Below are 115,343 nucleotides of genomic sequence, written 5' to 3'. Positions count from 1 at the left end.
GCCGAGCGGGCGCGGGCGCGGGAAACCGAGGAGCGGCGCGCCTGTTACGTCGCCCTCAACACCGCCACGCGGCAGTATCTGGCCGCCCTCACCGACCAGTTCCACGCCCTGAGCCGCACCGAGGATCCGCGCGTGGCACGGCAACGACTGACCGAGGCGCGGGATCTGCACCGGGACGTGTACGCGGAGGCCCAGATGCGGCTGCCCGACCCCGTACTCGCCCTGGCCGGTGAGGTCACCCACGCGCTCGGCACGCTCTACGGCCGACTCCGACGCCTGGATGAGGGCAGCCCTCGGCCGGGCGACTCGCTCGACACCGTCCGGGGGGAGGTCGATGCGCTGTGGGAACGACTGCGGGACCTGCGGCGCGGGATGCGGGCGGATCTGGGGGCTTCGGGAGCTGCCCGACCGGGCCCGCCTGGCACCGGCTCAGGCCCCTCCCGCGCCGATCCGGGCGCTTCCCGGGCGAGTTCCGGCTGTTGATCGGGCGTCGGCCGCGCAATCTCGGCGACCGGACGTCATGAGAGGTGACGTGTCGTCATGATGGGGCTGTGGAGGGGTCGTTGAGGCCCCAGGACGTGAGGAGTATCGGTGGGGGAAGAAGAGGAGAGCGGTGGCGTTCGGGCGCTGCGGGCCTGGGCCGGGGAGGCCATCGGGCGGGCGAAGGCGTTGTTGCCGGAGTTGGAGACCGTCGCCAGACCCTCCCGCGTCCACGACGACACGATCGCCGAACTCGACGCACTCTCCCGCCTGTTGGACCACGACCCGGAGCTTCGCAGTGCGGTGACGGTGTGGCTCGGCGGCGCCCTCACCCTGCGGCACGCCGCCGGGGGCGGGACGCCCGAGGACCGGGAGCGGGCACACAGGCTGATACGGGACGCTCGGGACCCGGCGACGGAGTGCGGAGCCGCGGTCTGTGCCGAGGACCGGCGGTGGGCCGCGCTGTTCCGGCTGACGCACCTGATGCCGTTCCAGGAGATGTTGGGCGGGCTCTCGCCGGAGCCGGACATCACCGCCGTGTTCGACATGGTGCGGCGGGAGGGGCAGAGCGGGATGGCCCTTCTCGCCGCCGAAGTGCAGGAGTTGGTCATCGAGGCGGCCGAGCTCCCGCTGCCGCCGGTGTTCCTGGGGCAGTTGCGACAGCTCCGCGAACTCCATGCCCACCCCTCGGCGGACGGCATCGCCGACCTGTTCGCGGGCTTCCTGCCCGACAACGGCCCTCCGGGCGCCGAGCAACTGCGGCAGAGGATGACGGACTTGCTGTCGACGCTGTCCGGCGGCGCGGGTGCACCGAGTGGCTCGGGTACGGCGTCCGGTAGCGGGCAGGCCACGAGCGACGCCCGGCCCACCCCGGACGCCCCGAACCCCTCCGGCACGGCTTCCGCCGGAGCCGACACCCCGGGCCTGCCCACCCCCGACGAGTTCCGCCGGATGCTCGCCGCACTGCAGGCCGTCAACACCACGTCCATCGACTTCGTGGACCACACCGGCGGAGGCGACCCCGCTGCGCTCGACCACCAGCTCGGGCGGTTGCGGCAGGCGCTGGACGGCTTTCCGGACGGCATGCCGGACAGGGACGCCCTCGAAGGGATGATGGCCATGCTGCTCAACGTGAGCGAGGGCGCCGGCGGCACCCTTGGGGACCAGGAGGCCGGCCTCGCGCACGCCCGGACGATCAGCGACTACTTCCGGCGCAAGTCGGGCGGCTCGTTCCCCATGGCCGACGGCCTCGCGGTCATGGCGGACGTGACGGACCTGGTGTCCGAGGTCCAGACCGCCGGTCAGACCGAGGACGTCGAGCGGCTCCGCGGCGTCCTGCCGAAGATCGAGGCCCTGGTCGACACCCTCCCCGAGGACCACGACTTCCGCGCCATCGCCCTCATCGGCCGCGCCATGGCCCGCACGATGCTCGGCCGGTTCACCATGGACCGGGAGCTGGTCCTGCGCGGCCTCGACGACTTCGAGGAGGGCAAGACGGCCGCGGAGCACAGCCGCCTCCCCATCGGGGACCACCTCGTCGACATGTACCCCAACCTCGCCGCGCGCGCCTACTTCACCGGCGACACGACGGACATCCCGGACCGGGAGGTGCCGCCCCCGGACGCCTCCGCCAACCAGCTGCACTCGGCCGCGAGCCGCCTTGAGGTCCGGTTCTTCTGCACGGCGGCGGTGGCGGATCGGCAGGGGCGAGTGGACCCGAGCATCGCGGCGTTCGTCGAGTGGTGCCTGCGCGAGTGGGAGCGCGACCGTGCGGTGCGGGGCGGGTCAGGTGCGGGAGCGGCACAACAGGGCCGCGGGGCGGCCTCGTTGGGGCGCCGCCAGGTCATGGCGACGCCGGCGAGGTACGCGTCGTCGGCACACCGACCCTTGTCGTCGCCCTCGGCCCAGTCACCCTGCTTGACGTGGCGTTCGTCGTTGACCATCTCCCAGGCACCCGCCGCCTTGCCCGGCTCGGCGACGTCGGTGCACGGGCCGCGGCCGTAGGTCGGCCGTGATCCGGCCGAGCGGGGTGCGGTCCAGACCGGGCGGGAGGTCGTTCGACTTCCGGTGCGCCGGGTGGTTCGCCACGTCGCCGGCGTCGCCGCTGCCCGGGAGTACGCTGAGGTGCGACCCGTCACCCTTTCCTGGCAAGGTAGTTGGCGGACCGCCGTACCCGCCGACCCGCTCGGCCGCACCACCTGCGGACCGGCGCCCGACCGGGGCAGTACGGCACGGAATTCTCCCAACGCGTGAACGGCGGATGGCGTCGTAGAGTGAATCGCGCTTGATGATCATGACGTACTGGTCGAGGGGCCTCTCGGCCACGGCAGTTGATGGGCCCCTCGCGACGAGGAATCGAAAGGCATACCCGTCTTGTCCCACCGAATATTCGCCCCTGCCCGCGGTGTGCGGCGTTCCCTGGCCGTGACGGCGCTCATCGCGGTGACCGCCCCGATCGCTGTGGCCGCCACCCCGGCGAGCGCGGCCTCGGCCTCCGCGAACGGCCGGACGGCACCCCAAGTCGTCTGCACCTCCGCCAAGTCCGGGCTCGCCGACCGGCTCACCGAGGACATCGGCACCCTGGTGAACTCCCCCGACGCCAACGGGCACACCTCGCTCGCCTTATACGACCGCACCACCAAGACCAGTTGCACGTACGACGCCGGCCGGCAGTACGACTCGGCCAGCGTCGTCAAGGTCATCGTGCTGGGCGCGCTGCTGCGCCAGGCCCAGGACGAGCACCGCGACCTGACCGAGGTCGAGCGCACCCTCGCCACAAAAATGATCACGAGGTCGGACAACGACTCCACCACCACTCTGTGGAAGCAGCTCGGCCTCGCCCGCATCCAGGAGTTCGTGCGCCTGGCGGGCATGCAGCACACCGTTCCCGACCCCGACGGCTACTGGGGCCTGACCCAGATCAACGCCGCCGACCAGCTCACGCTGATGGCACTGCTCACCGCCACGAATTCCGTCCTCAACGACGACTCCCGGGCCTACGCGCTGGACCTGATGAGCCAGGTGATTCCCGATCAGCGTTGGGGCGTTCCGGCCGGCGCGCCCAGCGGAGCGCAGGTCCACGTGAAGAACGGCTGGCTTCAGCGCACCGGTGGCGGCTGGCGGGTGCACAGCATCGGCGCGTTCACCGGAGGCGACTATGACTACGGAATCGCGGTCCTGACCTCGGACCACGCCAGCATGCCCGCCAGCGTGAAGGTGATAGAAGACCTCGCCCGCAAGATCCACGCGGACCTCAACAACACCCCGGCACACACGGGCCAAGCTCTCTACGGCCGACGCCTGCCCGCCACCTCCGACGGGTCGCTCGTCCCCAACAGCGCCCGGTAAACGCGCCCTCAAGGGAACGGGCGCGACAGTCCGTTGCCGTGTCGGGTCGGCCGGCGCTCATGCACGGGCCCGGTCGGCACGCTTCCCGCGATTGCGTACGCGCTGTACTACGCGCTCACCGCGGCCAGTTGACGCGTCGCTGGGCGCCGTCAGACACGCGGATTCGGCCGTTGGCGCGCGCCTCGCCGCCGTCATGCCGGGCGGGTTGGCGGGTGGGGTGCGCGCCCCTGGGCCGGAGGAAATCCGTTTCGGTGGCGCCGTGCCGCCTACTACCGTGGCGCCGTGCTGACTCAGGTGATCGTGCTCAACGGTGGTTCCAGCTCGGGGAAGTCCGGGATCGTGCGGTGTCTGCAGGCGGTGTTGCCGGAACCGTGGTTGGCGCTCGGGACGGATGCGCTGGTGGCGGCGGTGCCCGCGTCGATGCGGGCGGCGAGCGGTGGCATCGCGTTCGCGCCGGACGGCGGGGTGGTCGTCGGGCCGGAGTTCCGGGCGTTGGAGGCGGCCTGGGCCGAGGGGGTCGCCGCGATGGCTCGGGCGGGCGCCCGGATCATTCTCGATGAGGTCCTTCTCGGGGGAGCGGATTCCCAACGGCGGTGGCAGAAGGTGCTGGGGGAGCTGCGGGTGCTGTGGGTGGGCGTCAGGTGTGACGGTGCGGTTGCCGCCGGCCGCGAGGTGGCGCGGGGTGACCGGATCATCGGGATGGCCACGTCCCAGGCGGAGATGGTGCACCGGGGCGTGGTCTACGACCTGGAGGTGGACACCGCGCGCGCCGAGTCCATGGAGTGCGCACGGATCATCGCCGCGCAGGTGAAGTGAGGGGGAGGGTGAGGGGGCGCTCGACTGCCTTGGTGGGTGAGCAACATCCAAGGAGCGCAGGGGAGTTGGGCGGAAGCCGAATGAGAAGTAATGAAAGAGTAAAACTCCTGGTAGGGTCGGAAATTCACCGAATGAGGTGACCTGAGCTGACCTGAACTGACCTGGCTGAAGGAATCTGCATGACCACGCCCGTCTCTCCCGGCGGTCCCGCATCCGGGGAACCATCGTCGCCGGACCGCGACCCGTGGGCCCCGCCGAGCGCGGAGGGCGTCGCCCATGAGCCGCCGCGGGCGCCCTATGCGCCGGCGGTCGGGGTGGCGCAGCCCAGCAACGGCATGGGCGTCGCGGCTCTGGTACTCGGCCTGGTGGGGTGCGTCCTCGGGGTGTTCATCTTCCTGTTCTGGATGTCCTGGGTGCCGGCGGTGTTGGCCGTGATCTTCGGCGGCGTCGGGCTGAGCCGGGCGCGCTCCGGCCGGGTGACCAACAAGGGCATGTCGGTCGCCGGCCTCGTCCTCGGCATCATCGGTCTCGTCATGGCGGTGGCGAGCCTGCTGCTCACCGTCGTGCTGGTGGATGAGGCCCGTACGCACATCAAGGAGGTCAAGACCGAGCAGCGCGCCCAGAAGAAGGCGGCCGAGGAGTCGGCGGCCGCCGAGGAGAAGGCCCGGCATCTGTCCTTCGGTGAGCCGTACACCTTCGAGAACGGGCTGAAGGTCACGGTCGCCAAGCCCGAGCCGTTCGAGCCGGACGCGTTCGCCCACGGGCACGCCAAGGGGAACAAGGCCGTCCAGGTCACCGTCACCGTGGTCAACACCAGCAGCAAGCGGGTCTCCGTCGACACCGGGCTGCCCGACGTCAACGACGCGAAGGGCGCGTCGGCGGAGCTGGTGATCGACGGCAGCGGGCGGCAGAAGGTCATCACCGGGTACCTCCTCCCCGGCAAGGAGGCCGTCGGCAAGTACGCCTTCTCGCTGCCGGCCGACGCGGCCGACCGGATGGAGGTCGAGTTCACGCCGGACGCGTCGGAGTGGGACGACGCCTACTGGAGCGGCCCCACTTCCTGATCGACCACCCCACGCACACGTCACTCCCGCTGGATGCCAACTCCCCCCTCAAGGGGGCGACATGACGTCGGACGGGAGGCGCGCCCGCCCCGGCCGGCTTGGCCGGGGCGGGCGCGTTGTTCCGCGTCCTTCGGCGGGTGCGGTCTACAGCTCGGCGCGTACCGCGCGGGCCGCGGTGACGAGGTGTTCGAGGGCGGAGCGGACCTCGGGCCAGTCGCGGGTCTTCAGGCCGCAGTCGGGGTTGACCCAGAGGCGTTCGGCGGGGATGGCCCGCAGGCCGATGCGGAGCAGGTCCGCCGCCTCCTCCGTGCTCGGCACCCGGGGCGAGTGGATGTCGTACACCCCGGGGCCGGCCTCGCGCGGGTAGCCGTGGGCGGCGAGTTCGCGGGCGACCTGCATGTGGGAGCGGGTCGCCTCCAGGCTGATGACGTCGGCGTCGAGGTCGTCGATGGCCTGCACGATGTCGCCGAACTCGGCGTAGCACATGTGGGTGTGGATCTGGGTGTCCGGGCGCACCCCGGCGGTGGTGAGGCGGAACGCCTCGGTGGCCCAGTCCAGATAGGCGGGGCGGTCGGCGGTGCGCAGCGGCAGGGTCTCGCGCAGCGCGGGCTCGTCGACCTGGATGACGGAGGTGCCGGCGGCCTCCAGGTCGCGCACCTCGTCGCGCAGGGCGAGGGCGACCTGGCGCGCGGTCTCGCCCAGTGGCTGGTCGTCGCGGACGAAGGACCAGGCGAGCATGGTGACCGGGCCGGTGAGCATGCCCTTGACCGGGCGCTCGGTGAGCGACTGGGCGTAGGTCGTCCACCGGACCGTCATGGGCTCGGGGCGGGAGATGTCGCCGGCCAGGATCGGCGGGCGGACGTAGCGGGTGCCGTAGGACTGGACCCAGCCGTGCCGGGTGGCGAGGTAGCCGGTGAGCTGCTCGGCGAAGTACTGGACCATGTCGTTGCGTTCGGGCTCGCCGTGCACCAGGACGTCCAGCCCGGTCTTCTCCTGGAAGGCGATGACCTCGCGGATCTCGTCCTTGATGCGCTCCTCGTAGCCGGCGGTGTCGATGCGGCCGGCGCGCAGGTCGGCGCGGGCGGCCCGCAGTTCGCCGGTCTGCGGGAAGGAGCCGATGGTGGTGGTCGGCAGCAGCGGCAGGCCGAGGTGGGCGCGCTGCGCGGCGGCCCGCTCCGGGTACGGCTGGGAGCGGCGCGCGTCGGCCTCGGTGACCGCGGTGGTGCGGCCCCGCACCGCTTGGTCGTGGGTGATCGGGGAGCTGGCCCGGGACGCCAAGTCGGCGCGGTTGGCGGCCAGTTCGCTGGCGATGGCGTCGGTACCGCGGGTCAGGCCCTTGGCGAGGGTGACGAGCTCGGCGGTCTTCTGGCGGGCGAAGGCGAGCCAGCGCCGGATCTGCGGCTCGATGTCCCGCTCCAGCGACGCGTCGAGCGGGACGTGCAGCAGCGAGCAGGAGGCGGCCACGTCGACCCGGTCGGCCAGCCCCAGCAGGGTGCCGAGCACGGACAGCGACCGCTCCAGGTCGTTCACCCAGATGTTGCGGCCGTTGACGACGCCGGCGACCAGGCGCTTGCCGGGCAGGCCGCCGACGGCGGCGAGGGCGTCGAGGTTGCCGGCGGCCGCCTCCGTGAAGTCCAGCGCGAGCCCGTCGACCGGGGCCTTGGCCAGCACCGGGAGGGCGTCGCCGAGCCGGTCGAAGTACGAGGCGACCAGCAGCCTGGGCCGGTCGGCGAGGGCGCCCAGGGAGCGGTAGGCGCGCTCCGCGGCGTCCAGTTGAGCCGGGGTGCGGTCCTGGACCAGGGCGGGCTCATCGAGCTGCACCCACTCCGCGCCGGCCGCGCGCAGGTCCGCGAGGACCTCGGCGTACACCGGCAGCAGTCGGTCGAGGAGGGTGAGCGGGTCGAAACCCTCGGCCACGCCGGGGGCCGGCTTGGCGAGCAGGAGGTAGCTGACCGGGCCGAGGAGGACCGGCCGGGCGGTCAGGCCCAGGGCGAGGGCCTCCTCGAATTCCGTGACCTGCTGGGTGGAGTCGGCCGAGAAGACGGTGTCCGGACCCAACTCGGGGACCAGGTAGTGGTAGTTGGTGTCGAACCACTTGGTCATCTCCAGGGGCGCGGCGTCCTGGGTGCCGCGGGCCATGGCGAAGTAGCCGTCCAGGGGGTCGGCGGCGACGGCCGCGCGGTGGCGCTCGGGGACCGCGCCGACCATGACGCTGGCGTCCAGGACGTGGTCGTAGTACGAGAAGTCGCCCGTCGGGACCTCGTCGATGCCGGCCCCGGCCAGCTCCTGCCAGGTGGTGCGGCGCAGTTCCGCGGCGGTGGCGCGCAGCGCGTCCGCGGTGACCCGGCCCTTCCAGTAGCCCTCGACGGCCTTCTTCAGTTCCCGGTGCCGGCCCTGGCGCGGGTAGCCGTACACGGTGGCCCGTGCTGCCGCGGCTGCGGACTTGGTGGTCACGGAGATCTCCTTCGCGAGATGAATCCCTGAGATCCCGGGGACGGGACGAGAGCGCGAAGGGTGACGGGACGCACCGGACGCGGCGACCCGTATGGCGCGGCGCAGGCCACGGCGCGCGACACGGGCACCGTCTGGTGCCTGCTCCCCGGGCAGTGTCCGGGGTGCTCCCGACCCGCCCTCGAAGGTCACCGGGATACCGCGCACGGGTCGTCCGCACGCGGGCAGTTGGCAGGTCTTCGGACTCGCGGGCGCGCCTCGTGTCGTACGAGGCTCCTAGTGGCCGTCGCTTCCCAGACCCGGGTGGGTCCAGTGCGTATGACGGCGGTCGTTCCCGCTCACCGCTGCGGGGCAGTCCCGGATTCTCACCGGGTTCCCTCTTGCGACGCCTCCCGCCTGGCGGACGGGGCGAACCAGCTGCACCGGTCACCTTACGGGGCGGGGCCGCGGCGCGCCGGATGTCGTCCAGTATGCGGATGGTGAGATGGGACAAGTGCCCGTCGGGATTGAACGGGGCGGGGAGGGGTAACGACCCGCGGTCGCGCTTCGCCGCCCTGTGGCGCCACCGCCGTGATCGCGCTGGTACCGTCTCCGCCGTGGCTGAGGGCGCGTCAACGACGCGCCACATACGGGGAGGACGACGCACCATGATGGGTCATTCGCATGCGGTGAGCGGCGCGCTGCTCTTCGCGGGCACCACGCCGTTCCTGCCACCGCTGCTGATGCACACCCATCTGATGCCCCAGGAAATCCTGATGGGCACCGTGCTGTGCGCTGGCGCCGCGCTCCTGCCCGACCTGGACCACCACGACGGCACCATCGCCAACTTCCTCGGCCCGGTGTCCAAGATCCTGTGCCGGTTCGTGGCCTGGATCTCCGGCGGGCACCGCCACGCCACCCACTCGCTGTTCTTCGTGGTGCTGATGACCTTCGGTAGCTGGGCCGGTGTGACGTACCTGGGCCGACCCTTCACCCTGGGCATGACCTTCTTCCTGCTGGCCCTCGCCGTGCGCGCGCTCAACCTCTGCCCGCCCGGCCACGGTTTCTCCGCTTGGGCGACGATCGTCGCCATGGCCGGAATAGGGACCGGTGTCATCGCCAAGTTCATCCCGTCGGCGCCCGGTTGGCTGCCGTACGCGATCGGGCTCGGCTGCCTGGCCCACCTGCTCGGCGACTCGATCACGAAGATGGGCGCGCCGTGGCTGTGGCCGCTGAAGACGCGCTACGAGATCGTCCTCATCAAGCACAGCGGCAACAAGGTGGAGACGGAGATACTGACCCCGATCATGGGCGTCGCCACCGTCGTCCTGCTCTGGTTCACGGCGCTGTCCCCGCACTCCATCAGCTAGGCCCCTGGGGAGCCGCAACGCCCCCGGTCTCAGAGGCGCTTGGCGTTGCGCAGGAGCTTGGCGTAGAAGCCGTTGCCGTCGAGCCGGGACACGCCGCCCTTGTCGCCGATGGTCGGGCCGTTGACCTCCTTGCGGCTGGAGAGGAAGACCTTGTGGCCCTCGGTGTCGGGGCCCAGGTACAGGCCGACGTGGTCCAGGCGGTTGCCGGTGTGGTGGTCCATCTTGAAGAAGACCAGGTCTCCCGGCTGGAGCACGTCGATGTTCTGCGGGCGCTCGTACCAGGGGGCCGGACCGGACAACGGGATGATCTCGGCGCCCAGTTGGGAGCGGCCCATCCCGTTGGCGGTGCGGGGCAGGCCGTTGCCCTTGCCGTCGGCGGGGGCCAGCGGGTAGCGGGCCCGGTAGCCGAAGATCAGCCGCATGTAGCCGGAGCAGTCGACGGCGCGGTAGCGGGCCGCCTCCGGACTCCTGGCGGTGCCGTCGCGGAAGGTGTACGGAATGCCCAAGTAGTCGAAGAAGTCGGACTGTTCGAGCAGCGGCGTGCCGCGGTGCTTGGCCAGATCGGGGTTGACCGGACCGAACTTGGCGTCGCCCGCGTACACGACGCCCCGCTCGTCCTTCTTGGCGGGCGCTCCGGTGATGTACTGGAAGGCGATGGCGAAGAGGTCGTCCTCCCGGCTGTCGTGGTACCGCCGGAACCACTCCTTGAACCAGCGTTCCTTCTCCGCGCCGGCGCGCCACGCCTCGGGCATCAGACGCACCCAGTCCTCGGTGACCACCGTGGTCGCGGTGTTCTCGGACTCGCTGAAGGTGCGCGAGGGGCCCTTGAGGGTGGCGGTGCGGGACCGGTCGGTGAAGGTGGCCAGGACCTGACCGCCCGCGCCGCGCAACACGGTGCGGTCGGGGTTCTTCAGGCGTTCCCAGGTCTGGCCGCGCTGCTCGCCGGCGGCGGAGCCGCTGAGCGGGGTGTCGGTGACGGCCTGGGCCCGCGGCGCCTTGTCCTGTTCGTCCTCGCGCAGTTCCACGGTGAGGTAGGCGCTGCCGGCCAGGAGGGTCAGGACGGTCGCGGTGTGCAGCAGGGGGCGCTTCTTGGGAGGCATGCGGTGGGCTCCGGGGGAGGGGTCAAGCGGACGGCATGACGCCGAGGAGGATTCCGGCGGTGAGGACGACATAGGCCATCAGCGTCACCGAGCCGGTGGCCAGGAGGGTGGGGCCCTTGGGCTGGCGCACCAACTGGTAGGCGATCAGGCCCGGCACGATGAAGCCGAGGGTCTGGTTCGCGTACATCAGCGGGAACTCCATGGACAGCACGATCATCACGGTCGCCTGGAGGGTGACGCCGAGCAGCACGACCGCGGCGAACAGCCGCTTGCCGTAGAGGATCACGTACCGCTGCATCAGGAGCGTGCCGAGGTAGGTGAGGACGGTGACGCCGAGCACCATCGCGGCGCGCTGGAGGTCCTCGACGAGGGTGAGGGCCAGCCAGCCCGGGGTGATCATGCCGCCGGGGGAGAGGTTGGTCGTCAGATAGCAGATCAGGGAGAAGAGCAGCCCGATCGCGATGCCGATCGCGGCGATCTCGGGGGTGAGGACGGAGGGGATCAACGGTGCTGCTCTCCTGGGGTGTGCCACTGCGGGGCGTCGTCGGTGGGGCGCGCGGGCGGGGCCGGGGGCTCGAACGGGCCCCGGACCCGGGCAGGTTCGAGCCCTTCGGGTCCGTCCGGGGCCGGGGGCGAGGGCCGGTGGGGCGCGGCGGCGTACCGCTCCTCGTGCGCCTGGGGGTAGTGCTGGTAGGGGTCGAGGTGCGGGGCGTACCGCGGTCCCGGCTCGTCGGGCGCGGTGGCGCCCCCGTCGGTGCGGTCGGCGGGCTCCTCGTCTGGGGCGAGCTCCGCGAGGTGCTCCAGGAGCAGTTCGCCCTGGCCGTGGATGTTGCCGATGGCGACGAGCGAGGAGTCGGGGCCGAGCCGGTCCAGCAACTGGCCCATGAACTCCCCCGGATCGCGCCGGTCCCCGCCGAGGTCCACCGCCCGGTCCCGGAAGGCGGCCGGGATCGCGTCGATGGCGGACTTGGCCGGGTGGCCGATGACGAAGACCCGCTCCGGGTCGAGTTCGGGGATCAACTCGCCCATCTGGCCGTTGCGTTCGACCCGGTCCGGGCGGCAGTTGATGACCACGTTGAGCGGGCGGTGGATGGCGCCGAGGTCGAGCAGCTGGTTGATGTTCATCAGCGTCGACTCGGGGTCGTTGGCCGCGAAGACGTTGGCGAACCGGAGCTTCTTGCCCTCGGGGGTGCGGTACCGCTCCACGGAGAGCACGCCGGGGTCCGGCGGCGCGTCGTACATGCCCTGGAGCGCGGTGCGCCGCTCCACGCCGAGGAGTTCGGCGACGGCGAGCGCGATGGCGACGTTCTCCTTGAAGGTGAACCAGCTGAAGCCGCGCAGCTCCTCGTCGGTGACGGTGTCCGGATCGGCGTAGATCAGTTGGCAGTTCCGCGCGTCGGCCTCCTCCTGGAGGATGGCGTAACGGTCCTTCTCCGCCGTCACACAGATCCCGTTCTCCGGCATGGAACGGCACAGCGAACGCGCCACGTCGTCCAGGGTCGGCCCCATCTCGGCGAGGTGGTCCTCCCGGACGTTGCAGAGCACGCCGATCGTGGAGCGGATCAGCTTGGACTGGTTGATCTCCTGGAGCGCGGGCATCACCGCCATGCACTCGATGACCAGGGCGTCCGGCCGGTAGGCGGCGGCGCGCCGCACGATGCCGATCTGCTCGACGACGTTGGCGATGCCGAACTTGCGGTAGACGGGCTCCTCGGTGGCGTCCGGGTGGATGAAGCGGGCGGCGGTGCCGGTGGTCTTGGCGACGGTGGTCAGCTCCCCGCCGCGCAGGGCGCCCGCGCACAGGCGGGTGATGGAGCTCTTGCCGCGGATGCCGTTGACCAGCACGCGGGACGGGATGCGGTCGAGGTTGGCGAAGTGCCGGCGCTGCTCGATCACTCCGGCGATCAGCAGTACGGCACCGCACACCACGAGCACGGTGTAGAGGAAAAGCACGGTGTCAGGGGGTCCTTCCGGCCTCGGCCGAGGCGCGGGGCGCGCCCTCGCGCGGGCGTTGCTGGTTCTGCAACTGCTGGCGGATCAGTTCCAGGCTGCGGGTGACGGCGCCCACCTCGTCGTGGTGACGGGGGAAGAGCACGGTCTTGCGGTCGCCGTCCGCCAGGCGCTCGGCGAGCCCGGCCAGGGCACGCAGCGGCCGGACCACGACGATGTGCAGCCACCCCAGGCAGGCGGCCGCCGCGGTGACACCGAGCAGTCCCACCAGGACCGTGCGGTTCTGCCGCGCGTACTCGGGGATGTCCAGCGCGGACGCGGGCTGGGCGCTGACCACCGTCCAGTTGAGGTCCTTGGCCGCGCCGCCGCCCGCGAACGGGGCGGCCGCGGCGACCCGGACGTGCCCGCCGTCGCGCTGCACGACGGCGGACGTCTCCTTCTTGGCGTGCAGCGGGGCGAGGTGGTCGGGGAGCTTCTGGAAGGCCCGGTAGCCGGTGTTGCTGCCGATGACGCGGCCCTGGGCGTCGACCGCGCGGACCTCGCCGAGGCCCGGGCGGCCGAGCAGCCCGTTGAGGAAGTCGATGCGGAACTCGCCCACCACGGCGGTGCCGCGGCGGCCGGGGATCTCGGCGGTGGCGGTGACGACGGGCTTGGTGCCGCCGTGCCCGCTCACCTGGAACGGCTCCTTGGCCGGGCCCTTGCCCGGCGCGGTGCGCGGCGTGTGGCCGGCCTGGGCGAGGACCCTGCCGTCCGGGCCGAGCACCACGAGCGACTCGTAGCGCTGGTGGTCGTGGGCGGTGCGGGCCAGGACGGTCCGCATGGCGTCCGGTGAGGTGTCCTCGCCCATCAGGGCGGCGACGGCGGTCAGATCGGCATGGCCCTCGTTGAGGGCCCGGCGCACGCGGTCGCTGAGCGTCGCGGTGCGCGCCTTCTGGTCGCGGACGGTCTGGGTCGGAATGTGGACGCCGCTGTCGGCCCGGTTGAGCAGCAGCATCAGCGGCACCGACCAGGCCAGCAGCAGCACGGCGCTGACGGCGAGCAGGGCGCGGGCGCCGAGGCCGGGGCGGCGGGGCGCGGGTTCGGCGGTGGACTCGGCCGGGGCGCCGCGCAGTTGGCGGCGCAGCCGTTCCAGCGCCGCGCCGATCCGCGCGGCCTCGCCGGACCGCGGCACCGTCACCGGGCGCTCCAGGTCGCCCCGGGTGAGTCGGCGGCTCTCCAGGAACAGCCGGATCAGCGGGCGTTGGACGGTCGAGAGCAGCAGGAGCACCGCGAGGGCACCGATGAGCAGCAGGGCGCCGGCGGCGGCCAGGCCGAAGGCCGGACCGGCGAGTTGACCGGCCGGCTCGGCGACCCGGACCTGGGTGACGACGGTCAGGCCGAGCCCGGCGGCGCCGGTGGCGTCGTCCGGCGCGCCGGAGGCCAGCGAGGCGTAGCCGGCGACGGTCTGCCGGTCGTCGGGGGCGTCCGCGGTGAGGTGGCCGCTGACGCCCGGATAACCGCCCGCGCCGGGCTGCTTGGCCGTGAGCGGGTTCTGCTTCGCCCGCTCCGCCGCGGTCTGGGCGAACGACGCCAGCCGGTCCCGCTCCGCGGTGGTGCCGAGCGCACCACGGCTGCTGACCACCCGCCCGTCGGCGGCCACCACGCCGATGGCGCGGTGCGCGCCGAGGCTGACGCCCGGCACGTTCAGGCTGCTGGCACCGATCAGCAGCTGCTGCGGCCGGCCGTCCCAGGACAGCAGGGCGAGGGTGAGCAGCCGGGACTCGCCGTTGGGCAGCCGCACCAGGCGTGGGGCGAGGCCGTCCGGGCCGTCGAGCCGGGTCCGGTCGATGGCGGCCAGCGGGACGTTCTCCCCGCGTGCGCCCAGGAGTTTGCCGGACCGGATCTCGATGACGGCCGTGCCGCGCCACTTCTGGTAGACGCTGCCGACCTTGTCCAGGACGGCGTCCGGCGAGGCCGGCGGGCCCTGGTTGAACAGGGTGGCGGTGCGGGTGAGGTCGGTGATCGACTCGTCGAGCGAGGCGCGCAGCGCGAGGGCGGCGTCCTCGGCGACGTACTGCTGGGAGGTGCGCACGGCCTCCGGCACCCGGACCTTCTCCGGGGCGCCGAGGGCGAGCGCGGTGATTCCCGCGAGGGTCAACAGCAGAGCCGACAGCACGGCGATCGGCGGACGTATCCCGCCGATGAGGGACATGTCTGCTCGCCGGCGGACCTTGTGTCGTCGCTTCGGACGCGAAGCGGCCACCCTGTACTCCTTTCACGAATCCGGATTCCGCACGTCCCTCCGCCGGTTGGGGAGGGAACGCCGGAGGTGCCGTGGGGCATCCGGATACGTGCGACCCGAAGGGTAAAGAAAGAGTTGTGGCTTCCTCAAGAAAAGTGAATTTGATCTCCGGATCAATCGGTTGAAGAATGCCAAACCGGGCAGATCCGGGCCTGGGAGTGATCCCCCGTATCGTGGGTCCGCGATGACTGCGCACCGGAAGTCCCCCGCCCGCCTCGCCGCCCTGTCGGCCGTCCTGTTCGCCCTGCTCGCCCCGCTCGTCGGCTGCGGTGCGGACCGTTCGGGCGGCCGCGCCCCGCATGACAGCGGGACGCCCCGACCGGGCGCGACGGCGGAGCCGAGCGGCCCCCCGACGGTCCGGCTCGACCGCCGGATCGCCGCCTACGCCGCCGCGTTCTCCGCGCGCACCGGCTATCAGCAGCCCAGCCGCGACGACCGGCGGACGGTGGCCGGGGCCGTCGGACTGGTCCTCGACGGCCGCCGCGCCGAGGCCACCCGCCGACTGGCCACCGTCGACTACGCGTTGACCGTCCACGTCGACGCGGCGACGGGCCGCGAGTACGCGGAGATCGCCGACCGCTCGACCCGGATCCCCGCGCCCCGCGGCTGGGGCCGGGTCTACGTCGACCTCTCCGCGCCGGTGCGCTGGTCGGTCCAGGTGCCGCACCCGGTCGCCGACCAGCACACCGAAGTGCTGGGCGCCCGCGCGCTGTTGAGCTCCCCCGGGGGAATCCTGGTCATCGCCGGGGCGCACCGCGACGCCGGGCGGGACGGCGCGGCGGACGTCGCCCACCGCCGCGACACCGTCTTCGACGCCGTCTGCGACGAGCTGGCCGCCCGCGGCCTCCCCGGCGTCCAGGTGCACGGCTTCGCCGACGACTCCGCCCCCGACTACGACGTCATCGCCTCACCCGGCGCCGGGAGCGTCGGCCGCGCCGACGGCCGGCTCCTCGCGGGGGCCCTGACCGACCGCTCCTTCCGGGTCTGCCGGGCCTGGGTCCGCTCCTGCCCCCTGGAGGGCACCACCAACGTCCAGGGGCAGGCGGCCGCCGACCGCCATGTCCCGTTCCTGCACGTCGAGTTCGCCAACTCGGTCCGCACGGACAGCCGGCAGGTGACCCGAGCGGTGTCCGCCGTGCAGGCCCTCGTCCGGGAGTGGGAGGAGCGGCGGGTGGTGGGGGACCGGGGCTGACGGCGGAGGGTCCGTGTGAGCGGAGGCCGGGCCGTCGGTTCATGGGGTGCAGGCTTGTGGGTTTCCGGCCGCTCATGGGCGCACCGCGCACCCTTGTGGGGTGCGCGGTGCGTCTTGACGTGAAGCACGTTCAGGTGCGCGTGTGCGCCCGCACCCTGCGAGGTGCTGTGCCGCGCTGCGATGCGCGTGCGCGATGCGCTGAGCTGTGACGCGAGGTGTGCTGACCTATGGCGCGACGCGCTGGGTCCTCAACGCCCCTGGCCCGGACGGCCGTTGGCCGGCAGGGCGCAGGCCGCGGTGCCGCCGGGCATGCGGTGGCGGTTGTTCGCCACGAGGCGGTAGACGCCGTGGGCCAGCCAACGCACCGGCGGGAGGGTGAGGACGGCTCCCGCGACGGACCACGGGCCGCCCGCGCTCAGCAGCAGCTTGGCGACGGCCTGGGCGCCGCCGTGGACCACGCCCGCCGGGGTGATCCACAACACCTCGTGCAGCGCGCGCCGTTCCGTCACCCCGAGCGCGTCGAGGTCCGCGAACTGCCAGGCGGTGATCGTGCAGCGGGGCCGCAGATGCCGCTCGGCGTACCGCACGGAGGTGGTGCAGAAGCTGCAGTCGCCGTCGTAGACGAGTACCGGCACGGTCGTGGTGGTCGTCATGCGCCCCTCATCCGGAAGGTTGCGGTCCGAGCGGGTCCGGGAACGCCACGGGCCGATGGGACGGGCCGGGACGGGCCACCGCCGGCTGGGCCCGCGGGGCGGGCCGCCGCCGGCCGTAACGGCGCGCTCACGCCTCGTCGTGGGCCTGCTTCTTCTCCTTGAGGCGGAGCGCCTCCTTGCGGACGTCGGCCTGGGTGGCGCGCTCCTTCTGGAGCCACTCCGGGTTCTCGTCCTTGAGGGCGTCGATCTGCTCTGTGGTGAGCGCCTCGGTGATCCCGGCGCGGGCCAGGCCGGAGATGGAGACGCCCAGCTTCGACGCGACCACCGGGCGGGGGTGCGGGCCGCTGCGCCGCAGCTCGCGCAGCCACTCGGGCGGATCCGCCTGGAGCGCGTTGAGCTCGGCGCGCGAGACCACGCCCTCCTGGAACTCTGCGGGGGTGGCCTGGAGGTACACACCCAGCTTCTTCGCCGCGGTGGCGGGCTTCATCGTCTGGGTGGTCTGGTGCGACTTCATGGTTCCAGGGTATCGAGCGTGGACGCCGCCGCTGACCACGGGCTCCGGCCACGCCGGGTAACCTGGCGGGGTGACAGGCACGGAAGCACCCCTCTCGTTCCGGCTCGCGTACGTACCGGGAGTGACACCCGCCAAGTGGGTGCGGATCTGGAACGAGCGCCTGCCGGAGATCCCCCTCACCCTGGTCCAGGTGTCGGCCGCCGAGGCGACCGGGGCGCTGCGCGAGGGCGCCGCCGACGCCGGTTTCCTGCGCCTACCGGTCGACCGTACGGACCTGAGCGCCATCCCGCTCTACACCGAGACGACCGTGGTCGTGGTCCCCAAGGACCACCTGGTGGCCGCGTTCGAAGAGGTCTCCGTCGACGACCTCGCCGACGAGCTGGTGCTGCACCCGCTCGACGACGTCCTGGAGTGGGAGCGCCCGCCGGGCCGGCCCGCGATCGAGCGCCCCGCCACGACCGCGGACGCCATCGAACTGGTCGCGGCCGGTGTGGGCCTGTTGATCGTCCCGCAGTCGCTGGCCCGGTTGCACCACCGCCGGGACCTCACCTACCGGCCGATCACCGGCACCCCCCAGTCCCGGGTCGCGCTGTCCTGGCCCGAGGACCGGACCACCGACCAGGTGGAGGACTTCATCGGAATCGTCCGCGGACGGACGGTGAACAGCACCCGGGGCCGCCGGTCCGCGACCGCGGACTCCACGGACAAGGCCCGGTCTGCGGACGGGGCCAAGGCCGCCGGCAAAGCGAAGACCGCGGGCAAGGCCCAGGGGAAGCCGACCGGCTCCCAGGGTGGCGCTGCGCGGGGGAAGCCGGCCGGCGGCCGCACCGCGCGGCGCGGCAGCGGCGGCACCAAGGGCGGTGGCCGGCGCGGTGGACCGCGCCGGCGCTCGTAGTTCCCTCGCGTGACGGGCCCGTGGCTCAACGGCCCTGGGCGGCCCTGACGTTGTCGCCGAAGGTCCAGCCCTTCGCGCCGTCCCAGTTGAGGGACCAGGTCATCAGGCCCTTCAGGCCGTTGTGGTAGGTGTTCCACGCCTGGCTGACCAGGTCCGGGGACAGATAGCCGCCGCCCGCGCCCGGTTGGGCGGGCAGGCCCGGCACCTGCTTGTCGTAGGGGACCGTGATGGTGGTGCCCTGGACGGTCAGCCCGTTGGCGAGGCAGTCGGTCTGCTTGGTGAAGCCCTCGACCGTGCCCGCCTCGTACGAGTCGCCGGAACACCCGTACATGCTGCCGTTGTAGTACTGCATGTTCAGCCACCACAGGCGGCCGTTGTCGACGTACTTTTTGATGATCGGCAGGTATGCGCCCCAGATGGAGCCGTAGGTAACGGTGCCGCCGGTGACATAGGCGGTCTCGGGGGCCATCGTCAGGCCGAAGCCGGCCGGCATCTGGCCGAGGATGCCGTCGATGATGCGGATCAAGTTGCTCTGCGAGGGCGAGAGTTGGTTGATGTCGCCGCTGCCGGACAGACCGGTCTCGATGTCGATGTCGATGCCGTCGAAGTTGTACTTCTTCAGGATCGGCACGATCGTCGCCACGAAACGGTCCGCGACCGACGAGGAGTTGAGGTCGATGCCGGCCGTCGCGCCGCCGATGGACAACAGGATCGTGGCGCCGGCGCTCTTGGCCTGGCACATCGCGGCCGGCGTCGGCACCTTCACCGTCGCGTCCATGCCGTCCTCCCAGAGGGCGGTGCCGTCCGAACTGATCACGGGGAAAGCGGCGTTGAGGACGTTGTAGCCGTGGGCGCCGATCTGCGGGTCGGTGATCGGCGTCCAACCGAACGGCGGGTGAACGCCGTTCGCCGCGCCGTCCCAGTTCTCCCAGTACCCCTGGAGGACCTTGCCGTCGGGCTTCGGCTTGACGGCGCAGGTGTCGTCGCGGGGCGCGGCGGTGGCGGGGGCCGCGGTGGGGGCCGCGGCACCCAGCATCGGCAGGAGGCACACGGCCGCCAGTCCGCTTCTCAGCAGACGCGCTGTCCGACCGGTCATGCGGGGCTCCCTTCGCGCCCTGACGGAATGCGTCAGCGTCAGTGACGGGGAATCAGGGCGGGGAATCGGGGGGATTGGGGGGGGCTCGGGGGTGAATCGGGAGTGGATCGGGGGGTGGTGCGCACACCGTAGATTGGTCCATACCTTTCGTCAATGGGTGTGGCACGGTGGGGAATTGGGGGCAGGAGAGCGTGCGTTGACGAACATGGTGTCCGCGACGATCCGGTCGTACCCCAGCTCGCCGAGGCCCCTCCGGACGAGGGCGAGCGCGCCCTCGGTGGCGCGCCCCTTGCCCCAGGCGGCCCCGCGCAGCCGGTAGCCCAGACCGACCGGCGGAGCTCACCGGACTGTCCCTGATCAGGTTGCCCTTGACCCGCCTGGCCATGACCTGACCGTTCTTGACCTGCCTGGCCATGACCTGCCTGGCCTCGATCGGGCTGTCCTCGACCGGACTGAGGCAGTGCCAGCCCAGGAATGCGCCGGTGGCGCGCAGTTGAGTGGCCCAGAAGCCGTCCGGCGGCATCCGCTCGAAGGACTCGGCCCGGATCTCCTCCCGCGTCCTCGGATGGCCTCCGGTGAGGTACCGCATGATCTCCGGGTCGCCGTCGACTTCCACACCAGGTCGAGGTCGGCCTCGGTGCCGGTGAACGGACGGAGCACGAGCCGGTCGATGGTCAGGAAGACGTGCATGCGTCGGTGGGCAGTGGGGCGGACGGCCGGTGCCAGTCACATGCGGGTGGGGGCGGAGAGGGGGCGACTTGACCTTCACCTCGGCGTGAACGTCGAGGGTGGTACCCATGAACACCTCGGACGCCCCCAGGGCCTGGGACAGGCCGAACTCCTCGAACTCCTCGGGCATATCGAGCTCTCCCACGGAGTGCCCGACGGAGCGTCGCCACACGGGAGCGTTGACCGTGTTGACGCTGTGTGCCTTCACCCTCGGTACCGGCGAGATCATGATCGCCGGAATCCTGCCGGAGCTCGCGGCGGATGCCGGTACCTCCCTGTCCATGGCCGGCCTGTTGGTCAGCGCTTTCGCATTGACCGTGGTCGTCGGCGGGCCGCTGCTGGCGCTGGCCACCACCAGGGTCCGCCGACGGACCCTCCTGGCCATGTTGCTGACGCTGTTCGCCCTGGGCAACGCGGTGTCCGCCGCGACGCAGCACCCCCCAGAGCCACCAGCTCGCAGTCACCAATCCACCACCAGCGCATGACCACTAATCCATCACCACCAACCCACAACCCACAACCACCACCAGCGCAAGCGGCATCAGCCGACGCGACAAGCAGGAGGGCGCCACCATGGACAAGAACCACGGCACCTACACGGAGGAACCGCATGGGAAGGGAGCCGGGTGGAAGCCGCATGACACCGAGCAGTCGTCGCACGAAACCGGCCGGCAGTCGCACGGCACCCGGAGGGGACCGCACGGCAACTCACTCGCCTCGGGTGACAACGAGGTCAACCGTCGGGTCATCGCGGAGTTCCGCGCCAACGGGGGCGCGGTCGGCGGCCCGTTCGCGGGGCGGCCGCTGCTCCTGCTGACCACTCGGGGGGCCAGGACCGGCCGGCCGCGCACCACGCCGGTCTGCCATCTGACCGACGGCCCGGGGCGGCTCGCCGTCTTCGCCTCCAACGGGGGTGCGACCACCCCGCCGGCCTGGTACCGGAACCTGATCGCCCATCCCGAGGTCACCGTGGAGGTCGGCACCCGTATCTACCGGGCCCGCGCGACCGAGGCCACCGGGGCCGACCGGGCCCGCCTCTGGGAGCGACAGGTCGCGGCCGACCCGCAGTTCGCCACCTTCCGGGAGCGCGCCGGACGCCCCGTCCCGGTCGTCGTCCTCACGCCCCTCGACGAGCTCTCACTCGACGAGCCCCCCTCGACGACGCCCCGGGTTGACGACGCCCCGGCTTGACGATGACTCGGCATGACCACGGCCCGGCTTCACCGTCACCCGACTTGACCTTCACGTCGACGGCAAGGTTTACGCTCCCTCTGGACACCAGCCACCAGAAGAGAGAACACCATGCGCATCGGGGAACTCGCCCGCACCACTGGCACCACCACCCGGGCGCTGCGCTACTACGAGGAGCAGGGCCTACTCCGCCCCGACCGCTCGACCAACGGCTACCGCAGCTACGGCGAGGGCGCCGTGCGGGTGGTGGCGAACATCCGACTGCTACTGGCCGCCGGCCTGACGACCGACGACCTGCGGCTGCTCAACGGTTGCCTGCGCGACGAGTTGACCGGTTCGCACGCGTGCGCCGACCCCAACCCCAAGATCGAGGTCTTCGAGCAGCGGCTTGCCCTGCTCCAGAGCCGCATCGACGAGCTGGCCGCGGTCCGCGATCAACTCCTGGCCCGGCTGTCGGACCTGCGCGGGCAGCCGGCCCGGCCCGGGCGCCCGCACTGCCCGTCGACGGCCCCACGGACCGGCCACGCCACCGCGGCATGAGCCGGCTGACACCCCTAACTCGACTCGCTGGCAGGTCAATTGAGAGACCATCCTCACGCCCGGGTCCGCCCTCACCCCGACACCTTGGTACCGGGAGACCAGCCTCATACCTGGGATTGAGCCGACGAGCCCGCCAAGTGCGAACCACGGGTTGACGCGACCGACCAGCCTCGCCGGGCACGGTTGAGTCGTGATCGAAGCCAACCGACTCCCGCCCGTACGGCCGAGCAGCCGTACCACCCGCCTCAGCCACGACCGCAAGCGCAACTGCCACCGTCACCACAACCACAACCACAACCACAGCCGTTTCCGCACCTGCACCCGCAGCCACAGCGTCGCCCGCCTCCGCCGCCATGGCCACGGCTGTGTCCGGAACCGAGCGGGTGAGCCGCCGACGGCGCCCCGCGTCCCGCGCCGCCCGAGTTCCTGGCGCGGCGCGCTGAGATGGGCAACGACGGCCGCCGCGCGGATTCTTCGCCACCGCCCCTCGGTGCTGCGGAAGGCATGTGCTGCCGGCCCGATGAGTCCTATGCTGGGCTGCCTAGGGAGTCCGCAGGGACCGTGCGGTAGGGGGAGCGCCGTGCGGCTCCGCGGGGGTGAGTATCGGCCACCGCCTTCTCGGTCCAACGGGGGCGTCATGCGAGAGCTTTCACGGGACCCGGCGAGGGACTCCTCGCGGGACGGTTCACGGGACCGGCTGCTCATCGCGGTGCGGCGAGCCATCGCCGCCGTCCGCGACACCGGCGACCTCGCCGAGCTCCGGTTGCTGGAGCGACAGGGCTCGATCACCCGGCTGGTGATCACCACGGCCGACACCAACTGGCCGGACCTCGCGGCCCTGCACGCCATCGGTGTGGCCCGCTGGCTCCAGCACGTCGCCGGCGCCGAGGGCGCGTACCACGCCGAACGGGAGGCGTCCCTAAGGCCGTTGGCCCACGTCTACGCCCGGGAGCGGGACGCGGTGCCGTCCGAGGCCGCCGCGGTGCTGGAGGCGCTGCGGTCCGGGCGCCGCCTGAACGGTCCCCGGGTGTCACGGGAGGTGCGCCGCCAGGTGCTCGCCGGCCTGCGGCGACGCGAGGAACTGTCCCAGGAGTTCGTCACGGCCGCCCGCGGGCTCGATCCACACGGCGGTCGGCCATACCAGGACGCCGAGGCCCTCCGCCCCTTCCTCGGCCTGACACCACGCCATCGCCCGGACCGGGTACGGTCCTTGCGCCTGTTGACGGTCACCCTCCAGACGGCGCACCGCGAGACGGGCGACGCCGCCGCACTGGCCGAAGCCGTCCGCCTCGGCCGCGAGTTGCTGCTGCTCATCCCCGCCGGCGGAGCGCACTGGGCCGACGCGGTCGCCCACCACGCCCGGGTGATCGGTGACCACTACCGGCACACCCACGAGCGCCAGGACCTCGACGAGGCGATCGACCGCGGCCGGGAAGCCCTCCGACACACCCCGCCGGACGGCGAGTGGTTGGCGGCCCGGCTGGACACCTTCGGCCTGCACCTGTCGCTGCGCCACGACGTCACCGGCGCCATCGCCGATCTTCACGCGGCGATCGACGCCTGCCGCGGTGCCGTCCGGGCCGCCCCCGCCGAATCCCCGGACGCTACGCCTCACCGGGCCCGCCTGGCCGGCCTGTTGGTGAAGCGCCACCGGGCCACCGGTGACGGAGCCGCACTGGACGAGGCCGTGCAACTGGTCCGCGGCGAGCCCCAACCGCTCCCCACCCCGGGCCGCGACGGGGTCCTCGACCAGCACGCGGAGGTGCTGCACGCCGAATACCGGCGCACCGGGCTGGCGGACGTACTGCACGACGCCATCGCGCTGTACCGTCAGGCCGCCGAGGAACGACGGGCCCGCGGCGGCAACTCCACCGCCCTGGCGAACGCCCTCAGCCGCCTGGGCAATGCCCTCCACGACCACTGCGCCGACCCCCACTACGACGACCACCCCGACCAGGCCGACCACTTCGACCATCCCCACGGCTCGGACCACCCCGATCCCTCCGAGCAGGTCGGCCCCTTCGACCAACTCGATCGCCCCGACCACTCCGCCCACTCCGCCCCCGCCCCGGCCGACCAACGGCCCGCCGAACCTCCACTGCTGCGCGAGGCGATCACGGTCCACCGCGAAGCGGTGGCGGCGAGTGGGGCCGACGACCCGCAGCGGCCCGGCCACCTCCGCGACCTCGCCCGCAGTCTGTGCGAGCGGGCCCGCCGGACCGGCCGCCCGGAAGCCCTCGACGAGGCGATCGCCCTGCTACGTGAGGCCATTGAGACCGCCCGCCCCGCCCACGGCGTCCGCTCGGGCATGCTGGCCCACCTGACCGCCGCCCTCCTGGAGCGTCAACGACACACCGACGGCGACGCACCGGAGACCAAGCTCCTGGGGGAGGCACACACCTTCGCCGAGACCGCCGCCCGCAACGCCACCGGAGCTCCGCACGAACTGATCCGGCTGCACCGGACATTGGCGGAGTTGGCCACCGCCACCGGCCGCCACCAGGAGGCCGCCGCGGCGTACGCCCGGGCCGTCGCGCCGCTGCCCCAGGTGGTGCCCCACCAACTACACGGCAGCACCTCGGAGACCCAACTGAACGGGCACGCCCGGGGCCTGGCCGCCGACGCAGCGGCGGCCGTCCTCACCGCCGGCGGCCCCGACGCCCCCGCCCGCGCCCTGGAAGTCCTCGAACGAGCCCGCGGCACCCTGCTCACCAGCGCCCTCGGATTTCACGGCGAGGACGAGACCCTCCGAGCCACCGCCCCGCAGCTCGCGGCCCGATTGGCGGAGCTGCGCATCGCCCTCGCCACCGTCCCCGCCGCATCCGACCGACGCCACCAACTGGCCGAGCAGTGGGGCGCGTTGCTCGCCGAGATCCGGCACCTGCCCGGCCTGGACGGCTTCCGCAGGCCGCCGCGGCTCGCCGCACTCCGCCCGGCGGCCGCCGGCGGCCCGGTGGTGACCGTCAACACCAGCCCGCTGCGCTGCGACGCGCTGATCCTCACCAGCAGCGGAGTGACCGCCGTACCGCTCCCCGCCCTTTCGTACGACGAGGCGCAGACCCGCGCCGCACGCTTCGCCGAGGCATGGCGCACCGCCGAGAGCCCCGACGCCGCACCCGCCGCGCGCCACGCAGCTCAGGCGTACCTCCGCGCAACCCTGGAATGGCTCTGGGACACCACGGCCGCCCCCGCCCTCGACCACCTCGCCCGCACTCCCGACCACCACACCCCCGACGACCGCGCCGGCGCCTCCCAACTGCCCCGCATCTGGCTCTCCGCCACCGGTCCCCTGGCCCTGCTCCCACTGCACGCCGCCGGCCACCACACCGACCCGGACGGCACCCGCACCCTCCTCGACCGGGCGGTCCTCTCCTACACCCCGACCGTCGCGGCACTCGCCGCGGCCGTCCGCGCCGCCTCCCGCCGAGGCGCACGGCCGCACCGGCTCGCACCCCTGGTGGTGGCACTGCCCCGCACCCCCGGCTTCGCCCCCTTGCCGGGCGCCCCGACACAGGCCCAGGACGCCGCCCTGCACTACGGCCCCGACACCGTCCTGCTGGACGACGAAGAAGCCACCCACACAAGGCTGTTGGCGGCCCTCCCGGCCGCCAACCACCTCCACTTCGCCGGCCGTGCGGTCGCCGATCCGACCCACCCCCACATCGACCACCTGATCCTCCACGACCAGCCGCTCACCCTCTCCGAGATATCCCGACTCCGCCTCACCGACGCCGAGTTCTGCTACCTCTCGACCTGTACCACCACCGGCCCCGACCGCCTCGCCGACGAGGCCGTCCACCTCGGTGCCGCCATGCACCTCGCCGGCTTCACCCAGGTCGTCGCGCCCCTGTGGCCCGTAACGGACACCACCGCCACCCACACCGCCCGCCTCTTCCACACCAGCCCCCACCCCACCCCCGCCCACGCCCTCCACCAGACCATCCGCACCCTCCGGGCCAACGCCCCCTCGCAACCGAACCAATGGGCGGCCCAGGCCCATTACGGCCCCTGAGGAAGCACCACGCCCACCGGCCCGGAGCCCAGAGTCCAGCACGACACACAAGATCGGTCATGACACGCGTGCAACCGGCGGCGACACTGCGCCGCCCCACGATGGAAGCGGGCGCCGCCGCCCCATGCCGAGGGGCGACGGCCCACGGCCCGCATTCCGGAGACTCAGCCGAGCCGGATCGGGAGCTCGCTCAGCCGCCAGTTGCCCGGCAGCGGTATGCGTCGGAGCTCCTCCGGCTCCACCGCCAGCGACACGGCCGGATAGTGCGCGAGCAGCTTGCCGAAGGCCACCTCGCCCTCCTGCCGGGCCAGGCTGGCACCCAGGCAGTAGTGCATGCCGTGGCCGAAGCCGACGTGGTCCTCGGCGCGGCCCGCCGGGTGGCGGGTGATGTCGAGTCGGGCGGGGTCGGCGTAGTGGCGGGGGTCGTGGTTCGCCGAGACCAGGATGGGCATGACGGCCTCGCCCTTCGCGATCCGCACGCCCGCCAACTCGGTGTCCTCGGTGGCGTAGCGCAGTTGCGTCAGATGCACCGGGCCGCACCAGCGCATCAGCTCGTGCACCGCGCGGGGGAGCAGCCCTGAATCCGCCTTCAGCAGCCGCAACTGGTCGGGGTGCGTGAGCAGGGCGGCCGCGCCGTTGGTGATGAGGTGGGCGGTGGTCTCGTGCCCCGCGATGACCAGGGTCACCACCAGCGTGACCATTTCGACGTCGCTGAGCCGGCTGCCGTCGTCGTCGTGCGTGCGGATCAGCTCGCTGAGCAGGTCGTCGGTGAGTGCCGCGCGCCGTTCACGGATGAGCTCGTGAATGTAGTCGATCATCGCCGGGAACGAGTTCTTGAGCCGATCCGGCCCCAGCGAGGCGAGTTGGGAGCTCCATGCCCTCCACTGCGGCCGGTCCGCCTCCGGGATTCCCACCAGTTCGCAGATGACCGTGATGGGCAACGGATAGGCGAAGTGCGTGATGAGGTCGACGACCCCGTCCTCGGCGTGCTCCGGGAGTCGGCTCAACAGATCGTCCGCGATGTCCTCCACCCGGGGCCGCAGATCGGTGATCTTACGGGCGGTGAAGGCGCGGGAGACCAGCCGCCGGAGCCGGGTGTGGTCGGGGGCGTCCATGGTGAGGATGGAGCCGTCGAGATAGACCCGGTAGCGCTCGGGCAGCCCCATCATGTCCATCAGTCGGCTGCGCGGGTTTTCCCCGTCCGCGGTCTCCTGCGCGAACGCGGGGTTGTTGGCGAAGCGGTGGTCGCGCAGCACCACGCGGGCCTCATCGAAGCGGGTGATGAACCACACGGGGGTGTCGTCGACGAAGCGGCCGCGGACCACGGGGCCCTGCTCGCGCAACTCGCCGTATCCGGTGAACGGGTCGGTGATCAGGGCGGGTTCCAGCACGTTCGGCTCGCCGGGGTGTTTGCCGACGTATTCGTTGAAGGGGTTGTTCGCCGATTCGGTCATGTCTTTCTCCTGTGAAATGAGCCTGGGCGAAACGGAGCCGTGGTGGGGCGCGGCCGGGACGAGCCAGCGGCCCGTAGGGGAGATCACTCGCGCAGCTGCCGGCGTATCTCCGTGGCGCTGCTTTCCTCCAACTGCTCATACAGCGCGATGATTTCGGGCGCGGCGGCGACCGCTGCCTCTTCCATGCTGCTGTAACGCAGCGGACGGGCAGCCGCGTTGGTCTCGGTCCGGGCCGCGCGGAAATCCTCCGCCGGCGTTTCCAGCATCCTGCGGAGCGTCTCGGCGAGGAGGTCGCCGCGCACCTTCGGATTCTCCGGCGCCCGGTCGTAGAGCATGGCCTCGGACATGAGGAACCCGGTGGTCGTGGACAGCAGCGCGTATTGCAGGTGTGGCACGTCGAGGTCGGAACGGATCAGCCCGTGCTGCCGCAGCACGTCGAGATAGCGCAGCAGAACCTGTTCGCTGAGCGCCATCAGGTCAGCGAATTCCTTCTTTGCGGTGTCGCTGAGCCGGCCGAGAATATCGACGTCCTCGGTGTGCATGGCGCGCAGCACCGGCTCCTTGAGGAAGTCGCCGTAGTAACTGCGCATCGTCCGGCTCGGCAGGATCTCCAGTGGATCGGACCGCATGCGGGCCAAGTGCTGCCGCTGAGTGCGCCATTTGACGTTGAGTACGACGGCCAGCAACAGCGAGTCCTTGGTCTTCCAGTGCAGATAGACCGTGCCCTTGCCGACCTTGGCCCGCCGGGCGATCTCGTCGATCGTCACCCGCCGGTATCCCCAGGCGAGCAGCAGCTCCCCGGCCACCTCCAGGATGCGCTGACCGCGTTCGTCCCGTTCCAAGTCCCTTTTCCTTCCCCGTTCGTGACCGGATTTCGAATCTGGTCACGGAGTCAAAGTACGACCGGAACTGTCGGGTCGGTAGGGTGGATTTCGGCCACTCGCGGGCCACGCCAAGGGAGTTGGGCGCCCCTGTACGGGACTCCAACAGCCGGGGAGCATGGCACCGTTCGCCACACCCCGCGCCGACCGTGCCGAGGCGGCGACGGGACCGACCCGAGGAGAACGCCATGTTCACGTCCTTCGCCGAGCTGTCCACGCCCTTGGTGGCCGACGCCTGCGTGCGGCTCGGCGTACCGCTGCGCGCCGCACCGCCCGGAATCGGGGCCGTGGTTCCCGGTCACCGGGTCGCCGGACGCGCGCTGCCCGCCCGGCACTACGGGAGCGTCGACATCTTCCTGGAGGCGTTCACCGACGCCCGGCCCGGTGACGTCCTGGTCATCGACAACGGCGGCCGCCAGGACGAGGCGTGCGTCGGCGACTTGCTGGCCCTCGAAGCACACGCCGCGGGACTGGCCGGCGTGGTGATCTGGGGGCTGCACCGGGACACCCCGGAACTGGTGGAGATCGGCCTGCCGGTGTTCAGCTACGGCCGCCTGGCGCCGGGCCCGCTCCGACTCGCCGACCGGGAACCGGACGCCCTGGCCAGCGCGCGCTTCGGCCCCCACCGAATCACCGCCGAGGACGCGGTATTCGGCGACGATGACGGCGTGCTGTTCGTCCCCGCGGATCGCACCGAGGCCGTGCTGGACACGGCCCGCACGATCCGGGAGACCGAGCGCGAACAGGCCCGCAGGATCCGCGCGGGCGAGCCCCTCCGCCAGCAGACCGCCTTCGACGACTACCTCGCCCGCCGCGCCGCCGACCCGAGCTACTCGTTCCGACAGCACCTCCGACGCATCGGCGGAGCCGTGGAGGAGTAGCCGCGCCGCCGGCCATCAACCTCCGGCATGCGGCCGCGCTCCCCCTACGCCCAGGGGTTGATTCCGCTTTACCACCCACGGGTTGACGCCAACGATCGCCGGATCGCGGACAGTGGAGTGCGTCGGGCACAGCGCGCGCACCCGCCCGACGCACTCATCCACCATCTGACGCCGCATGCCCGATAGGGGGAGCACCATGATCAGCGCCCAAGCACACCAAGCGATCCCAACAACGCCGCCCGCACCCCTCACACCAACAACGCCGCCCGCCCCAGCAATGCCCACAACACCAACCACACCAGCCATGCCAACCACGGCATCAACATCGTCCACACGCCACAACTCCACCCCAGTCAGCGGGACTTCACACCCTCCACAGTCACTCGCACCCGCACACGCCGCCGCATCGCCATCCCGAGCCCGAACACCCGCGTATCCCGCGCATCATGCATCCGCACCCGCCACCCACACACGGAGCCTGACCATGCGGGCGCCGCCGGACCGAAGACGGTGAGACCTGGGAGAGCTCAGCGGCCTGATGACGCAGGGGTCTGTACGGCGGCCGAGGAGAGGTGACATGCCGCCGATGGCGTAATCGTCGGGTTGGCTGTTCGGGAGCGTCAGGCTGTGGACCTTGAGCACGGTCGAAACAGGAGTCCATGGCGGGAGACCCTGTTGAACAGGTCGCGTGAATGGGTCGTTGAGCGGTGGCGCGGAAGACGAGGGTGACGGCGTTGACGAGTCCGGTCCCCGCGGCGCGGCGGGAGCCGCCGTCGTGAGTCAGTCGGGCCGCGGCCGGCCGACCCAGCGGCTCTCCGGACTGGTGGACAGCAACGGCTTCGAGGCGCCGACGGTCCCCGCCTGGATGCGATGGCTTCCCGCCCTCTACGTCCTGATCGTGCTGCTACTGGAGTTCGTGACGCCCACGCAGTGGGCGGTCAGCTCCCTGCTGATCGCCGTGCCGGTGCTCGCGGCCTTCACCCACGGCCCGGTAGGCGTCGCCGTGGTCACCGTCTTCGCCGTCGCCCTGGAGGGCGTGCTCGCGGGCACCCCGTGCTGCACGGGTCACAACATCCATCAACTGTGGGGGAATCACTATGTAGCGACGTATATCTCCACCCTCATCGTGGGGATCATGGGCGTGGCGCTGGCCGGGTACCGGCGGCGGCAGCAACGGCACCTGGTACGCGTCAACTCGGTGGCCGAGGCGCTGATGCGGACCCTGCTGCGGCCGGTTCCGCAACGGGTCGGCAAGGTGCTGGCGGCGGGTCTCTACCGGTCCGGAGAGATCGGCACCATGGTGGGCGGGGACCTCTACGACATCCGTGCCACTCAGGCCGGCGAGCGCGCCATCATCGGCGACGTCCGCGGCAAGGGGCTCCAGGCGGTTCGTACGGTCGCCGACATCCTCGGCAGCTTCCGCGAGGCGGTCTACGACCCCGGGGACCTGCTCGCGGTGGCCGCCCGGATGGAGCGGCGGTTGGCCCACGAGGCTGCGGAAATCCCCGACGACGAACTCTTCGTGACCGCGGCCCTGATCGAGTACGACGCCCTGGCCCAGCAAGTGACGATCATCAACCACGGGCACATCGAACCGGTGTTGATCTCGGGAGGGGAGGTGACCGCTCTCACCGGGCCGCCCGCCCTGCCGCTGGGACTGGGTGGGTTGTCCGCGGAGCCACCGGTGTCGTACACGCACCGCTTCGCCCACGGCGATGTGCTGCTGCTCTGCACCGACGGGCTGATCGAGGCCCGGGACCACACCGGGGTGTTCTATCCGCTGCTGGATCGCCTCATCCAGCGGTTCGGCGGCCGGCCGTCCCCGGGGCCGGCCGATGTCATCGACTTCCTCAACGCCGATCTGCCCCGTCACACGCGCATCCTCCACGACGACGTGGCGATCCTCGCGATCGCACCGCGCGTCGAGGGGCCGGAGTAGTCCCCGGCACCGTCGGACGTCGGCGCATCGGCGGAGGCCGCCGGGCATCGATGAGACGACGCGCCCGTCCCCAGGGAACAAGGCCGGGAAATGAGGAGAGGGGGAGCAGGACAGACGGGAGTGGGAGAGGGAGGGGGTGGGGGCGGGGGAAGGAGAGGGGAGAGAGCTAGGAGAGCTGGGGGCACAGGGCGGGTTCGGACTCGGGTCGCTTCCGGCCGCTGGGCGGAGGAACCTGGAAACGTATCAAGGGGGGTGCGAAGCAAGCTGTGAGGTGTCCGATGAGCACTCTCGAAGAACACATCGACATCGGTGTTCCGCTCGAAACGGCCTGGGATTGCCTGCATCGCGCGGAGAGCTATCCACGGTTCCTGAACGGCGTCCGGCAGGCCAGGCCGGAGGGTGAGCGACGGGCGCACCTGGACGTCGACGCGGGCGGCCGGGCGCAGGAGTTCGAGGTCGAGATCGTCGACCGGGAGATGGAGAACGTGATGACGTGGCAGACCACGAGCGGCCCCGATCTGGCGGGGACGTTCTCGCTGCTGCCCATCGACCGGGGGCACACCCGGCTCCAGGCCCGGTTCGAGTACGACCCGGGCACGATCAAGGAGAGCTTCGGCGGGCCCCAGGGGTTCGCGCAGGCCGTCGCGATCGAGCGGGGCGTACGCAGCGATCTTCAGCAGTTCAAGGAGCTGGTGGAAGCGGAGGGCAAGGCCAAGTGAGCGCGGAGTGAGAGAGGAGGGTGAGGGGGAACAAAAGCGGTCAACGTCGGCCGCGCGACCGCGTGTTCACCGTCAGTAGCGGAACGAGGAGCCGGGCAGCGACCCTGCGTGGTCTCGGCGGGGCGGCGTGTGGTCGGAACGTGGCCGTGGAGACGTGCTCGGAGGGTCCGCGCTCGGTAGGGGCGGGCAGGCGTGCTCAGAGGGGTGTGGCAGTAGAGGCCGACGGCGTCGCTGTAGACCGTTGTAGAGGGGGCTTGGACGTGGGTTTCGATCCGGGTTTCGACGTGGGGTCAGACGAGATGGCGTTCTGGCATGGGGTGTTCCACCCCGTCGAGTTCGAGGGTGCAGCGGGGTGCGGTGGGGACGAGCCGGGGCTCGCGGATACGGACCCGGAAGATCCGGACGGGCTCGTCGGGGAGTTCGCCGGTCAGGAGGTTCAGGCCGGTGCCGTGTTCCCGCTGGTAGGCGACGACCTTGCCGTTGACCAGGAGTTCTATCTCGCCGTCGCGGCCGGGGCCGACGTTCACGGTGATCGAGTGGCCGCTGTGGTCGAGGTGGAAGTGGTGGCTGCGTCCCATGGTCCTCGCCTCCCGTGCCCGGGGCGGTGCGCATTCCGCGACGACGGTCGCCGCACGAGCGACCGCACCTCCAGATTAGTTCGGCGCCGGGAGTCGGGCCGGTGGGGAAGAACTCCGCCGGTGGTGGGGCGGCGAGTGACAATTGTGGTGAGTGCCGCGCCGGGTGGTCCGCGGAGCGCGGGGCGTGAGGCCCCGCCCGGAGGAACCAGTGCCCGGGCCGGCGGGAGACGGCAATGAACGGCTCGGTCCAGATCGGACGTGTGGTCGGGGTGCCGCTGCGGATGCACTGGAGCGTGCCGCTGCTGGTGATGCTGTTCGCGTACGGCCTCGGGCGGCAGACGCTGCCGGTGATCGCCCCGGGACGTTCCGCTGTCGTCTATGCCCTGGCCGGCGTCGTCGGGGCCGCGTTGCTCACCGGCAGTCTGCTGCTGCACGAGACGGCGCATGCCGCGATCGCGCGCCGGAAGCAGATATCCGTCGAGGACGTGACCCTGTGGGCGCTGGGCGGGATGACGCGCATGGGGCGGCCGCAGACCGCCGCCGCGGCCTTCGCGGTCGCCATCAGCGGACCGCTCACCAGCCTGCTCATCGGGGGAATCGCGCTGGGCGCCGGCTTCGGGCTGCATGTGCTGTCCCTGTGGGCGGTGCCGGCGGTCGTGCTGGTGTGGCTGGGCTGGGCCAATGTGCTCCTGGGCGTGTTCAATCTGCTGCCGGCCGTCCCGCTCGATGGGGGGCGGGTGGTGCAGGCACTGCTGTGGTGGCGCACCGGGGACCGGGACCGTGCGGACATCGCGGCGTCCCGGGGCGGCCAGGTGATGGGCGTACTGCTGGTGGCGGCCGGCTGGTTCGCGCTGTTGCGCGGGTTGCCGAGCGGGTTGTGGCTGGCCTTGATCGGGCTGTTCATCATGGTCGTCGCCGGGTCCGAGCGGCGGCGGGCGGCGATGCAGACGGCGTTGCGCGGGGTGCGGGCGGCCGATGCCATGTCCGCTCCCGTGGTGACCGGGGCGGACTGGCTGACGGTGCAGCGGTTCATCGACGAGGTGGCCGTGACGACCGGGCACTCCGTCGTCCCGTTGCTGGACTTCGAGGGGCGGCCGAGCGGCCTGGTGCAGGTCCGCAGGCTGGCGTCGATACCCGCCGCCCAGCGGGCGGAGCTGCGGGTTCGGGACGTGGCCATACCGGTGTCCCAGTGCGCGGTGGCCGCGCCGGACGATCTGCTGAGCGAGGCGATGGACCGGGTGACGCTGCGGACCGGGATGCGGATCCTGGTCGTGGACGCCGGGCATCTGGTGGGGATCATCACGGCGAAGGACGTGTCCCGGCTGATGCGGCGACACACGCTGCGCGACGGCCGGACCGGGGCCGGGACCGGGTGAGACCGTTGCCCGGAGCACGGCGGGACGGAGCGCAACCGGCGGGGCACACCGCGAGCGACCGGCGAGGGAGCGACGGCATGGACACTGCGGCGCAGTACATCACGGTGACGGCGCTCAGCCACCCCGGACTGATCCGGGAGCACAACGAGGACAGCCTGGTCGCGGGGCCGTGGACGCTGTGCGGCACGGTGACCGAGAACCCCCAGACGCTGATGTTCCCGCTGGGCAGCCCGGTGGTCGTGGCGGTCGCCGACGGCATCGGCGGGCAGCCGGGCGGTGAGGTCGCCAGCGCGCTGACGGTGGCGCATCTGGCGGCGCTGGGACCGACGTTGGACGGCGAGGAGGCGGTGCGGGCGGCGGTGATCAGGTGCAACCGCGCGGTGTATGCGGCGGCCGAACGGGACCCGGCGCTGACCGGGATGGGGACCACGGTGGCCGGCACCGTCGTGTTGCCGGAGGCGTTGTTGATCTTCAACGTGGGCGACAGCCGGGTCCTGGAGGCCGGGGAGGACGGGCTGCGGCAGGTGAGCGTGGACGACAGCCCGCCGCTGCCGGCGGGGCAGCGGACCACGTCGCTGGTGACCCAGGCGGTCGGGGGCGCCAGCCGTTTCGTCGCGGTCACTCCGCACGTCCGCACCGTGCCGCTGGTCCCGGGCCGGCGCTACGTGGTGTGTACGGACGGGCTCACCGACCCGGTCCTGGAGGAGGAGATCGCCGCGGTGCTGCACGAACACGACGGCGGGCGGGCCGTCTTCGAGCTGTGGAAGGCGGCCATCGAGGCGGGCGCGCCGGACAACATCACGGTGGCGTTGATCGGGGTCGGGGGGTGAGGGGCGGGACTGCGGAGGCTCAACGGGTCGCCGTGCGTGGCTGGTTAGCGGGCGAGGGGGCTCAACGGGGCGCGGACCTCGGCCGGGTCGGGTTGTGTGGACGAGGCGTGTGTGGGGAAGTCGTGCACGGCTCCGTCCCCGCCCCCTCCCCTTCTCCGGCCTCTTACCTTTCCCTCGCGCCAACCCCCGTTCGCACGCCTGTTGTTGGCCGGCATCGGCTCCTTCCAGCGCCCGGTCTTCCGCACCGAAGCGTCAGCCGAGGAGGCCCGCTCCGGCACGCCGTCCGAGGGTCCCAGCCCCGCAGTGCCGATCGGGACGCCCGGCCCAACGCGTCGCTCGGGCGCCCCAGTTCCGGATCGCAGGGTCTGGATACCCGCCCTGTACCGTCATCGTCGCCCGCCGGCGCCCGCCCCGGATCGCCACGCGACGGCCCTCGTCCCGGCCCGTCGCTCGGCCCACCCGTTCCTCCCCGCCTCCCCCGAAGAGCCACCCGACGGGGGCTTCCCCGCCGTAGCCGCGCGGGTGTTCACGCGTGGGCGCTGAGCACTCCGCCGCTGCTGAGCACCATGTAGATGCCGTTGGCGACGGCCCCGTCGTCGTGCCCCTTCGTTTCCAGCGTGCCGTCCACCGAGCCCTCGTGGCCGATGATGTCGGCGCGGTAGTGCAGTTCGCCGACCTTCGTGACCTTGACGGTCCAGTCGCCCGCCACCTTGAAGGTGCCCGGTCCCTGGTGGCCGCCGCCCATCCAGGAGTGGACCTGACCGTCCAACGTGAGCACGACGAACATGTCGTTGGCGTCGAGCCCGGTGTCGCTGCCCTTCGTCTCCAGCGTGGCCAGGACCGAACCGCGGCTGACGATCTTGGCGCGGTATTGCTGGGCACCGATCTTGTAGATCTCGGCCTTGCTGCTGCCGTCCGCCAGCGGCTGGGTGCGGACCGGCGAGGCCGCCCTGGCCGTGGCGCCGTGCGAGCCGCCCGACCGCTTGCCCACAGCGCCCGCCTTGGTGTCGACCTTGGTGTCAGCCTGGGCGTCGGGGGTCGCCGGGGCGTCGGCGCCCTGCGCTCCGGCGGCGGGGCCCGTGCCGCTGGACTCCGGGGCGGTGGTGCCGGTGCTCGCGTGGGCTGCGGGCTTCGTGCTGCCGGCGTCCGAGCCGGAGCAGGCGGTGAGGGTGAGGGCGGCCGCCGCGGTCAGGGCCGCGGCGGCGATGCGCAGGGTGCGGCGACGAGCGGTGCGGACGGTGGTGTTGGAGTTCATTGCGGGTCCCCCGGGGTGGTCGGTGCCGTCGTTTCGTTGGTACGTCAGCCACTCTGGTCGGGGCTGCTATTGCCCGGCTGACGCTCCGCTAACACCCCGCTAACCGCCGCTCATTGGACGTGTGGGCATAGCGTCCGAACGCGGGGCCTATGGCGGTATCAGCGACCAACGGCCGATGACCAACGGCCAATGACCAGCGACCAACGGCCGATGACCAACGGCCATCGGTGAACGAGCGGCGGACCGAAGGGCCGAGCAGCCGAGCGACCGAAGAGCCCAAGGGCCGAAGCCCCAGTGGCCCAGTGCTCCAGTGGCCCAGTGGAAGCGAACGACAACGTTCCCTAGTCACGATTGCGGCGCAGTGCCGGCAATCCCAGTCGCCGCCCGGTGTCGTCGTCGAATTCCGTGCAGAACGTGCCGATTGTGTCCTCAAGGTGGGAGAAGGAACGTGCCGCGAATAAAACCGGCTGATAGCTGGAAATGCGGTACTGCGTACCGGCTGTGGCGCATGCGTCCAGTTCGCGCACTTCTCGCCCGTCGTGCGCCCCGATCTCCCCGTACGACGAGAGCAGTGCCGCGCCGAAAGCCTTGGGCGCGCCGGATTCGCTGACCAATCCGAATTCCAGGGTGTACCAATACACCCGGCTCAGAATGTCCAGTGCCTCGTCGGTCCGGACCCGGTTCGCGGCGCGGCCGAACATCCGGTACAGCTCGGCGATGCGCGGTGACGACAGATGGATGCCGTGCCCGAACACGTCGTGCAGCACGTCCGGTTCGGGGGTGTAGAGCGGCACGGCCGGGTGGCGGACGAACTGCACCGCATGGAAGTAGCCGTGCTCCATGGACCCCAGGAACCGTTCGTTGGGCACCACCCCGCCGGCCAGCGTGAGCGCGAACCCGGTGCGTGCCGTCAACCCGGGCGTGATGTCCGCGTGTTGCGGGACCCCGTCGGCGGGGATCTCGGTGTCCGCGAGGGTGTCCAACACCGGTCGGCAGGCGTGCGCCCGGTGCTTCGGGAGCAGCGCGTCGTGGACGGCGCGCCAGGTCCGGTGCTCGTCCTCGGTGTACTCCACGCCCGGATAGGGCGCCCCCACCGCGTGGTTGTCGGCGCGGGCCGCCAGGGCGTCCCGGCGTCGTCGGTATTCCCGGTCGCAGCGTCCGGGGTGGTCGTCCGCGCGGCCCATGTGTCCCTCGGTGGAGACGGGGGTCCGTTTCCGTGGCGAAGTCATACCGCTGACCATGCCCAGTGGCCCGGCGGAGATCACCCGGGGCGACGGACGGGCGCTTCGCCTTCGGTGTCTCAATGCATGACCGTGTTCGGCACCGTTATTACTTCGTTTCTTGACGATTGGGCCTTCGGTGACGTTCACTCAGCCATTCATGGGCCGAGTCAGGGCGGCCCCTGTGGAGGTACTTTTCATGAGGCCGAAGAAGACAATGGGCGCAGTGAATGTGACGAATGCAACAATGCGTCGCGGCGTCCTCGTCAGCGTGTTGACGCTTTCCCTCGCCGCGCCGCTGGCGGCCTGCGGAAACGATCATCAGGAACCGTCCCAGGGGAAGGACCACATCGGCCTCCTCCTTCCCGAGAACAAATCCACGCGCTACGAGAAATTCGATCACCGCATCATTTCCCGGCGCATCGCGGCGCTCTGCCTCCCCTGCACGGTGGACTACGGAAACGCCGAGTCGAGCGTCGATGCCCAACGCTCCCAGTTCGACGCCCTGGTGAAGAAGGGCGTCAAGGTCATCATCCTGGACCCGGTCGACGCCCAGGCCGCCAAGGCGTGGGTGGACTCCGCCGCACGTCAGGGCGTGCAGGTCATCGCCTACGACCGGCTCGCCGAGGGCAACGTGGCGGCGTATGTCTCCTATGACAACGACAAGATCGGCCGGCTCCAGGGCGAGGCGATTCTCGCCGCGCTCGGGCCGCGCGCGGCGAGCGCCGATGTCGTCATGTTCAACGGCTCCCCGGACGACCCCAACGCCCCGGCCTTCAAGAAGGGCGCGCACGCCGCCCTCGACGGCAAGGTGCACAAAATCGTCTACGAGAAGGACGTACCCGAATGGTCCGAGGCGACCGCGAAGAAGGAGATGGCCGATGTCATCAACTCCCGTGGCCCGCGCGGCTTCGATGCGGTCTACTCGGCGAATGACGGCATGGCCGGCGGTATCGCCGAGGCGCTGAAGTCGGCCGGCGTGAAGAATGTTCCGCTGGGTGGACAGGACGCCGAACTTCCCGCGCTGCAGAGGTTGTTGGACGGCACTCAGGCGTTCACTGTTTACAAGGAAGTGCGGCCGGAGGCGGAGACCGCCGCGGAACTGGCCTTCCGGCTGCTGCGGGGCCAGAGCATCTCCACCCTCACCTCCACCACCGCCGCGAACCACAGCAAGTCCGGCATTCCGGCGAAGCTGTTCAAGGCCACCGTGGTCACCAAGGGCAACCTCAAGGACACCGTCGTCCGGGACGGCGTGGTGCGCAGCGACCTGCTCTGCACCCCCGCCCTGGCCGCGCAGTGCGCCTCCGCCGGCGTCGGCTGAGCCACCCCGGGGCCGGCCGGCGCGCGCCGACCGGCCCCGGGCACACCGGTCACACCGAGCGGTCCGACCCGTCGATCCACGCGTACGCCGCCCGTGCGGTGAACTCCCGCTGCCCGCCGGGGAACATCAATCCCGCGCCGGCGAACGCGGGATCGCCGACGCTCCCGGACACGTAGGGCACCGCGATGCACCGCATCCCGGCCCGCCGCGCCGCCAACACCCCGGGCGCGGCGTCCTCCACCACCACGCACGCCGCGGGCTCGACCCCCAGCCGGCGCGCGGCCTCCAAGAACACATCGGGCGCGGGCTTGCCGTGCGGCACCTCCTCCGCCGACACCACCGTGGTCAACAGCGCGTCCAGCCCCGTCCCGGCCAGCACCGCCTCGATCGCGGCCCGCGACGAGCCGGACGCCACCGCCATCGGATGCCCGCCCCCGGCCAGCCGCACCACCAGCTCCCGCATCTGCGGAAACACTTCCGTACCGGCCCGGGCCAGCTCCAGATAGGCGCGGTTCTTCCCGGCCAACAGCTCCTCCACCGGGGCGTCGATGCGGTACTCCCGCGCCAGTACCGTCAGCGTCTCGCGGGTGCCGATCCCGATGAAGCGCAGATGGTGCTCCCAGGTGAAGTCCGTGACGCCGTACCCGGCCAACACCCGCCGCCCGGCCTCGAAGTAGTTGGGCTCGCTGTCCACCAGCGTCCCGTCGAGGTCGAAGATGACCGGTGCGGGCCCGCCCGCCGTGTCGTCCGCCACCGCTCAGCCCGCCTGCGCGGCCGAGCCGCCCACGGACTCGACCAGCGGCAGCATCCGGTGCGGCACCCGCTCGCGCAGCGCCACCTCCGTCCGCGTGCGGACCACGCCCGGGAGCTTGATCAACCGCTGGATCACGTCCTCCAGGTGTGCCGCGTCCCGGGCCACCACCCGCGTCAGCAGATCGCCGCCGCCGGTCGTCGAGAACGCCTCGATGATCTGCGGCACTTCGGCCAGCGCGGCGGCGACCTCCTCCAGGTGCCCCTGCGTCACCTCGATGTGCACGAAGGCCAGCACCGGGTGGTCCAGCGCGGCGGGGGAGAGCCGCGGGCTGTAGGCGGTGATGACCCCGTCCCGCTCCAGGCGGTCCAGGCGCGCCTGCACCGTCCCGCGGGCGACCCCCAGCACCCGGGCGTACTCCCGCACGCTCGTCCGCGGCTGCTCCAACAGCAGCTTCAGGATCTTCGCGTCCAGCGCGTCCACGGCCATCGGCCCACGGCCTCCTTGAGGTCGACGTGTCGAAACGACGGTCGGGGCGCGCGGGGTAGATCCATTATCCGGCCGCGCGGCCCCTCCCGTCACCGTACCCAAGGACGATCTTCCGTGCCGATTGGCCGCTTTAGGTTGGAGGCGCCCGACCCGATGCGGGGCCCACCGACCTCTGGAGCACTGATGACGCACGACGCACCCGCGCCCCACACCGACGACGACCTGACCGCGGTGGCTTCCGAACTGGTCGCGATGGCCGCCGCGGACCACGCGGCCACGGCCCGCGCCAACGGCCCGGACTTCGCCGACCAGTTGGCCTGGCGCCGGCTCACCGCCCGGCACGCCGACCGCCTCACCGAGATCCTGGACACCCACGGCTGGCCCACCGCGGACCGCTTCGGCCCGGACGCCGCCCGCGCCGCCTGGTTGGTCGCCCAGCACGCCGACCGTCAACTGGACGTCCAGCGCCGCGCGCTACGGCTGCTGGAACGCGCCGTCGCCGACGGCCTCGCGGCCCCGCGGGACCTGGCCTTCCTGCACGACCGCACCCGGGTCAACGAGGGCCGCGAGCAGCGCTACGGCACCCAGATCGCCGGCGTCCGGGACGGCGCGCCGGTCCCGTGGCCGTGCGAGGCCCCGGAGGAGATGGACCGGCGGCGCACCGAGGTGGGCATCCCGCCCTTCGACGAGTACGTCGCCCAGTTCGCCTGAGCGCCCCGGTGTGCCCGGCTCCGGTCAGGTCACCGTCAGTGTGGCCTTGCCCTCGGCGGCCGAACTGCCGCCCACGTAGACGTCGATGGCGCCGGGCTCCAACCGGAACTCGCCGTGCGGGGCGTTGCTCCAGAACCCCAGGTCCTCGGCCGCCAGCCGGAACCGCACCGTCCGGCTCGCGCCCGGCGCGAGCGTCACGCGGTGGAAGCCCCTGAGCCGGCGCACCGGTTGGGCGATGCTGGCGGCCCGGTCGTGGACGTAGAGCTGGACGACCTCGTCGCCGGCCCGGGAGCCGGTGTTGGTGACGGCCGCGGTGACCTCGACCCCGTCGCCCGCGCGCAGCGCGTCGGCCGCGATCCGTGAGGTGCCGAGCCGGGGCGTGCCGGTGCGGAACGTGGTGTAGCTCAGGCCGTACCCGAACGGGAAGAGGGGTCCGTCCGGGAGGTCGAGGTACTTCGACGTGAACTTGTCGTTGGGGTCGTAGGGGCGGCCGGTGTTCTCGTGGTTGTAGTGGATGGGGAGTTGGCCGACCGAGCGCGGGAGCGAGACCGGCAGCTTGCCACCCGGATTCACCTTGCCGAACAGCACATCGGCGAGGGCGTTGCCGCCCTCGATGCCGGGGTGCCAGGCCAGCACCACGGCCGGGGCGCGGTCCACCCAGCCGCCGACGGTCAGCGGCCGCCCGCCGACCAGCACCACCACGAACGGCCGGCCGGTCCCGGCGATCGCCTCGACCAGCCGCTGTTGCACCCCCGGCAGCCCGATGTCGCTGCGCGCGGACGCCTCCCCGCTGAGCGCCGCCGGTTCGCCCACCACCACGACCGTGACCTCACAGGCGGCGGCCGCCGCGACCGCCTCCGGGATGCCGCGCACCTCGTCGCCCTGCGGATCGACGCCGCGGGCGTGCCGGACCGTGCCGCCCGGCACCGCCCCGCGCACGGCGTCCAGCACCGTCCCGGCCGGGAACTTCTCGGCCGCCGCCGGCAGCACCCACGTCCCCAACAGGTCGGTGGAGTCGCCGAACGGGCCCACCACCGCGAGCGACCGGACCGAGCCGCGCAGCGGCAGCACCCCCCGGTCGTTCTTGAGCAGCACCATCGACCGGCCCGCCGCCGCCCGGGCCGCCGCCCGCGCCGCGGCGGACGGCGCGCCGATCGCCTTCGCCTCGTCGACGTACGGGTGCGCGAACAGCCCCAGCGCGTACTTCAACCGCAGCACCCGGGCGACCGCGTCGTCCAGTCGGCGGGCCTCGATCCGGCCCTCCCGGAGGAGCCGCTTGCCGTGGGTGACCAGGGTGGTGCTGGTCATCTCCATGTCGACGCCGGCGTTCAGCGCGAGCCGCGCGGCATCCGCGCCGTCCTCCGCGACCCCGTGCGGGAGCAGCTCCTGCACGCCGTTCCAGTCGCTCACCACCATCCCGTCGAAGCCCCACTCCCGCTTGAGAACGTCGGTGAGGGTGTGCCCGTTGGCGTGCGCCGGGACCCCGCCGATGAGGTTGAACGACGCCATCACGGTCGCCGCCCCCGCGTCCAACGCGGCCTTGAACGGCGGCAGATAGAGGTTCCGCAGCCGGGACTCCGACACGTCCACGGTGTTGTAGTCGCGCCCGCCCTCGGCGCCCCCGTACGCCACGAAGTGCTTGGCGCAGGCCGCGATCCGGTCTCCGGCCAGGAGCCGGTCGCCTTGGTAGCCGCGCACCTTGGCGGCGGCGAACGCCGATGTCAGGTACGGGTCCTCGCCGTTGCCCTCGGCGATCCGGCCCCAGCGCGGCTCGTGCGTCACGTCCATCATCGGGGCGAAGGTCCAGTGCACCCCGTTGGAACGGGCCTCCGCGGCGGACACCTCCGCGTCCCGCGCCGCCACCCGCGGATCGAAACTGGCCGCCTGGGCCAGCGGGATGGGGAACGTGGTCCAGAAGCCGTGGATCACATCGAGCCCGTACAGCAGCGGGATGCCCAGCCGCGACTCCTCGACGGCGATCCGCTGGAGCGCGTTGCAGGCACGCGCGCCGAAGATGTTCAGCACCGAGCCCAACCGCCCCCTGCGGGCGGCCTCTTCGACGGTCCTGGTCCCCGGCCCGCCGGGCCCGGTGTCGGACGCCCAGGGAAGCTGCTGCAACTGTCCCAGCTTCTCTTCGACAGTCATACGCGCCAGCAGGTCATCGACCTTGCGGTCGTACGGCCCGGGCCGGCGCGGGGCGGTCTTCGCGGCGGGTGAGGCCCCCGCCTGCGCGGCCCGGGGAGGCGTCTGCGCCTGGGCCGCCCCGGCGTTCGCCAGACCGGTGGCCGCCGCGGTTCCGCCCGCGGCGGCCAGTAGGGAACGTCGTCGCAGCCCACCCATGCCTTCACCTTTTTCATCCATCGAGGGGTAAAGGTTCTCTCAAGGCGCCAAGAGCTGAAGTGACGGTAAGTGGTGGGCAGTTGCCCGTCAAGGAGTCGTGCGCCGAACCGCGCCCGACCGGACTGGTCGCGGCCCGCCGAGGTGGATCAGGATGCGGGGATGACGGAGAACCACAGCGACCTGACCCCCTGCCGGCTCGACTCCTACACCCGCGACGACGTGACCGCGCTCCTCGGCGACGGCCCCGACCCCTTCGGAGTCGACAGCGCGGGCCTGACCTGGCTGCCCAAGGAGGAGCACTTCGGCATCCGGCTCGGCGACCGCCTGGTGGCACACGCCGGACTGCGCCGCCTCCCCCTCGTGCTCGGTGGGGCGGAGACCTCGGTGATCGGCGTCGGCGGGGTGGCCGTGGCGCCCGACGTGCGCGGCCGGGGCCTGGCCCGCCGGGTGGTGGCCGCCGCGCTCGACCACGCCCGCACCATGGGCCCGCCGCACGCCCTGCTGTTCTGCCGCCCGCCGCTGGTGACCCTGTACGCGCGCCTGGGCTGGCGGGAGGTCCGGGACGAGGTCCGGGTCGAGCAGCCCACCGGCCCGGTCGTGATGCCGCTGCGCACCATGTGGACCCCGCTGCGCGACGGGGCCGCCTGGCCGCCCGGCCCGGTGCGGCTGCTCTCCGCGCCGATGTGAGGCGAGCCCCGGAGCCCCTCGTCCCCGAGGAACGCGGGGGCCACTTCCGAGACCAACTCCGGCGCCCCGCCCGGTGCCCGAACGCACCGGCCCGCGGCGCCGGTTGACCGGAAGGCGCCGCACGCGCGCGGCCGGTCCGGCACACTCCCGGCATGACGATCACCCGGATCAATCCCCAGCAGCTACACCCGACACCCGGCTACTCCCACATCACCGTGGTGGAGGCCGGCCGCACCGCCTACCTGGCGGGGCAGTGCCCGCTCGACCGTGACGGCACCGTCGTCGGCCCGGGACTGGCGGCGCAGATCGACCAGGTCGTGGCGAACGCGCTGGTCGCCCTGGCGGAGGTGGGCGCCGGACCGCAGCACGTCGTGCGCTCGGTGATCTACGTGCGGAGCGAGCAGACCGCCGAACTGAGCGCCGCCTGGCGCCGGCTCAACGACTCGGCCCTCGGCCCCGCCTTCACCACCGCCAGCACGCTGCTGGGGGTGGCGCAACTGGGCTTTCCGGGCCAGCTCGTGGAGGTGGACCTCACCGCGGCCCTGCCCGACTGAGCCGCTCCCCGCCCCCGGCCCGGCGAACGCCCCGCCGGGTGGTCCGATGGCCCGCTCCCGGCTGCCGCGATCCGCTTCCGAATGGGCCATTGGCCCAATGAAATCATCCACTGTTGAACAAACGGCCACCCTGATGCTGAGATGGACACGTCGATGGCGCTGCGGATCCCGCGGCGCCTTTCTCATGTCGTGGTGCACCGGCGGGCCTGCCGCGGTGCGCCGGTCCACCGAAAGGGCGGGGGAACTTGCTGAAGAGGGCGTTCGTGGCACCGGACCCGGGGCGCACGCGGCTGCGGTTCGCGACCCGGGCCGTGGTCGGGATCGGGCTCGCCGTGGCGCTGTGCGGGGCGGCCGGGCTCTCGCTGGTGGCCTCCGTCACCGGTGGGCTGGCCGCGATGCTCGCCCTGTTCACCGTCGCCGACCCGACGGTGCGCGGGCAGGCCGTGACGACGGCGCTGCTGCCGGTCGTCGGCCTCCCGGTGCTCGCGCTCGCCGCCGTGCTGCACGACCTGCCGCTCGTCCGCGACCTGGCGTTCCTCGCCGTCGTCGGGGCCGGGGTGTACGCCCGGCGCTGGGGCCCGCGGGGGCACTCGCTCGGCGTCTTCGCCTTCATGACCTTCTTCGCGGCGCAGTTCCTGCACACCGTGCCCGGCCAACTCCCCGAGCTGTACGCCGCCATGTCGCTCGCGCTCACGGCGTCGTCGCTGGTGCGGTTCGGCGCGTGGTGCTACGAGCGGCGGTCGCCGGCGCCCGCCGCGGCGCCCGTCCCGGCCGGCGGGACGGGCCTCGCGCGGATCACCACCCGGCAGGCCGTCCAGGCCACCGCGGGCGCCGCCGCCGCGCTCGCCGCCGGGCACCTGCTGTCCGACCAGCGGTGGTACTGGGCGGTGGGCGCCACCTGGTGGGTCTTCGTCAACACCACCTCGCGCGGCGAGACGCTGATCCGTGGCTTCCGGCGGCTCCTGGGCACCGCGCTCGGCGTCGTCGTGGGCTTCGCCGTCGCCATGCCGCTGCACGACCAGCCGGTCGCGGCCGCCGTGGTCGTCGCCCTCAGCGTCTTCGGGATCTTCTACACCGCCGCCGTCTCCTACACCTGGATGATGCTCGCCGTGACCGTGCTGGCGAGCATGCTGTACGGGCTGCTCGGCGTGCTCGATCCGGCGCTGCTCGCGCTGCGGGTCGGCGAGACGGTCATCGGCGCCCTGGGCGCGGTGCTGGCGGTGCTCCTGGTGCTGCCGGTGACCACGCACGCCATCACCGACGAGCGGGTCGAGCGGGCCCTGCGCTGCGTGCACGCCTGCACCGCGGCGGCCGCCGCCCGGCTCACGACCGACCCGCAGGCCGATCCGGCGCCGCGGGTCGCCGAGTTGGAGGCGATCCTCGACCGGGTCCGACTCTCCCTCGTCCCGCTCGTGCACCCGCTCAACCCGCTGCGGGCGCGCAAGCGGCGGGCCCGGCAGGTGCTCGCGCTGCTCGACGACTGCGCGCGCGAGGTGCGCGGGCTGGCGTCCATCGCCGCCGACCCGGAGGCGTCGCACGACGACCGGCTGGCCGCGGCCTGCTGGCGCGTGGAGTCCGCCGTCGAGGCGCTCACCGACGCCCCGCTCGACGGCCGCCGCGAGCGGACCGCGGCGGCAGCGGTGCCGCACACCGGCGACGGCGGCCCCGTCCTCGCCCACCTCCACGCCCTGGAACAGGCCCTGCTCGCGCTCGCCGTCCCCCTGGGCCGACCGGCCCCCGGCGGGCGGACCGACCGGCTCCCGGCGGGGGCCTGACGGAAGCCATCTGCACCTCCCGGCCAACCCCGGTTCCCGCCCGCCCTGTTAGCGTCGCCGGGACAACGGGACACCGTCCGGACGGCGAGGACCGCGACGGGCCGGCCGGCCCCCACCGCGGCCGCCCGCCACCACGGCCGGACGGCCCCGACGGGCAGGCAGCGGACGAAGGGCGGCGACCAGTGGCGACGACGGAACCGGCGGCGGACTCGACGACGGAAGCGGCACGGCGGACCTCCGGCCGACCGGCGCGCGAGGGCCAACTCCGCGCCTACCTCGGCTCCTTCACCACGGCCGGCGGCCCCGGCATCACCACCGCGGCCGTCGACCCGGCCACCGGTGCGCTGACCCCACTGCACTCCACCGACGCCGTCCCCAACCCCTCGTACCTGGCCGCCGCCCCCGACGGCCGGCACCTCTACGCCGTCAGCGAGACCCCGGACGGCGCGGCCGCCGCCTTCCGCCTCACCCCCGGGGGCCCCGAACTGCTCGCCCCCGCAGTCCCCATCGGCGGCGCCGACCCCACCCACCTCACCCTCACCACCGGCCACCTGCTCACCGCCAACTACAGCTCCGGCGACGTCAGTACGCTCCCCGTGCACGCCGACGGCACCCTCGGTGGCCCCCCGCGGGTCCTCGCCCACCGGGGCAGCGGCCCGCGGGCCGACCGCCAAGAGGGCCCGCACGCCCACGCCGTGCGCCCCGACCCCAGCGGCCGTTGGCTGCTCAGCGTCGACCTGGGCACCGACTCGGTCCGGATCTGCGCCCTCGACCCGGCCAGCGGGGCGCTCTCCGTACGGGACGAGACCCGGCTGCGCCCCGGCAGCGGGCCCCGACACCTCGCCTTCCACCCGGACGGCCAACTCGCCTGTGTCATCAACGAACTCGACCCCACCGTGACGCTCTGCCGTTGGGACGCCGCCCAGGGTCGGCTGACGCCCCTGGGGGAGACCCCGCTGCTCCCCGAGGGCGCCGCCGCTGCCGCCGACCCGACGTACCCGTCCGCCCTGGTCCTCTCCCGGGACGGCCGCTTCGGCTGGGCGGCCAACCGGGGCCACGACAGCATCGCGGTGCTCTCCCTGGACGCCCGGGCCGGCACCGCGACCCTGGTCACCACCGTGCCGTGCGGCGGCCACTGGCCCCGCGACCTCGCGCTGCACCCCGACGGGCGGCACCTCTACGCGGCCAACGAACGCTCCGGCGACGTCACCTGGTTCGCCCTCGACCCGCGGACCGGCGTACCCGAGCGGGCCGGCTCGGTACCGGCGCCGGCCGCCTCCTGCGTGGTCTTCGCCTGACCCGGCCGGCCGCTCACCCCTGGGGGAAGCGCCCGCCGAAGTACACCTGGGTCTCGACCAGTCGGCCGTCGCGCACCGTCATCACCTCGACGTTGCGGTGGCGTGCGCCGGTCGTCAGCTCGTAGGAGTAGCGGACGAAGACCTGGTCGTCGTCGAACGGGACCGCGTCGAGGAGCTCTTGGGAGCGGAAGCGGTGCGCGGTCGGGAAGCAGACGTCCAGGAACGCGGCCCGGTCGAGGTGGTCGTCCTGCGGGCTGGTGAAGACGAACTCCTCGGCGAGCAGCCGCTCCATGGCAGGCCGGTCCTGGGCCGAGTAGGCGGCGAAACAGGCCCGGACGACGTCCTCGGGCGCGGCGGTGTCGGACACGGCGTTCCTCCTGCTGAGCGGGGCGTGGTCGGACGGGGCACACGACGGTAGACGACGCGCACGGGTCGGACCCGTCGGCCGCGCGGGAGAACAGCGGCCGGCGGCGGGGGAGTCGGGCGCAACGCGGAGGGCCGCCCCGGCGCGCTCGGCGCGGGACGGCCCTCGGTGAACGGGTGTGGCGGGGCTACCGGGCGGCCGCCCCCAGGCCCTGGCCCGGCAGCGTGATCCCCATCGCCGCCGCGTAGTTCGACAGCACCAGCCGGCCCACCGCGCCGTACGCGCCGAGCGCCTCGGCGGAGGCGCAGCCCGCCTCCGCCGCGGCCGCCCCCAGAAGGCCGTCGGCGAGTTCGGGGCCGATCAGGTACGGGGCCAGCGCCAACTGCCGGGCGCCGGCCGTGCGCAACTGGTCGGCGGTGCGGGCGATGGCGCCCTCCTCGTCCAGACCGGCGGCCAGTACCGGCACGGCCAGCCGGGCGGAGAGCAGCATGCCGGTGATGCCGGCGGCCTGCACCGCCTCCTCGCCGCCGACGGTGGCGAGGATGATGCCGTCCGCGGCGGTCGCGACGGTGAACAGCCGGGCCCGGTCCGCGCGGGCCAACCCCGCCTCGGACAGCCGGACGTGCAGCGCCTCGGCCAGCAGCGGGTGCGGGCCCAGGACGTCGGTCAGTTCGGCCCCGGACGCGCTGTTCATGATGGCCTGGCGTATCCGGCGCAGCAGCGCGCTGTCCGGGCCGGCGAGCAGCGGGACGACGACCGCGGCGGGGCCGGGGTCGGACTGCCCGGTCTCGGCCGCCCGCGCCTGCTGCTCGGCGGCGACCCGCGCCAACACCGCCTCCAGGGACGGGAACACGTCGTCCCCACCGTCGACGTAGCCGATCCGCGCGTCGAGGCCGGGCAGTTCGGAGCGGGCGATGCTGGAGACCTCCTCCGCCAGGCCGCGCGCGGCGGTGGAGGGGGTGCCGGGCACGGCGAGCACCAGGGCGGGTGCGCCCGCGGGTGCGGCGAGCGGCTCCGGCTTGCGGTGGCGGCCGGAGGGCCGGTTGCGCGGCGTTCGTACGGGCAGGCCGGGTGCGCCTCCCGGGCTCGGGGAGTCGATGTCGATACGGGGCGAGCCAGGTGCGGGCCCAGTGGGGGAACTCATGGCGCCGCATGCTAACGCCTCGGCATGCCCGGCCGCGGAGGGAGGGTTCCGTCGCGAGGTATCCGTCCCGTTTTATCCCGCGCGTCGTGGCGACGGACCCGTCACATGCCCTGTGATCTGCAACAACTTCCCATCGACGGGCAGCGCCAGGCGGTCCGCGGCGAGCGCCGCGGCGAGCGCCAGCGCCCCGTCCAGCGGGCTGCCGGCGGCCGGTTCGAGGCGGGCCCCGGGCAGCCGTTCGGCGAGCGCCTCACGGAGCGGGGACAGCAGCGGGGCGCCCAGGTGCAGCAGCCCGCCGGTGAGCGCGACGGTGGCGTCCGGGCCGGGCGGGCAGACCGCGGCGGCGGAGTCGGCGATGTGGCGCGCGGCGTCGGCCAGGATGCCGGCGGCGACCGCGTCCCCGGCGGCGCAGCGCGCGACCTCGGGGGCGAACGAGGCCAGTACGGCGGGTCGGTCGGGGCGTGGGTAGAGCGCGCCGGGCACTCCGGTGACCGGCCCGAACTCGGCCCGCGCGCGGGCCAGCAGCGCCGGCGATCCGCCGGGCCGCCCGTCGTGCGCGCGCAGCGCGGCCTCCAGCCCGGCCCGCCCGATCCAGGCGCCGCCGCCGCAGTCGCCCAGCAGATGGCCCCAGCCGTCGGCCCGGCGCCAACCGCCGGCCGGCGTCAGGTCGGTGCCCAGGGCGACCAGGCCGGTGCCCGCGGCGACCACCGCACCGGGCCGCTGGCCGAGCGCCCCGACATAGGCGGTCACCGCGTCCGCGGCGAGCGCGAGGCGACGGACCCCGAAGGCGGCGTTGAGGGCGTCGGGCAGCCGGGCGCGCAGCGCGTCGCCGAGGATGCCCATCCCGGCGGCGCCGACGCACGCCGCGCCGAACCGGTCCGCGCCCACCTCGCGCGCCAACTTCTCGCCGGCCGGCAGGAGTTGGTCCAACAGGTGGTCGGCGTCGATGCCGGCCGGGCCGGTGCGGACCGGCTCGCGGGAGGTGATCGTCGCCGCCGGCCGGGCCCCGTCGGCGCCGGCGCGGGCCACCGCGATCCGCAGCCCCGAGCCGCCCGAGTCCACCCCGAGGACGAACGTTCCGTCCGCCGCGTCCGCGGACTCAGCCGAGTCCACGGGCGTCCTGCTTGAGGGCGGTGTCGACGGTCAGCGCGGTGGCCACCACCAGGCTCAACAGCGGGTCGGGTAGCTGCCGGTGGATCTGCAGCACGTAGTTGTCCGCGGTGGTGAACATCGTCTTGGCCAGGCCCTCCCAGGTCTTGGTGATCCGGGCGACCTCGGTGTCGGTGTGGTCGACGATGGCGAAGTTCCAGGCCCGCCAGTTCTCCGCCTTGATGGCGCCGACCTGCTGGCCGTTGACCAGCATCGCGAAGTTGATCTTCCCGATGGCGTTCTGCTGGACGATCTCGCCGACCGGCTGGCCGTCCGGACGGGCCACCAGCACCTTGGACTTGATGAGCTTCGCGGGCCGGGTCAGCGTCAACTGCGGCTGCCCGTAGGCGTCCCGGATCTCCAGCCGGTGGGTCATGTACTGGTCCAGGCTGGAGACCACCCGGAGCATCTTCTTCGCGGTGCTCTGGCCGATCTCCACGACCGAGCCGAGGGTGTTGCCGTGCTGGTCGTAGACCGCGTACTCGTTGCTCACCTCGATGAGCTTGGCCTTCTGGTTGACCACCAGCACCGGTTCGGTGAACAGACCGCCGCCGCCCGTCCCGGCCGGTGCCACCCCGGCCTGCTGCTGTACCTGGTGCTGGATGCCGGCCTGCTGCCGCGCCTGATGGAGCGCGTCCGCGCCGTACGGGCCGGGCTGGCCGTAGGGGGCACCGCCGGGCTGCTGGCCGTACGGGGCCTGGGCCGGGGCGGGTTGCTGCTGCGGCGGGTACTGCTGGGGCATCTGCGCCTGCGGGCCCGGCTGGGGCACCTGCTGCGGCTGTTGCGCCGGCTGCGCCTGACCCGGCTGCCCGGCCTGCTCCTGGTGGTGCGCCTGTTGGCCGGGGTGGGTGTGCGCGGTCCACTGGGAGCCGTCCCACCAGCGGAGTTGGTGGGGACTGCCCTGCGGGTCGGCGTACCAACCCGCAGGGATGTTCGTCTGCGTCATGCCGGGAACACTATCTCCCGCCTCCGGACGGCGGTCCGGCTCAGGGCAGTCGCCAGTCCACCGGCTGGGCGCCCTGCCGGACGAGGAGGTCGTTGACCCGGCTGAACGGCCGCGACCCGAAGAAGCCGCGGTCGGCGGACATGGGGGAGGGGTGCGCGGACTCGACGGAGGGCAGATCGCCCAGCAGCGGCCGCAGGTTGCGCGCATCGCGCCCCCACAGCACCGCCACCAGCGGGCCGCCGCGCGCCACCAGGGCGCGAATGGCCTGCTCGGTGACCTGCTCCCAGCCCTTGCCGCGGTGGGCCGCGGGTTTGCGGGGCGCGGTGGTCAGCGCTCTGTTCAGCAGCAGTACGCCCTGCTGGGTCCACGGGGTGAGGTCGCCGTTGGACGGTCGGGGCAGCCCGAGGTCGGAGTGCATCTCGCGGAAGATGTTCTCCAGGCTTCCGGGCAACGGGCGGACGTCCGGCGCCACGGAGAAGCTCAGCCCGACCGCGTGCCCCGGCGTGGGGTAGGGGTCCTGACCGACGATGAGCACCCGCACCTCATCGAAGGGTTGTTGGAAGGCCCGCAGGACGTTGTTGCCGGCCGGGAGGTAGGTCCGGCCGGCGGCGATCTCCGCCCGCAGGAAGTCGCCCATCGCGGCGATCTGTCCGGCGACCGGCTCAAGTGCCTTGGCCCAGCCTGGTTCGACGATGTCTTGGAGAGGTCGTGCAGCCACGGGATCACCCTACTGGCCGACGCCGGCCTCCCCTCAATTCCCGGCCACCCGCGCCTCATGCCACCGCCGCCGCCCGTACGCAGAGCACATCCGGCAGGTGGCGGGCGAGCTGCTGCCAGCTGTCGCCGTCGTCGGAGCTGGCGTAGACCTGGCCGTTGCGGTTGCCGAAATACACCCCTGCGGGGTCGGCGTCGTCAACGGAGAGGGCGTCCCGCAGCACCGTGCCGTAGTGGTCCTCCTCGGGCAGCCCGGCGGACAGCGGCTCCCAGCTCGCGCCGGCGTCGGAGGTGCGGAAGACCCGGCAGCGGTGCTCGGCCGGCACCCGGTCGATGTCGGCGGTGATCGGGAAGAGGTAGGCGACCTCGCCTCTTCGGGGGTGCGCCGCCACCGCGAAGCCGAAGTCCGAGGGCAGGCCGCCGCCGATGTCCGTCCAACTCGTCCCGGAGTCGTCCGAGCGGTAGACGCCCCAGTGGTTTTGGAGGTAGAGCCGGTCGCGGTCGACCGGGTCCTGCGCGATCTTGTGGACGCACTGGCCGAACTCGGGGTGCTGGTCGGGCAGGAAGACCGCCTTGACGCCCTTGTTGGACGGGGCCCAACTGGCGCCGCCGTCACGGGTGCGGAACACCCCGGCGGCGGAGACCGCGACCGTCACCGTGGCGGCGTCCCGCGGATCGGTGACCACGGTGTGCACGGCCAATCCGCCGCCGCCCGGCACCCACTTCCCCCGGCTGGGGTGCTCCCACAGCGCGCGGACCAGCTCGAAGGTCTCGCCGCGGTCCTCGGAGCGGAACAGGCCGCCGGGCTCGGTGCCGGCATAGACCACCTCGGGCGCCGCCGGGCCCGCGGGGTGCAGTTGCCACACCCGCTCCAGTGAAGTCCCGGTGTCCTTCGGGTACTTGACGGGTGGACGGGTGGGCTCGTGCCAGGTCTCGCCCAGGTCGTCGGAGTGGAAGACCGACGGGCCCCAGTGTGCGCTGTCGGCCCCGGCCAGCAGCCGGGTCCGGGCACCGCGGGTGTCGATCGCGAGGGAGTACACCGCCTGCGCGGGGAAGTGCGCTCCGCTCAGTTGCCATGTGCCGCGCCGTCGGCGGCCGATGAACAACCCTTTGCGGGTGCCCACCGCGAGGAGTACGTCTGTCATGCCGGAACACCTCCGGGACGCCGTTGTCTCAGATGCCGTCAGTGTGCACCCGACCACTGACAACGGCGGTCCCGAACGGTGTCGGCGCAGGTCAGACGGCCCGGTGGTACTGCGGCGGTACGTGCACGGCGGCGCCGAGCTCGCGGGCGGCGTGCTGGGCGAAGCTGGGCGAGCGCAGCAGCTCGCGGCCGAGCAGCACCGCGTCGGCCTGGCCGTCCGTGACGATCTTCTCGGCCTGCTGGGCCTCGGTGATCAGGCCGACGGCGCCCACCGCGAGCCCGGCCTCCTTCTTGACCCGCTCCGCGAACGGCACCTGGTAGCCGGGCCCCACCGCGATCCGCGCGTCCGGGGCGTTGCCGCCCGAGGAGGTGTCCAGCAGGTCGACGCCGTGCTCCTTGAGGTCGCGGGCGAACCGCACGGTGTCGTCGGCGGTCCAGCCCTCGCGGTCGTCGCCGTCGTCCTCGCTGAGCCAGTCGGTCGCCGAGATCCGGAAGAGCAGCGGGAGTTCGTCGGGCCAGGCCGCCCGCACGGCGTCCACGATCTCCAGCGCCAGCCGGGTGCGGTTCTCGTAAGAGCCGCCGTAGGCGTCGGTGCGGCGGTTGGTGAACGGGGAGAGGAACTCGTTGACCAGGTAGCCGTGGGCGCCGTGGATCTCGACGACCTGGAAGCCGGCGTCCAGCGCCCGGCGGGTGGTCGCCGCGAACTCCTCGACGATCGTGGCGAGCTGCTCCGTGGACAGCTCGGCGGGGGCGGTGTGGCCGTCGTCGAACGCCAGCGGGCTCGGGGCGACCGGCTGCCACCCGTACCCCTCGCCGGGCCGGATCGGGGCGCCGCGGTCCACCCAGGGCCGCTCGGTGGACGCCTTGCGGCCGGCGTGCGCGATCTGGATGCCCGGGACGCTGTTCTGGGCCTTGATCGCGTCGGTGATCCGGCGGAACGCGGCGGTCTGGGTGTCGTTCCACAGCCCGAGGTCGTAGGGGCTGATCCGGCCCTCGGGGCTGACCGCGGTCGCCTCCGTCAGGATCAGGCCGGTGCCGCCCGCCGCCCGGGCCACCAGGTGCTGGAAGTGCCAGTCACCGGGGGCGCCCTGCTCCGGTCCTTCGGGGGCCGCCGAGTACTGGCACATCGGCGCCATCCAGAGGCGGTTCGGGATGGTCAGCGCGCGGAGGTTGAGGGGCTCGAAGAGTGCGCTCACGGCAGGCTCCTGTACCTGGACGACGGAACGGCGGGGCGGGGGCCCGACGGGACCCCGCTCATACGATAGGCGTCGTAGTACGGCAGATGTCAAACTACGACGGCCCTCGTACAATGGCGTGGTAAAGGCCGCCGCCACCGGGGAACACCGCGGGCGGGCGCGCCACAGCCCACTGGATCCGCAGGTCAGGAGCGGTCATGTCGCCCGAAACACCCGCTGCCGGGGCCGCCTCGGGCGCCCGGTCGCTGCCCCATCCGTCCCGCGAGGACATCCGGCTCGCCCAGGTGCTGCACGCGCTCGCCGACCCCATGCGGCTGCGCATCGTCTGCGTGCTGGCCGCCGCCGACGACGAGTTGAACTGCGCGGACATCGAGCTCCCGGTCAGCAAGTCGACCTGTACGCACCACTACCGGGTGCTCCGCGAGCACGGCGTGATCCAGCAGGTCTACCGCGGCACCGCCAAGATGAACGGCCTGCGCCGGGACGACCTCGACGCGCTGTTCCCCGGTCTGATCGACGGCGTCCTGCGCGCCGCCGGCCTCCAGGACCGTCGCCTCGGCGAAGCGCACGGAAGCGAAGCGCACTGAACGAGCCGGCGTCCGCCCCGACTCAGCGCCCCACCATCGTCGACCGCGCCGCTCGCAACAGCCCGTCCCAGTCGGCCAGCTTGACCGTGCCGCGCCCCAGCCCGCGCCCCCGCTCGGCCTCCGCCGCCTCGATGGCCAACCAGCCGCGCCAGGGCACCGGCCGCGCCCCGGCCCGCTCCAGCGCCGCCACCGGATCCGTCGCCACCGGCCGCCGCGCCAGCGCCGCCGCGTCCGCCAGCAGCGAGGTCGCGGTCTCCTTGGCGCACGGCCGGTTGGTGCCGATCACCCCCGTGGGGCCGCGCTTGATCCACCCCGCCACGTAGACGCCCGGATACGGCGCGCCGTCCCTCAGGACCCGCCCGCCCGCGTGCGGCACCGTCCCGGTCGCCTCGTCGAACGGCAGCCCCGGCTGCGGCAGCCCCCGGTAGCCGACCGACCGCAGCACCAACTGCCCCGCGATCTCCTCGTGTTCACCGGTCCCCGTGACCCCGCCCCGCGCGTCGGGCGCGGTCCGCTCGAACCGCACCGCCCGCACCCCGGTCGCCGGGTCGCCGAGGATCTCCACCGGCCGCAGGAAGAACCGCAGATGGATCCGGCGCGCCCGCCCCGTCCCCGCCGCCCGCTCCACCGGCCGCTCGGCCCAGTCGCGCAGCACCTCCACGTTGCGCCGCGCCGGGGCCGGCAGCGCACCGGGCTCCCGGTACCCCGGATCCAGCGCCAACTCCTCGGGCCGTACCACCACTTGGGTACCCGGCAACGCCCCCAGCTCCCGCAACTCCTTGGTGGTGAACTTGGCCTGCGACGGCCCCCGTCGCCCCACCATCCACACGTCCTCGACCGAACTGTCGGCCAACGCCCCGAGCGCCTCCTGCGGCATGTCGGTCGCGGCCAGCTCGGCGGCGCCCCGGGACAACATCCGCGCCACGTCCACCGCGACGTTCCCCACCCCGATCACCACCGCCGAACGCGCCGTCAGGCGGAAGCCGTCGGCCGCCGCATCCGGGTGCGCGCTGTACCAGGCGACGAAGTCGGTGGCCGGATGGCTGCCGGGCAACTCCTCCCCGGGGACGTTCAGATGTCGGTCCGTGGCGGCGCCCACGCAGAACACCACCGCATGGAACATCTCCCGCAACTGCGCGAGCCCCACCCCGCCCCCGCCCACCTCGACATTGCCCAGGAAGTGCACCCGGGGGTGCTCCAACACCGTCCGCAGGTTGTTCTGCAGCGACTTGATCTTCTCGTGGTCGGGCGCCACGCCGTACCGCACCAGTCCGTACGGGCACGGCAGCCGGTCCAGGACGTAGACGTCGAGGTCCGGGACGGCCTCCTGTCCGACCAGGGTCTGGGCGGTGTAGACACCGCTCGGTCCGGAACCGATCACAGCGACACGAAGCACGGGTGGCCCCTTCCGCGGAGTACCCCCAGGATCGCACCCGGGAGCGTGCGGCGGGAGAGCTGCGCTATCGGGGTTGCTCCCGGTCGGATGAGCGTGCCGCGCCCCTTGGCCGGGTGAGCTGGGGGCTAGGTTTTTGTTTGTGTCGGAAAGTGAGTTTTATACCGATAACCACCGATATAAAGCGCAAGGCGGGGCATCGGAGTGGCCCGACTGGGAGCTTCAGGCGCACGGTTCGGCCGCGTCCGAACTCGGCCCCTGGTTCAGCGCTCGCCTGACCTTCCCCCACGGCGCCCGGATCGACGTCCTGGTGACCGCCACCGGCGACCACCTCACCGTCGAGGACGTCCGCGCCGACCCGCCCCTGACACTGGACGCCCTGGCCGCCCTCGCCCACTGGATCGAGGGCCCGCTCGACGACGCGTGCCGCGCCGCCACCGGCCGCCCACCGAAGTCCGCGCCCGCCTCCGAGGCCCCCGCCGCGCCGGAAGGCGGCGACGGCCCCGCCCGTCCCCGGGAGGCCGACCCGCATCCGCCACCGGCGGGCGAGGTCGTCCACGGCGAGGGTGCCCTCTGCGGTACGGGCGCGGGCACGGAACCGCGGGCCGGCACGGCGGACGGGGCGCCAGGCGGGGCGGCGAGCGGCGCGACGGTCGAGGCGGCCGCCGACGAGCCGTCCGGGCCGGCAACTGCCGCCGACGGTAGGTCAGAAGCGGACGCCACCCCGGACCGGGAACCGGACGTCGCGGCCCGCTCCACCGTCCTCGTGCGCTCGCGCGCCGGCGAACGGCGCAAGATCGCGGCGGCCGCCTACCGCGCGGCCCAACAGGAAGGCCAGGACCCCGTCCTCGCCGTCATGAACGCCACCGGTCGGAACCGCCGTCGAGCGCTACGGCTGATCGCCGGCGCCCGCGACGCCGGACTGCTGACACCGCGCCACAACAAGCGCTAGGTGCGGCGGCAACGGGCCCTGGATTACCGGCCGTTCGCGCCCTCGCGCCACCGCGTCGCCTCGCCGCGAACCGGCCCCAATCCGCCCGGATCGCCCCGTGCTACGCGCCGGGGTGCCCGCGCGTCGTCGACCCCTCGGGGGGCCGTTCGCCCGGTGGTACGCCCATCTCCCAGTCCAGTCCGTACCGTTGGAACAGCTCGGCGCGCAGCCGGACCCGCGGCATCGGCGCCCCCGGGAGCAGCATCGGCACCACCGAACCCATCAACAACGCCCGCAGCATCGGGTAGTCGGTGTCCGGATCCGCCGACCCGTATGCCACCACCGTCTCGCGCAGCAACTGGGCCAGCCGCTGCTGCTCGGGGCACTGGATGAAGCCCGAGGCGGTCAGGATTCCGGCCATGTGCGTCCGCATCAGCAGCGGTTCGTCGTGTGCCAGCCCCAGGATCGCGTCGACGGCCCGGGCCAGCAGCTCCCGTCCGGCCGCCGGCCCGGTCGGCCGCGGTGCGCGCTCCAGCGCGGCCTGGAGGGTGCGGTGCATCAGCCGGTGCACGGCCGACTGCAGCAACTGGTGCTTGCCGGGGAAGTAGTACGAGATCAGACCGCGGGCCGCCCCCGCGCGCTGCGCGATGTCGCCAAGCGTGGTCGCGTCGTAACCGCGCTCCCCTACCAGCTCGACCGTCGCCTGCAACAGACGCTCGCGGGAGCGCCGTCGCAATTCTTCATTGACCGATGCGCTGCGGGGGGACATGCTGTAACTCCTGCGTTGACTGGCTGAGAGCCAGTATACTCAGCACAGGTCGGAACCCCCGCCCGTAGGGTCGGGGGAGCCGGCTGAGCTGCCTGATTCGGGCGACGCGGGGGATCGTCCGAATCGGGAAGCGTTGAGGGCCGGAACGGCCGTTGTGCACTGCGTGGTTGGCAGTTGCGCGGCGGGCGTTCCGGCCCTTTGTGGTGGTGCGGCGGGTCAGGCCAGGGCGCGTGGGGCGGGGGCGGCGACCTCGGGGTCGTCGAGGTGCCAGTGCAGGTCGCGGACGTCCGGCTCCAGGGAGAGGCGGGCGATGACCTGTTCCAGGGCCTGGGCGAGGTCGCCGGAGACGGCGGCGGTGGCGCGGATGCCGGTGGTGTCCTCGGCGTCACGGCTGGCCCGCAGGCTGATGGGGGTCAGGCCGGAGGCGCTGAGCGCCTGGAGCAGCAGGGCGCGGATGTGCGTCTCGGCCTTGCGCTCGCAGACCACGTGCACGGTGGCGTGCACCGCCTCGTCGGGGTCGGACCCGGAGGCCGGCGCCCGGTCCAGCAGCCGGCCGGCCGGGCGCAGGACGAGGTGGACGCCGAGGACGGCGAGGGTGCCGATGGCGGCGAGTTCGAGCCGTCCCGAGGCGGCCAGCACGCCGACCGCGGCGGAGCACCACAGGGTGGCGGCGGTGTTCAGCCCGCGGACCCCCGCGCCGTCGCGGAGGATCACGCCGCCGCCGAGGAAGCCGATGCCGGAGACGACGTACGAGGCGACCCTGGTCGGGCTGCCGGAGTCGCCGACGGCGGTGCTGTAGAGGACGAAGAGGGTGGCGCCGGCGGCGACCAGCGCGTTGGTGCGCAGCCCCGCCATGCGGGCCCGCCACTGGCGCTCGACACCGATGAGCGCTCCGCAGGCCACGCCGGTGGCGAGCCGGATCACGAAGTCGACGAGGGACAGGGAGTGCATGGCAGCGCCTCCTTTGGGGCTGGTGGGGTGTGGCGGGCAGGGGTGACGGCGGCCGAACGGTCAGTGGCCGAGGGCCACTTCGACGACCTTGATGATGACCAGGACCATCGCGACCAGCAGATAGGTCCGCAGGGCGGTCAGGCCGACCTTGTGGCCGGTCGAGAGGACCGGCTTGGGCAGGGTCTCCAGCGGCGGCATCCGCCAGTCGTCGCGGCCGGTGCGGTCCACCGGCCGGCCGCCGCGCGCCCAGCCCTTGCGGCGGCGCCGCAGCTCCGCGTACCCCAGCGCCAGCACCCCGGCCGCGCCGCAGCCGGCCATGATGCCGAGGATGGCGGAGGCGCCGATGTCCGGGAAGAGCACGGCGGCGGTGAGGATGACCGAGAGGGTGACCAGGACGCCGACGACGGCGGCCGTGAAGGCGTTGGTGCGGCGGCCGTTGACCCACGGGCCGAGCACCGTGCGGTCGTTGCACAGCAGGAGCAGGAAGACCGACGCGGACGGCAGCAGCACCCCGGCCAGCGTCTGCACGCCCTCGGTGAGCAGGCCGAGCGGGGAGCCGGGGATCAGCACGATCGCGGCGGCCGCGGCGACCAGCCCGGCGTAGACGGCGTAGAAGCCCTTGGCGCCGCCGATGCCGCGGTGCAGGGAGTGCTTGATGCCGAAGACATCGCCGATGGCGTAGGCGGTGGACAGGGAGACGGCGAAGGCGCCGATGATCGAGGCGTCGAGCAGGGCGATGGCGAAGAGGACCCCGGCCAGTTTGCCGGCGTGCGCGGCCAGGCCGTGCGCGATGCCGGCGGTGTCGGTGAACGCGCCGACGCCGTGGGTGCCGGCGAAGGCGGCGGCCGTGCACCCCATCAGGGCGGCGCCGCCGATCACCACGATGGCGATGCCGATCCACAGGTCGGCCTTCTCGTACGACATGAAGCGCGGCGTGATGCGCTTGTCGATGACGTAGGACTGCTGGAAGAAGAGCTGCCAGGGGGCGACGGTGGTGCCGACGATGCCGATGATCAGCAGCATCACGGTGGACAACTGGCCGGCGCCGCCGGGGAGATGGGGGACGACGAAGTCGTGGGCCATCTGACCGGTGGACGGGTGGACCATGAAGTAGAGCGGGACGAGCAGCAGCGAGGCCGCGCACAGTCCGATGGCGATCCGCTCGAACCGCCGGAACGATCCGGTGAAGGCGGAGGCGATGATCACGGCGGCGGCCAGCACCACCGCGCCGACCTTCGGCAGGCCCAGGTAGCCGGCGGCCAGCGTGATGCCGATGAACTCCGTGACCAGGGTGAGGGCGTTGAGCAGGAAGAGGTCGATGACCGAGAACGCGCCCCAGAACTTCCCGAACCGCTCCAGGATGAGCCGGGCGTGCCCGACCCCGGTGACGGCGCCGAGCCGGAGCACCATCTCCTGGTTGACGTAGAGCACCGGCACCAACAGGAGCAGGGTCCACAGCAGATGCGTGCCGTAGTTCTGGCCGGCCTGGCCGTAGGTGGCGAAGGCGCCGGCGTCGTTGTCGCCGACCATCACGATCAGGCCCGGGCCGACGATCGCCAACAGGGTCTTGAGCTTGGCGGACAGGCCCCGGCGCGGGGCGGTGTCGTCGTGCCGGATGGTGCCGAGCGCGCCGCGGATGTCGCCGATGTGCGCGTCGTCGAGGACGGCGGTGGGCGGCGCCGTCGGGGGCGCGGCGGGGGCCGTGGGGCGGATGGTGGTCTCGGTCATGGCTACCTCCCAAGTGCCCCTTGAAGGGGCGGAGTTGGGGGCACGCTGCAGCCATCCTCCCTGCGCGGGCGCGCAGCACGACCTCCCGTGCCGGCGGCGGGCCGTACGGGGCGTGATGCGGCGGGATGCCGCGCAGGGAAGGTGGTTACCGCGTGCCGGAAGAATGCGAGGGCAGGCGGAGCAGGGGCCGTTGATGGCCCGGACTACTGCATTCCATGTCTCTCGCCTCCTTCCGGTCGGGGCGCCTGGGTGCGCCGTCGTCGATCCGGTAAGGAGCGGACCAGTCGCCGTCGACTGGTTCACCCCCACTCGTCAGAGCTTTGGCACGTCACGGCGTAGCCCCGTGCGGGGCAGCCACCTGGGGTCACCCCTTGGGCCGGGGAGACCTGTCCTGATCCGGAGCGTCTCTCGACGGGTGGGATCAGTGGCCTGTGTCCGTGACGACGCCTCACCGAACGAGGTGACCGCTGTCAAAACCTCTAGGAGCTTAGACCTGCCGGCGGAGGTACTTGCGCGGAAGTGCAAGTTTTTGACCGACTCTTAACCAAGCGGCCACCTTTGGATCCCGCCGCCCCGGCCGAGCCGCTGGACACCGCCCGGCTCCCGGGTGAGCATGATCCGCATGTCCGAGCACCCCCGGCCCGACGAGGCGGGCGACCGCGGCACCCCGGCCGAGCGACTGGACCTCATCGAGGCGCTGTTGGCGCCGGCGGTGGCGGGGTGGGACGAGGCCGGGCGGCGGCTGCGGCCGGCCTGGCGACGGGTCACCCGCGGCGAACCCCGCTGGCCGTCGACGCTGGCGGTGCTGGTGGCGGTGGTGCTCCAGTGGCGGCTGCCGGCGCGGCTGGCGATCCATCCGGGGTGGCTGCTGCCGGGGCTGGAGACGGTGCTGCTGCTCGTCCTGGTGGCGGCCGACCCGGTCCGCATCGAGCGGGCCTCCCGGCTCTACCGGTGGGCGGGGCTGGCGTTGATCGCGTTGATCAGCGCGGCGAACGGCTGGTCCGCGGTGCACCTGGTGATCGGCCTGGTGCGCGGCACGGAGGGCGAGGACGCCGCGGCGCTGCTGGCCACCGGCGGCGCCATCTGGGTCACCAACGTCCTCGCCTTCGCGCTCTGGTACTGGGAGTGGGACCGCGGCGGACCGGTCGCCCGGGTCCATGCGGTGCGCCGCTACCCCGACTTCCTCTTCCCGCAGATGGCGACGCCGGCGCTGGCCCCGGAGCACTGGGAGCCGCAGTTCGCCGACTACCTGTACCTGTCCTTCACCAACGCCACCGCGTTCAGCCCGACCGACGTGATGCCGCTGACCCGTTGGGCGAAGCTGCTGATGCTGTTGCAGTCGGCGGTCTCGCTGCTGACCGTCGTGCTCGTGGTGGCCCGCGCGGTGAACATCCTCAAGTGACGTGCCGTCAGGCGTCGTTGGCGGCGAAAAGGCTGCGGCCCGGTGTGTGAAGGTCGCGTTGCGAGGGTATGGCGACGTCATGACGGGGTGATGAGACCGCCGTGAGAAGACGATGAACATGTGCGTGAAGATGCAAATACTTGGCGAAGCCTTGACCGCGCGGGCCGTGACCAATCGATGATGCGTCTCTGACCTGCGGTTTTGTCTCACGGCGTTGAAGATCCCGAAAACAATCTCCGCCCGGAGTCAATTCTTTCCCACGTCATGGTTGGGCTCCGCGGTCGGTTTGCCCGTGCGGCCTGCCCAAGTGGCCCGCCGGGGCTTTCACAACGTGTTCGAATACTGGATTGGGGTGCGCGACCGGCGAACCCGTGCCTGGTCAGCGGCATCTGTAGGGGCGAATGTCCGAGGGTCTCCACCCACCGGCACCGAACAAAGGCATATCGATGTCGTCGCCCCTTCTCGAATCGTCCTTCGAGCCGTCAGAGCCCGCGGCTCCGCGGGCGGTATACCGCACCGCCGGCACCCCCGCCCCGCGGACTCTGCTCGACGTGCTCGACGCCACCGCCGCCGCACACCCCCAGGCGCTCGCCCTGGACACCGGCGCCGAGGCGATCACCTACCACGACCTGTGTAGCGAGATCGAACGACGCGCGCGACAGCTCCGGCAGCAAGGGATCGGCCCCGGTGACCGGGTCGGCGTGCGCGTGCCGTCCGGAACCGCCGAGCTGTACCTCTCGATCCTCGCCGTCCTGCGCAGCGGCGCCGCATACGTACCGGTCGACGCCGATGACCCCGACGAGCGGGCCGCCACCGTCTTCCGGGAGGCCGCCGTCTGCGCCGTCCTCGGCCCGGACGCCCCGCCGCTCGGACTGGCCCGGCCCACCGGGGCGCAGCGGCCCCCGGCCCCCGAGGACGACGCCTGGATCATCTTCACTTCGGGTTCGACCGGCGCGCCCAAGGGCGTTGCCGTCAGCCACCGTTCGGCCGCCGCGTTCGTCGACGCCGAGGCCGGCCTCTTCTGCCAGGACCGGCCGCTGGGCCCCGGCGACCGGGTGCTGGCCGGGCTGTCCGTCGCCTTCGACGCCTCCTGCGAGGAGATGTGGCTGGCCTGGCGGAACGGTGCCTGCCTGGTCCCCGCCCCCCGCTCGCTGGTCCGGGCCGGCCACGAGCTCGGCCCGTGGCTGGTCGAGCGCGGCATCACCGTGGTCTCCACCGTCCCCACCCTCGCCGCGCTCTGGCCGGACGAGTCGATGCACCGGGTCCGCCTGCTGATCGTGGGCGGCGAGTCCTGCCCCGCCGGGCTCGTCGACCGCTTCGCCGGCCCCGGCCGCGAGATGTGGAACACCTACGGCCCCACCGAGGCCACCGTCGTCGCCTGCGCCGCCCGCCTCCAGCCGGGCCAACCGGTCCGCATCGGCCTGCCGTTGGAAGGCTGGCAGCTCGCCGTCGTCGACCGCGAGGGCCGGCCGGTGTCCTACGGCGAGGAGGGCGAGCTGATCATCGGCGGCGTCGGCAACGCCCGCTACCTCGACCCCGTCAAGGACGCCGAACGGTACGTCCCCGACGACGTCCTGCAGACCGGCCGCGCCTACCGCACCGGCGACCTGGTGCGCGCCGAACCCGAGGGCCTGCTCTTCGTCGGCCGCGCCGACGACCAGATCAAGCTCGGCGGCCGCCGGATCGAACTGGGCGAGATCGACGCCGCGTTGGGCGCCCTGCCCGGCGTCCGCGGTGCCGCCGCGGCCGTCCAGACCACCCCGGCCGGCACCCAGGTCCTGGTCGGCTACGTCATCCCCGAGCAGCGCACCGGCGACGGCTCCAGCTTCCAGCAGGACAAGGCCCGCGCGCTGCTCAAGGAGAGACTGCCGGCACAACTGGTGCCCGTCCTGGCCGAGGTCGAGAGCCTGCCCACCCGTACCTCCGGCAAGGTCGACCGCAAGGCGCTGCCCTGGCCGTTGCCGTCCACCCCGGCCGACAACGACCCCGGAGGCGCGGCCCCGGCCCTGCACGGCACCGCCGCCCGCCTCGCCGGCGTCTGGGAGGAACTCCTCGGCGTCCGGCCCGGGTTGGACAACGACTTCGTCTCCCTCGGCGGCACCAGCCTGGTCGCCGCCCGGATGGCGTCCCAGCTCCGGGCCCACCACCCCGGCGTCTCCGTCGCCGACCTCTACCGCCACCCGGTGCTCCGCGACATGGCCGAGCACCTCGACTCGCTCGGCGGCCCGGTCGACGAGGCGCGCCCGGTCCGCCCGGTCCCGCGCCGCGCCGCCGCCGTCCAACTCCTCGTCCAGACCGCCCTGTACGGCGTCGCCGGGCTGCGCGGACTGGTCGGCCTGGCGCTCGCCGACAACGTGCTCGGGCTGCTCGCGCCGCAGGCGTGGGCCCCGCACACCGCCTGGTGGCTGGTGATCGTGGGCTGGGTGGTGCTCTTCAGCGCCCCCATGCGCTGCGGGATCGGCGCGGCGGCCGCCCGGGCGCTGGCCGGCTCCATCAAGCCCGGCGCCTACCCGCGCGGCGGCGCCACCCACCTGCGACTGTGGACCGCCGAACGCACCGTCGCCGCCTTCGGCGTCCCCTCCCTGCTCGGCACCCCCTGGGCCCGGCTCTACGCCCGCGCCCTGGGGTGCACCACCGGGCGCAACGTGGCCCTGCACACCATGCCGCCGGTCACCGGCCTCGCCGAACTCGGCGACGGGTGCAGCGTCGAGCCCGAGGCGGACATCTCCGGCTGGTGGCTGGACGGCGACACCCTGCACATCGGCGCGGTCCGCATCGGCGCCGGTGCCCGGGTCGCCCATCGCAGCATGCTGATGCCCGGCGCGGTCGTCGGCCGGGACGCCGAACTCGCCGCCGGCGGCTGCCTGAGCGGTGAGATCCCCGACGGCGACCGGTGGACCGGCTCCCCGGCCCGCCCGGCCGGCGCCGCCGAGCGGATCGCCGGCACCGCCTGGCCCGCGCCCCGCTACCGGCGCTCCCGCCGCTGGACCGCCGCCTACGGGCTCACGCTCCTCGGCATGCCGCTGCTCGCCCTGCTGACCGCCGCCCCCGCGCTGGTCGGCGCGTACTTCCTGGTCCGCAACAGCGGCACGCTCCCCACCGTGGCGGTCCGCCTGCTCGTCGCCGCCCCCGTCTTCGCGATCGTCACCACCCTCTGCTCGATCCTGGTGACCGCCGCGACGGTCCGGCTCCTCAGCCGCGGTCTCACCCCGGGGCTGCACCCGGCCAGCGGCGGCGTCGCCTGGCGCGCCTGGCTGATCACCCGCCTCCTCGACGGCGCCCGCGGCAGCCTCTTCCCGCTCTACGCCAGCCTCGGCACCCCGTACTGGCTGCGGTTGCTCGGCGCCAAGGTCGGCAAGCACGCCGAGATCTCCACCGTGCTGCCGCTGCCCTCCCTGCTGCACGTCGAGGACGGCGCCTTCCTCGCCGACGACACCCTGGTCGCCCCCTTCGAACTCCGCGGCGGCTGGCTGCGGTTGGGCCCCGTCCGGATCGGCCGCCGGGCCTTCGTCGGCAACTCCGGCATCGTCGACCCCGGCCACGACGTCGCCGACCACAGCCTGATCGGCGTGCTCTCCAACGCCCCCGCACAGGGCGAACCGGGCTCCTCCTGGCTCGGCCGGCCCGCGATGCCGCTGCCCCGGGTGGCGACCCAGGCCGACCCGGCGCGCACCTTCGCGCCGCCGCGCAAGCTGGTGCTGGCCCGGGCCGCCGTCGAACTGTGCCGGGTGCTGCCGCTGATGTGCGCAGTGGTGCTCGCCGAGGGCGTGTTCCTCACCGAACAGGACGCCTTCACCAACGGCGGCCTCGGCCTCGCCGCGCTGATCGGCGCCCCGCTGCTGCTGCTCTCGGGCCTCGTCGCGCTGCTCATCACCACCGCGGCGAAGTGGCTGCTGGTCGGCCGGTTCACGGTGAGCGAGCACCCGCTGTGGTCCTCGTTCGTCTGGCGCAACGAGCTCTACGACACCTTCGTCGAGTCGCTCGCCGTGCCGTCGATGGCCGGCGCGTTCACCGGCACCCCGGTCCTCAACTGGTGGCTGCGCACCCTCGGCGCCAAGATCGGCCGCGGGGTCTGGCTGGAGACCTACTGGCTGCCGGAGACCGACCTGATCACCGTCGCCGACGGCGCCAGCGTCAACCGCGGCTGCGTCCTGCAGACCCACCTCTTCCACGACCGGATCATGCGGCTGGACACCGTCCGCCTCGCCGAGGGCGCCTCGCTGGGCCCGCACGGCATCGTGCTCCCCGGCACCGAGGTCGGCGCCCGCGCCTCGATCGCACCGTCCTCGCTGGTCATGCGCGGGGAGAGCGTCCCCGCCCACACCCGCTGGGCCGGCAACCCGATCGCCGGCGAACGCCCGACCCGTCCCGCCGCGGCCCGCGCGAAGGGGGGTGCGGCCGCGTGACCCGATGCAGTCGGCGCGCCCTCATCCGAGGCGCCGCCCTGCTGCCCCTCGCCGCGACGGTCGCGGACGGCCCCGGCGGACCGTTCGCCGACCGGTACTTCCCGCGCCACGGCACCTACGCCCACGACACCGTCTCCTACGACCTGCACCTGGCCTACCGCCCCGCCGACGGCGGTCTGGACGGGCGGGCCCGCATCGAGGCGGTGGCCAACCAGCCCCTGGACCGGGTGGAGTTGGACCTGTCCCGGCTCTCCGTGCACAGCGCCCGGATCGACGGGACCCGGGTCCGCAGCCGCCAGCAGAACGGGAAGGTGTACCTGGAAACCCCGCGCTCGCTGTCCACCGGCACCCACTTCACCGTGGACGTCGGCTACCGCGGCCGGCCCAAGCCGGTGCGCTCCCCGTTCGGCCCGATCGGCTGGGACCGCACCGGCGACCCGCACAACGGGACGATGGTCGCCTCCCAGCCACTGGGCGCCCCGTCGTGGTTCCCGTGCAACGACCGCCCCGACGACAAGGCCGCCTTCACCTTCCGGATCGGCGTCCCGCCCGGCCAGCACGCGCTCGCCAACGGCACCCTGCTCGAACGCCGGCGCAGCGGACGGCACGAGTGGTGGACCTACCACCACCCCGGCCCCATGGCCCCGTACCTCGCGGCGCTCTACACGGGCCGCTTCCGGCACGACAGCGACACCGTCCGGCCCGGCGCGGACCACCCGTCGATCGCCCTGCACAACTCCTATCCCACGTGGATGGCGGAGGAGGCGGCCCACGACCTGGCCCGCCAGCCGGAGATGCTCCGGGCGTTCAGCGCGCTCTTCGGCCGCTACCCGTTCGAGGCGTACGGCGCGGTGGTGGTCGACGCCGAACTCGCCGCGCCGGTCGAGAACCAGACCCGGTCGGTGTTCGGCAGCAACCACATCGACGGTCGGCGCGGCTCGGAGACCCTGGTGGCGCACGAGATCGCCCACCAGTGGTTCGGCAACAGCGTCAGCCTGCGGGACTGGCGCGACATCTGGCTCAACGAGGGCTTCGCCACCTACGCGGAGTGGCTGTGGTCCGAGCACATCGGCGAGGACTCGGCCGACGAGATCGCCCACCACGAATGGCGCGCGCTGCGCGGCCGCCCCCAGGACCTGCGGATCGCCGACCCCGGCCAGCGCCGGATCTTCGACGACCGGATCTACGTCCGGGGCGCCTGCGCCCTGCACGCGCTCCGCCGGGCCGTCGGCGACCAGCGGTTCTTCGAGGTGCTCCGCGGCTGGCACGGCGCCCACCGCGGCGCGAGCGCCGGCACCGCGGCGTTCCTCGCGCACGCCGAACGCACCGCCGGCGGCCGGGCCCGCCCCCTGCTGCACCTCTGGCTCTACGAGAAGCCGCTGCCCACGCTGGCGGCCTGAGCGGGCCCGCCCCCGGTGGCGGACGGCACCCCCGTCCGCCACCGGCAGGGCGGCCTCAACTCCGGCGCCGCACCTTCAGCGCCGCGTCCGTCCGCTCGACCGGCCGCCCGTCCGGACCGGTCTGCTCCCGCACGAACTCCTCGCTGAGCTGCACCTCCCACGCGTCCGCGGACAGCGCGAGGGCCGCCAGCACCTCGTCGGGCGTCGGGAACTCCTCCGCGGTGTGCTCGGGGTCCTGCTCCCACGGGGGCGGCCCGGCGTGCCCGACGACCAGCAGCGTTCCACCGGGCGCCACCGCCGCCGCGGCGGCCCGCAGGATCTGCGCGCGGAAGATCTCGCCGGGGTGGTGCAGGAACTGCGCCGACACCAGGTCGAAGCCGCCCTCGGGGAACGAGGCGGCCAGGTCGCGCCGCTGCCAGTCGACGCGGTCGGCGACCCCGGCCGCCGCGGCATGCCGGGCGGCCCGCTCCAGCGCCACCCCCGACACGTCGACCGCGGTGACCCGCCAGCCCTGTCCGGCCAGCCAGATCGCGTCCGCGCCCTCGCCGCACCCCAGGTCCAGCGCCGTCCCCGGGGCCCGGTCGGCGACCTCCCGGACCAGGACGACATTGGGGTTGCCGCTCCAGATGCGGTCGCTCTCGGCGTACCGCGCGTCCCAGAACTCCTCGTCGGGGACGGTCGTGCCGCTGTCGTGCGTCATGGATGTGCTCCTCTTCATCCGGTCACGACGAAGCCTCGGCCCAATCGGGCCGAGGCGGCAAAGACCGTTGCCGAACCGGCAACTCGTGAGCGTTGTCCCCGCTGGTTGTCCCCGCTGGCCGTCCCGTGGCGGCTCCGTCAGATCTCGCCGTCGAACGTCCCGCCGACATCGTGGGCGATGTGTACCGCGGCCTCCTCGGCGGACGCCGCGCCCCCGTCGATGCCGACGTCCCGGGCGACGATGTCGTTGCTCCCGCCGCCGCGCCAGAAGCCGTCGTCGGACGAGACGATCCGCCCGGCCCGCTCCTCGCCGACCTGGTCGTCGTAGGGCTCGCCGGCGCCGCCCGGCAGGTCCCCGATCCCGTCGCCGTCCGGCGCGCAGACGTCCGGAAGCTCCAGGGCGAGCCGGTGGGCCAGGGACTCACGGTCGTGCTGCTCCTGCGCGGTGCAGCCCTCGTGGTTCACCACGAACGGGCGCTCCGGCGGCGAGTATCCGGTGTCCAGCGCCTCGTCGAGCCCCGGCTCGTCCAGGGCGTCCTCCATGTCGAGGTCGTTGGGGTTGTCCTGTGGATCGGATCTGGGCGGCTGGTAGACCTCGTCGCCCATGGCGTCGTCGGACATCGCCGCCCTCCTGTTCTCTCTCCGCCTCCGCGTGGGGTGCTGTGTGGGGTGCCCGCTACGGCAATTGTCCGCCTGCCGGTGTCCCCCGTCCTCAGGAGCGCCGGTCCTCGGTGCCCAGTCCCAGGGACTCGGCGATGCCCTGCACATTGCCGTACCGGTGGTGGGTGGGGAGCTGCTCGGCCATCGTGACCAGGCGGTCGGGGGCGTGGTTGCTGCGCAGGGTGCGGATGATGTCCTGGCGCTCCGCCGGGTAGACGCTGCGGCCGAGGTACTGCGCGAGCTCGGAGCGCAGGCCGACATCGCGCTCGGACATCCCGTGCGGGGTGCCGCCGCGGTAGACGCTCTCCGGCGACGGCGCCGCCATCGGCTGGTCCTCGCCGGGCGGCTCCAGCTCGCGGTTCTCGTCCGCGCGCAGCGAGCGGTCCGCCGTCATCTGGCTCCGAAGCTGCTTCTTCATCATGTCGTCCCGGGCGGGACCGGTCTTGTCCATACCGTGTTCCATGACCATCGCTGCCTCCGTTGCCTTCGGTTCCAGTCTCCCTTTTCCCTCCGGGCTGACAACACGGCGGCGGCGCGGTACGGACGCGGACGGCGGCACGGGCCGGAACGCGCGACCGCCCGCCGCCCCGGGCATCCGGGAACGACGGGCGGTCGATGCGCGACCCGCGGGGTCCTGGCCCTAGTCCTGGGCCTCGGCCGCCACCGGCTTGGGGATCAGGAACGACGTGCCGATGGCGAGCGCCAGGATCACGACGCCGGCGATCATGCCCGCGGTGTAGCCGCCGGGCGAGGTCGGATCGGCGGGCGCCAGCGCGGTCTTCACCGCGTACAGCGCCGCGAAGCTGAGCCCCGCGCCGAGGTTGAAGGCGCCCGCGTTCAGGCCGGGCAGGAAGCCGGGGTTCTCGCCGGGGGAGAGGACGATGCCGAGCCCGTTGAGGACGATGTTGGCGACGCCGGCGTAGGTGACGCCCACCAGCAGTGAGGTCACCAGCAGCAGCACGTGCGAGTGGCCGTGCATGGTCAGCAGCATCAGCACCACCGACGCCACGGCACCCACGAGCCCCAGCCGCAGGATCTTGCCGTAGCCGAAGGTCGCGGCCAGCCGGCCGGCCACCGGGCCCATCGCCAACCCGGCGAGCGCATACGGCGACAGCGTCCACCAGGCGGACTGCTCGGCCGACATCCCCAGGCCCGCCTGGGCGTCCTGGGCGAAGGCCGGGATCAGCCCGTTCATCACCGCGAACACGCCGGTCATGGTCAGCACCGTGGTCAGCAGCAGCGACCAGGTGGCCCGCTGCCTGAGGTGCCGGGTGGCGACCAGCGGATGTCCGCTGCGGTCCTCGGTCCGCCAGAACAGCGCGAACGCGGCGGCGGCCACCACGACCAGCACGGCGATCAACGCCCAGTTGGCGGCGGCGAGTTTGCCCGCCTCGTTCAGCGCGATCAGCAGCGCGCCGACCGAGACGACCAGCAGCGTCACGCCCGGCCAGTCCATCTTGGACGCGGCCGCGGCCTTGGACTCCGGGGTCAGGGTGGCCACCAGGGCGGTGGCCACGGCCGCGACGACCGCCATCGCCCAGAAGACCGACGCGAAGCCGTAGTGGTCGGCGAGGTAGCCGCCGGCCAGCGAATCGACGCCGGCGATACCGCCGTTGACCGCGGTGATCACGCCGAGCAGGGTGCCGTACTTCTTCGGCTCGTGGACCTCGACCCGCAGCATGATCAGGCACAGCGGGACCACCGGCCCGCTCACGCCCTGGATGATCCGCCCGGCGAACAGCATCGGGACGCTGGTCGCCAGCGCGGCGACCACACACCCCACGGCCATCAGGCCGAGCATCCCGGCCAGCACCCGGCGCCGGCCGAGGACGTCGCCCAGCCGCGGCAGGAACAGCGAGAACAGCGCCGCGGAGGTGAAGAACGCGGTCTGGGTCATGCCGATCTCGGCGGAGCTGGCACCGAGCGAGTCCTCGATGCTCTTCAGCGCGGGGCTGAGCATGCTGGCGTTGAGCTGGAAGGCGAAGCAGGCCGCCAGCAGCGCGGTGACCAGCACGCCCACGCGGACGCCGGACCCGCCCGAAACCCCGGTGGTGCGCGGTGCGGTGGAGATGTTCATGCGCGGCCTTCGCCGATCCGCTCCAGGGCGTCCACGACGAGGTTCCAGAACCGCTCGTGGTCCAGCTTGACCGCGACCTGGGTGTGACAGTCGGCCGGCGCCGGCGCACGGAAGTCGGTCACGGTCATGCCCAGGGTCAGCGCGCCGCGCAGCTCGATGTCGACCGGCGCCTTGCGGACGGTCATCACGCCCGGGTCGATGACGTACGCCACCGCGCACGGGTCGTGCACCGGCGGGAACTCGAAGCCCTGGTTCTCGCGGTACGCCTCGCGGAAGAAGTCCAGCAGCTCCAACACGAACCGGGACGGCTTCGTACCGAGCGCGGCGATCTTCGCCTCGACCTCCGGGGTGGCCAGCGCCTGGTGCGTGAGGTCCAGGCCGACCATGGTGACCGGCCACTTCTCGTTGAAGACGATGTGCGCGGCCTCGGGGTCGATGATGATGTTGAACTCGGCGACCGCGCTCCAGTTGCCCTCGTGGTAACCGCCGCCCATCAGGACGACCTCGCGCACCCGCTCGGCGATCCGGGGTTCCTTGCGCACCGCCATGGCGATGTTGGTCAGCCCGGCCGTCGGGACGATGGTGATCTCGCCCGGCTCGTGGGACATCACGGTGTCGATGATCAGGTCGACCGCGTGCCGGGGGTCCACCTCGAAGGCCGGCTCGGGGAGTTCGGGCCCGTCGAGCCCGGTCTCGCCGTGGATCTCGGGGGCGATCTCGACCGACCGGACCAGGGGGCGCGGGTTGCCCGCGGCGAACGGCACGCCGGTGATGCCGGCGATCGTCGCCACCGACAGCGCGTTGCGGGTCACCTTCTCCAGCGTCTGGTTCCCGACCACGGTCGTCACGGCGACCAGTTCGACGTCGGGGTTGCCGTGCGCGAGGAGCATGGCGATCGCGTCGTCATGCCCCGGGTCGCAGTCGAGGATGATCTTTCTGGCCAACGGGAGAGCCCCTTTGCTCTGCGGAACGGTGAAGCGGGGTGAACTCGATCTCTGGGGCACGCCGCGGCAGGCAGCAACCTCGGGAAAACGTTCTCCGGAAATTTCGCTCATGGCCCGCGGAGATGTCAATGAAACATCAAGGAAGTGTGAGACAGGCGACCCGCATCCCCGCTGGTAGGAGGCGGTACCCAACTGATACGTGTGTGCACCGGCGGTGATAACGATTGCCGCCGACGTCGAGGACGACGGCGCCCGCGGCCGGGGTCCCGTAGCGGAAGGGCGCGCCGCCGTGGCCGAAGTGACCTTGCGGGACGTCGCGCGGGCGGCGGGCTGCTCCATCGCCACCGTCTCCCGCGTCCTGGCCGGCACCCGCCCGGTCGGTGCCGAGACCGCCCGCGCCGTGCGGCAGGCCGCCGACCGCCTGGGATACCGCCCCAACGAGGTCGCCCGGGCGCTGCGCAGCCGCGTGACCTGCACCGTCGGCCTGGTCCTCCCGCAGATCGCCAACCCCTTCTTCCCGTCCCTCGTACGGGAGTTGGACCGCGCGTTGCACGCCGAGGGGCGGGCCGTGCTGCTCGCCGACTGCGACGACGACCCGGAGACCGAGGCGGCCCGGATCGCCGCGCTGTCGGACCGCCGGGTCGACGCCCTGCTGGTGGTCCCGGTCGACGAGCGGCGCAGCCGGGAGGCGGTGGCGGCCGCCGCGGCGCGGGTGCCGCTGGTGCTGCTGGACCGCGACTGCGGCCCCGGCGTCGCGGACTCGGTCGCCGTCGACAACGCGGCCGGAATGGCGCTCGTTCTGGCCCACTTGGCCGCCACCGGCCGCCGCCGTCCCTGCTTCATCGGCGCCGCCGGGACCGCCTCCGCGGCGGCCGAACGGCGCGCGGCCTACGTCACGAGCGCGGCCGCCCTCGACCCGACCGCCCCGGAGCGCGCGCTGCTCGGCGACTTCTCCGTGGCGTGGGGCCGGGCCGCCGTCGACCGGCTCTGGCCCGCCCGCCCGGACGCGGTGGTCTGCGCCAACGACCTGATCGCGGCCGGCGCCCTGCAGCGGCTGCGCCAACTCGGCGCCGACGTCCCCGGCGAGGTCGCGGTCACCGGCTTCGACGACATCCCGCTGGCCGGCCTCGCCGATCCGGCGCTGACCACCGTCCGCCAACCGCTGCCCGAACTGGCCGCGGAGGCCGCCCGGTTGCTCCTCGACCGCCCCGTGGGGACCGCGGTTCCCGGTCCCCGTCGCCCGGTCCGCACCGTCCGTCTCGCACCGGAACTGGTGGTCCGCGCGTCCAGCGCGCCGAGCGGGCCCTGAACGGCTCGTGTCGGACCTCTTGACCGTACGCGGTCACGGCGTTAAGTCTAGACCAACCCCCCTGCGCACCCTCGCGTCAACCACCCCCCTACGCGAAAGGGTTGACATGAACAAGAAGAGAAAGCTCGCCGCCTCCATCGGCGCCGGCATCGCCCCTCTCCTCGTCCTCACGATGTCCGTGAGCCCGGCCAGTGCCCACGGATACGTCTCCTCACCGCCCAGTCGGCAGGCCCAGTGCGCCGCCGGCACCGTCGACTGCGGCCCCATCAAGTGGGAACCGCAGAGCGTCGAGGGGCCCAAGGGGCTGACGAGTTGTAGCGGCGGCAACAGCCAGTTCGCCGACCTGGACGACGACTCCAAGGCGTGGAAGGTCACCCCGGTCCAGAGCACCCAGGACTTCACCTGGCGCTTCACGGCCCGGCACGCGACCGCCAACTTCCAGTATTTCGCCAACGGTCAGAAGATCGCCGAGATCGACGGCCACGGCGCCCAGCCGCCGGCCGAGGTCACCCACAGCGTCAACTTCGGCAGCCTCAAGGGCCAGCAGAAGGTCCTCGCGGTCTGGAACATCGCCGACACCGCCAACGCCTTCTACGCCTGCATCGACGTCAACGTCGGCTAACCCTCTCACCGCTCTCCTCTCCCTCTTCTCCGCTCACCGTCCCCAACGTCGCCCCGCGACCGTCCCCGGCCGCGGGGCGACGGCACTCTCAGGCGCACCCGTTACGATCGGCGCATTCAAGGGCCGATGCGGGTGGCCGCAGCCGGGAGGACGAGATGGGTCTGTTCCGCCGGGGACCGAAACGGGACCCCCGCGACGTCGCGCGCGACGACGAGTTCGGCTTCTTCTCGGAGCGGGAAGGCCGCGTGTTCAGATCCGAGGTCCGACAGGCGTTCGCCGAGCACGGTCTGGAGGTCACCGCCTACGCCGGAGTGGTCACCGACTCCGCGGGCCGCCAGTTCGGCCTCGGCAATCTGGCCGCCGTCTGCCACCGCGACCGCCGCGGCGAACGCTGTTGGCCCGCGCTGATCCGCGACCACGTCGGCAAGGTGCTGCGCACCATGGACGGCCCGCAGCCGCTGGAGATCCTCTCCCACGACGAGATCCGGGCCTGCCTCTACCCCCGGGTCGTCGCCCAGGAGACCCTGCCCGCCTCCGACTCCTTCCGCTACGGCCGCGAGCCGGCCCCGGGGTTGTGCGAGGTGCTCGCCCTCGACCTGCCCGAGGCGGTCCAGATGCTCAGCGAGGACTCGCTCACCGACCTCGGGGACGTGGCCGAGCTGCGGATCCGGGCGATGAACAACCTGCGCGCCCTGCCGGTCGAGGGGCACGAGACGGTGCGCCGCGGCGACGGCTCGGCGTTCGAGGTGCTGCTCGGCGACTCCTTCTTCACCGCGAGCCGGGTACTGGTGCTGGACGAACTCGTCGAGCGGCTGACGGGCACCGGACTCACCGGGGACGGCGCCCTGGTGGCCCTGCCCTTCCGCCACCAACTCGCCTTCCACCGCATCCACGACGCCCAGGTCATCCCGGCGCTCCAGGCCATGGCGCAGTTCGCGGCCGCCGGTCACGAGGACGCGGCGGGCGCGATCAGCCCCCGCGTCTACTGGTGGCGCCGCGGCAGGATGACGCCGCTCAGCGAGCCGGACGGCGACGGGCTGCGGGTGGTGGTCGACGTGGAGTTCCAGGACATGCTGGAACGGTTGGTGCGGGACGAGCCGTAGCCGCCCTGACCGTCCGGGACCGCGCCGCGAGGATTTCCGCGAAATCCTCGCCCGGTGGGGAACCTCGGCCGGCCGCGGGCCGTTTGAGAGGGTGAGGCCCCGCGCGTTCCCCCGTGCGCGGGGCCTCACCGCTGCCTCGGACTCCTGTCGTCGGCGCACCCGTTGGGCGCGCGGTCATCCGCCGAGCGCCGCCCGCTCCTCGTCCGTGAAGAGCCGGGAGCGGATCAGGAAGCGCACGCCGTCCGGCGCCTCCAGCGAGAAGCCGCTGCCCCGCCCCGGGACGACGTCCACCGTCAGATGGGTGTGTCGCCAGCGGGCGAACTGGTCGGCCGACATCCAGAAGCCCACCGGTTCGGGCACGTCGGCCACCGCCAACTCCGCCAACAGCACGTCCGAGTCGCCGGTGCGGAACTCTCCCTCCGGATAGCACATCGGCGCACTGCCGTCGCAGCAGCCGCCGGACTGATGGAACATCAACGGTCCGTGCCGCGCGCGCAGCGACCGCAGCAGCGCGGCGGCGGCGTCGGTGAGCGCGATCCGCGCGGCTTCCTGCGGCGGGCCGGTGCCCTCGTCGTCCATGGTGTCGCCCCTTCCTCGGCCGGTGACGGCGGGCCGCTCCCCGCTGCCGGGCGGGGGAGTGCCCGCCTGGCAGCATGGCAGAAGCCCGCCGTGCTACGGAACGCGGCCGATCAACTCCCGTGCGGCGCCGGACGGTTGAGCAGCGCCTCGGCGATGGCCATCTGGGCCGGTGCGAGGGCGTGCTCGCCGTCCTCGACGTCCCACAGGGCGTTCTGCAGGACCCGGCCGAGCGTCCAGCCCACGGCCCGCTCCCGGTCCACGCCGACCACCTCGGTCAGCAGGTCGAACCGCCGCAGCACCGCCCGCCGCACGTCACCGGTGGCCACCACTTCGTTCCACCGGTTGTGCAGCGCGGGCAGCAGCTCGAAACCGGGGTCGCCGGCGAGCGGTTCGGGGTCGATGGCCAACCAGGGCTCCCGCCGCCCGGCCAGCACGTTGTCGTAGTGCAGGTCCCAGTGCAGCAGGCGGTCGCCGGCCTCGTCGAGGAGCTCGGCGACGGTGGCCGCGCAGTGACGCACCAGCCGCCGCTCGGCCGGGTCGCCGAGCGCCGGGACGGCCCCCGGCGTCTGCTCCACCATGGCGGCGGCGACGTCCGCGAGCCGCCGCAGGCCCGCCGGGGCGGGCACCGCCACCAACCGGGCCATCAGCACGGCCAGGATGCCCAGCGCCTCGATGTCGTCGGGCACTGCCGACAACGGTCGGCCGGCGTCCAGCCGTTCCAACAACTGGGTGGCGCTGGCCTCGTCGTGGTCGAGCAGGCGGACGATGCCGTTGCCGCGCCAGGCCAGCAGGCTCGCGGCGGCACCGGCGTTCTCCTCGCGCGGCTGCTGGAGCTTGAGCGCGGCCGGCGTCCCGTCCGGGCGCCGCACCGGCAGGACGAGCGAGGCCATGCCGTACCGGGCGGGACCGTCCGGACGCAGCGCCCAGCGGTCAAGGAACTCCGCGCCCAGCGCCGGCAGTGTGGTGAGCCAGGCGCGCTCCGCGGCGCCGTGCGCACCGTAGGACGCGGTGAACGCCTCGGGGACGTCGATCGGGGTCGACGTGGTCATCAGGGATTCTCCTTCGTGGATCCGGATCCGTGCGGGTGCGGCAACGAAGGAGGTGACGGGGGCGCCCGGGCCGCGGGCCTGCGTCAAAGCATGTCCCCACCCTAACCCGCCCGGGCCCGGGCGGGCCCTGCCGTCACCGCGGCCAGGGGGACGGCGGTGCGGAGCGCCGGCCGGAGCCCGCCGGCCGAGGAGCGCCGCGCGCCCGGAGACGCCGCCGGTGCTCGCCGACCGACGCGAACTGGCCGTGCCTGGAAGGGAGATGACGGATGGTCGGGTGGGAGGCGAGAGCCCGGCGCACCGTGCGGGCGGGCGGTCGGGGCGCCCGGCGCGGGGCTGGGTCTCGGTTAGGGCGTGCCGTTTTGCGTGCCGTGCTGGGCGCCGTTGGGGCCGTCGCCCTGGATGGGGATGCGGGCGCCCGCCCAGCCCTGCACGGCCGGTTCCTGGAGCGAGTGGACCCACCAGTCGGCCAGCGTGGTCTCCGGCCCGGACGGGCGGGGGCCGACGCCGATCACCCGGAGTCCGGCGGCCGCGGCCGCCTGGATGCCGCAGTGCGAGTCCTCGACGGCCAGTGCACTGGCCGGTTCGACCCCGCAGAGCCGGGCCGCGGTCAGGTAGACGTCCGGGTGGGGTTTGGGTCTGGTGCTGGCGTCGGGCACCACGATGTGGCCGAAGAACCGGCGCAGCCCGGCGAAGTCCAGGCAGGATTCCACGACTTCCAGCGGGCAGTTGCTGGCCACCGCCAGCGGGGCGAACCGGGCGGCCGAGCGCACCAGTTCGGGGGCGCCGGGCATGGTCGTCGGGTTGGCCGCGACGAGTTGCCGGAAGCGGTCGAGCAGCGAGGCCGTCAACTCCTCGGTCAGGTCGGGCCGGCCGACCGCATCGGCCATCAGCCGGCCGCACGCGGTGTAGTGCAGGCCCCGGGCCTGTTCCGCGAACCCCGGGGCGGGGGCGTAGCCGTATTCGCGCAGCACCACGTCACGGGCGTCCACCCAGTGGCGTTCGGTGTCCATCAACGTGCCGTCACAGTCGAAGACGACGGCGGCGGGGGTCCAGGAAAGGATGCGGTGTGCTGTCATCCGAGGTTCCGTTCCGCTGGGCCCGGAGGGCGGCGATGTGACCGGGTGGCCTTTCGAGGCATGACTGCGTCGGTGCACGGCCGCGGCAGCGGGCTTGAGGGTTCCCGACGGGGGGCGGCTCCCGCGCACGGGAGATCAACGCGCGCTCCGCGTCGGAAAATAACGATCGTTACGCTACGGACGGCGACGCGGCGGGGTCAATAGATCGATAAAAGTCCATATTTTATGCCCTATGCGTAACTGAGGGTGCCGTAGGCCGTTGGTGTGCCGCCCTGGACGATGCGGAACACGCACGTCGAGTGGTGCCGGGTGCACAGCACGCGGGCGAGCGGCGCGAGTTCGGTGAACCGCACCGCCCTGAGCCGCCCCCCGCGCGGGCGCGCCAGTGCGCCTCCGGTGCGGTACGCGACCGCCTGTCGCGCGGCCTCCAGGAGCACCATCCCGGGCACGTGGTCGGTGGGGTGGTCGAAGAGGAACGGGTGCAGCGGGTCGGCCGGCGCCACCAACAGCCCGTCGCCGTCCAGGGCGAGGACCGCGTCCTGGAGGTGGTTCACGGTCAACGCGGCGACGCCCGGGCGGTGCGCCGGCGGCGGGGGCGCGGGCGTCGGAGTGCCGGTCGCGCCCCGGGCGCGCAGGGCGGCGTAGCCCGCCTCGGGCACGAACCGGACCCCGCCGCCGCCCCGGCCGAAAAGCGCCCCTCCAGCGGCGAAGTCGACGTCCAGCCGCAGGCCGGTGACGGTCCCGTCCGGTGTCCGTCGGACGCCGCTCGCGCGGGCGCGGCAGGTGATCTCGGTCGCGCCGGGGGCGGCCGGCGGTTCGGCCGCAGGGGAGAGCCGGAAGTGCAGGTCGGTGATGATCGCGTGGCATGTCGCGGGGACCCCGTAGAACCGCAGCGGGACGTATAGGCCGAGCTGGCGCAGGGTCTCCACCAGGACCAGTGGGCTGTGCCGTTGTGGCCCGGTGCGCGGGAAGGTCGTGTGGGCCCGCGGCCAGCACGCCGCCGCGTCGAAGGTGTCCGTGGCCGGCGCCGGGCGGACGTCCGTGAGGAGGACCTCGGCCACCGAGGTCCGGTGCACCAACTCCCGCTCGACGGTCCGGGACCAACTGAGCGGTCGGCTCTTTTCGGCCGGGCCGGAAGGTGACGTATTCATATGACTAGGGAATATCGGAATTCGAACACCCGCACCCGTGAATTGGGGGAGGCGGGGCGCGGTACATTTCCAGCAGGTGGCACGAGAACGACATCTGAGGTGCATGTGCAGATCCGGGCGAAGACGACGCGCAGGTTCCTTCTGGAAGCGGCCGCAACGCTGTTCGACGAGCGGGGTTATGCCGGCACGAGCATCAGCGATATCAGCGCGCATTCCGGCCGCACCAGCGGCGCGATCTATTTCCACTTCGCCAGTAAGGAGAAGCTCGCCCTGGCCATCGTCGAGGAGCACTTCGCCACCTGGCCGCAACTGATCAGCCGTTACCGACAGCCCGGCGTACCGGCGTTGGAGAAACTCGTCGGGCTGAGCTTCGAGGTGGCGCGGGCGTTCCGGGACGACGTCGTGGTGCGGGCCGGGGCTCGACTGTGGGCGGAGCGCAAGGCCATCGAGACCCAGCTCCCGACGCCGTTCCTCGGCTGGATCGAGGCGGTGACCCAGCTCCTCGAAGAGGCCGCCCGCAACGGCGAACTGGCCGTCGGGATGCAGCCGGTGGTCACCGCGCACGGCGTGGTCTGCGCCTTCTTCGGGCTGCACACCGTCTCCGACGCGCTGGAGGGACGGCGGAACATCGAGGAGCACCTCGACGACCTGTGGCTGTTGCTGCTGCGCGGCCTCCAGGCCGAGCCGGACCCGGCCGCGCTGCTGGACCGGGTGCACCGGCGGGACCGCGGCACGACACCGGAGCCCGAGCCCGCCTAGGGCTCGCCCCTCGGACGGGCCCCGGCGCCGCGCGCGCCCGACGGCTGTGCCGGGGGCGGCCGTTACGGTCGGCGGCCCGCGCGCAGGAAGCGGCGCAATTTCGTCAGCGGCCAGGCATTGATGATGTCGTCCTTGGTGAGCCAGCCGCGCTGCGCGGTGCCGATTCCATAGCGCAGATAGGGCAGGTGCGTGGTGGCGTGCGCGTCGGAGTTCACGGCGAATTTCACGCCGTGCCGCTTGGCGCGCAGGATGTCCTCATCGCACAGGTCCAACCGCTCGGGATGGGCGTTGATTTCCAGGGCGGTGCCGGTGCGGGCGCAGGCTTCGAATACCGCGTCGAAGTCCGCGTCGATTCCCGGGCGTTTGCCGATCAGCCGGGTGGTGGGATGGCCGATGATCGCGACGTACGGATTCTCGCAGGCGCGGATCAGACGGCGGGTGAGCGCCCGTCGGCTCTGGTTGAAGTGCGAATGCACCGAGGCCACGCAGAGGTCGAATTCCGCCAGGAACGCGTCGGGCCAGTCGACTTCGCCGTCCGGGTCGATGTTGAGTTCGGTGCCGTGCAGCAGCCGCATGCCGCGGTGCTTGCGGTCCAGGGCCCGCACCGCGGCCCGTTGGGCGAGCATCTTCTCGTCGGTCATCCGCTGCATGGAGAGGTTCGGGGCGTGGTCGGTGACCGCGTAGTACGCGTAGCCCCGGTCGGCGGCCGCGGCGACCATGTCCTCCAGGGAGGACAGGCCGTCGGTGAGGTCGGTGTGGGTGTGCAGATCGCCCCGGATGTCCTGCTCCGTGACCAGGTCGGGCAGTTCGTCCCGCAGCCCGGCGGCGACCTCGCCGCGGTCCTCCCGCAACGGCGGTGCGATCCACGGCAGTCCGAGCCGGGCGTAGATCTCCTCCTCCGTCTCCGAGGCGACCAACTCGCCGCTCTCGCTGTCGAACAGCCCGTATTCGGACAGCTTCAGGCCGTTGTGCACCGCGATCGCGCGGGTCCGGATGTTGTGTGCCTTGGCGCCGGTGAAGTACTGGAGGCCCGCGCCCCAGGAGGCCGGCGGCAGCACCCGCAGATCCACCTGGAGGCCCTTGGTGGTGCGGACGGAGGTCTTCTTCTCGCCGTGCGCGATGACCTCGGCGGTGGACGGGAGCTCGGCCAGCGCCGCCATGAACGGCGCGGACCGCTCCGCGGCGACGAGGATGTCGATGTCCCCGATGGTCTCCCGCATCCGGCGCAGCGACCCGGCGTAGGCGCAGCGCTCGCAGCCGGCGATCCGGGACAGTTCGCCGGTGATCTGCTCGGCGACGTCCATCGCGGCGTTGAGCAGGATGCGGCCGCCGCCCGCCTGCTGCAGCAGCGCGATGCCGTGCAGGATGTTCTCCTCGGTCTTCTCGCCGAACCCCTTCAGGTCCCGCAACCGCTCCTCGTGGACGGCGTCCAGCAGTTGGTCGACGGAGGTGATCCCCAGGTCCTCGTAGAGGACCAGGGCCTTCTTCGGGCCGAGCGTCGGGATGGTGATCAACTCCCGTACGCCGGCCGGGATCGTCGCGCGGGTCTCCTCGATCACCGCCACCCGGCCCGAGCGCAGGAACTCCACCACCTTCTCCGCGATCGACGCCCCGACGTGCGGGATCTCCCGCAGCCCCTTGGCGTCCAGCTTCGAGACGTCGGCGGGGTGCCCCCCGATGGCCCGGGCGGCCTTCTCGTACGCCCGGGCCTTGAAGGCGTCGCCGCCGCTGATCGCGAGGAGGTCGGCGTACTCCTGGAGCAACGCCTCGACCTCGTCATTGGCGCGGACCATACCTCCAGGGTGCCCCCGGAGCGGCGGGGCGGCAGCCGGACCGGGGTCAGGAGGCGAGACCGGCGTCGCGGGCCCGCACCGGGCACCGGCTCGCCGACCGGCTGCGCACCGGACGCGCGGGGCGTCGGGTGCCGGCCGCGGCCTGGCGGTGCGCCGAGGCGCTGACGCGCCGCGGCGGTGGCCGTCGCCGTGCTGATCGCGGTGGTGCTCATGGCGTCCGGGAGGGGGGTGATCGCGGCGACGGTGCGATATCGGGACGATCAACGCTGAGGAAATTCACCCCAGTTTGCCCGGGTAAAAGCGATTCGTACGCTGTTCGCCTTGCTGCATGGCAGTTTGGTGAGCGCCGTGATGCATGGCCCGGCCGGCGCCCGCGGGGGAGTCTTGGAGCACCGGAAGGAGCGGGCAACACCGCACATTCCGGATCCGGTCCCACCCACAGCAGGAGGAGCGAACCACCATGAAGTCCCCCACAACGTCCCGCACTTCGGCCGCCCTCGCCCTTGCTCTCGCCTCCGTCGGAATCTTCGGCGCCGTAGCCGTCGGGGCGGCGCACGCCCCCGAGGGCTCGGCACCGGCGGTGGCCTCGGCCTCGCGGGTGGTCGTCGCGGACAGCGGATGGGGCCGGTTCGTCGCCGTCGGCGCGGCGGGACGGGCGCCGGCGCCGAAGGACAGCGGCTGGGGCCGCGTGGGGGCTCTGACGTGACGGCGGGCGGGTGAACTCCGGCGCCCCGCTGGGTGGTTCAGCCGCCGGCCGACTCCTCCTCGTGGAGTCGGGTGGCCGTGTCCGGTGGCAACGCGCCGCCGGGCGGCGGGCCGCCGGCCAGGAGGACGCGCTGCCCGACCGGGGCGGCGGTACGGCGGCGGCCGGAGCCGCACGACGGGACCTCAGCCGCCGCGCCACTCACCGACCCGACTCAGCCGCGCCGCCAGCCGATCCTGATCGAGCACGTCCTCCCCGTACAACGCCCGGACCCAACTCGCCTGGTAGACGGTGTCCAGGTAGCGCTCACCGAGGTCCGGGGAGATCGCCACCGCCGTGAGGTCCGGGTCGGACTGCCTGGCCAACCACTCCTGGGCGCCGCTGACGACGGTGCCGGTCGAGCCCCCGAAGAGGAACCCGCGCCGGGCCAGGCGGTGACAGGTCCGGATGGTGTCCACCTCCCGGACGTGGATCACGTCGTCCACGAACGACTCGTCCAGCAGCGCGGGGCGGACGCTGGTGCCCAGGCCGGGGATCATCCGGCGGGCCGGCTCGCCGCCGAAGGTCACCGAGCCGACGCTGTCCACCGCCACGATCTTCACCTGCCGGTGCAGCTTCCGGAAGTAACGGGCGCAGCCCATCAGCGTGCCGGTGGTGCCCGTCCCGATGAACAGCACGTTCAGGCGCGGGAAATGGCGCGCGATGGCCGGCGCGGTGGTGCGGTAGTGGGCCTTCCAGTTGTTCGCGTTGGAGTACTGGTTGAGCCAGACATACCGTTCGTCGGAGGCGCACAACCGCTGCACGTGCGCCAGGCGCGCACCGAGCAGACCGCCGTGCGACGCCGGCTCGGAGATGATGTGCACCTGGCCGCCCATCGCCTCCATGAACCGCTGCGCCGAGAGGTTGCAGCGCGCGTCCGTCACGCAGACGAAGCCGTATCCCTTGCTGGCGGCGATGATGCTCAGGGCCACGCCCAAGTTGCCGGAGGACGATTCGATGATGATGGACCCCGCCCGCAGGGTCCCGCTCTCCTCGGCGGCCTCCACCATTTCGGTCGCGGCCTTGAGCTTGATCGAGCCGGCGAAGTTGAATCCCTCGCACTTGAGGAACAGGGCGTGCCCCACCATCGACCGCAGGTCGACGTAGAGGTCCTCGGCGTTGAAGTCCGCAGGGGTGGAGATGACCGTCATGACGCCTCCTTCCGCACTCGTGGCGATGTCGGCCGGTCAGCCATAGCGGCGTAGTTCGTGGAAGAAGTCGTCGACGACGTGGAGGGCGTCGGAGCGGGCTACTTCGTCGTAGACGTACTTGCCGAGGGCGAGGTCCAGTACGCCGAGTCCGAAGGGTGAGAACACTACGGTCTGGTCGGTGGGGACTTTTACGCGTGCGTTGATGACGTCGTTGAGTGTGCCGTTGATGAAGTCTCGTGTGCCGGTGCGTTGTTCGGTGAGGTGGGGGGAGGTGTTGGCGGTGAGGCAGTGGTCGATGTCGTCGAGGAAGTTGGCGGCGGTGAGCAGGATGTCGGGTGTGAGGTCGCGTAGGGAGACGTGGAGGATGAGGGGGTGGTGGTCGAACCACGTGGGGTTGGTGATGTGGGGTTGGTTGGCGATGGTGGCGAAGACGATGAGGTCGCTGGTGCGGATGAGTTCTTCGGGGTCGTTGTGGATGGTGACCCAGGGGGTGGTGCCTGCTTGTTCTGCGTAGAGGCGGAAGCCGGCGGCGCTGTCGGGGGAGAGGTCGTGGATGCCGATTTGGTCGAAGTGCCAGCCGGTTTCGGTGAGGAAGGTGTGGATGTAGCGGGCGATGAGTCCGGTGCCGAAGAAGCCGATGGTGCGGGGTCGGGGGCGGGTGCGGGTGAGGTGGTCGGCGGCCAGGGTGGCGGAGGCTGCGGTGCGGGTGGCGCTGATGATGGAGCTTTCCAGGCAGGCGAAGGGGTAGCCGGTGTCGTGGTCGTTGAGGATGAGGACGGCGGAGGCGCGGGGGATGCCGGCTTCGATGTTGGTGGGGAAGCTGGAGATCCATTTGAGGCCGTCGATGGGGGTGGTGCCGCCGAGGGAGGCGGGTAGGGCGATGATGCGGGAGGTGGGGCGGTCGGGGAGGTGGAGGAAGAAGGAGGGGGGGTTGGTGGTTTCGCCGTTGTCGTGGAGGCGGTAGGTGGTTTCGATCAGGTCGACGATGCGGTGGGCGTGTCCGGTCAGACGTGTTGGACTTGGGCGCCGGAGATGACGGCGAAGGTGGGGATGGTGCGGGGGTTGGGTGGGTGGGTGTGGGCGGGGTGGAGGGTGGTCATGGGGTGGTCACCTCGATGGTGGGTGAGCAGTCGGCCAGTGGCGTGGGGTTGGCCAGGCCGACGAGGACCTCGCGGGTTCCGGTGAAGGGTTCTCTGCTGTGTGCGGTGCGGATGTTGTCGACGAGGAGGAGGTCGCCGCTTTGCCAGGGTTCGCGGGCGGTGTGGGTGGTGTAGGTGGTGTTGAGCAGGTCGATGACGTCTTCTTCGATGGGCTCGCCGTTGCCGTAGGCGGTGTTGAACGGCAGGCCGTCGGTGCCGTAGGTCTCGGTGAGGTATTCGCGGATTTCTGGCGCCAGGGTCCACTGGTTGAGGAAGGCGATCTGGTTGAACCAGCAGCGTTGTTTGGTGTGGGGGTGGGTCAGCAGGGCGCTGCGGCGTTGGCGGGTGTGCAGGGTGCCGTCGGGTTGCCACTGGTAGGTGATGGCGTTGGTGTGGCAGTAGTTTTCGATGGTGTGGCGGTCCTCGGTGCCGAAGGCTTCGAGGGTGGAGGCGCCGATCTCGTTGTTGTAGCTGCGGGTCAGTAGCCATCCTTGGCGCTCGAAGCGTTTGACCAACCGCCGTGGCAACGCCCGCAGTACGGCCGCGGCGTCGGCCACCGCGGTGGCTCCACCGTCCTGGGGGGCGGTGTGGCACGCGAAGAGCATCAGGCCGGGGAAGGTGGTGGTGTAGCTGAGTTCGTGGTGCATGCACATCGGCTGGTTCTGCGGCCACTTCGAGGACGAGTACACCCCCGGCTCGTAACGCTCCCGGGGCGCGAAACTCTCCCGCTCCGCCATCAGACCACCGGACAACGCCCGGAACACGGCCGCAGTCACCGCCGCGTCACCCAAACCCAACCCACGAACCAACAACGCACCATGCTCGCGGAGAGTGGCGTAGAGGGCGTCTCGGTGTTGGCCAGCCCAGCGCGCCGGGTCGTCGCCGCCCTCGGCGAGGAGGATCGGCGGTCTGCCGGGCTGAACGGCTACGTCGAGCAGGGTCGTTGACGATGGCAGTGACATGTCGGTGCCTCTCCTGTCCTTGGCCGCTGCACCCCTGGTGGGGGAGTTGCGCGGCAGTGGTGCCGTATCGGTCCTCTCGGGGGTCACGAGGTATCGGTGCGCAGGACGGCCCGGGCCGCGTCGGCGGGGCGGGTGCGGGGGAAGTAGTGGCCGCCGTCGGGAAGCCGGCACAACTCGACGTGGTCGGCCAACAGCCGCCAGTCATCCAGCCGGTGGCTCCCCTCGACGGTGAACGGGTCGTCGTCCGCCAGAACGAGGGTGACTGGCGCGGTGAGCCTGGTGGTTGGTGGGTGCTCCAAGGCATCCGCGAAGTAGCGGTGCGCGGCCACACCGTCATGCCGATAGGCGGCACCGACCCGCTCGGCACGCCGGGCGTCGAGTGCGCCCAGTGCGAGCGGGTCGTTGTCCGCGGTCAGTTCCTTGACGATCTCCGCGTCGCTCCGGGCAAGCAGTGCCTCCGCGGCGGCGCGCCGCTCGGCGGCATCGCCGAGCAACTGGGCCCCGAGGAAGACCCGTTGGACGTGCACCTGTTCTTCCTGGAGCAACTGTGCCGTGGCCCACGCATACGCCGCCCCCGCCGCATGCCCCCACAACACCACCCCGGCCAGGCCACGTCGGGCGATCTCGTCGGCGGTCTGCCTGACCACCTCCTCCAACGGCGCGAACGGCGCCTGGTCATCGGCCGGTTCATGCCCGGACAGTGCAACGGCATGCACCGCGAACCCACCGGCCCGCAACACCTCAGCCATCGCCTGGAAAGCCACCGCGCCACCACCCGCGAAGGGGAAGCAGACCAGATGACCGACAGGCTCACCCACCGGCTCGACAAGCGTCTGTAGCAGCCCACCCCCGCCGCCGTCCTCGCCCTCGTCGTCCTCGCCCTGCTTCCGGTGCCCGTCGAGCAGCTCGGCCAAGTCAGCCAACACCGGGTGAGTGGTGAGTTCCCTGAGGGAGACGGCCCGGTCGAGCGCGATCACCAACTTCAACGCCGAGAGCGAGGTGCCGCCCCGGCCGAAGAAGTGATCCCGCCGCCCGATCTGGGCCTCCGGCACCCCGAGGACCTCCGCCCACGCGCGAGCCAGTCGCCGCTCGGTGGGGGTGTGCGGAGCGTCCTGTCCCTCCTCGGGTGCCTCCGAAGCGTTGGCGAGGGCGGTCAGCGCCTTGCCGTCGATCTTGCCGTTCGCGGTCAACGGCAGCCGCTCCAGCCACTGGAAGGTGGTGGGCACCATGTAGGAGGGCAGCGAATCCCCCAACTGCACTCGGAGCGCCTCGTCCTCCAGTGGTTGTGGGCCGCTGTAGAAGGCCACCAACCGCTTGCCCTGCCCCTCCCCACCGGCCACCACCACCGCACCATCACGCACCCCCACCACCCGCGACAACGCGTTCTCCACCTCACCGATCTCGATCCGGAACCCCCGGACCTTCACCTGTGCATCCCGCCGCCCCAAAAACTCCAACTTCCCACCAGGCAACCACCGCCCAAAATCACCCCCCACATACAACCGCTCACCCACCCGATGCGGATCCTCCCGAAACGCCACCCGCGTCCGCTCCGGATCATTCACATACCCCCGCCCCACGCACACCCCAGAAAACACAATCTGACCCGGCGCACCCAACGGCACCGGCTCCACATCCTCATCCACCACATACACCCGCACGTTGTTCACACACCGCCCCAACGGAACCCGCTCCCCCCGCGGAACCGCCACCATCACCTCGTGATGCGTGTCATCCGACGTCTCCGTCAACCCATACGCATTCATCAACCTGATCCCCGGATTCACCGCAAACCACCGCTGCACCAACTCCCTCTTCAACGCCTCCCCCGTCACCGACACACACCGCAAATCCGGCAACGCCCGCGGATGCAACTCCAGATGCGACACCACCGCCTCCAAATACGACGGCACCACCTGCACCACCGACACCCGCCCCCGCGCCAACTCCTCCACAAACCGCCCCACATCCAACACCGTCTCCTGCCCCACCAACAGCGTGCGCCCACCCACCACCAACGCCGAAACCAACTGCCACAACGAAATGTCAAAACACTGCGGCGCCGTCTGCGCCACCACACTGCCCTCACCCATCCCCAAGTCATCAATCTTGGCGAACAGATGATTCAAAAACCCCGCATGCTCACACAACGCACCCTTGGGCTCACCCGTCGAACCACTGGTGAAATACACATAGGCAAGCTGATCCGCACCCACCTCCACCCCCAAATCCTCACCACCGAAACCGCCCTCAGCCAACACCTCACCCACACACAGCCGACGCACCCCCGACACCATGGCCAACGCCTCATCCAACGCCCCCGAACTCCCCGCCTCCACCAGCACCAGACCACACCCGGCACGCCTGAGCATCGCCGCCATCCGCTCAGCCGGAAAACGCGGCTCGATCGGCAGATAGACACCACCAGCCTTGAACACCGCCAACACCGCCGCCAACCACTCCACCGACCGCTCCGCCACCACCCCCACCACACCCTCACGCCCCAACCCCTGCGCCACCAACGCCCGCCCCAACCGATTCGCCCACCCATTCAATTCCCCATACGACAACCACTCCTCCCCCCACACCACCGCAACCGCCCCCGGCTCCACCCGCACCCGCTCCTCGAACAACTCATGGAACCGACGATCCGGAAGCACCCGAAACGGCCCCGCCAACCCCTCCAACTGCACCCGCCGCTCAGCCACAGACAACAAGGCGTGCTGCACCGGCGCGGCCTCCGGATCGGCGACGAACTGCGCCAACGCAGCAAGGTGATAACCACCGATCCTGGCCACGCTCTCGGCGTCCAACACCTCCGTCCGATACCGCAACCGCAACACCATCCGCTCGCCGCACCGCACCGGCGCGACCCGCAACACGGTGCTCTCGGCCAGCTCCTCCCCGCCCCCGGACAGATCCCACTCGACCTCGAACAGGTCATGTTCCAGGCCCAGTTCGTTCCTGAGGTCCGTCACCCTGACGCCGCGGTGGGCGAGCAGGCCCTCCGTCGCGCGGGTGGACTCCGTCACCAGCCCGCGCCAACTGTGTCCGGCGGTGGACACCCGGCACGGCAGCGCCGGCCCACCCTCGGCGGGCCGGTAGCCGGTGGTCACCTCCGCCTCACCGGAGAGTGCGGCGAGCACCTTGGCGTGCGCGGCCAACAGCACCGCCTCCGCCGTCGCACCGAGCGCCGCGGCCTGACGCGTCAGGGCCTCGGCGGTCTCGTCGGGCAGCGTCAGCTCATGCGTCGCCAGTCCGGTCACCGGATGCCGCGACCATCGGGGCACCGCGGTGAACCCCCCGACGGCCAGGGCTCGTTCCCAGTACGCCCGGTCCTCGTCGGTCAGCTTCTTCATCGTTGGTGCTCCCTTCGCCGGCTCGTACCGTGCTGGATGGACCGATCACGGTGACTGGGGCTCAGCCGGACGTGCGTCTGGCGACGGTCGTGCCCTGGTGTGCGGAGCGCCGTGGCGGTGTCTGGCGGTCGGCCAACGGCGTCGACTCCGCCCCGGTGTCTGTGGCGGGGGGCTGGCGACGGTGGGAGCCGGCATCGGCGGCCGGGTTCCCCAACCACAGTGCGCGTGGTGGCACGTCCTCGCCCTTCATCAGGAAGGAGTCGGCGGCCAGCACCGCGCCGTCGCCCATCGTCACGCCGTAGTGCACCAGCGCACCCACCCCGAGGGTGCATCCGGCGCCGAGCGTGCTGCGGTCGGATTTGAAGGTGCCGTCCTCCTGCGAGTGGCACTGGATCCTGCTGCTGGCGTTCAGGGTGCAGTCGTCGCCGACGGCGGTGAGCGTCCGCTCGGTGAAGTAGCAGCCGTCGTCGAAGACCCGACGGCCGATCCGGACCCCCAACAGCCGCCACAGCACAGCCTTGAACGGGGTCCCGTTGAAGGCGTTGAGGTGCGTGTCCGGAACCTTCCACAACCGCTCGTGGTGCCAGAAGTACGGGTCGTAGATGGAGCACACCTGCGGCTCCAGGGCACGGAACCGCATCAGGAACCGCTCCATGACGCCGTAGTAGAGGGCGGTGAGCACCACGGCGCCGACCAGGAATCCGGCGTCCAGCAGGCTTCCGAACCAGCCCTCGCCGTTGACGGTCGCCAGGCCCAACAGCACCAGCCCGAAGAAGTGCACCCACCGGGCGAGCAATGCCAGGCCCATGGTGCGGAGGTTGTACCGGTTCTTGGCGGCCAGGCGGTTGCGCAGTTCGTCGCCGCTGCGCAGGTGGTCGAAGCGGCTGTCGCGCTCCACCGTCCGCGGGATCTCAAAGGGCGGCGAGCCCAACAGCCCCACGCCCTCCCGGATTTCGCCGTCGAGCGGCACCATCACCTTGGTGGCCAACAGGCAGTTGTCGCCGGTCCGACCGCCGGGCGGATAGGCGATGTGGTTGCCGAGGAAGTTGTGCTTGCCGATCGTGGTGGGCACGACGCTGAAGGACGTGCCGGAGAACTCGGCGTTCATGATGGACAGTCCGTCGGCGACCATCGTGCCGCTGCCCACGAAGCTCAGGAACGGCGACTCGTGTTGCAGGCCGCTGCCGAAGTTCGAACCGGTCTGTTCCACCAGGGAGAGGTCGTATCCCAGGCTCCGCAGGTAGTGGACGATGTAGGAACTGTCGCCGAACAGCCAGATGAAGAACTTCAGGTTGGTCATCCGCGCGACCGAACGGTGCACCGTGTAACGGAAGCCGTACAGCGGATACACCGCCCCGGGCTCGATCACCCGGTGCATCACGCGCGGCAGGCTGACCAGCACGACCAGCCCCACCACCACGAACCCGACGAACAGCACGGCGGACAGCAACAGCGCATTGACGTAGAACGCCGCCGAGGTGAGGGGCTGCTCGGCCAGGAACCCCGTTCCTGCGAGCACCGGGACCCGACTCCACAGCACGGCGAACACCAAGACGGACAGCGGCAGGACGACGAGCAGCGTCCGCGCGAGGTCGGCCAGACCGAACGCCGCTCGGCGCGCGGTGCCACACCGCGCGGGCGCGACGCGCAGGTAGTCCAGCTCGGTCGGCTGCCCCGGCGACCCGTGCCAGCGCTGACCGGCGGGCACCGCATCACCGGACTGAAGGGTGGAGGTGTGCCCGAGCTGCCCCCCGTCCCCGATTGAGGAATTGATGTCCAGAACGGTCCGCTCACCGACGAACACATTCCGCCCGAGAGTGACCCTCCCCGTCTGAATCCGCCCGGCATACGCCCGGTAACAAAGGAAGAACGAATCCTTACGCAGCACGCTCCCCGCACCGACGCTGAGCAGATCCGTACACACGGGAACGTGTCGCGACAACACCGTGACGTGCTTACCGACCTTCGCCCCCAGCGCCCGCAGGTAGAACAGGTAAATCGGACTGCCCACGAACACCACGACCGGGTTGGCCTGCACCAACACCTTCACGATCCAGAACCGCAGATACCCGACTCCCCAGACCGGGAACTCCCGCGGGGTCCACCGCCCGACGAGCACCCACTTCACCACGATCGGGAAGGCACACAGGCCGAAGAATTCGGCACCCCCGAAGAGGACCGCCCGCACATAGATATCGCCCGGCCCGGTCCCGTCGGCAACCCACCCATAACCGCCCGTGAAGGTGAACGCGATCAGGTAGGAATACCCGAAGAAGAAGAGCAACTGCGCGATCCCGCACAGGACATAGCGCACGGTGCTGCCCGGTAGCGGCGCCTCGGTCGACACCGAGGAGGCCCGGTCCGCCGGTGCCCCGGCGGCCGCGGGCACGGCATCGGCCAGCGCCGTCGCCAGGCCCCGCACGGTCGGATGCGCGTAGATGTCCTTCATCGACACCGACGGCAGGTCCGCCCGCTTCCTGACCCTCGCGCAGAAATGCGCCATCACCAGCGAATCAGCCCCGAGATCCGCAAAAAAATGCCCATCGACCGGAACCGGTTCGGCGCGTGTCAGCACCTTGGCCAGCAATTCGGCAAAGGCGCGTTCCAGGCCCGCCTCCGATTCCCCGCCGCGCGGCGGGGATATCGCGGCTTCCGTCGAATCGTTGGGCCGGTCGTCGGCAGATTCATTCACCATGTGAGCTCCTTGAGCGCCTCATGCCTGCTTTTGTCGCCTGAACCCGACTCACCAGACATACGGTCGGGGCGGGCCCATGAGGTGCCGCGGTGCCGGTGGAAACGCAGTTCCACGCTCTCTAACCAGTATGTGTCCACCGGCGGTGGTCGTGTCGACCGAGCTGTTTTCAGGCACGTTAGCTGCCTGGGTCAACCTGTGTCTGGACGCTACCGGAGGCTCCCGGCCCTCACCATCGGTTGCGTCTGTTGGAGTGGCACACTGACGGTTACCGAGCGCATTTCTTCGGCGACGCTGGGGTGCGAAGATGCGGAGAGGCGTGGCGAGTGAATAACGCACCGGAAAGCAAAAGGGCGCCCGCCGGGAATAGTTCCCGATCGGGCGCCCTTTTCGTTCTCCTGGAGGAAATCGATGCTTCAGGAGGGGACGGGCCTCTAGAAGAAACCCATCTTCTTCGGTGAGTACGACACCAACAGGTTCTTCGTCTGCTGGTAATGGTCCAGCATCATCTTGTGGGTTTCGCGGCCGATGCCGGATTGTTTGTAGCCGCCGAATGCGGCGTGCGCGGGATACGCGTGGTAGCAGTTGGTCCAGACGCGGCCGGCCTGGATGGCGCGGCCGGCGCGGTAGGCGGTGGAGCCGTCGCGGGTCCAGACGCCGGCGCCGAGGCCGTAGAGGGTGTCGTTGGCGACGGTGATCGCGTCGTCGAAGTCGCTGAACGGGGTGACCGCGACGACCGGGCCGAAGATCTCCTCCTGGAAGATCCGCATGTCGTTGCGGCCCTCGAAGATGGTCGGGCGGACGTAGTAGCCGCCCTCCAACTCGCCGCCCAGTTCGGCCCGGGCGCCGCCGGTGAGGACCTTGGCGCCCTCCTTCTGGCCGATGTCGAAGTAGGAGAGGATCTTCTCCAGTTGGTCGTTGGACGCCTGGGCACCGATCATGGTGTCGGTGTCCAGGGGGTGGCCCTGGACGATCTTCTCGGTGCGGGCCACTCCGGCCGCCAGGAAGTCCGCGTAGTGCCCGCGCTGGATCAGCGCGCGGGACGGACAGGTGCACACCTCGCCCTGGTTGAGGGCGAACATGGTGAAGCCTTCGAGGGCCTTGTCGTGGAAGTCGTCGGTTGCGCTGGAGACGTCGTCGAAGAAGATGTTGGGGCTCTTGCCGCCCAACTCCAGTGTCACCGGCCGCAGATGCTCGGAGGCGTACTGCATGATCAGGCGGCCGGTGGTGGTCTCGCCGGTGAAGGCGATCTTGGCGACCCGGGGGCTGGACGCCAGCGGCTTGCCCGCCTCGACGCCGAAGCCGTTGACGATGTTGACCACGCCGGGCGGCAGCAGGTCCGCGATCAGGCTCATCAGGAAGTGCACCGAGGCGGGGGTCTGTTCGGCGGGCTTGAGGACCACCGTGTTGCCGGCGGCCAGTGCCGGGGCCAGCTTCCAAGTCGCCATCAGGATCGGGAAGTTCCAGGGGATGATCTGGCCGACCACGCCCAGCGGCTCGTGGAAGTGGTAGGCGACCGTGTCCCCGTCGATCTCCGAGAGGGTGCCTTCCTGGGCCCGCACCGCGCCCGCGAAGTAGCGGAAGTGGTCGATGGCCAGCGGGATGTCCGCGGCGAGCGTCTCGCGGACCGGCTTGCCGTTCTCCCAGCTCTCGGCGACCGCCAGCGCCTCCAGGTGGTGTTCCATCCGGTCGGCGATCTTGTTGAGGACGCCGGCGCGTTCGGCGGCGGGCGTGCGCGCCCAGCCGGGGGCCGCGGCGTGCGCGGCGTCCAGGGCGCGCTCGACGTCCTCGGCGGTGCCGCGGGCGACCTCGGTGAACGGGCGGCCGTTGATCGGCGTCGGGTTCTCGAAGTACTGGCCCTGGGCGGGCGGTACGTACGCGCCGCCGATCCAGTGGTCATAGCGGGACTGGTAGCTCATCACGGCATCGGCGGAACCGGGGTTCGCATAACGCGCCACGGGACGGCCTCCCCATCGATCGTCGGTGCACCCCGCCGCGCGCGTGCGGCGGGCGGTGGAGGGGAGGCTAGGGCGGCGGAGGTTGCACGAACGTTGCGCGCGGGCGGGCCCCGGTGTCTGGCGGGGCGGCGCCGGCCCTTCAGTGCCTGGCGGCCTCCCTGGGATCGGGGAATTCGCTGGTCAGGCCGTATTCCAGGCGCAGTCGGCCGGCGGCGGCGAGGGAGGCGGTGCGCGCCGGGGAGCGCTCGGGGAGGGCGGCCACCAGGGCCTCCCGGATCTCCAGGTCGTGCTCGCCCCACGGTGTGTGCGCCCAGGCACGCAGTTGGTCCGGGTCGCCGGTGGTGAGCAGCGCCCGGCGCATCCGGTCCTCCAACGCGGTCCGCAGCCGACGGATGCCGGGCGCCTCCGAGGAGGGCAGGAGCGGACCGCGGTAGGCGTCGAGCGCCGCGACCAGATGGCGGTTGGTCAGATCCCGTTCCACGGTGACCAGATCGGTCTCCACCGGACTGGTGAGGCGGTACGGCCGGGAGCGCAGGAGCGGTCCGACGAGCTGGCGCAGCCGGCAGAGTTCGGCCCGCAGGGTCACCGGGCGCATCTCCCGTTCGCCGTACAGCAGTAACGAGAGTTGATCGCCCGTCAGGCCGTCCGGGTGGTGGGCGAGCAACACCATGATCTCGCTGTGCCGGCGCCCGAGGCGCAGCCGCTCGCCGTCCCGCACCAGCAGGGCCTCGTCCCGGCCGAGTGCGGTGAGGAAGGTACCCAACTCCCTTGCGGAGGCGGAGAGATGGGACTCGGCGGCGCGGGCGGTGGCCTGTACCAGTGCCAGGCAGTGCGGGGTGGCCAGGTGGTCGCCGCCGGTGATGTCCACGGCGCCCAGCAGCCGGCCGGTCCGCTGGTCGTGGACGGGCGCGGCGGCGCACGTCCAGGGCTGCGCCCGCCGGTTGTAGTGCTCGGTGGCGAAGATCTGGACGGCGTGGTCGGCGGCGAGCGCGGTGCCGGGCGCGTTGGTGCCGACGTGGCGCTCGTCCCAACGGGCCCCGACCATGAAGTTCATCCGCTCCGCGCGGTGCAACACCCCGCGGTGTCCCTCCACCCACAGCAGCCGCCCCTGCGGATCGCAGACCGCCAACAGATGCGCCCCGTCCTGGGCGATGCCGCCCAACAACTCCCGGAAGACCGGCATCGCGCGGGCCAACGGGTGCGCCTCCCGGTAGCTGTGCAGCGCGGCCCCGTCGAGCTCGACGGGCGCGATCCCGTCCGGCGCCGCGCACGCCCGCGCCGAGCGGCGCCAGGAGTCGGCGACCACCTGCCGGACCGGCGGCGCCACCGTCCCGTCCGCCAGGAACGCCTCGTGCGCCCTGCGCACCGTGCGGATGCGCTCGCCGGGATCGGCGCCCACCTCCATCGCCAGCCAAGGGTTGACCACGCGTCACCTCTCCGTTACGGCTCCAAGCCCCGTACGCGGATGGTGCTCGCACCGGCCGGGGGCGTAAACCCCGGGCGGGCGCCCCGGCTCAGGAGGCCCCGCCGCCCGCCTGGAGCCGCAGCCCGTCCGCCACGATCAGATCCGAGGTGACCAGCGCCTGTTCCGCGGTCACCCGCGTCATGTAGACGAACGGCGGGACGACCGGGGGGACCGGCAGGGTGTCCGGGGTGAAGGTCAGGCAGAGCACCCCCTCGATGCAGCCGGTGAACTTGGTGAGGTAGAGGGTGACCGCACCCTTGAGGTCCAACGAGTCCGCGCGCAGGGCGAGTTGGTCGCCCTGCGCATCGTGGGTGATGAGTCGGTAGTCGGTCAGCGAGGCGGCCTTCATCCGCAGCACCATCACCTTCAGCGGCCCGCGGGCGGTGGGGACGGTGGAGACGCCGGCCAGGGTGAAGCCCTGCGGGGCGAAGCGCGTGGTGGTCACGGTCGGCGGGACCGGCGGCGCGGGGGGCGTCGCCCCGGCCGCCCCGGCGCGTGGTGCGGGACCCCCGAGGATGGCGAGCAGTGCGACCGGCAGTCCGACGGCGAGCGCCTTGCTGCCGGTGCCGCGGCGCGGTGGTGCGGGAACCGCGGCCTGGTCCTGGTCCCGGGCCTGCGCCCGAGCCGCCCCCGGGGGCTCCGCCCCGTCGGGGGAGGCCGCCGTCCGCACCGGCGTCCAGCCGAACCCCATCGCGCTGCCCGCGATCCCCAGTCCCATCCCGACCAGGAATCCGCCGAGGTTGGTCGCGGCGAACGAGAGCACCGACAGGATCAGCGCGTTGATGCTCACGTAGTGGTGCGCGGCCGGCGTGCACCACAGGAAGAGCCCGGCCACCATCAGCGCCACCCCGATGCCCAGCGCGGCCAGTCCGCCCAGTCCCAGGCTCACCAGGACCGTCAGCGGCGACAGCGGCACCAGGAGCAGTTCGGCGCCGCCGAGCAGGAGCAGCAGTCCGGCCCAGAACGGCCGGGACCGCCGCCACCGCCGCAGCGCCGCCCGCCGTTCCGGCCAGGGCAGCGCCCGCTCCAGTCGGGCGCCCCACCGCGCGCGGCGCGCGCTCAGAAACACGCCCGGCCGTCCAGGCTGACGCTCACCCGCAGGCCCTTGAGCCGGAAGTTGCCGCCGGTGGCGGACCAGGCATGCGATTTGACGCCGGCCACCTCGATGTTGCTGGCCTGTAGCCCGAACTTCCCGCGTGGGCCCTTGACCCCCGGCACCGCGTCCAGGGTGCCGGCGTCCCGCCCGATCTGCGCGGTGCCGAACCGGGCGTCGCCGACCAGGTCCTCCCCGTCGATGACGAGGTTGTCGGCGCGCACCGCCCCGGCGTCGCCCCCGGCGGTCAGCTTGAACACCACCGCTCCCAACGGGGTCTGCACCCGGGCCGCCTGGCAGATGTCGGTGAGGTGCGCCTGGCCGATGCCCAGCAGGGCGACCGGGTGGCCGTGGTCGTCGGTGTCGTGGTCGGTGTGCACGTACGAGGCGAGTCCGTTGCTGGTCAACTTGCCGGAGGCGACCTGGAAGTTGGTGCCGGACACCGCGAAGGACGCGGCCAGTGCGCCCTGCGCCATCACGGTGGCCAGCGCGCCCACGGCGAGTACGGCGGGTGCCGCCACTGCCGCGGCCTTCTTCCACGAGGTCCGTCCTTGGGGCGCCGTGCCGTTCGATCTGCTCACTGCGTCCTCCCCGGGGCAGCGGTCGAATGCGCGAGGGAAGTGCTTCGTGGCGCGGTCTGCGGTGGTCCGTCGCAGACCGGAAGAGTCCGCGTGACGTTCTGTCATACTGCGCGGAACTCTTGGTAGTTGGAGACTAGGGCGGATTTTGAATAAGAGTCAACAGCACGGACGGACAGCCTCGCGGGCCGCTCGCGCAACCGAGCGGTACCAGGCACGTCGCGCCGAACTGATATCCATCGGCCGGAAGTTGTTCGCCGACACCTCCTACGACGCGCTGTCCATGGACGACATCGCACGCCAGGCCGGGGTCGCCAAGGGCCTGATCTACTACTACTTCACCAACAAGCGCGGCTACTACCTGGCGATCATCGAGGACGCGGTGGCCGAGCTGGTCAAGCGGGCCGGCAGCGCCCGCGGCCTGCCGCCGGTCGAACGCGTCCGGCGCACCATAGACGGCTATCTGCGCTACGCCCAGCACCACCAGGCCGCCTACCGCGCGATCGTGACCGGCGGGGTCGGCTTCGACGCCGAGGTGCTGGCGCTGCGCTCCGAGGTCCGGGCCAAGCTGCTGACCACCATCGCCCGCGGCGCCTGGGGCCGCCCGGACCTTCCCCCGTTCGCCCGGACGACGCTGGCGGGTTGGCTCTCCAGCGTGGAGGGCGTCACCCTCGACTGGATCGAGACGCAGGAACTCCCGCGCGAGACCGTGGTGTTGCTGCTGGTGCGCGGGCTGGGCGACGCCCTCCGGCTGATCGAGGAGTACGAGCCCGGCTGCCCGGCGCCGCCCCGCCCGCCGCTCTGACGCGACGCCCCACCTGCCGGGCCGGGCCGCCTCCGGCAACGGCGGAGCGGGTGGGAGGCCGGCGCCTCCCACCCGCTCACCACCCCTTCTCCCAGGGCGAGTTGATGGCTCATCCGGCCACAACGGCCCTGCGGACGGGGCTACTTGATGGCCTTGATCAGCTCCCCGTCCGGGGTGTCCCCGCTCAGCTCCCAGAAGAAGGTCCCGCCCAGCCCCTGGGCGTCCTTGTAGGCCATCTTGGTGCCGATGGTCTCCGGGGTGTCGTAACTCCACCACTGGTCACCGCACTTGGCGTAGGCGGTGCCGCCCACCGTGCCGGTGGCCGGGCAGCGGTCCTTGATCACCTTGTAGTCGTCGATGCCCGCCTCGTACTTGCCCGGCGCCGCGGCGCTCGCGGTGCCGCCCGGCGCGTCCTGGGTGACGCCCTGCCAGCCGCGGCCGTAGAAGCCGATGCCCAGCAGTAGTTTGTCCGCCGGCACGCCCAGCTTCTTGAGCTTGGCGATGGTGTCGGTGGTGTTGAACCCGGCCTTCGGGATGCCCTGGTACGACGTCAGCGGGGAGTGCGGGGCGGTCGGCCCCTTGGCGTCCCAACCACCGAAGTAGTCATAGGTCATCGCGTTGTACCAGTCGACGTACTGGGACGCGCCCCCGTAGTCGGCCGCGTCCATCTTGCCGCCGTCCGAGGCGTCCGCGGTGATGGCCGCGGTCACCAGGTTGTCCGTGCCGAACTTGTCCCGGACCGCCTTTAGCACGTTGGTGAAGGCGTCCTTGCCGCTGGTGTCGCAGGTCAGGCCGCAGGCGTTGGGGTACTCCCAGTCGATGTCGATGCCGTCGAAGACGTCCGCCCAGCGCTTGTCCTTGACCAGGTCGTAGCAGGACTGGGCGAACCCCGCCGGGTCCTTGGCCGCCTCGCTGAAGCCGCCCGACCAGGTCCAACCGCCGAACGACCAGAGGATCTTGAGGTTGGGGTGCAGCTTCTTGAGCTTGCGCAGTTGGTTGAAGTTGCCGCGCAGGCCGTTGGGGTCGTCCCAGGTGTCCGCCTTGCCGTCGACGCTCTGGTCGGCGGTGAACGCCTTGTCGTAGTCGGCGTAGGAGTCGCCGATCGCGCACTTGCCGCCCTGGACGTTGCCGAAGGCGTAGTTGATGTGCGTCAGCTTGTCCGCGGAGCCGGACGTCTGAACGTCCTTGACCTGGTAATTCCGGTCGTAGATGCCCCAGTCGGTGAAGTAGCCGACGACCTTGTTGCCCGCCGCGGTGGTCTTCGGCGCGGTGGTCCGGGCCGCGGTGTTCGGGTGCCCGGCGGTGGGGGCGTGGGCGGGGCGGGCGGTGGCGGAGCCGGCGAAGAGCGTGCCGGCCAGGGCCGCGGTACACAGCGCGGTCGCGGCGGCGATCAGTCTCCGCGGCGCTCGCTTCCGGTGCGGTCTGAGCATGTCGTCTCCTCGGAGGGGGGCGAGGGTGGAGCATGACGACGTCCGGCACCCCATGCCTGCCGAATTGGCATGAACGCGCGGAACGTTGGGGGAGAAGGTAGAAGGACTAGACCAGTGAGTCAATGGTTCGGACCAATTTCCCACCGCCCCGCTCGGCGCCCCAAGTCGCCGGATTCCGCCAGGCAATCGATCATCAACCCGTGACGCCGGGCCGCCGATCGGGCATACTCCTAGCGCCACAGCCGCAGGTCATCGCCTTCCGCGACCCGGAAGGCGATCATCGGCCAGGCACGACGGAATCCGGCGCCGCCGCCCTACCCCTGCGCGCGTCGCCGCAGCGCCCGAGAGGGAGGAGAGCGCCGCCATGACCGAGTACGTTCCCCCGCCGGTGGACCGCAGGCTGCCCACCGAGGAGGCCCGCGACCTGATGGCCCTGGTGCGCGAGCTCGCCGAGCGCGAAATCCGGCCAATCGCCGCGGAAGAAGAGGAGGCCGGCCGGTTCCCGCGTGCCCTGTTCACCCTGCTCTCCGAATCCGGCCTGCTCTCCCTGCCGTACGCCCAGGAGTTCGGCGGCGGCGAGCAGCCCTACGAGGTCTACCTCCAGGTCCTGGAGGAGCTCGCGGCCGCCCGGCTCACCGTGGGCCTCGGCGTCAGCGTGCACACCCTCGCCTGCCATGCGCTGGCCGGGTACGGCACCAAGGAGCAGCGCGCCGAGCACCTTCCCGCCATGCTCGGCGGCGGACTGCTCGGCGCCTACTGCCTCTCCGAGCCCGCCGCCGGCTCCGACGCCGCCGCCCTGACCACCCGCGCCACCCGGCAGGGCGACCGCTGGACCATCGAGGGCACCAAGGCGTGGATCACCCACGGCGGCATGGCCGACTTCTACACCGTCCTGGCCCGCACCGGCGAGGGCGGCCCGCACGGCATCACCGCCTTCCTCGTCCCCGGCGACGCCGAGGGGCTTACGGCGGCCAAGCCCGAGCGGAAGATGGGCATGAAGGGCTCGCCGACCGCACAACTGCACTTCGACGGCGTCCAGGTGCCCGACGCCCGCCGCATCGGCGAGGAGGGCCAGGGCTTCTCCATCGCGCTCTCCGCCCTGGACTCCGGCCGCCTGGGCATCGCCGCCTGCGCGATCGGCGTCGCCCAGGCCGCGCTGGACGAGGCCCTCTCCTACACCGCCGGGCGCCGCCAATTCGGCCGCCCCATCGTCGACTTCCAGGGCCTGCGCTTCATGCTCGCGGACATGGCGACCCAGGTGGAGGCGGGCCGCGCCCTCTACCTCAGCGCCGCCCGGCTGCGCGACGCCGGCCTGCCGTTCTCCAAAGAGGCGGCGATGGCCAAGCTGTTCTGCACCGACACCGCGATGCGGGTCACCACGGATGCCGTCCAACTGCTCGGCGGTTACGGCTACACCGTCGACTTCCCGGCCGAGCGCTATATGCGCGAGGCCAAGGTGCTCCAGATCGTCGAGGGCACCAACCAGATCCAGCGGATGGTGATCGCCCGCCACCTGGCGGGACCGGAGTCCCACTGAACCCGCGGGGGCGGGGGCCGACCGGCGCCCCGCCCCCGCGGGCTCAGTCGCCGAGCCCCTTCATTCCGGTGGCCGTTCCGATCGCCACCACCAACGTGCCGGGCGCGTCGGCCAGTTCGCGGGCCACCGCCACCGGCACCGCGGACGACGGCTCCAACAGCAGCCCCTCCGCGGCCAGCCGCCGGTGCTCGGCCCGGGCCACCTCGTCGTCCACCGCCACGGCCGTGCCGCCGGTCCGCCACAGGGCGTCCAACCCCTGCCAGCACGGCCGGTCCCCGCCCAGCGAGAACGCCACCGACGGGCCCGGCGTCACCCGGGTCCGCTCCTGCTCGGCCCGGTCGGCCCGGCGCAGCGCCGCGGTGAACGGCGCCGACGGCGTGGTCTCCGCGACCACCAGCCGCGGCGCCGCCTCGACCATCCCGGCCGCCGCCAACTCCCGGAATCCACGGCCGATTCCGGCCAACAGGTCGCCGCGGCTGGTCGGCACCACCACCGTGTCGATCCGCCGCCCGGCGAAGTCCCGGGCCAGCTCGTAGGCGACCGACTTGTACCCCTCGTTCCCGTACGGATTGCTGCCCGGCCGCGACGCGGCGAAGCTGGTCAGCGGATACCAGCCGTGCTCCGTGACGGCCCGGGTCATCGCGGCGTTCCGCGCCTCGCCGCCGCCGGGGACGACCACCCGCTCCGCCCCCAACGCATCGATCTGCGCCCGGAGTCCGGCCGGTACCGCATCGGTGGTGAACACCACGCAGCGCAGCCCGGCCCGCGCGGCGTAGGCCGCGGCCGCCGCCCCCGCGTTCCCCGAGGACGCCGCGACCACGGTGTCCGCGCCGGCCGCCAGCGCCGCGGCCACCCCGACGGACATCGCCCGGTCCTTGTGCGCCCCGGTCGGATTTCCCCCCTCGTATTTCAGCCACAACTCGCCCGCACCGCTGGCCGGTGATGAACCGTCAGCGGAGCGGGTCTCGGCGCGCAGCCGGACGACGGGGGTGTTCCCCTCGCCGAGGGTGACCGGCGGGCCCGGCACCGGCAGCGCCGCCGGCCAGCCCCACGGGCCGCCCGGATACGCCGCGAGGTCCAGCCCGGTCAGATCCGCCAGCGGGGGCGGGGTGTTGACGCCGATGCCGTCGCGGGCACAGGGCCGGCAACCGGCGAGATCGCCCGCGGCGTCACCGCAGCGCGGGCAGTGCAGGGGGAGTGGGGGCATCGTCGTCGCTCCTGGGTTCGGGGTCGGTCCGGGGCACGCGGGACGAGCGCGACGGTAACAGGCGCAGCCGCACTACGTCACCTACATGTCCCGTCATCGGTCTCAGGGTGTGGCCGCCACTGGCTATCTGACGTACCGTCAACTCTTCTTCGTTCCCCGGTGATCCACCGTCCGACCGCGCCCTGGAGGGACCGTGACCGACCGCCCGATCGCGCTCGACGAATACCCGATCCACCAGGCACCGCTCTCCATGCGACAGGTCGCCACCGGCGACCGCAACGCCTACGACCGCTGCATCTTCCACGTCCTGGACCACACCGGCCGCGCCCTGCTCATCGCCGGCCTCGGCGTCTACCCCAACACCGGCGTCATCGACGCCTACGCCACCCTCCGCCTCGGCGACCAACTGCACGCCGTACGGGCCTCCGACGCGCTCACCGACGACCGCCTGGCGCTGACCGTCGGCCCGCTCGCGCTCACCGTCGAGGAACCGCTGCACCGCATCCGCCTCACCTGCGCCCCCGACCCCGCCGACCCGGACGGCCTGTCCTGCGACCTGACCTGGACCGGCTCCTTCCCGACCGTCTGGGAGCCGCACCACACCCAACACCGCGCCGGCCGGCTGATATTGGAGGGCCGCCGCTTCGTCCAGGCCGGCACCTGCACCGGCACCATCCGCGCGGCCGGCGAGGAACTCACCGTCACCGAGGGGGAGTGGACCGGTACCCGGGACCGCAGTTGGGGCGTGCGCCCGATCCCCGGCGAGGACGGCGGCCGGGCCGCCGCCGAGGCCCCGACCGAGGGGTTCCACTGGATCTGGTGCCCGGTCCGCTTCGACGACCGGTTCGTCATGGTCATCATCCAAGAGGACGCCGACGGCCACCGCACCCTCAACGAGGCACTGCTGGTCCGCAACGGCACCCCGGACCGCCAACTCGGCTGGCCACACGCCGACATCACCTACCGCCCCGGCACCAGGCACCCCGAACGCGCCGTCCTCCACCTCACCGACCCGGCCCGCACCCCCCTCGCACTCACCGCCGAGATCCTCACCTCCTCGCCCCTCGCCCTCGGCGCCGGCTATCCCCCCGCCGACGACTGGCAACACGGCACCTGGCAGGGCCGCGACTGGGTCGACCGCCGCAGCTACGACCTCTCCGACCCCGGCGCCCACCCCCGCGCCGCCTTCGGCGTCACCGACCACGCCGCCCGCTTCACCCTCGAAGGCCGCACCGGCTACGGCATCTTCGAACACGGCAGCTTCGGCCGCCACGACCCCAGCGGCTTCACCGGCTACCACGACGTCGCCGCCGCCCCGCAGGACCGTCCGGAGGCGGGCCGATGACCGGCACCCCGCGCCCGCGCACCACCACCCGCGACCCCGACGCCCTCACCGGCCGGCTCACCGCCTGGCTCGGCACCCGCCTGCCCGGCGCCCGCGCCACCCACACCACCGTCCCCGCCTCCAACGGCATGTCCAGCGAGACCCTGCTGTTCGACATCGACCACCCCGACCCGTCGTCCCTCCAACTCCCGGCCCCGACCGGCCCGGACGGGACGCTGCGCTGCGTTCTCCGGCTCGCCGCCGACCCCGCCGCGTACACCGTCTTCCCGCGCTACGACATGCCGCGGCAGTACCGCACCATGCGCCTGGTCGCCGACCACACCGACCTGCCGGTTCCCCGCACCCTCTGGCTGGAGGAGGACCCGGCACACCTCGGCGCGCCCTTCTTCGTCATGACCCGCGCCACCGGCCGCGTCCCACCCGACGTCATGCCCTATACCTATGAGGGGAGTTGGCTGCACGACGCCACCGACGCCGAACGCGACGCGCTGGCGGTCGCCAGCGTCGCCGTCCTCGCCCGCCTGCACGACCAAGTCCCGCCGGAATCGGCGGCGTTCCTCACCACACCCGGTACCGGCAGCACCCTCGCCCGCCACGTCGCGTCCCAACGCGCCTACTACGCCTGGGTCGTGGACGGCCTCCCGCGCTCCCCGCTCATCGAGCGCGGCTTCGCCTGGCTCGCCGACCACTGGCCCGACGACCCCGACGACCCCGTACTGAGCTGGGGCGACGCCCGGATCGGCAACATCGTCTACGACGGCTTCGCACCGGCCGCGGTCCTCGACTGGGAACTGGCCGCGCTCGGCCCCCGCGAGCTCGACCTCGGCTGGATGATCTACCTCCACCGCTTCTTCCAGGACCTCACGGAGGCGAGCGGCCAGCGCGGACTACCCGACTTCCTGCGCCGGGACCACGTCGAGGACCAGTACGCCCGACTGACCGGACACCGGCCCCGCGCAATGGAGTTCCACACCCTCTACGCGGCCCTGCGGCACGCCGTCGTCATGCTGAGGGTGGCCTACCGCCGCGTCCACTTCGGGGAGTGCCCGGTCCCGGACGACCCCGACGGGCTGATCCTGCACCGGGACACGCTGGAGGCGATGCTCGCCGGCCGCTACTGGTGAACGGCCGCGGCCGGCGGACGGATCAGCTCCGGCGGCGCGAGCGCGGCACGCGGACCGCCCGCTCGCCGGGACCACTGGGGTGTGAGAACGGCTGGCGACGCCAGTCCAGGCCCGCCGGAAGCGTCAACAGGATGGCGGCGTCCCGCTCCTGAGCGTCCATCATGTCGTCGGTGTCCGGGGCGTCGGACGCCGGCCGGCCCGACCCCTGGCACACCGTCAGCGCGAACGGGTTCCACGGCGAGGGGCACAGCGCGTGCTCCGGGAGCGTGTCCTCGTCCGCCAGCAGCGCGATCGGCTGCCCGCAGTCCGGGCAGCTCACGCGGTAGATCTCGTAGGTGTCGAAGGGATCGTCCACCCCGTCCTCGGCGAGGAAGCCGAAACTGTCGCCCTCCTGGGCGCCGACGTCGGCCGCGGCGGAGTCCTGCTTGAGGCGTCGCATGATGTCCATCCCCCTCGGGTGGGCCACTCGGACCGCTGACGTTCGTTCGTGTGACCGGCGGTCTCGGCCAACACCAGCAATGCCCTCCATGCCGGGCGCATAATCGCCGGCACCCCCTGGACCCCGCGTCACTGGTGTGGCATTGCTCACACGGACCGGCGCCCGGGTGTCCACGATCGGGCGCGCGGTGCGCACACGCGCCCGCGCACAGTAGGTTGAGCGGGTGGAGGAGTTGGACCGACAAATCGTGGATCTGCTCGTCAAGGACGGGCGGATGAGCTACACCGACCTGGGCAAGGCCACCGGCCTGTCCACCTCGGCGGTGCACCAACGGGTGCGCCGCCTGGAACAGCGCGGGGTGATCCGCGGCTACGCCGCCATCGTCGACCCCGAGGCCGTGGGTCTGCCGCTCACCGCCTTCATTTCGGTCAAACCCTTCGACCCCAGCGCCCCGGACGACATCGCCGACCGGCTCGCCGAGGTCCCCGAGTTGGAGGCGTGCCACAGCGTCGCCGGCGACGAGAACTACATCCTCAAGGTCCGGGTCGCCACCCCGCTGGAGCTGGAGCACCTGCTCACCCGCATCCGCACCCTGGCCGGCGTCTCGACCCGCACCACGGTGGTGCTCTCCACCCCCTACGAATCCCGCCCGCCGCGGATCTGACCCGGCCGGGAGCCGACCCCCGGACGCCCGGCGCCCCCACCCAGGGGCCAGACTGTCCGGTATGAGCGAGCGCAACCCCGAGCAGGCCCCCCGCACCGTCCTCCTGCGGGGCGGTGAGGTGCACAGCCCCGCCGACCCCTTCGCCACCGCGATGGTCGTCGAGGGCGACCGGATCGCCTGGGTCGGCGAGGAGGGAGCGGCCGACTCCTTCGCCGACGGCGTCGACGAAGTGGTGCGGCTCGACGGCGCGTTGGTCACTCCGGCGTTCACGGACGCACATGTGCACACCACCGCCACCGGGCTGGCCCTCACCGGCCTGGACCTCGCCGGCGCCGCCACCCTGACCGACGCCCTCGACCGGATCCGCCGGTTCGCCGCCGACCGTCCGGCCGGCACCGTCCTGCTCGGCCACGGCTGGGACGCCAGCGCCTGGCCCGAGGGCCGCCCGCCGTCCCGTACCGAACTGGACGCCGCCGCCGGCGGCCGCCCGCTCTACCTCACCCGCGTCGACGTGCACTCCGCGGTCGTCACCACCGCCCTGCTCGACCTGGTCCCGGGCGTCCGCGAGCAGTCCGGCTTCCACCCCGACGGGCCGCTGACCGGCGACGCCCACCACGCCGTGCGGGCCGCCGCGCACGCCACCGTCACCCCCGCCCAGCGCGCCGAGGCCCAGGCCGCCGCGCTGGCCCGGGCCGCCTCGCTCGGCATCGGCACCGTCCACGAGTGCGCCGGCCCGCAGATCTCCAGCGAGGACGACTTCACCGCGCTGCTCGCCCGCGCCGCCGAGCGCAACGGCCCGCGCGTCATCGGCTACTGGGCCGAACTGATCGCATCCGCAAAGGGCGCCGACCGGATCCGCGAGCTCGGTGCCCACGGCGCCGCCGGCGACCTCTTCGCCGACGGCTCGCTCGGCTCGCACACCGCCCACCTGCACGCCCCCTACGCCGATGCCGACCACACCGGCGCCGCCCACCTCGACGCCGACGCCATCGCCGCCCACGTCGCCGCCTGCACCGAGGCCGGCATCCAGGCCGGCTTCCACGCCATCGGCGACGCCGCCCTGACCGCCGTCACCGACGGCGTCCGGACCGCCGCCGACCGCGTCGGCCTGCCCCGCGTCCGGGCCGCCCGGCACCGCGTCGAGCACGCCGAGATGCTCACCGACAAGACCATCGCCGCCTTCGCCGACCTCGCCCTGACCGCCTCCGTGCAGCCCGCCTTCGACGCGGCCTGGGGCGGCCCCGACGGCATGTACGCCACCCGCCTCGGCGCCGACCGGGCCGCCGGCCTCAACCCCTACGCCGCCCTCCTCAAGGCCGGTGTCCCGCTCGCCCTCGGCTCCGACAGCCCGGTCACCCCGCTCGACCCCTGGGGCACCGTGCGCGCCGCCGTCTTCCACCGCACCCGCGCCCACGGCATCTCCGCCCGCGCCGCGTTCACCGCCCACACCCGCGGCGGCTGGCGCGCCATCGGCCGTGACGACGCCGGCGTCCTGGTGCCCGGCGCCCCCGCCGACTACGCGGTCTGGCAGACCGGCGAGCTGCTCGTCCAGGCCCCCGACGAGCGCGTCGAGCGCTGGTCCACCGACCCCCGCTCCGGCACCCCCGGCCTGCCCGATCTCACCCCCGGCAACGACCTCCCGCGCTGCCTGCGCACCGTCGTCGGCGGTCGGCTGGTCTTCGACCGGCCGAACGAGTGACATCGCGGGAGCCGGTGGCGCCCCGACACCGCGCCGCACCTGCTTGCCCTACCTGGGAATGCTCGGCACTGACCTGGGACGACGCGAAACCGACGCAGAAGTAGCGACTGTTGACAGCAGCCGCCGGTGGGCCGGTAGGTTCGGCCGAGTCCACCACAGGACGTCCGACCGGGACCTCCGCGCAGTCGTCGAACGCAGCTGGGCCATGGGGCGGCGAGCCAACCGGCACACCGCCACTGGGAGCCAGGTCCAGCGCCAGGGCGATGGCTAGGTCGGTCGGCAGGTGCGACCCGGGTGGGGCCCGGCGCTCAGTAGACAACGGCTTTCGGTCGACCCGCAGCCAGCGGGTCCCAGGTCGGCCCGAAGGGCGCCGGGCCCGATCCGCACCCCACCCCCCCCACGAGGACGGCGCCGCAGGCCGCCCGCCCGTCACGGTCCACACACCCCGTACCCGCCCTCAGGACCCTCCGATGTACGGTCGGCTGACTAACGGACGACCTGCAGGAAGGCCCGCGACGTGCCATCGGGTTCCGAGACCACCGACGCCGCCGCGTCCACCGGCCCGGCGCCGTCCGGCGTGACCGACGCCGGACACCGCCCCGGCCGCGCCCGCCGGCTGGCCGCCCTGGCCCGCCGCGAGGCCCCGCGCACCGCCCTCGCGGCCGCCGCCGGCCTCGCCCTCGGCCTGGCCTTCCCGCCGTACGGCCTGTGGCCGCTGTCGCTGGTGGCGGTGGCCGCGCTGGCACTGCTGACCCGCGGCCGCCGGGCCCGCCAGGGTGCCTGGACCGGCTTCGCGTTCGGGCTGCCGTTCTTCCTGCTCCTGCTGAAGTGGCTGCACGTGGTCGGCTGGGACGCGGTGGTGGGCCTGTCCGTCGCCGAGGCGCTCTTCGTCGTGGTGATGGGGGCCGGGCTGGCGCTCACCTCCCGGCTGCCCGGCTGGCCGCTGTGGGGCGCATGCCTGTGGGTGGCCCAGGAGTGGGCCCGGGACCGGCTGCCGTTCGGCGGCTTCCCCTGGGGCCGACTGGCCTTCGCCAACACCGGCTCGTCGTTCACCCCGCTCGCCGCGCTCGGCGGCGCCCCACTGGTGACCTTCGCCGTCGCGCTGGCCGGCACCCTGCTGGCCGCCGCCGCGGTCGGCCTGTGGGGGCTGCGCCGGGGCGCGGGCCAGCGCGGGCTGGTCCGGGCGCTGGAGGCGTTCGGGCTGGCCGCCGCGATCACCCTCGCCGGCCTGGTGGTCCCGGTCCCGACCAAGGCCGACGACACCGTCCGGATCGCCGTCGTCCAGGGCAACGTCCAGCGGGCCGGTATGGACTTCCTGGGCCGCCCGATGAAGATCCTCGACAACCACGCCAGCGCCACCGAGAAGCTGGCCGACGACGTCCGGCACCACCGGGTACCCAAGCCGGACCTGGTCATCTGGCCGGAGAACTCCTCCGACCTGGACCCCTTCCAGTACCCGCAGGCGTACGACCGGATCGACGAGGCAGTCAAGGCGATCGGCGTCCCGGTCCTCGTCGGCGCCCTCATCGACCACCCCACCAAGCCCGGCTACGTCTTCAACGAGGGCATCGTCTGGGACCCCAAGACCGGGCCCGGCGCCTCGTACACCAAGCAACACCCGGTCCCGTTCGGCGAGTACGTGCCCTTCAGGGCCGAGCTCAGCAAGATCATCACGCGCTTCCAGCGGGTGCCGCGCGACTTCTACCCCGGCGACCACACCGGCCTGTTGAAGGTCGGCCCGGCCAAACTGGGCGACGTCATCTGCTTCGAGGTCGCCTACGACGAGATCGTCCACGACACCGTCGGCGCCGGCGCCCGGGCGCTGGTCGTCCAGACCAACAACGCCACCTACGGGCGCACCGGCCAGCCCGAGCAGCAGTTGGCGATGTCCAGGCTGCGGGCCGTCGAGCACGGCCGGGCGGTGGTCACCGCGGCCACGAGTGGCATCAGCGCGGTGGTCGCCCCGGACGGGACCGTTACGCACCAGATTCCCGAATTCACCCAGGGTGTGGTCTCGGCCCGCATCCCGCTGCGCGACGAAACGACGCTGGCCGACCGCGTTGGCGCGGCCCCCGAGTGGGCGCTCGCTATCGTGGGCCTCCTGTCCTGCGGGGCCGCCGTCACCGTCGGCCGGCGCAGGCGAATGAAGGACGAGAAGGGACAGCAGTGACAGACGGTCAGCGGCAGTACGGTCCGCTCGGCAGCACGTTGGTGATCATTCCGACGTACAACGAGGCGGAGAACATCAAGCCGATCGTCTCGCGGGTGCGGTCCTCCGTCCCCGAGGCGCACGTCCTGATCGCGGACGACAACAGCCCCGACGGCACCGGCAAGCTGGCCGACGAGTTGGCCGCCGAGGACGACAAGGTCCACGTCCTGCACCGCAGGGGCAAGGAGGGCCTCGGCGCCGCCTACCTCGCGGGCTTCCGCTGGGGCATCGAGAACGGCCACGGCGTACTGGTCGAGATGGACGCCGACGGCTCCCACCAGCCCGAAGAACTGCCCCGGCTCCTCACCGCCCTCAAGGGCGCCGACCTGGTACTCGGCTCGCGCTGGGTCCCCGGCGGCCGGGTGGTGAACTGGCCCAAGCACCGCGAGTTCCTCTCCCGCGGCGGCAGCACCTACTCCCGGCTGATGCTGGACGTCCCGATCCGCGACGTCACCGGCGGCTTCCGCGCCTTCCGGGCCGAGACGCTCCAGGGCCTGGGCCTGGACGAGGTCGCGTCCCAGGGCTACTGCTTCCAGGTCGACCTGGCCCGCCGGGCCGTCCAGGCCGGCTACCACGTCGTCGAGGTGCCCATCACCTTCGTCGAACGGGAGCTGGGCGACAGCAAGATGAGCCGCGACATCGTCGTGGAGGCGCTCTGGCGGATCACCTCCTGGGGCGTGGGCTCCAAGGTGAGCAAGATCCGCGGCCGCTGAGCCCCTCGCCGGCCGGGCCAGGCACACTGGTGGCATGACGTTCGGAGCCACGCCATCGCCGAATCCCCGCCCGCCCCGCTCGCGCGCCCGCCGGTTCGTCCCGTTGGGCATCGCCGCCTGGATGGTGTTGGAGATCTGGCTGCTGACGGTGGTCGCCGGCGCCACCAACGGCCTGACGGTGTTCCTGCTGCTGGTCGCCGGGGTGCTCGTCGGCGGCGCGGTGATCAAACGCGCCGGCCGCCGAGCCTGGCGGAACCTCACCGACGCCCTCCAGACCACCGGCGCCCCCGACGCCCCGCGGGAGACCGGCCCCGCAGGCACCGGCAACACCCTCCCGATGGTCGGCGGGCTGCTGCTGATCCTTCCCGGCCTGCTCTCGGACGTGCTGGGGCTGCTCTGCCTCTTCCCGCCGACCGGCCGCCTGATCCTGCGCCGCGCCGACAAGCTGCTGGCCCGCCGCCCCGGCTTCACCCCCGGGTCCTTCGGCGATGCCTACCAACAGGCCCGGATGCACCGCCCGGACGGCAAGGTCGTCCAGGGCCAGGTGATCCACCCCGACGACCCGCCGCCCACACCCCGCCAGGATCCGCCGCTCACCCGCTGAAACGGCCGTAGGGGGCACCGGAAGCGGTGCCCCCTACGGGTTTTGATGCCTGCCAAGGCATGCGCACGCACGGCAGGGGCCGGTGCCACCGTCGGTTGCGGTGGCACCGGCCCCTGCCGCGTGCCGTTAGGCTCGGTCCGCTCTCAGGCGGACTTGCGGTTGGTGTCGCGCGGATGCACGGCGATGTTCATGGTGCCGGAGCGCAGGACTGCCAGCCGCTCGGCCAGCACCTCCTCCAACTCCTCGCGGGTCCGCCGCTCCATGAGCATGTCCCAGTGCGTACGCGCGGGCTTGCCCTTCTTCTCCTCAGGGCCATCCCCATCCACCAGAAGAGAGGGTGCACCGCAAACCTTGCACTCCCACTCCGGCGGAATCTCGGCCTCAACCGAGAACGGCATCTCGAAACGATGTCCGTTCTGGCATGCGTACTCCACCGCCTGGCGCGGGGCCAGGTCGATGCCGCGGTCGGTCTCGTAGCTGGTCACCACGAGGCGCGTGCCGCGGAGAGCTCGCTCACTCATGAATCGTGCCTCCCGGGCTTGTCGCCCACAGGACAGGTGTCGCTGTCGTCGTCATCCGGTCAACGTCCGGTCGGCGGTGAAGATTCCCGTCATCGGGACATACGTCGCCTGCGTCGCCCGTCGTGCCGCCCCTTGTTGTACCCACCAACGCCCGGTTTGTCACATCTGGCAGCAGATGTCACCCAGCGCCTCATGGAGTTGAGCGCGCAGTAACGGTCCGCCTGGTGAGCCAAAGGCGTACACTACCGCCCCACGCCCTCAAGGGCTAAATCCGGTCAGGTATCGGATTCCCGTCCGTCACGTCCGTTGCGCCTGGGCCTTCGCCGGCGGGGCATCTCAGACGCGTTGCACGCGGAAAAATACTCCGCTTCCTCGCCGCGCGGGAGCGGATGGCGGAACAAGAGCCAGGCAGTGCCCCGCCCTCGCCCGACGAGAGCCCCTCGCCGCGGGGCCAACGTGGTCTGATCCGGCCCCAGTTCCCCCCTTCCTCGGAAACGAAGTCGGAACCGAGACCGGAAGCGAAGGTCGACGCCGCCCTGGTCATCGGCCCCTCCTCCCATCCGTTACGATCATGGCGCAGCTCCGGCCAGCGGGCGGGAGCGATGCGTCTGTGGTCCAAGGCAAGACGTCCACCAACCGGTGGGAGATGCAGGTGCAAGGCCTGCCGGGCGCTCCACGCAAGGCCCCTTCCGTTGCAGGGAGGGGCCTTCTCGCGTCGCGGTCGTTGTCGCTGAAGTCCTTTCAGGGGCGGGCGGTTGCCGCGCGTGGGCTCACGAGGCGCGCTGCGATCTTCCCCCGGCGATGCGCGCCCTGTGTCCCGGTCTCGCCCCATACGATCGCCACTCGGGAATGAGCTGGCAGGCGTCTGGATTCGGGATCGGGGATGCGGATGGGTCCTTCCGTCACGCGCTGGCCCCGGTACGTCCCGTTCATGCCGGCCGCGATGATCGTCGTCGGAGCCCTCTGGAACCTCTTCTCACCCCGCGAATACTGGGGCGACTACCTGCTGGTCGCGGCCGTGACCGTGGCCGGAGCCCTGCTCTCGCTGCGGTACACGATCGCCGCCGGGGCGGCCATCCTCCTCGTCGAGGCGGGGCTGTTGTTCGTGGGCGGCCATCTCCGCAACGTCGTCGCGTCGGCGATCGAGCTGGCCAACCTGGCGTTCACCGCGCTCATCGCCATCGGGGTCAACCGGGTCGTCGCCCGCCACGGACGTCGCCTGGCGACGGTGCGTTCCGTCGCCGAGGCCGCCCAACGGGCCGTGCTGCCCCCGCCGCCGACGCGGGTCGGCCCGTTGGCCGTCGCCGCGGTCTACAAGGCCGCCCAGATCGAGGCGTTGATCGGCGGCGACGCCTACGCGGTGCAGGACACCCCGTACGGCACCCGGCTGCTGATCGCGGACGTGCGGGGCAAGGGGATGGGCGCGATCGGGGCGGTCGCCGCGCTGCTGGGCGCGTTCCGGGTGGAGGTGGACCAGGCGCCCGACCTCGCGGCGTTGGCCGGGCGGCTGGAGCGCGCGTTGCTCAAGGAGGGCGCGCTGCGCGAGGAGGAGGTCCGGATGGAGGGCTTCGTCACGGCGCTGCTCGGCGAGATCCCGCCGGGCCGGGACCGGGTGCGGCTGCTGAACTGCGGCCACCCCGCCCCGTATCTCCTCGATGGCACGGCCGTGTCCGTACTGGAGCCGGCCGAACCGGGGCTGCCCCTGGGCATGAGCGGCCTCGGCGTGCCGCAGGCCGAGGCCGAGACCTGGCTCCTGCCGCCCGGCGGCACTCTCCTGTTGGTGACCGACGGCGTGACGGAGGCCAGGGACCGCACCGGGGCCTTCTACGACCCGGCGCGCGGGCTGAGCGGCCGGGGCCCGTTCCGGCAGCCGGACGAGGTGATCGAGGCGCTCGTCTGTGACGTCGAGCAGTGGACCGGTGGCCCGCGCGACGACGACATGGCGATCCTGGCCATCACGCGGCGCGACGGCCGGCCGGTCGGCCGGTGAGGGTCCCGGTGGGGGCTCTCAACTTTCCCGTACTGCTTGGCAATTGCTCGGCAGGGTTGTGATGATCGACGTCATCACCGTCGCGATGGCGGACCAACGCGGCCGCCGGCGCTCGGTGGTGGGTTGGGCGGACCGCGTCGAGCACGTCGCCGGCGGCGGCGAGGAACTGGACGTGCCCGCCGTGCCGTGCCGCAGTGGGTTGGGCGACCCCGCCGTCACTGATGCCAACACCCCCGCTCCATCAGCACCGTTCGCAGCGTTTCGAGGTCGTCGGTCATGATGCCGTCCACGCCCAGCTCCAGTAGTGCGCGCATCCGGTCGGCGTCGTTGATCGTCCAGACGTGGACCTGCATGCCCAGCGCGTGCGCGGCGCGGAGGAAGAGCGGGTCGACGACAGGGAGGCCGGACTGCCGCTCGGGGACCTGGACACAGACCGCGCTGCGCCGCACCGCCGCGCCCAGCAGCCGGTCCAGCGGCAGCGCCCCGCGCCCGTAGGAGCGCAGGCGCAGCCCGGCCACCCCGCGGGTGCCCAGCGAGCTGGCCATCCGGCCGCCGGCCAGTCGCTGCGCCCGCGCCACCCGGGCCTCGGAGAACGAGCCGACGCACACCCGGTCCCAGGCGCCGGTGCGGCGCAGCAGGGCCAACAGCGGTTCCAGCGCGCCCTCCGCCTTGAGGTCGACGTTCCACCGCGCCTCCGGGAACTCCTCCAGCAACTCCTCGAACAGCGGCAACGACTCCCGGCCGGCGACCCGGGCCCGGCGGACCGCCCGCCAGGGGAGGTCCGCGAGGGTGCCGCGGGCGTCGGTGACCCGGTCCAGGGTCGTGTCGTGGAAGGCGACCAGGGCGCCGTCGGACGTGGCGTGGAGGTCGGTCTCCAGATAGCGGTAGCCGAGGTCCACGGCGCGGCGGAAGGCGACGGCGGTGTTCTCCAGGCCGTCCGCGGTGCCGCCCCGGTGGGCGAAGGGCAGTGGGCGGGGGTGGTCGAGGTAGGGGTGGCGCAGACGCGTCGCAGGGGTCACTCAAGGCAGTATGGCGCGCCTCGGTGACGGCTCGGGGGAGCGGGCCACCACGAGCGACGGTTGTTCGGCCAGCCCCTCGATCGCGAAGCGGCGGAGGAAGAACTGCGCCAGCGGCCCGATCGCCAGCGCGTACACCACCGTACCGACGCCCACGGAGCCGCCGAGCGCGAAGCCCGCGACCAGGACCGTCAGCTCGATGCAGGTCCGCACCAGCCGGAGCGGGCGGCCGGTGCGCAGGTGCAGCCCGGTCATCAGCCCGTCGCGCGGGCCGGCGCCGAAGCGGGCCGAGAGGTAGAGGCCGGTCGCGGTGCCGTTGAGGAGCACCGCGGTCACCAGCAGCGGGATGCGGACGGCCAGCGGCCGTACCACGGGCACGAGTTCCAGCGTCGCGTCCATGACGAGCCCGAGGATCACCACGTTGGAGACCGTGCCCAGGCCCGGCCGCTGGCGCAGCGGGATCCACAGCAGCAGGATCAGTGCCCCGGTGACGATCGTGACGGTGCCGATCGTCAGTCCCGTGTGCCGCGCGATGCCCTGGTTGAAGACACTCCACGGCTCCAGCCCCAGGCCGGCCCGGACCATCAGGCCCATGCTGACCCCGTATGCCACCAGCCCCACGTAGAGCTGCACGAGCCGGCGCGGTAGGTGCGACCGCCCGACGGCGGACCTCTGGGTGACGGACACTACTCTTCCCCCTCCTGGCAGGATTGGACTGGCGCGTGTCACGATGTGGCATGTCAGGGCTCCGGATGTAGAGCCAATTCGGGGAAGGTGGACTGATCTTCATGGCCCAGTGGACCTCCGCGGTGGGGGCGCCCCAGCTCGCCCGCCTGCTTCGCTCGCAGGACCCGCGGGCTGCCGAACTCACCACAAACGGGCGGAAGTTGCCCGCCTACCGCAGCCTCGCCGACGGCGTCCGCCGGCTCGTCCTCGAAGGCCGGGTCCCGGTCGCCGCCCGACTGCCCGCCGAGCGCGAGCTGGCCGCGGCCGTCGCCGTCAGCCGCACCACCGTCGCCGCCGCGTACGAGGCGCTGCGCGCCGAGGGATTCCTGGAGTCCCGGCGCGGCTCCGGTAGCTGGACCGCCGTCCCGGCCGGCAACCCGCTGCCCACCCGCGGTCTGGAGCCGCTCCCGCCGGAGGCCGCCGGCTCGATGATCGACCTCGGCTGCGCCGCCCTGCCGGCCCCCGAGCCCTGGCTCACCCGCTCCGTCCAGGCCGCCATGACCGACCTGCCGCTGTACGCGCACACCCACGGCGACTACCCGGCCGGCCTGCCGGCCCTGCGCCAGGCCCTCGCCGACCGCTACACCGCCCGCGGTATACCAACGATGCCCGAGCAGATCATGGTCACCACCGGCGCGATGGGTGCCGTCGCCGCGATCTGCCGGCTGTGTACGGGCCCCGGCGAGCGGGTGGCCGTCGACTCGCCCTCGTACGCCAACATCCTCCAACTGATGCGGGACGCCGGCGCCCGGCTCGTCCCGGTCGCCCTCGGCGAGCAACTGACCGGCTGGGACATCCCGGTCTGGCGCCAGGTGATGCGCGACGCCGCGCCGCGGATGGCCTACGTCGTCGCCGACTTCCACAACCCCACCGGCTCCCTCGCCACCGAGGACCAGCGCCGCCGCCTGGTGGACGCCGCCCGCTCGGCCGGCACCCTGCTCGTCGTCGACGAGACCATGACCGAGATCGTGCTCGACCCGGACACCGAACTGCCCCGCCCGGTCTGCGCGTTCGACCCCGCCGGCAGCTCGGTGATCACCGTCGGGTCGGCCAGCAAGGCGTTCTGGGCCGGCATGCGGATCGGCTGGGTGCGGGCCGCGCCCGACATCATCCGCAGCCTGGTCGCCGCCCGCGCCTACTCCGACCTCGGCTCGCCCGTCCTCGAACAGCTCGCCATCGCCTCCCTGTTGGAGAGCGGCGGCTGGGAGGAGGCCGTCGCGATCCGCCGCGAGCAGGCCCGGGTGAACCGCGCCGCGATCGTCGAAGCGCTCCACCGCCACCTGCCCGACTGGGAGTTCAGCGTCCCGCGCGGCGGCCTCACGCTCTGGGTCCGCACCGGCGGCCTCTCCGGCTCCCGGATCGCGGAGGCGGGGGAGCGGTTGGGGGTACGGGTGCCGTCCGGCCCGCGGT

Annotated in this window: 96 protein-coding genes, 2 pseudogenes and 2 riboswitches (2 of these 100 running past the window's edge); of the genes and pseudogenes, 45 read left to right on the top strand and 53 right to left on the bottom strand. The window is 72.3% G+C overall.

Annotated elements, in window-relative coordinates:
• The 5 genes from PV796_RS07285 to PV796_RS07265 all read left to right on the top strand — a co-directional run.
• Nucleotides 1-483 carry the 3' portion of a hypothetical protein gene (locus tag PV796_RS07285; protein ID WP_274912098.1) on the top strand. Its footprint begins 120 nt before the window's first position, so only the last 483 of its 603 coding nucleotides appear in the window; its start codon lies off the left edge, out of view; the stop codon is at nucleotides 481-483.
• Nucleotides 484-591: 108 nt separating this feature from the next.
• A complete protein-coding gene (locus PV796_RS07280) occupies nucleotides 592-2,484 on the top strand; it encodes a hypothetical protein (protein WP_274912097.1) in 1,893 nt (630 codons plus the stop codon).
• Between the two features lie 369 nt (nucleotides 2,485-2,853).
• Nucleotides 2,854-3,828 (top strand): serine hydrolase, encoded by a 975-nt coding sequence (locus tag PV796_RS07275; RefSeq protein ID WP_274912096.1) that lies wholly within the window; start codon nucleotides 2,854-2,856, stop codon nucleotides 3,826-3,828.
• Nucleotides 3,829-4,110: 282 nt separating this feature from the next.
• On the top strand, nucleotides 4,111-4,644 hold the full coding sequence (gene cpt / locus PV796_RS07270) for a chloramphenicol phosphotransferase CPT (RefSeq protein ID WP_274912095.1): 534 nt from the start codon (nucleotides 4,111-4,113) through the stop codon (nucleotides 4,642-4,644).
• A gap of 179 nt (nucleotides 4,645-4,823) precedes the next feature.
• Nucleotides 4,824-5,708 (top strand): DUF4190 domain-containing protein, encoded by an 885-nt coding sequence (locus tag PV796_RS07265; protein ID WP_274912094.1) that lies wholly within the window; start codon nucleotides 4,824-4,826, stop codon nucleotides 5,706-5,708.
• Nucleotides 5,709-5,852: 144 nt separating this feature from the next.
• On the opposite strand, the gene metE is transcribed toward PV796_RS07265, so the two are convergent.
• Nucleotides 5,853-8,162 carry a 5-methyltetrahydropteroyltriglutamate--homocysteine S-methyltransferase gene (gene metE, locus PV796_RS07260; protein WP_274912093.1) on the bottom strand — a complete coding sequence of 770 codons (2,310 nt, stop codon included), beginning with the start codon at nucleotides 8,160-8,162 and terminating at the stop codon, nucleotides 5,853-5,855.
• 210 nt (nucleotides 8,163-8,372) lie between these two features.
• A riboswitch (cobalamin riboswitch) is annotated at nucleotides 8,373-8,592 on the bottom strand.
• Nucleotides 8,593-8,806: 214 nt separating this feature from the next.
• On the opposite strand from metE, the gene PV796_RS07255 reads away from it, so the two are divergent.
• Entirely contained in the window at nucleotides 8,807-9,508 is a 702-nt protein-coding gene (locus tag PV796_RS07255; protein ID WP_274912092.1) for a metal-dependent hydrolase, read from the top strand.
• A 29-nt stretch (nucleotides 9,509-9,537) separates the two neighbouring features.
• Here PV796_RS07255 and PV796_RS07250 read toward each other — a convergent pair whose 3' ends face one another.
• From PV796_RS07250 to PV796_RS07235, 4 genes are read right to left on the bottom strand one after another with little or no spacing between them, the layout of a single operon-like run.
• Nucleotides 9,538-10,608 (bottom strand): NlpC/P60 family protein, encoded by a 1,071-nt coding sequence (locus PV796_RS07250; RefSeq protein ID WP_274912091.1) that lies wholly within the window; start codon nucleotides 10,606-10,608, stop codon nucleotides 9,538-9,540.
• A gap of 22 nt (nucleotides 10,609-10,630) precedes the next feature.
• On the bottom strand, nucleotides 10,631-11,113 hold the full coding sequence (locus tag PV796_RS07245; protein ID WP_274912090.1) for a poly-gamma-glutamate biosynthesis protein PgsC/CapC: 483 nt from the start codon (nucleotides 11,111-11,113) through the stop codon (nucleotides 10,631-10,633).
• On the bottom strand, nucleotides 11,110-12,561 hold the full coding sequence (pgsB, locus tag PV796_RS07240) for a poly-gamma-glutamate synthase PgsB (RefSeq protein WP_274912089.1): 1,452 nt from the start codon (nucleotides 12,559-12,561) through the stop codon (nucleotides 11,110-11,112). The genes PV796_RS07245 and pgsB overlap by 4 nt, the downstream gene beginning before the upstream one ends.
• A gap of 4 nt (nucleotides 12,562-12,565) precedes the next feature.
• The gene (locus PV796_RS07235) at nucleotides 12,566-14,749 is read right to left on the bottom strand and encodes a HAMP domain-containing protein (RefSeq protein WP_274918895.1); all 2,184 of its coding nucleotides are present in this window, start codon (nucleotides 14,747-14,749) and stop codon (nucleotides 12,566-12,568) included.
• Between the two features lie 274 nt (nucleotides 14,750-15,023).
• Between PV796_RS07235 and PV796_RS07230 the strand changes: the two genes are divergently transcribed.
• Nucleotides 15,024-16,031, top strand: a complete 1,008-nt coding sequence (locus tag PV796_RS07230; protein ID WP_274912088.1) for a hypothetical protein — start codon at nucleotides 15,024-15,026, stop codon at nucleotides 16,029-16,031.
• 248 nt (nucleotides 16,032-16,279) lie between these two features.
• On the opposite strand, the gene PV796_RS07225 is transcribed toward PV796_RS07230, so the two are convergent.
• A complete protein-coding gene (locus tag PV796_RS07225; RefSeq protein ID WP_274912087.1) occupies nucleotides 16,280-16,684 on the bottom strand; it encodes a thiol-disulfide oxidoreductase DCC family protein in 405 nt (134 codons plus the stop codon).
• A gap of 127 nt (nucleotides 16,685-16,811) precedes the next feature.
• The gene (locus PV796_RS07220) at nucleotides 16,812-17,198 is read right to left on the bottom strand and encodes a DUF5997 family protein (protein WP_274912086.1); all 387 of its coding nucleotides are present in this window, start codon (nucleotides 17,196-17,198) and stop codon (nucleotides 16,812-16,814) included.
• Between the two features lie 70 nt (nucleotides 17,199-17,268).
• Here PV796_RS07220 and PV796_RS07215 point away from each other — a divergent pair, with 70 nt between their 5' ends.
• A complete protein-coding gene (locus tag PV796_RS07215) occupies nucleotides 17,269-18,093 on the top strand; it encodes a LysR family substrate-binding domain-containing protein (protein ID WP_274912085.1) in 825 nt (274 codons plus the stop codon).
• A 25-nt stretch (nucleotides 18,094-18,118) separates the two neighbouring features.
• Here PV796_RS07215 and PV796_RS07210 read toward each other — a convergent pair whose 3' ends face one another.
• Both PV796_RS07210 and PV796_RS07205 read right to left on the bottom strand, forming a co-directional pair.
• Nucleotides 18,119-19,189: a chitinase gene (locus PV796_RS07210; RefSeq protein WP_274912084.1), complete on the bottom strand. Its 1,071-nt coding sequence runs from the start codon at nucleotides 19,187-19,189 to the stop codon at nucleotides 18,119-18,121.
• Between the two features lie 150 nt (nucleotides 19,190-19,339).
• Nucleotides 19,340-19,513 (bottom strand): GNAT family N-acetyltransferase, encoded by a 174-nt coding sequence (locus tag PV796_RS07205; protein WP_342456957.1) that lies wholly within the window; start codon nucleotides 19,511-19,513, stop codon nucleotides 19,340-19,342.
• Between the two features lie 590 nt (nucleotides 19,514-20,103).
• Here PV796_RS07205 and PV796_RS07200 point away from each other — a divergent pair.
• From PV796_RS07200 to PV796_RS07185, 4 genes are all read left to right on the top strand, one after another.
• Nucleotides 20,104-20,403: an MFS transporter gene (locus PV796_RS07200; protein ID WP_274912083.1), complete on the top strand. Its 300-nt coding sequence runs from the start codon at nucleotides 20,104-20,106 to the stop codon at nucleotides 20,401-20,403.
• Between the two features lie 88 nt (nucleotides 20,404-20,491).
• Entirely contained in the window at nucleotides 20,492-21,109 is a 618-nt protein-coding gene (locus tag PV796_RS07195) for a nitroreductase family deazaflavin-dependent oxidoreductase (protein ID WP_274912082.1), read from the top strand.
• Between the two features lie 111 nt (nucleotides 21,110-21,220).
• On the top strand, nucleotides 21,221-21,649 hold the full coding sequence (locus tag PV796_RS07190) for a MerR family transcriptional regulator (protein ID WP_274912081.1): 429 nt from the start codon (nucleotides 21,221-21,223) through the stop codon (nucleotides 21,647-21,649).
• 637 nt (nucleotides 21,650-22,286) lie between these two features.
• Nucleotides 22,287-25,661 carry a CHAT domain-containing protein gene (locus tag PV796_RS07185; protein WP_274912080.1) on the top strand — a complete coding sequence of 1,125 codons (3,375 nt, stop codon included), beginning with the start codon at nucleotides 22,287-22,289 and terminating at the stop codon, nucleotides 25,659-25,661.
• Between the two features lie 164 nt (nucleotides 25,662-25,825).
• Here PV796_RS07185 and PV796_RS07180 read toward each other — a convergent pair whose 3' ends face one another.
• Both PV796_RS07180 and PV796_RS07175 read right to left on the bottom strand, forming a co-directional pair.
• Nucleotides 25,826-27,115: a cytochrome P450 family protein gene (locus PV796_RS07180; protein WP_274912079.1), complete on the bottom strand. Its 1,290-nt coding sequence runs from the start codon at nucleotides 27,113-27,115 to the stop codon at nucleotides 25,826-25,828.
• 83 nt (nucleotides 27,116-27,198) lie between these two features.
• The gene (locus PV796_RS07175; RefSeq protein WP_274912078.1) at nucleotides 27,199-27,957 is read right to left on the bottom strand and encodes a TetR/AcrR family transcriptional regulator; all 759 of its coding nucleotides are present in this window, start codon (nucleotides 27,955-27,957) and stop codon (nucleotides 27,199-27,201) included.
• A gap of 227 nt (nucleotides 27,958-28,184) precedes the next feature.
• Here PV796_RS07175 and PV796_RS07170 point away from each other — a divergent pair, with 227 nt between their 5' ends.
• From PV796_RS07170 to PV796_RS07160, 3 genes are all read left to right on the top strand, one after another.
• Nucleotides 28,185-28,877 (top strand): RraA family protein, encoded by a 693-nt coding sequence (locus PV796_RS07170; protein ID WP_274912077.1) that lies wholly within the window; start codon nucleotides 28,185-28,187, stop codon nucleotides 28,875-28,877.
• Nucleotides 28,878-29,652: 775 nt separating this feature from the next.
• Nucleotides 29,653-30,816 carry a PP2C family protein-serine/threonine phosphatase gene (locus tag PV796_RS07165; RefSeq protein WP_274912076.1) on the top strand — a complete coding sequence of 388 codons (1,164 nt, stop codon included), beginning with the start codon at nucleotides 29,653-29,655 and terminating at the stop codon, nucleotides 30,814-30,816.
• A gap of 278 nt (nucleotides 30,817-31,094) precedes the next feature.
• Entirely contained in the window at nucleotides 31,095-31,535 is a 441-nt protein-coding gene (locus PV796_RS07160; protein ID WP_274912075.1) for an SRPBCC family protein, read from the top strand.
• Between the two features lie 290 nt (nucleotides 31,536-31,825).
• Here PV796_RS07160 and PV796_RS07155 read toward each other — a convergent pair whose 3' ends face one another.
• Nucleotides 31,826-32,113, bottom strand: coding sequence for a hypothetical protein (locus PV796_RS07155; RefSeq protein ID WP_274912074.1), 288 nt, complete (start codon nucleotides 32,111-32,113; stop codon nucleotides 31,826-31,828).
• Nucleotides 32,114-32,346: 233 nt separating this feature from the next.
• Here PV796_RS07155 and PV796_RS07150 point away from each other — a divergent pair, with 233 nt between their 5' ends.
• Nucleotides 32,347-33,489, top strand: a complete 1,143-nt coding sequence (locus PV796_RS07150; protein ID WP_274912073.1) for a site-2 protease family protein — start codon at nucleotides 32,347-32,349, stop codon at nucleotides 33,487-33,489.
• Nucleotides 33,490-33,566: 77 nt separating this feature from the next.
• Nucleotides 33,567-34,319 (top strand): PP2C family protein-serine/threonine phosphatase, encoded by a 753-nt coding sequence (locus tag PV796_RS07145; protein ID WP_274912072.1) that lies wholly within the window; start codon nucleotides 33,567-33,569, stop codon nucleotides 34,317-34,319.
• Nucleotides 34,320-34,845: 526 nt separating this feature from the next.
• Here PV796_RS07145 and PV796_RS07140 read toward each other — a convergent pair.
• Both PV796_RS07140 and PV796_RS07135 read right to left on the bottom strand, forming a co-directional pair.
• Nucleotides 34,846-35,574: a hypothetical protein gene (locus tag PV796_RS07140; RefSeq protein ID WP_274912071.1), complete on the bottom strand. Its 729-nt coding sequence runs from the start codon at nucleotides 35,572-35,574 to the stop codon at nucleotides 34,846-34,848.
• 341 nt (nucleotides 35,575-35,915) lie between these two features.
• Entirely contained in the window at nucleotides 35,916-36,803 is an 888-nt protein-coding gene (locus PV796_RS07135) for a phenylalanine 4-monooxygenase (RefSeq protein ID WP_274912070.1), read from the bottom strand.
• Nucleotides 36,804-37,041: 238 nt separating this feature from the next.
• On the opposite strand from PV796_RS07135, the gene PV796_RS07130 reads away from it, so the two are divergent.
• The gene (locus PV796_RS07130; RefSeq protein WP_274918894.1) at nucleotides 37,042-38,115 is read left to right on the top strand and encodes a sugar ABC transporter substrate-binding protein; all 1,074 of its coding nucleotides are present in this window, start codon (nucleotides 37,042-37,044) and stop codon (nucleotides 38,113-38,115) included.
• Between the two features lie 49 nt (nucleotides 38,116-38,164).
• Here PV796_RS07130 and PV796_RS07125 read toward each other — a convergent pair whose 3' ends face one another.
• On the bottom strand, nucleotides 38,165-38,869 hold the full coding sequence (locus PV796_RS07125) for an HAD family hydrolase (protein ID WP_274912069.1): 705 nt from the start codon (nucleotides 38,867-38,869) through the stop codon (nucleotides 38,165-38,167).
• 3 nt (nucleotides 38,870-38,872) lie between these two features.
• Nucleotides 38,873-39,355, bottom strand: a complete 483-nt coding sequence (locus PV796_RS07120) for an Lrp/AsnC family transcriptional regulator (RefSeq protein WP_274912068.1) — start codon at nucleotides 39,353-39,355, stop codon at nucleotides 38,873-38,875.
• A gap of 183 nt (nucleotides 39,356-39,538) precedes the next feature.
• Between PV796_RS07120 and PV796_RS07115 the strand changes: the two genes are divergently transcribed.
• Nucleotides 39,539-40,066 (top strand): DUF6624 domain-containing protein, encoded by a 528-nt coding sequence (locus tag PV796_RS07115; protein WP_274912067.1) that lies wholly within the window; start codon nucleotides 39,539-39,541, stop codon nucleotides 40,064-40,066.
• A gap of 24 nt (nucleotides 40,067-40,090) precedes the next feature.
• Here PV796_RS07115 and bglX read toward each other — a convergent pair whose 3' ends face one another.
• A complete protein-coding gene (gene bglX / locus PV796_RS07110) occupies nucleotides 40,091-42,406 on the bottom strand; it encodes a beta-glucosidase BglX (RefSeq protein ID WP_274912066.1) in 2,316 nt (771 codons plus the stop codon).
• Nucleotides 42,407-42,565: 159 nt separating this feature from the next.
• Between bglX and PV796_RS07105 the strand changes: the two genes are divergently transcribed.
• The 4 genes from PV796_RS07105 (at nucleotide 42,566) to PV796_RS07090 (ending at nucleotide 46,720) form a co-directional block, all read left to right on the top strand.
• Complete coding sequence (locus tag PV796_RS07105; RefSeq protein WP_274912065.1) at nucleotides 42,566-43,093, top strand: GNAT family N-acetyltransferase; 528 nt, start codon at nucleotides 42,566-42,568, stop codon at nucleotides 43,091-43,093.
• A gap of 152 nt (nucleotides 43,094-43,245) precedes the next feature.
• Nucleotides 43,246-43,647 (top strand): RidA family protein, encoded by a 402-nt coding sequence (locus PV796_RS07100; RefSeq protein WP_274912064.1) that lies wholly within the window; start codon nucleotides 43,246-43,248, stop codon nucleotides 43,645-43,647.
• Nucleotides 43,648-43,892: 245 nt separating this feature from the next.
• The gene (locus PV796_RS07095; protein ID WP_274912063.1) at nucleotides 43,893-45,422 is read left to right on the top strand and encodes an FUSC family protein; all 1,530 of its coding nucleotides are present in this window, start codon (nucleotides 43,893-43,895) and stop codon (nucleotides 45,420-45,422) included.
• Nucleotides 45,423-45,604: 182 nt separating this feature from the next.
• A complete protein-coding gene (locus PV796_RS07090; protein WP_274912062.1) occupies nucleotides 45,605-46,720 on the top strand; it encodes a lactonase family protein in 1,116 nt (371 codons plus the stop codon).
• Between the two features lie 13 nt (nucleotides 46,721-46,733).
• Here PV796_RS07090 and PV796_RS07085 read toward each other — a convergent pair whose 3' ends face one another.
• From PV796_RS07085 to PV796_RS07055, 7 genes are all read right to left on the bottom strand, one after another.
• On the bottom strand, nucleotides 46,734-47,087 hold the full coding sequence (locus PV796_RS07085) for a nuclear transport factor 2 family protein (RefSeq protein ID WP_274912061.1): 354 nt from the start codon (nucleotides 47,085-47,087) through the stop codon (nucleotides 46,734-46,736).
• 184 nt (nucleotides 47,088-47,271) lie between these two features.
• The gene (locus PV796_RS07080; protein ID WP_274912060.1) at nucleotides 47,272-48,228 is read right to left on the bottom strand and encodes a sirohydrochlorin chelatase; all 957 of its coding nucleotides are present in this window, start codon (nucleotides 48,226-48,228) and stop codon (nucleotides 47,272-47,274) included.
• A gap of 72 nt (nucleotides 48,229-48,300) precedes the next feature.
• Complete coding sequence (locus PV796_RS07075) at nucleotides 48,301-49,341, bottom strand: N-acetylglucosamine kinase (RefSeq protein ID WP_274912059.1); 1,041 nt, start codon at nucleotides 49,339-49,341, stop codon at nucleotides 48,301-48,303.
• Nucleotides 49,328-50,323, bottom strand: a complete 996-nt coding sequence (locus PV796_RS07070) for a phospholipid scramblase-related protein (RefSeq protein ID WP_274912058.1) — start codon at nucleotides 50,321-50,323, stop codon at nucleotides 49,328-49,330. The genes PV796_RS07075 and PV796_RS07070 overlap by 14 nt, the downstream gene beginning before the upstream one ends.
• A 40-nt stretch (nucleotides 50,324-50,363) precedes the next feature.
• Entirely contained in the window at nucleotides 50,364-51,041 is a 678-nt protein-coding gene (locus PV796_RS07065; RefSeq protein ID WP_274912057.1) for a uracil-DNA glycosylase, read from the bottom strand.
• Nucleotides 51,042-51,096: 55 nt separating this feature from the next.
• A complete protein-coding gene (locus tag PV796_RS07060) occupies nucleotides 51,097-52,182 on the bottom strand; it encodes a WD40/YVTN/BNR-like repeat-containing protein (RefSeq protein WP_274912056.1) in 1,086 nt (361 codons plus the stop codon).
• Nucleotides 52,183-52,273: 91 nt separating this feature from the next.
• Nucleotides 52,274-53,377, bottom strand: coding sequence for an NADH:flavin oxidoreductase/NADH oxidase (locus PV796_RS07055; RefSeq protein ID WP_274912055.1), 1,104 nt, complete (start codon nucleotides 53,375-53,377; stop codon nucleotides 52,274-52,276).
• 197 nt (nucleotides 53,378-53,574) lie between these two features.
• Between PV796_RS07055 and PV796_RS07050 the strand changes: the two genes are divergently transcribed.
• Nucleotides 53,575-53,964 carry an ArsR/SmtB family transcription factor gene (locus PV796_RS07050; protein ID WP_274912054.1) on the top strand — a complete coding sequence of 130 codons (390 nt, stop codon included), beginning with the start codon at nucleotides 53,575-53,577 and terminating at the stop codon, nucleotides 53,962-53,964.
• 22 nt (nucleotides 53,965-53,986) lie between these two features.
• On the opposite strand, the gene PV796_RS07045 is transcribed toward PV796_RS07050, so the two are convergent.
• Nucleotides 53,987-55,360 (bottom strand): FAD-dependent oxidoreductase, encoded by a 1,374-nt coding sequence (locus PV796_RS07045; protein WP_274912053.1) that lies wholly within the window; start codon nucleotides 55,358-55,360, stop codon nucleotides 53,987-53,989.
• 139 nt (nucleotides 55,361-55,499) lie between these two features.
• On the opposite strand from PV796_RS07045, the gene PV796_RS42280 reads away from it, so the two are divergent.
• Nucleotides 55,500-56,309 (top strand): DUF6214 family protein, encoded by an 810-nt coding sequence (locus PV796_RS42280; RefSeq protein WP_274912052.1) that lies wholly within the window; start codon nucleotides 55,500-55,502, stop codon nucleotides 56,307-56,309.
• Nucleotides 56,310-56,409: 100 nt separating this feature from the next.
• Here the strand turns inward: PV796_RS42280 and PV796_RS07035 are convergent, their stop codons facing one another.
• The 3 genes from PV796_RS07035 to PV796_RS07025 all read right to left on the bottom strand — a co-directional run bounded on the left by PV796_RS07035 (nucleotide 56,410) and on the right by PV796_RS07025 (nucleotide 59,736).
• Nucleotides 56,410-57,057: a TetR/AcrR family transcriptional regulator gene (locus PV796_RS07035; protein ID WP_274912051.1), complete on the bottom strand. Its 648-nt coding sequence runs from the start codon at nucleotides 57,055-57,057 to the stop codon at nucleotides 56,410-56,412.
• 216 nt (nucleotides 57,058-57,273) lie between these two features.
• Nucleotides 57,274-58,008 carry an MgtC/SapB family protein gene (locus PV796_RS07030; protein ID WP_274912050.1) on the bottom strand — a complete coding sequence of 245 codons (735 nt, stop codon included), beginning with the start codon at nucleotides 58,006-58,008 and terminating at the stop codon, nucleotides 57,274-57,276.
• Between the two features lie 60 nt (nucleotides 58,009-58,068).
• Nucleotides 58,069-59,736 (bottom strand): NRAMP family divalent metal transporter, encoded by a 1,668-nt coding sequence (locus PV796_RS07025; protein ID WP_274912049.1) that lies wholly within the window; start codon nucleotides 59,734-59,736, stop codon nucleotides 58,069-58,071.
• Between the two features lie 296 nt (nucleotides 59,737-60,032).
• Nucleotides 60,033-60,203, bottom strand: a riboswitch (M-box (ykoK) riboswitch).
• Nucleotides 60,204-60,358: 155 nt separating this feature from the next.
• Here PV796_RS07025 and PV796_RS07020 point away from each other — a divergent pair.
• The 3 genes from PV796_RS07020 (at nucleotide 60,359) to PV796_RS07010 (ending at nucleotide 66,944) form a co-directional block, all read left to right on the top strand.
• Entirely contained in the window at nucleotides 60,359-61,138 is a 780-nt protein-coding gene (locus PV796_RS07020; RefSeq protein WP_274912048.1) for a hypothetical protein, read from the top strand.
• Between the two features lie 446 nt (nucleotides 61,139-61,584).
• Complete coding sequence (pls, locus tag PV796_RS07015; RefSeq protein ID WP_274912047.1) at nucleotides 61,585-65,544, top strand: epsilon-poly-L-lysine synthase Pls; 3,960 nt, start codon at nucleotides 61,585-61,587, stop codon at nucleotides 65,542-65,544.
• Nucleotides 65,541-66,944: a M1 family metallopeptidase gene (locus tag PV796_RS07010; RefSeq protein ID WP_274912046.1), complete on the top strand. Its 1,404-nt coding sequence runs from the start codon at nucleotides 65,541-65,543 to the stop codon at nucleotides 66,942-66,944. The genes pls and PV796_RS07010 overlap by 4 nt, the downstream gene beginning before the upstream one ends.
• A gap of 55 nt (nucleotides 66,945-66,999) precedes the next feature.
• On the opposite strand, the gene PV796_RS07005 is transcribed toward PV796_RS07010, so the two are convergent.
• The 5 genes from PV796_RS07005 to uriH all read right to left on the bottom strand — a co-directional run bounded on the left by PV796_RS07005 (nucleotide 67,000) and on the right by uriH (nucleotide 71,324).
• Nucleotides 67,000-67,644 carry a class I SAM-dependent methyltransferase gene (locus tag PV796_RS07005; RefSeq protein WP_274912045.1) on the bottom strand — a complete coding sequence of 215 codons (645 nt, stop codon included), beginning with the start codon at nucleotides 67,642-67,644 and terminating at the stop codon, nucleotides 67,000-67,002.
• Nucleotides 67,645-67,781: 137 nt separating this feature from the next.
• The gene (locus tag PV796_RS07000; protein WP_274912044.1) at nucleotides 67,782-68,264 is read right to left on the bottom strand and encodes a DUF5709 domain-containing protein; all 483 of its coding nucleotides are present in this window, start codon (nucleotides 68,262-68,264) and stop codon (nucleotides 67,782-67,784) included.
• A 91-nt stretch (nucleotides 68,265-68,355) separates the two neighbouring features.
• Nucleotides 68,356-68,772, bottom strand: a complete 417-nt coding sequence (locus PV796_RS06995; RefSeq protein WP_274912043.1) for a DUF2795 domain-containing protein — start codon at nucleotides 68,770-68,772, stop codon at nucleotides 68,356-68,358.
• Between the two features lie 171 nt (nucleotides 68,773-68,943).
• Complete coding sequence (gene uriT, locus PV796_RS06990; protein ID WP_274912042.1) at nucleotides 68,944-70,380, bottom strand: uridine transporter UriT; 1,437 nt, start codon at nucleotides 70,378-70,380, stop codon at nucleotides 68,944-68,946.
• Nucleotides 70,377-71,324 carry a uridine-preferring nucleoside hydrolase UriH gene (gene uriH / locus PV796_RS06985; RefSeq protein ID WP_274912041.1) on the bottom strand — a complete coding sequence of 316 codons (948 nt, stop codon included), beginning with the start codon at nucleotides 71,322-71,324 and terminating at the stop codon, nucleotides 70,377-70,379. The genes uriT and uriH overlap by 4 nt, the downstream gene beginning before the upstream one ends.
• Nucleotides 71,325-71,613: 289 nt before the next feature.
• Between uriH and PV796_RS06980 the strand changes: the two genes are divergently transcribed.
• The 3 genes from PV796_RS06980 (at nucleotide 71,614) to PV796_RS06970 (ending at nucleotide 74,358) form a co-directional block, all read left to right on the top strand.
• A complete protein-coding gene (locus tag PV796_RS06980; RefSeq protein WP_274912040.1) occupies nucleotides 71,614-72,633 on the top strand; it encodes a LacI family DNA-binding transcriptional regulator in 1,020 nt (339 codons plus the stop codon).
• Nucleotides 72,634-72,739: 106 nt separating this feature from the next.
• Nucleotides 72,740-73,255, top strand: a complete 516-nt coding sequence (locus PV796_RS06975) for a lytic polysaccharide monooxygenase auxiliary activity family 9 protein (RefSeq protein ID WP_274912039.1) — start codon at nucleotides 72,740-72,742, stop codon at nucleotides 73,253-73,255.
• Between the two features lie 155 nt (nucleotides 73,256-73,410).
• Entirely contained in the window at nucleotides 73,411-74,358 is a 948-nt protein-coding gene (locus PV796_RS06970; protein ID WP_274912038.1) for a hypothetical protein, read from the top strand.
• A gap of 174 nt (nucleotides 74,359-74,532) precedes the next feature.
• On the opposite strand, the gene PV796_RS06965 is transcribed toward PV796_RS06970, so the two are convergent.
• The 4 genes from PV796_RS06965 to PV796_RS06950 form a co-directional block, all read right to left on the bottom strand.
• Nucleotides 74,533-74,937, bottom strand: a complete 405-nt coding sequence (locus tag PV796_RS06965) for a DUF779 domain-containing protein (protein ID WP_274912037.1) — start codon at nucleotides 74,935-74,937, stop codon at nucleotides 74,533-74,535.
• 110 nt (nucleotides 74,938-75,047) lie between these two features.
• Nucleotides 75,048-75,986, bottom strand: a complete 939-nt coding sequence (locus PV796_RS06960) for an aminoglycoside phosphotransferase family protein (RefSeq protein WP_274912036.1) — start codon at nucleotides 75,984-75,986, stop codon at nucleotides 75,048-75,050.
• Nucleotides 75,987-76,330: 344 nt separating this feature from the next.
• Entirely contained in the window at nucleotides 76,331-77,062 is a 732-nt protein-coding gene (locus tag PV796_RS06955; protein WP_274912035.1) for an HAD family hydrolase, read from the bottom strand.
• Between the two features lie 230 nt (nucleotides 77,063-77,292).
• A complete protein-coding gene (locus tag PV796_RS06950) occupies nucleotides 77,293-78,213 on the bottom strand; it encodes a ScbA/BarX family gamma-butyrolactone biosynthesis protein (protein ID WP_274912034.1) in 921 nt (306 codons plus the stop codon).
• Between the two features lie 99 nt (nucleotides 78,214-78,312).
• Here PV796_RS06950 and PV796_RS06945 point away from each other — a divergent pair, with 99 nt between their 5' ends.
• Complete coding sequence (locus PV796_RS06945) at nucleotides 78,313-78,972, top strand: ScbR family autoregulator-binding transcription factor (protein WP_446750565.1); 660 nt, start codon at nucleotides 78,313-78,315, stop codon at nucleotides 78,970-78,972.
• A gap of 62 nt (nucleotides 78,973-79,034) precedes the next feature.
• Here PV796_RS06945 and polX read toward each other — a convergent pair whose 3' ends face one another.
• Nucleotides 79,035-80,765 carry a DNA polymerase/3'-5' exonuclease PolX gene (polX, locus tag PV796_RS06940; RefSeq protein ID WP_274912033.1) on the bottom strand — a complete coding sequence of 577 codons (1,731 nt, stop codon included), beginning with the start codon at nucleotides 80,763-80,765 and terminating at the stop codon, nucleotides 79,035-79,037.
• Nucleotides 80,766-81,225: 460 nt separating this feature from the next.
• Between polX and PV796_RS06935 the strand changes: the two genes are divergently transcribed.
• Nucleotides 81,226-81,471: a hypothetical protein gene (locus PV796_RS06935; protein ID WP_274912032.1), complete on the top strand. Its 246-nt coding sequence runs from the start codon at nucleotides 81,226-81,228 to the stop codon at nucleotides 81,469-81,471.
• 182 nt (nucleotides 81,472-81,653) lie between these two features.
• Here PV796_RS06935 and sbnA read toward each other — a convergent pair whose 3' ends face one another.
• The 9 genes and pseudogenes from sbnA to PV796_RS06890 all read right to left on the bottom strand — a co-directional run bounded on the left by sbnA (nucleotide 81,654) and on the right by PV796_RS06890 (nucleotide 95,907).
• Nucleotides 81,654-82,658, bottom strand: a complete 1,005-nt coding sequence (sbnA, locus tag PV796_RS06930; RefSeq protein ID WP_274912031.1) for a 2,3-diaminopropionate biosynthesis protein SbnA — start codon at nucleotides 82,656-82,658, stop codon at nucleotides 81,654-81,656.
• 36 nt (nucleotides 82,659-82,694) lie between these two features.
• Nucleotides 82,695-83,758 (bottom strand): annotated as a pseudogene (gene sbnB, locus PV796_RS06925) (2,3-diaminopropionate biosynthesis protein SbnB).
• A complete protein-coding gene (locus PV796_RS06920) occupies nucleotides 83,755-84,759 on the bottom strand; it encodes a TauD/TfdA family dioxygenase (RefSeq protein ID WP_274912030.1) in 1,005 nt (334 codons plus the stop codon). The pseudogene sbnB and the gene PV796_RS06920 overlap by 4 nt, the downstream one beginning before the upstream one ends.
• An 83-nt stretch (nucleotides 84,760-84,842) precedes the next feature.
• Entirely contained in the window at nucleotides 84,843-88,118 is a 3,276-nt protein-coding gene (locus PV796_RS06915; protein ID WP_274912029.1) for a non-ribosomal peptide synthetase, read from the bottom strand.
• A gap of 61 nt (nucleotides 88,119-88,179) precedes the next feature.
• Nucleotides 88,180-90,813 carry a Pls/PosA family non-ribosomal peptide synthetase gene (locus PV796_RS06910; RefSeq protein ID WP_274912028.1) on the bottom strand — a complete coding sequence of 878 codons (2,634 nt, stop codon included), beginning with the start codon at nucleotides 90,811-90,813 and terminating at the stop codon, nucleotides 88,180-88,182.
• Nucleotides 90,814-91,244: 431 nt separating this feature from the next.
• Complete coding sequence (gene exaC, locus PV796_RS06905; RefSeq protein WP_274912027.1) at nucleotides 91,245-92,768, bottom strand: acetaldehyde dehydrogenase ExaC; 1,524 nt, start codon at nucleotides 92,766-92,768, stop codon at nucleotides 91,245-91,247.
• A gap of 139 nt (nucleotides 92,769-92,907) precedes the next feature.
• Nucleotides 92,908-94,194 carry a GAF domain-containing protein gene (locus PV796_RS06900; protein WP_274912026.1) on the bottom strand — a complete coding sequence of 429 codons (1,287 nt, stop codon included), beginning with the start codon at nucleotides 94,192-94,194 and terminating at the stop codon, nucleotides 92,908-92,910.
• Between the two features lie 88 nt (nucleotides 94,195-94,282).
• Nucleotides 94,283-95,302 (bottom strand): DUF6114 domain-containing protein, encoded by a 1,020-nt coding sequence (locus PV796_RS06895; protein WP_274912025.1) that lies wholly within the window; start codon nucleotides 95,300-95,302, stop codon nucleotides 94,283-94,285.
• Entirely contained in the window at nucleotides 95,293-95,907 is a 615-nt protein-coding gene (locus PV796_RS06890; RefSeq protein ID WP_274912024.1) for a DUF6230 family protein, read from the bottom strand. The genes PV796_RS06895 and PV796_RS06890 overlap by 10 nt, the downstream gene beginning before the upstream one ends.
• A gap of 145 nt (nucleotides 95,908-96,052) precedes the next feature.
• Between PV796_RS06890 and PV796_RS06885 the strand changes: the two genes are divergently transcribed.
• Complete coding sequence (locus PV796_RS06885) at nucleotides 96,053-96,709, top strand: TetR/AcrR family transcriptional regulator (RefSeq protein ID WP_274912023.1); 657 nt, start codon at nucleotides 96,053-96,055, stop codon at nucleotides 96,707-96,709.
• A 140-nt stretch (nucleotides 96,710-96,849) separates the two neighbouring features.
• Here the strand turns inward: PV796_RS06885 and PV796_RS06880 are convergent, their stop codons facing one another.
• A complete protein-coding gene (locus PV796_RS06880) occupies nucleotides 96,850-98,139 on the bottom strand; it encodes a glycoside hydrolase family 18 protein (protein ID WP_274912022.1) in 1,290 nt (429 codons plus the stop codon).
• 364 nt (nucleotides 98,140-98,503) lie between these two features.
• Between PV796_RS06880 and PV796_RS06875 the strand changes: the two genes are divergently transcribed.
• A complete protein-coding gene (locus PV796_RS06875) occupies nucleotides 98,504-99,676 on the top strand; it encodes an acyl-CoA dehydrogenase family protein (RefSeq protein WP_274912021.1) in 1,173 nt (390 codons plus the stop codon).
• A gap of 43 nt (nucleotides 99,677-99,719) precedes the next feature.
• Here the strand turns inward: PV796_RS06875 and PV796_RS06870 are convergent, their stop codons facing one another.
• The gene (locus tag PV796_RS06870) at nucleotides 99,720-100,883 is read right to left on the bottom strand and encodes a threonine synthase (protein WP_274912020.1); all 1,164 of its coding nucleotides are present in this window, start codon (nucleotides 100,881-100,883) and stop codon (nucleotides 99,720-99,722) included.
• 193 nt (nucleotides 100,884-101,076) lie between these two features.
• Here PV796_RS06870 and PV796_RS06865 point away from each other — a divergent pair, with 193 nt between their 5' ends.
• A complete protein-coding gene (locus tag PV796_RS06865) occupies nucleotides 101,077-102,228 on the top strand; it encodes a hypothetical protein (protein WP_274912019.1) in 1,152 nt (383 codons plus the stop codon).
• Nucleotides 102,225-103,352, top strand: a complete 1,128-nt coding sequence (locus tag PV796_RS06860; protein WP_274912018.1) for a phosphotransferase family protein — start codon at nucleotides 102,225-102,227, stop codon at nucleotides 103,350-103,352. The genes PV796_RS06865 and PV796_RS06860 overlap by 4 nt, the downstream gene beginning before the upstream one ends.
• 22 nt (nucleotides 103,353-103,374) lie before the next feature.
• Here PV796_RS06860 and PV796_RS06855 read toward each other — a convergent pair whose 3' ends face one another.
• Entirely contained in the window at nucleotides 103,375-103,800 is a 426-nt protein-coding gene (locus PV796_RS06855) for a hypothetical protein (protein WP_274912017.1), read from the bottom strand.
• Nucleotides 103,801-104,014: 214 nt separating this feature from the next.
• Here PV796_RS06855 and PV796_RS06850 point away from each other — a divergent pair, with 214 nt between their 5' ends.
• The 5 genes from PV796_RS06850 (at nucleotide 104,015) to fxsA (ending at nucleotide 109,680) form a co-directional block, all read left to right on the top strand.
• Nucleotides 104,015-104,455 (top strand): Lrp/AsnC family transcriptional regulator, encoded by a 441-nt coding sequence (locus PV796_RS06850; protein WP_030804095.1) that lies wholly within the window; start codon nucleotides 104,015-104,017, stop codon nucleotides 104,453-104,455.
• Between the two features lie 61 nt (nucleotides 104,456-104,516).
• Complete coding sequence (locus PV796_RS06845; protein ID WP_274912016.1) at nucleotides 104,517-106,154, top strand: amidohydrolase; 1,638 nt, start codon at nucleotides 104,517-104,519, stop codon at nucleotides 106,152-106,154.
• A 517-nt stretch (nucleotides 106,155-106,671) separates the two neighbouring features.
• A complete protein-coding gene (gene lnt, locus PV796_RS06840) occupies nucleotides 106,672-108,324 on the top strand; it encodes an apolipoprotein N-acyltransferase (protein WP_274912015.1) in 1,653 nt (550 codons plus the stop codon).
• Nucleotides 108,321-109,076: a polyprenol monophosphomannose synthase gene (locus tag PV796_RS06835; protein ID WP_274912014.1), complete on the top strand. Its 756-nt coding sequence runs from the start codon at nucleotides 108,321-108,323 to the stop codon at nucleotides 109,074-109,076. The genes lnt and PV796_RS06835 overlap by 4 nt, the downstream gene beginning before the upstream one ends.
• 34 nt (nucleotides 109,077-109,110) lie before the next feature.
• Nucleotides 109,111-109,680: an FxsA family membrane protein gene (fxsA, locus tag PV796_RS06830; RefSeq protein ID WP_274912013.1), complete on the top strand. Its 570-nt coding sequence runs from the start codon at nucleotides 109,111-109,113 to the stop codon at nucleotides 109,678-109,680.
• A 143-nt stretch (nucleotides 109,681-109,823) separates the two neighbouring features.
• Here fxsA and PV796_RS06825 read toward each other — a convergent pair whose 3' ends face one another.
• Complete coding sequence (locus PV796_RS06825; protein WP_006601711.1) at nucleotides 109,824-110,201, bottom strand: RNA polymerase-binding protein RbpA; 378 nt, start codon at nucleotides 110,199-110,201, stop codon at nucleotides 109,824-109,826.
• Nucleotides 110,202-110,805: 604 nt separating this feature from the next.
• Between PV796_RS06825 and PV796_RS06820 the strand changes: the two are divergent.
• Together PV796_RS06820 and PV796_RS06815 are read left to right on the top strand one after the other, a co-directional pair.
• Nucleotides 110,806-110,877, top strand: a pseudogene (locus PV796_RS06820).
• A 255-nt stretch (nucleotides 110,878-111,132) separates the two neighbouring features.
• Nucleotides 111,133-112,191 (top strand): PP2C family protein-serine/threonine phosphatase, encoded by a 1,059-nt coding sequence (locus tag PV796_RS06815; protein WP_274912012.1) that lies wholly within the window; start codon nucleotides 111,133-111,135, stop codon nucleotides 112,189-112,191.
• A gap of 215 nt (nucleotides 112,192-112,406) precedes the next feature.
• Here the strand turns inward: PV796_RS06815 and PV796_RS06810 are convergent, their stop codons facing one another.
• Nucleotides 112,407-113,210: a glycerophosphodiester phosphodiesterase gene (locus PV796_RS06810; RefSeq protein ID WP_274912011.1), complete on the bottom strand. Its 804-nt coding sequence runs from the start codon at nucleotides 113,208-113,210 to the stop codon at nucleotides 112,407-112,409.
• On the bottom strand, nucleotides 113,211-113,801 hold the full coding sequence (gene yczE / locus PV796_RS06805) for a membrane protein YczE (RefSeq protein WP_274918891.1): 591 nt from the start codon (nucleotides 113,799-113,801) through the stop codon (nucleotides 113,211-113,213). It lies immediately after the preceding gene.
• Between the two features lie 194 nt (nucleotides 113,802-113,995).
• Here yczE and PV796_RS06800 point away from each other — a divergent pair, with 194 nt between their 5' ends.
• Nucleotides 113,996-115,343, top strand: the 5' portion of a protein-coding gene (locus PV796_RS06800) for an SCO1417 family MocR-like transcription factor (RefSeq protein WP_274912010.1). Its footprint extends 158 nt past the window's final position; 1,348 of the gene's 1,506 nt are visible here — the first part of the coding sequence; it begins with the start codon at nucleotides 113,996-113,998; its stop codon lies off the right edge, out of view.

This window comes from Streptomyces sp. WZ-12, from assembly GCF_028898845.1.
Lineage (GTDB): Bacteria > Actinomycetota > Actinomycetes > Streptomycetales > Streptomycetaceae > Streptomyces.
This window is presented reverse-complemented; position numbering and strand designations above follow the sequence as displayed.

Coding starts and splice junctions, on each gene's coding strand:
- PV796_RS07265 (WP_274912094.1), top strand. CDS start 4,824: ATGACCACGCCCGTCTCTCCCGGCGGTCCCGCATCCGGGGAACCATCG.
- PV796_RS07255 (WP_274912092.1), top strand. CDS start 8,807: ATGATGGGTCATTCGCATGCGGTGAGCGGCGCGCTGCTCTTCGCGGGC.
- PV796_RS07250 (WP_274912091.1), bottom strand. CDS start 10,608: ATGCCTCCCAAGAAGCGCCCCCTGCTGCACACCGCGACCGTCCTGACC.
- PV796_RS07235 (WP_274918895.1), bottom strand. CDS start 14,749: ATGTCCCTCATCGGCGGGATACGTCCGCCGATCGCCGTGCTGTCGGCT.
- PV796_RS07230 (WP_274912088.1), top strand. CDS start 15,024: ATGACTGCGCACCGGAAGTCCCCCGCCCGCCTCGCCGCCCTGTCGGCC.
- PV796_RS07225 (WP_274912087.1), bottom strand. CDS start 16,684: ATGACGACCACCACGACCGTGCCGGTACTCGTCTACGACGGCGACTGC.
- PV796_RS07220 (WP_274912086.1), bottom strand. CDS start 17,198: ATGAAGTCGCACCAGACCACCCAGACGATGAAGCCCGCCACCGCGGCG.
- PV796_RS07210 (WP_274912084.1), bottom strand. CDS start 19,189: ATGACCGGTCGGACAGCGCGTCTGCTGAGAAGCGGACTGGCGGCCGTG.
- PV796_RS07195 (WP_274912082.1), top strand. CDS start 20,492: ATGGACAAGAACCACGGCACCTACACGGAGGAACCGCATGGGAAGGGA.
- PV796_RS07190 (WP_274912081.1), top strand. CDS start 21,221: ATGCGCATCGGGGAACTCGCCCGCACCACTGGCACCACCACCCGGGCG.
- PV796_RS07185 (WP_274912080.1), top strand. CDS start 22,287: ATGCGAGAGCTTTCACGGGACCCGGCGAGGGACTCCTCGCGGGACGGT.
- PV796_RS07180 (WP_274912079.1), bottom strand. CDS start 27,115: ATGACCGAATCGGCGAACAACCCCTTCAACGAATACGTCGGCAAACAC.
- PV796_RS07170 (WP_274912077.1), top strand. CDS start 28,185: ATGTTCACGTCCTTCGCCGAGCTGTCCACGCCCTTGGTGGCCGACGCC.
- PV796_RS07160 (WP_274912075.1), top strand. CDS start 31,095: ATGAGCACTCTCGAAGAACACATCGACATCGGTGTTCCGCTCGAAACG.
- PV796_RS07155 (WP_274912074.1), bottom strand. CDS start 32,113: ATGGGACGCAGCCACCACTTCCACCTCGACCACAGCGGCCACTCGATC.
- PV796_RS07150 (WP_274912073.1), top strand. CDS start 32,347: ATGAACGGCTCGGTCCAGATCGGACGTGTGGTCGGGGTGCCGCTGCGG.
- PV796_RS07145 (WP_274912072.1), top strand. CDS start 33,567: ATGGACACTGCGGCGCAGTACATCACGGTGACGGCGCTCAGCCACCCC.
- PV796_RS07140 (WP_274912071.1), bottom strand. CDS start 35,574: ATGAACTCCAACACCACCGTCCGCACCGCTCGTCGCCGCACCCTGCGC.
- PV796_RS07135 (WP_274912070.1), bottom strand. CDS start 36,803: ATGACTTCGCCACGGAAACGGACCCCCGTCTCCACCGAGGGACACATG.
- PV796_RS07130 (WP_274918894.1), top strand. CDS start 37,042: ATGCGTCGCGGCGTCCTCGTCAGCGTGTTGACGCTTTCCCTCGCCGCG.
- PV796_RS07120 (WP_274912068.1), bottom strand. CDS start 39,355: ATGGCCGTGGACGCGCTGGACGCGAAGATCCTGAAGCTGCTGTTGGAG.
- PV796_RS07115 (WP_274912067.1), top strand. CDS start 39,539: ATGACGCACGACGCACCCGCGCCCCACACCGACGACGACCTGACCGCG.
- bglX (WP_274912066.1), bottom strand. CDS start 42,406: ATGGGTGGGCTGCGACGACGTTCCCTACTGGCCGCCGCGGGCGGAACC.
- PV796_RS07105 (WP_274912065.1), top strand. CDS start 42,566: ATGACGGAGAACCACAGCGACCTGACCCCCTGCCGGCTCGACTCCTAC.
- PV796_RS07100 (WP_274912064.1), top strand. CDS start 43,246: ATGACGATCACCCGGATCAATCCCCAGCAGCTACACCCGACACCCGGC.
- PV796_RS07080 (WP_274912060.1), bottom strand. CDS start 48,228: ATGAGTTCCCCCACTGGGCCCGCACCTGGCTCGCCCCGTATCGACATC.
- PV796_RS07070 (WP_274912058.1), bottom strand. CDS start 50,323: ATGACGCAGACGAACATCCCTGCGGGTTGGTACGCCGACCCGCAGGGC.
- PV796_RS07060 (WP_274912056.1), bottom strand. CDS start 52,182: ATGACAGACGTACTCCTCGCGGTGGGCACCCGCAAAGGGTTGTTCATC.
- PV796_RS07050 (WP_274912054.1), top strand. CDS start 53,575: ATGTCGCCCGAAACACCCGCTGCCGGGGCCGCCTCGGGCGCCCGGTCG.
- PV796_RS07035 (WP_274912051.1), bottom strand. CDS start 57,057: ATGTCCCCCCGCAGCGCATCGGTCAATGAAGAATTGCGACGGCGCTCC.
- PV796_RS07030 (WP_274912050.1), bottom strand. CDS start 58,008: ATGCACTCCCTGTCCCTCGTCGACTTCGTGATCCGGCTCGCCACCGGC.
- PV796_RS07025 (WP_274912049.1), bottom strand. CDS start 59,736: ATGACCGAGACCACCATCCGCCCCACGGCCCCCGCCGCGCCCCCGACG.
- PV796_RS07020 (WP_274912048.1), top strand. CDS start 60,359: ATGTCCGAGCACCCCCGGCCCGACGAGGCGGGCGACCGCGGCACCCCG.
- pls (WP_274912047.1), top strand. CDS start 61,585: ATGTCGTCGCCCCTTCTCGAATCGTCCTTCGAGCCGTCAGAGCCCGCG.
- PV796_RS07005 (WP_274912045.1), bottom strand. CDS start 67,644: ATGACGCACGACAGCGGCACGACCGTCCCCGACGAGGAGTTCTGGGAC.
- PV796_RS07000 (WP_274912044.1), bottom strand. CDS start 68,264: ATGTCCGACGACGCCATGGGCGACGAGGTCTACCAGCCGCCCAGATCC.
- PV796_RS06995 (WP_274912043.1), bottom strand. CDS start 68,772: ATGGTCATGGAACACGGTATGGACAAGACCGGTCCCGCCCGGGACGAC.
- uriT (WP_274912042.1), bottom strand. CDS start 70,380: ATGAACATCTCCACCGCACCGCGCACCACCGGGGTTTCGGGCGGGTCC.
- PV796_RS06975 (WP_274912039.1), top strand. CDS start 72,740: ATGAACAAGAAGAGAAAGCTCGCCGCCTCCATCGGCGCCGGCATCGCC.
- PV796_RS06970 (WP_274912038.1), top strand. CDS start 73,411: ATGGGTCTGTTCCGCCGGGGACCGAAACGGGACCCCCGCGACGTCGCG.
- PV796_RS06965 (WP_274912037.1), bottom strand. CDS start 74,937: ATGGACGACGAGGGCACCGGCCCGCCGCAGGAAGCCGCGCGGATCGCG.
- PV796_RS06960 (WP_274912036.1), bottom strand. CDS start 75,986: ATGACCACGTCGACCCCGATCGACGTCCCCGAGGCGTTCACCGCGTCC.
- PV796_RS06955 (WP_274912035.1), bottom strand. CDS start 77,062: ATGACAGCACACCGCATCCTTTCCTGGACCCCCGCCGCCGTCGTCTTC.
- PV796_RS06950 (WP_274912034.1), bottom strand. CDS start 78,213: ATGAATACGTCACCTTCCGGCCCGGCCGAAAAGAGCCGACCGCTCAGT.
- polX (WP_274912033.1), bottom strand. CDS start 80,765: ATGGTCCGCGCCAATGACGAGGTCGAGGCGTTGCTCCAGGAGTACGCC.
- PV796_RS06935 (WP_274912032.1), top strand. CDS start 81,226: ATGAAGTCCCCCACAACGTCCCGCACTTCGGCCGCCCTCGCCCTTGCT.
- sbnA (WP_274912031.1), bottom strand. CDS start 82,658: ATGACGGTCATCTCCACCCCTGCGGACTTCAACGCCGAGGACCTCTAC.
- PV796_RS06920 (WP_274912030.1), bottom strand. CDS start 84,759: ATGTCACTGCCATCGTCAACGACCCTGCTCGACGTAGCCGTTCAGCCC.
- PV796_RS06915 (WP_274912029.1), bottom strand. CDS start 88,118: ATGAAGAAGCTGACCGACGAGGACCGGGCGTACTGGGAACGAGCCCTG.
- PV796_RS06910 (WP_274912028.1), bottom strand. CDS start 90,813: ATGGTGAATGAATCTGCCGACGACCGGCCCAACGATTCGACGGAAGCC.
- PV796_RS06880 (WP_274912022.1), bottom strand. CDS start 98,139: ATGCTCAGACCGCACCGGAAGCGAGCGCCGCGGAGACTGATCGCCGCC.
- PV796_RS06875 (WP_274912021.1), top strand. CDS start 98,504: ATGACCGAGTACGTTCCCCCGCCGGTGGACCGCAGGCTGCCCACCGAG.
- PV796_RS06870 (WP_274912020.1), bottom strand. CDS start 100,883: ATGCCCCCACTCCCCCTGCACTGCCCGCGCTGCGGTGACGCCGCGGGC.
- PV796_RS06860 (WP_274912018.1), top strand. CDS start 102,225: ATGACCGGCACCCCGCGCCCGCGCACCACCACCCGCGACCCCGACGCC.
- PV796_RS06855 (WP_274912017.1), bottom strand. CDS start 103,800: ATGGACATCATGCGACGCCTCAAGCAGGACTCCGCCGCGGCCGACGTC.
- PV796_RS06845 (WP_274912016.1), top strand. CDS start 104,517: ATGAGCGAGCGCAACCCCGAGCAGGCCCCCCGCACCGTCCTCCTGCGG.
- fxsA (WP_274912013.1), top strand. CDS start 109,111: ATGACGTTCGGAGCCACGCCATCGCCGAATCCCCGCCCGCCCCGCTCG.
- PV796_RS06825 (WP_006601711.1), bottom strand. CDS start 110,201: ATGAGTGAGCGAGCTCTCCGCGGCACGCGCCTCGTGGTGACCAGCTAC.
- PV796_RS06815 (WP_274912012.1), top strand. CDS start 111,133: ATGCCGGCCGCGATGATCGTCGTCGGAGCCCTCTGGAACCTCTTCTCA.
- yczE (WP_274918891.1), bottom strand. CDS start 113,801: ATGGGCCTGATGGTCCGGGCCGGCCTGGGGCTGGAGCCGTGGAGTGTC.